At 73.8% G+C, this 114,785-nt stretch carries 92 protein-coding genes, 1 tRNA gene, 1 other RNA gene and 1 pseudogene (2 of these 95 only partly in view); 44 read left to right on the top strand and 51 right to left on the bottom strand.

Features of this window, described 5'->3' with window-relative positions:
- The 6 genes in view from FGW31_RS24625 to FGW31_RS24600 are tightly spaced (at most 57 nt apart) and all read right to left on the bottom strand, a layout consistent with a single transcriptional unit that may run on beyond the window.
- On the bottom strand, positions 1–2,916 hold the 5' portion of the coding sequence (locus tag FGW31_RS24625) for an amino acid adenylation domain-containing protein (protein WP_233452571.1). Its footprint begins 3 nt before the window's first position; only the first 2,916 of its 2,919 coding nucleotides appear in the window; its start codon is at positions 2,914–2,916; the stop codon falls past the left edge of the window.
- A 42-nt stretch (positions 2,917–2,958) separates the two neighbouring features.
- Positions 2,959–3,783 carry a mycofactocin-coupled SDR family oxidoreductase gene (locus FGW31_RS24620; protein ID WP_142195676.1) on the bottom strand — a complete coding sequence of 275 codons (825 nt, stop codon included), beginning with the start codon at positions 3,781–3,783 and terminating at the stop codon, positions 2,959–2,961.
- A 50-nt stretch (positions 3,784–3,833) separates the two neighbouring features.
- Positions 3,834–4,535 carry a thioesterase II family protein gene (locus tag FGW31_RS24615; RefSeq protein ID WP_142195675.1) on the bottom strand — a complete coding sequence of 234 codons (702 nt, stop codon included), beginning with the start codon at positions 4,533–4,535 and terminating at the stop codon, positions 3,834–3,836.
- Positions 4,536–4,592: 57 nt separating this feature from the next.
- Complete coding sequence (locus FGW31_RS24610; RefSeq protein ID WP_142195674.1) at positions 4,593–13,442, bottom strand: non-ribosomal peptide synthetase; 8,850 nt, start codon at positions 13,440–13,442, stop codon at positions 4,593–4,595.
- Positions 13,439–21,205, bottom strand: coding sequence for a non-ribosomal peptide synthetase (locus tag FGW31_RS24605; protein ID WP_142195673.1), 7,767 nt, complete (start codon positions 21,203–21,205; stop codon positions 13,439–13,441). Before FGW31_RS24605 ends, FGW31_RS24610 begins: the two co-directional genes overlap by 4 nt.
- Before the next feature lie 3 nt (positions 21,206–21,208).
- Positions 21,209–28,912, bottom strand: coding sequence for a non-ribosomal peptide synthetase (locus FGW31_RS24600; protein WP_142195672.1), 7,704 nt, complete (start codon positions 28,910–28,912; stop codon positions 21,209–21,211).
- Between the two features lie 276 nt (positions 28,913–29,188).
- On the opposite strand from FGW31_RS24600, the gene FGW31_RS24595 reads away from it, so the two are divergent.
- The 3 genes from FGW31_RS24595 to FGW31_RS24585 all read left to right on the top strand — a co-directional run bounded on the left by FGW31_RS24595 (position 29,189) and on the right by FGW31_RS24585 (position 31,520).
- The gene (locus FGW31_RS24595; protein ID WP_142195671.1) at positions 29,189–30,412 is read left to right on the top strand and encodes a cytochrome P450; all 1,224 of its coding nucleotides are present in this window, start codon (positions 29,189–29,191) and stop codon (positions 30,410–30,412) included.
- A gap of 5 nt (positions 30,413–30,417) precedes the next feature.
- Positions 30,418–30,615 carry a ferredoxin gene (locus FGW31_RS24590; RefSeq protein ID WP_142195670.1) on the top strand — a complete coding sequence of 66 codons (198 nt, stop codon included), beginning with the start codon at positions 30,418–30,420 and terminating at the stop codon, positions 30,613–30,615.
- A gap of 107 nt (positions 30,616–30,722) precedes the next feature.
- Complete coding sequence (locus FGW31_RS24585) at positions 30,723–31,520, top strand: hypothetical protein (RefSeq protein ID WP_142195669.1); 798 nt, start codon at positions 30,723–30,725, stop codon at positions 31,518–31,520.
- Positions 31,521–31,590: 70 nt separating this feature from the next.
- Here the strand turns inward: FGW31_RS24585 and FGW31_RS24580 are convergent, their stop codons facing one another.
- From FGW31_RS24580 to FGW31_RS35750, 5 genes are read right to left on the bottom strand one after another with little or no spacing between them, the layout of a single operon-like run.
- The gene (locus FGW31_RS24580) at positions 31,591–32,535 is read right to left on the bottom strand and encodes a hypothetical protein (RefSeq protein ID WP_142195668.1); all 945 of its coding nucleotides are present in this window, start codon (positions 32,533–32,535) and stop codon (positions 31,591–31,593) included.
- The gene (locus FGW31_RS24575; protein ID WP_142195667.1) at positions 32,532–32,954 is read right to left on the bottom strand and encodes a hypothetical protein; all 423 of its coding nucleotides are present in this window, start codon (positions 32,952–32,954) and stop codon (positions 32,532–32,534) included. The genes FGW31_RS24580 and FGW31_RS24575 overlap by 4 nt, the downstream gene beginning before the upstream one ends.
- Complete coding sequence (locus FGW31_RS24570; RefSeq protein ID WP_142195666.1) at positions 32,954–33,364, bottom strand: hypothetical protein; 411 nt, start codon at positions 33,362–33,364, stop codon at positions 32,954–32,956. Before FGW31_RS24570 ends, FGW31_RS24575 begins: the two co-directional genes overlap by 1 nt.
- The gene (locus FGW31_RS24565) at positions 33,364–33,735 is read right to left on the bottom strand and encodes a DsrE family protein (protein WP_142195665.1); all 372 of its coding nucleotides are present in this window, start codon (positions 33,733–33,735) and stop codon (positions 33,364–33,366) included. Before FGW31_RS24565 ends, FGW31_RS24570 begins: the two co-directional genes overlap by 1 nt.
- A complete protein-coding gene (locus tag FGW31_RS35750; RefSeq protein WP_233288695.1) occupies positions 33,735–33,986 on the bottom strand; it encodes an acyl carrier protein in 252 nt (83 codons plus the stop codon). Before FGW31_RS35750 ends, FGW31_RS24565 begins: the two co-directional genes overlap by 1 nt.
- A gap of 216 nt (positions 33,987–34,202) precedes the next feature.
- Here FGW31_RS35750 and FGW31_RS24555 point away from each other — a divergent pair, with 216 nt between their 5' ends.
- From FGW31_RS24555 to FGW31_RS24545, 3 genes are all read left to right on the top strand, one after another.
- Entirely contained in the window at positions 34,203–35,444 is a 1,242-nt protein-coding gene (locus FGW31_RS24555) for a beta-ketoacyl synthase N-terminal-like domain-containing protein (RefSeq protein ID WP_142233117.1), read from the top strand.
- Positions 35,441–36,445 carry a beta-ketoacyl synthase N-terminal-like domain-containing protein gene (locus FGW31_RS24550; protein WP_142195662.1) on the top strand — a complete coding sequence of 335 codons (1,005 nt, stop codon included), beginning with the start codon at positions 35,441–35,443 and terminating at the stop codon, positions 36,443–36,445. Before FGW31_RS24555 ends, FGW31_RS24550 begins: the two co-directional genes overlap by 4 nt.
- Before the next feature lie 210 nt (positions 36,446–36,655).
- Positions 36,656–37,474, top strand: a complete 819-nt coding sequence (locus FGW31_RS24545; RefSeq protein ID WP_220450321.1) for a hypothetical protein — start codon at positions 36,656–36,658, stop codon at positions 37,472–37,474.
- Between the two features lie 96 nt (positions 37,475–37,570).
- Here the strand turns inward: FGW31_RS24545 and FGW31_RS24540 are convergent, their stop codons facing one another.
- The 9 genes from FGW31_RS24540 to FGW31_RS24495 all read right to left on the bottom strand — a co-directional run bounded on the left by FGW31_RS24540 (position 37,571) and on the right by FGW31_RS24495 (position 45,216).
- Positions 37,571–38,356, bottom strand: a complete 786-nt coding sequence (locus tag FGW31_RS24540) for a thioesterase II family protein (RefSeq protein WP_142195660.1) — start codon at positions 38,354–38,356, stop codon at positions 37,571–37,573.
- A gap of 7 nt (positions 38,357–38,363) precedes the next feature.
- Positions 38,364–38,582, bottom strand: coding sequence for an MbtH family protein (locus FGW31_RS24535; protein WP_142195659.1), 219 nt, complete (start codon positions 38,580–38,582; stop codon positions 38,364–38,366).
- Positions 38,583–38,629: 47 nt separating this feature from the next.
- A complete protein-coding gene (locus FGW31_RS24530; RefSeq protein WP_142195658.1) occupies positions 38,630–38,920 on the bottom strand; it encodes a helix-turn-helix domain-containing protein in 291 nt (96 codons plus the stop codon).
- A gap of 384 nt (positions 38,921–39,304) precedes the next feature.
- A complete protein-coding gene (locus tag FGW31_RS24520) occupies positions 39,305–39,940 on the bottom strand; it encodes a response regulator (RefSeq protein ID WP_142195744.1) in 636 nt (211 codons plus the stop codon).
- Positions 39,940–41,013 carry a sensor histidine kinase gene (locus FGW31_RS24515; RefSeq protein ID WP_373303333.1) on the bottom strand — a complete coding sequence of 358 codons (1,074 nt, stop codon included), beginning with the start codon at positions 41,011–41,013 and terminating at the stop codon, positions 39,940–39,942. The genes FGW31_RS24520 and FGW31_RS24515 overlap by 1 nt, the downstream gene beginning before the upstream one ends.
- A gap of 242 nt (positions 41,014–41,255) precedes the next feature.
- A complete protein-coding gene (locus FGW31_RS24510) occupies positions 41,256–41,918 on the bottom strand; it encodes a DedA family protein (protein WP_142195657.1) in 663 nt (220 codons plus the stop codon).
- 190 nt (positions 41,919–42,108) lie between these two features.
- Positions 42,109–42,477 (bottom strand): antibiotic biosynthesis monooxygenase family protein, encoded by a 369-nt coding sequence (locus FGW31_RS24505; RefSeq protein ID WP_142195656.1) that lies wholly within the window; start codon positions 42,475–42,477, stop codon positions 42,109–42,111.
- Positions 42,478–42,898: 421 nt separating this feature from the next.
- The gene (locus FGW31_RS24500; RefSeq protein WP_142195655.1) at positions 42,899–43,630 is read right to left on the bottom strand and encodes a DUF7873 family protein; all 732 of its coding nucleotides are present in this window, start codon (positions 43,628–43,630) and stop codon (positions 42,899–42,901) included.
- Between the two features lie 62 nt (positions 43,631–43,692).
- Entirely contained in the window at positions 43,693–45,216 is a 1,524-nt protein-coding gene (locus FGW31_RS24495; RefSeq protein WP_142195654.1) for a hypothetical protein, read from the bottom strand.
- Positions 45,217–45,552: 336 nt separating this feature from the next.
- On the opposite strand from FGW31_RS24495, the gene FGW31_RS24490 reads away from it, so the two are divergent.
- Positions 45,553–46,776 carry a cytochrome P450 gene (locus FGW31_RS24490; RefSeq protein WP_142195653.1) on the top strand — a complete coding sequence of 408 codons (1,224 nt, stop codon included), beginning with the start codon at positions 45,553–45,555 and terminating at the stop codon, positions 46,774–46,776.
- A gap of 345 nt (positions 46,777–47,121) precedes the next feature.
- On the opposite strand, the gene FGW31_RS24485 is transcribed toward FGW31_RS24490, so the two are convergent.
- The 8 genes and pseudogenes from FGW31_RS24485 to FGW31_RS24450 form a co-directional block, all read right to left on the bottom strand.
- On the bottom strand, positions 47,122–48,384 hold the full coding sequence (locus FGW31_RS24485) for a cytochrome P450 (RefSeq protein ID WP_142195652.1): 1,263 nt from the start codon (positions 48,382–48,384) through the stop codon (positions 47,122–47,124).
- Positions 48,381–48,998, bottom strand: coding sequence for a GTP-binding protein (locus FGW31_RS24480; protein WP_142195651.1), 618 nt, complete (start codon positions 48,996–48,998; stop codon positions 48,381–48,383). The genes FGW31_RS24485 and FGW31_RS24480 overlap by 4 nt, the downstream gene beginning before the upstream one ends.
- Positions 48,979–49,335: a DUF742 domain-containing protein gene (locus FGW31_RS24475; protein WP_142195650.1), complete on the bottom strand. Its 357-nt coding sequence runs from the start codon at positions 49,333–49,335 to the stop codon at positions 48,979–48,981. The genes FGW31_RS24480 and FGW31_RS24475 overlap by 20 nt, the downstream gene beginning before the upstream one ends.
- Complete coding sequence (locus FGW31_RS24470) at positions 49,332–49,751, bottom strand: roadblock/LC7 domain-containing protein (RefSeq protein ID WP_182674585.1); 420 nt, start codon at positions 49,749–49,751, stop codon at positions 49,332–49,334. The genes FGW31_RS24475 and FGW31_RS24470 overlap by 4 nt, the downstream gene beginning before the upstream one ends.
- Positions 49,752–49,868: 117 nt before the next feature.
- Positions 49,869–51,710, bottom strand: a complete 1,842-nt coding sequence (locus FGW31_RS24465; RefSeq protein WP_142195648.1) for a sensor histidine kinase — start codon at positions 51,708–51,710, stop codon at positions 49,869–49,871.
- Positions 51,711–52,412: 702 nt separating this feature from the next.
- An RNA gene (gene rnpB / locus FGW31_RS24460) (RNase P RNA component class A) lies at positions 52,413–52,817 on the bottom strand.
- A gap of 115 nt (positions 52,818–52,932) precedes the next feature.
- Positions 52,933–53,649 (bottom strand): annotated as a pseudogene (locus tag FGW31_RS36245) (DMT family transporter); the annotation flags it as partial.
- A gap of 82 nt (positions 53,650–53,731) precedes the next feature.
- Positions 53,732–54,562: an AraC family transcriptional regulator gene (locus FGW31_RS24450; RefSeq protein WP_142195647.1), complete on the bottom strand. Its 831-nt coding sequence runs from the start codon at positions 54,560–54,562 to the stop codon at positions 53,732–53,734.
- A 64-nt stretch (positions 54,563–54,626) separates the two neighbouring features.
- On the opposite strand from FGW31_RS24450, the gene FGW31_RS24445 reads away from it, so the two are divergent.
- From FGW31_RS24445 to eda, 5 genes are all read left to right on the top strand, one after another.
- Positions 54,627–55,382, top strand: a complete 756-nt coding sequence (locus tag FGW31_RS24445; protein ID WP_142195646.1) for a MerR family transcriptional regulator — start codon at positions 54,627–54,629, stop codon at positions 55,380–55,382.
- A complete protein-coding gene (locus FGW31_RS24440; protein WP_411757117.1) occupies positions 55,379–56,086 on the top strand; it encodes a hypothetical protein in 708 nt (235 codons plus the stop codon). The genes FGW31_RS24445 and FGW31_RS24440 overlap by 4 nt, the downstream gene beginning before the upstream one ends.
- Before the next feature lie 203 nt (positions 56,087–56,289).
- Positions 56,290–56,967 carry a TetR/AcrR family transcriptional regulator gene (locus FGW31_RS24435; protein WP_142195645.1) on the top strand — a complete coding sequence of 226 codons (678 nt, stop codon included), beginning with the start codon at positions 56,290–56,292 and terminating at the stop codon, positions 56,965–56,967.
- Between the two features lie 26 nt (positions 56,968–56,993).
- Positions 56,994–57,776 carry a peroxide stress protein YaaA gene (gene yaaA, locus FGW31_RS24430; protein WP_142195644.1) on the top strand — a complete coding sequence of 261 codons (783 nt, stop codon included), beginning with the start codon at positions 56,994–56,996 and terminating at the stop codon, positions 57,774–57,776.
- A 75-nt stretch (positions 57,777–57,851) separates the two neighbouring features.
- On the top strand, positions 57,852–58,499 hold the full coding sequence (gene eda, locus FGW31_RS24425; RefSeq protein ID WP_142195643.1) for a bifunctional 4-hydroxy-2-oxoglutarate aldolase/2-dehydro-3-deoxy-phosphogluconate aldolase: 648 nt from the start codon (positions 57,852–57,854) through the stop codon (positions 58,497–58,499).
- Here the strand turns inward: eda and FGW31_RS24420 are convergent.
- From FGW31_RS24420 to FGW31_RS24410, 3 genes are read right to left on the bottom strand one after another with little or no spacing between them, the layout of a single operon-like run.
- Positions 58,474–59,808 carry a bifunctional RNase H/acid phosphatase gene (locus FGW31_RS24420; RefSeq protein ID WP_142195642.1) on the bottom strand — a complete coding sequence of 445 codons (1,335 nt, stop codon included), beginning with the start codon at positions 59,806–59,808 and terminating at the stop codon, positions 58,474–58,476. The genes eda and FGW31_RS24420 overlap by 26 nt on opposite strands.
- A gap of 12 nt (positions 59,809–59,820) precedes the next feature.
- Positions 59,821–60,564, bottom strand: a complete 744-nt coding sequence (locus FGW31_RS24415; protein WP_142195743.1) for a zinc ribbon domain-containing protein — start codon at positions 60,562–60,564, stop codon at positions 59,821–59,823.
- Positions 60,561–61,451: a Nif3-like dinuclear metal center hexameric protein gene (locus FGW31_RS24410; RefSeq protein WP_142195641.1), complete on the bottom strand. Its 891-nt coding sequence runs from the start codon at positions 61,449–61,451 to the stop codon at positions 60,561–60,563. The genes FGW31_RS24415 and FGW31_RS24410 overlap by 4 nt, the downstream gene beginning before the upstream one ends.
- 174 nt (positions 61,452–61,625) lie before the next feature.
- Between FGW31_RS24410 and FGW31_RS24405 the strand changes: the two genes are divergently transcribed.
- A complete protein-coding gene (locus FGW31_RS24405) occupies positions 61,626–62,861 on the top strand; it encodes a hypothetical protein (RefSeq protein WP_142195640.1) in 1,236 nt (411 codons plus the stop codon).
- A 354-nt stretch (positions 62,862–63,215) separates the two neighbouring features.
- On the opposite strand, the gene FGW31_RS24400 is transcribed toward FGW31_RS24405, so the two are convergent.
- Both FGW31_RS24400 and FGW31_RS24395 read right to left on the bottom strand, forming a co-directional pair.
- Positions 63,216–64,073, bottom strand: coding sequence for a MaoC/PaaZ C-terminal domain-containing protein (locus tag FGW31_RS24400; protein WP_142195639.1), 858 nt, complete (start codon positions 64,071–64,073; stop codon positions 63,216–63,218).
- A 132-nt stretch (positions 64,074–64,205) separates the two neighbouring features.
- Positions 64,206–65,642, bottom strand: a complete 1,437-nt coding sequence (locus FGW31_RS24395; protein ID WP_142195638.1) for an MFS transporter — start codon at positions 65,640–65,642, stop codon at positions 64,206–64,208.
- 204 nt (positions 65,643–65,846) lie between these two features.
- Here FGW31_RS24395 and FGW31_RS24390 point away from each other — a divergent pair, with 204 nt between their 5' ends.
- The 6 genes from FGW31_RS24390 to FGW31_RS24365 all read left to right on the top strand — a co-directional run bounded on the left by FGW31_RS24390 (position 65,847) and on the right by FGW31_RS24365 (position 71,262).
- Entirely contained in the window at positions 65,847–66,095 is a 249-nt protein-coding gene (locus tag FGW31_RS24390; protein ID WP_142195637.1) for a WGxxGxxG family protein, read from the top strand.
- A 288-nt stretch (positions 66,096–66,383) separates the two neighbouring features.
- A complete protein-coding gene (locus FGW31_RS24385) occupies positions 66,384–68,123 on the top strand; it encodes an MFS transporter (RefSeq protein ID WP_142195636.1) in 1,740 nt (579 codons plus the stop codon).
- Between the two features lie 103 nt (positions 68,124–68,226).
- A complete protein-coding gene (locus tag FGW31_RS24380; RefSeq protein WP_370009263.1) occupies positions 68,227–68,871 on the top strand; it encodes a class I SAM-dependent methyltransferase in 645 nt (214 codons plus the stop codon).
- Positions 68,872–68,892: 21 nt separating this feature from the next.
- Positions 68,893–69,870, top strand: a complete 978-nt coding sequence (locus tag FGW31_RS24375) for an N-acetylmuramoyl-L-alanine amidase (protein WP_142195635.1) — start codon at positions 68,893–68,895, stop codon at positions 69,868–69,870.
- A 157-nt stretch (positions 69,871–70,027) separates the two neighbouring features.
- A complete protein-coding gene (locus FGW31_RS24370; RefSeq protein WP_142195634.1) occupies positions 70,028–70,855 on the top strand; it encodes a DUF5336 domain-containing protein in 828 nt (275 codons plus the stop codon).
- Positions 70,856–70,968: 113 nt separating this feature from the next.
- Positions 70,969–71,262, top strand: coding sequence for a hypothetical protein (locus FGW31_RS24365; protein ID WP_142195633.1), 294 nt, complete (start codon positions 70,969–70,971; stop codon positions 71,260–71,262).
- 70 nt (positions 71,263–71,332) lie between these two features.
- On the opposite strand, the gene FGW31_RS24360 is transcribed toward FGW31_RS24365, so the two are convergent.
- The 3 genes from FGW31_RS24360 to FGW31_RS24350 are packed head-to-tail and all read right to left on the bottom strand — an operon-like array spanning position 71,333 to position 74,630.
- On the bottom strand, positions 71,333–72,418 hold the full coding sequence (locus FGW31_RS24360) for a prenyltransferase/squalene oxidase repeat-containing protein (RefSeq protein WP_142195632.1): 1,086 nt from the start codon (positions 72,416–72,418) through the stop codon (positions 71,333–71,335).
- Positions 72,415–73,161, bottom strand: coding sequence for a class I SAM-dependent methyltransferase (locus tag FGW31_RS24355; protein WP_142195631.1), 747 nt, complete (start codon positions 73,159–73,161; stop codon positions 72,415–72,417). The genes FGW31_RS24360 and FGW31_RS24355 overlap by 4 nt, the downstream gene beginning before the upstream one ends.
- Positions 73,155–74,630 (bottom strand): glycosyltransferase family 4 protein, encoded by a 1,476-nt coding sequence (locus FGW31_RS24350; RefSeq protein ID WP_142195630.1) that lies wholly within the window; start codon positions 74,628–74,630, stop codon positions 73,155–73,157. Before FGW31_RS24350 ends, FGW31_RS24355 begins: the two co-directional genes overlap by 7 nt.
- Before the next feature lie 205 nt (positions 74,631–74,835).
- Here FGW31_RS24350 and FGW31_RS24345 point away from each other — a divergent pair, with 205 nt between their 5' ends.
- The 8 genes from FGW31_RS24345 (at position 74,836) to FGW31_RS24310 (ending at position 83,750) form a co-directional block, all read left to right on the top strand.
- A complete protein-coding gene (locus tag FGW31_RS24345; RefSeq protein ID WP_142195629.1) occupies positions 74,836–75,561 on the top strand; it encodes a TetR family transcriptional regulator in 726 nt (241 codons plus the stop codon).
- A gap of 204 nt (positions 75,562–75,765) precedes the next feature.
- Positions 75,766–77,151 carry an endo-1,4-beta-xylanase gene (locus tag FGW31_RS24340; protein WP_142195628.1) on the top strand — a complete coding sequence of 462 codons (1,386 nt, stop codon included), beginning with the start codon at positions 75,766–75,768 and terminating at the stop codon, positions 77,149–77,151.
- A 339-nt stretch (positions 77,152–77,490) separates the two neighbouring features.
- Entirely contained in the window at positions 77,491–78,717 is a 1,227-nt protein-coding gene (locus tag FGW31_RS24335) for a prenyltransferase/squalene oxidase repeat-containing protein (protein ID WP_142195741.1), read from the top strand.
- The gene (locus FGW31_RS24330; RefSeq protein WP_142195627.1) at positions 78,714–79,361 is read left to right on the top strand and encodes an SCO2322 family protein; all 648 of its coding nucleotides are present in this window, start codon (positions 78,714–78,716) and stop codon (positions 79,359–79,361) included. Before FGW31_RS24335 ends, FGW31_RS24330 begins: the two co-directional genes overlap by 4 nt.
- A gap of 28 nt (positions 79,362–79,389) precedes the next feature.
- Positions 79,390–80,520 carry an energy-coupling factor transporter transmembrane component T gene (locus tag FGW31_RS24325; RefSeq protein ID WP_142195740.1) on the top strand — a complete coding sequence of 377 codons (1,131 nt, stop codon included), beginning with the start codon at positions 79,390–79,392 and terminating at the stop codon, positions 80,518–80,520.
- Positions 80,517–82,178: an ABC transporter ATP-binding protein gene (locus tag FGW31_RS24320; RefSeq protein ID WP_142195626.1), complete on the top strand. Its 1,662-nt coding sequence runs from the start codon at positions 80,517–80,519 to the stop codon at positions 82,176–82,178. Before FGW31_RS24325 ends, FGW31_RS24320 begins: the two co-directional genes overlap by 4 nt.
- The gene (locus FGW31_RS24315) at positions 82,175–83,014 is read left to right on the top strand and encodes an ECF transporter S component (protein ID WP_142195625.1); all 840 of its coding nucleotides are present in this window, start codon (positions 82,175–82,177) and stop codon (positions 83,012–83,014) included. The genes FGW31_RS24320 and FGW31_RS24315 overlap by 4 nt, the downstream gene beginning before the upstream one ends.
- Before the next feature lie 319 nt (positions 83,015–83,333).
- Positions 83,334–83,750 (top strand): lytic transglycosylase domain-containing protein, encoded by a 417-nt coding sequence (locus FGW31_RS24310; protein WP_161175300.1) that lies wholly within the window; start codon positions 83,334–83,336, stop codon positions 83,748–83,750.
- A 125-nt stretch (positions 83,751–83,875) separates the two neighbouring features.
- Here the strand turns inward: FGW31_RS24310 and FGW31_RS24305 are convergent, their stop codons facing one another.
- The 3 genes from FGW31_RS24305 to FGW31_RS24295 are packed head-to-tail and all read right to left on the bottom strand — an operon-like array spanning position 83,876 to position 85,543.
- Complete coding sequence (locus FGW31_RS24305) at positions 83,876–84,529, bottom strand: maleylpyruvate isomerase N-terminal domain-containing protein (RefSeq protein WP_142195623.1); 654 nt, start codon at positions 84,527–84,529, stop codon at positions 83,876–83,878.
- Positions 84,526–84,735, bottom strand: coding sequence for a DUF397 domain-containing protein (locus FGW31_RS24300; protein WP_142195622.1), 210 nt, complete (start codon positions 84,733–84,735; stop codon positions 84,526–84,528). The genes FGW31_RS24305 and FGW31_RS24300 overlap by 4 nt, the downstream gene beginning before the upstream one ends.
- Positions 84,695–85,543, bottom strand: a complete 849-nt coding sequence (locus FGW31_RS24295; RefSeq protein ID WP_142195621.1) for a helix-turn-helix domain-containing protein — start codon at positions 85,541–85,543, stop codon at positions 84,695–84,697. Before FGW31_RS24295 ends, FGW31_RS24300 begins: the two co-directional genes overlap by 41 nt.
- Positions 85,544–85,634: 91 nt before the next feature.
- Between FGW31_RS24295 and FGW31_RS24290 the strand changes: the two genes are divergently transcribed.
- On the top strand, positions 85,635–86,060 hold the full coding sequence (locus FGW31_RS24290; RefSeq protein ID WP_233288688.1) for an ATP-binding protein: 426 nt from the start codon (positions 85,635–85,637) through the stop codon (positions 86,058–86,060).
- Between the two features lie 38 nt (positions 86,061–86,098).
- On the opposite strand, the gene FGW31_RS24285 is transcribed toward FGW31_RS24290, so the two are convergent.
- Positions 86,099–88,150, bottom strand: coding sequence for a bifunctional glycosyltransferase 87/phosphatase PAP2 family protein (locus tag FGW31_RS24285; protein WP_142195620.1), 2,052 nt, complete (start codon positions 88,148–88,150; stop codon positions 86,099–86,101).
- 392 nt (positions 88,151–88,542) lie between these two features.
- Here FGW31_RS24285 and proP point away from each other — a divergent pair, with 392 nt between their 5' ends.
- Positions 88,543–89,958 (top strand): glycine betaine/L-proline transporter ProP, encoded by a 1,416-nt coding sequence (gene proP, locus FGW31_RS24280; RefSeq protein WP_142195619.1) that lies wholly within the window; start codon positions 88,543–88,545, stop codon positions 89,956–89,958.
- Between the two features lie 78 nt (positions 89,959–90,036).
- Positions 90,037–90,717 (top strand): O-methyltransferase, encoded by a 681-nt coding sequence (locus FGW31_RS24275; RefSeq protein WP_142195618.1) that lies wholly within the window; start codon positions 90,037–90,039, stop codon positions 90,715–90,717.
- A gap of 16 nt (positions 90,718–90,733) precedes the next feature.
- On the opposite strand, the gene FGW31_RS24270 is transcribed toward FGW31_RS24275, so the two are convergent.
- Positions 90,734–91,126: an FHA domain-containing protein gene (locus FGW31_RS24270; protein WP_142195617.1), complete on the bottom strand. Its 393-nt coding sequence runs from the start codon at positions 91,124–91,126 to the stop codon at positions 90,734–90,736.
- A 124-nt stretch (positions 91,127–91,250) separates the two neighbouring features.
- Here FGW31_RS24270 and FGW31_RS24265 point away from each other — a divergent pair, with 124 nt between their 5' ends.
- Positions 91,251–91,673: a DnaJ family domain-containing protein gene (locus tag FGW31_RS24265; RefSeq protein WP_142195616.1), complete on the top strand. Its 423-nt coding sequence runs from the start codon at positions 91,251–91,253 to the stop codon at positions 91,671–91,673.
- Here the strand turns inward: FGW31_RS24265 and FGW31_RS24260 are convergent.
- Both FGW31_RS24260 and FGW31_RS24255 read right to left on the bottom strand, forming a co-directional pair.
- Positions 91,662–92,276, bottom strand: a complete 615-nt coding sequence (locus FGW31_RS24260; protein ID WP_142195615.1) for a hypothetical protein — start codon at positions 92,274–92,276, stop codon at positions 91,662–91,664. The genes FGW31_RS24265 and FGW31_RS24260 overlap by 12 nt on opposite strands.
- Before the next feature lie 5 nt (positions 92,277–92,281).
- Positions 92,282–92,950 (bottom strand): hypothetical protein, encoded by a 669-nt coding sequence (locus FGW31_RS24255; protein WP_142195614.1) that lies wholly within the window; start codon positions 92,948–92,950, stop codon positions 92,282–92,284.
- Positions 92,951–93,109: 159 nt separating this feature from the next.
- On the opposite strand from FGW31_RS24255, the gene FGW31_RS24250 reads away from it, so the two are divergent.
- Positions 93,110–93,601, top strand: a complete 492-nt coding sequence (locus tag FGW31_RS24250; RefSeq protein ID WP_142195613.1) for a GNAT family N-acetyltransferase — start codon at positions 93,110–93,112, stop codon at positions 93,599–93,601.
- Between the two features lie 45 nt (positions 93,602–93,646).
- On the opposite strand, the gene FGW31_RS24245 is transcribed toward FGW31_RS24250, so the two are convergent.
- Positions 93,647–95,737, bottom strand: coding sequence for an MDR family MFS transporter (locus FGW31_RS24245; RefSeq protein ID WP_142195738.1), 2,091 nt, complete (start codon positions 95,735–95,737; stop codon positions 93,647–93,649).
- Positions 95,738–95,899: 162 nt separating this feature from the next.
- On the opposite strand from FGW31_RS24245, the gene FGW31_RS24240 reads away from it, so the two are divergent.
- Positions 95,900–97,165, top strand: coding sequence for a peptidoglycan-binding domain-containing protein (locus tag FGW31_RS24240; protein WP_233452570.1), 1,266 nt, complete (start codon positions 95,900–95,902; stop codon positions 97,163–97,165).
- A gap of 262 nt (positions 97,166–97,427) precedes the next feature.
- Here FGW31_RS24240 and FGW31_RS24235 read toward each other — a convergent pair whose 3' ends face one another.
- Positions 97,428–98,090 carry an HAD family hydrolase gene (locus FGW31_RS24235; RefSeq protein WP_142195611.1) on the bottom strand — a complete coding sequence of 221 codons (663 nt, stop codon included), beginning with the start codon at positions 98,088–98,090 and terminating at the stop codon, positions 97,428–97,430.
- A gap of 197 nt (positions 98,091–98,287) precedes the next feature.
- Entirely contained in the window at positions 98,288–98,869 is a 582-nt protein-coding gene (locus FGW31_RS24230) for a TMEM165/GDT1 family protein (RefSeq protein WP_142195610.1), read from the bottom strand.
- Positions 98,870–99,273: 404 nt separating this feature from the next.
- On the opposite strand from FGW31_RS24230, the gene FGW31_RS24225 reads away from it, so the two are divergent.
- From FGW31_RS24225 to FGW31_RS24210, 4 genes are all read left to right on the top strand, one after another.
- Positions 99,274–99,918 carry an HNH endonuclease family protein gene (locus FGW31_RS24225; protein WP_142195609.1) on the top strand — a complete coding sequence of 215 codons (645 nt, stop codon included), beginning with the start codon at positions 99,274–99,276 and terminating at the stop codon, positions 99,916–99,918.
- Positions 99,919–99,998: 80 nt separating this feature from the next.
- Positions 99,999–101,645, top strand: coding sequence for an alkaline phosphatase D family protein (locus FGW31_RS24220; RefSeq protein WP_142195608.1), 1,647 nt, complete (start codon positions 99,999–100,001; stop codon positions 101,643–101,645).
- Positions 101,646–101,895: 250 nt separating this feature from the next.
- Complete coding sequence (locus FGW31_RS24215; RefSeq protein ID WP_142195607.1) at positions 101,896–102,348, top strand: DoxX family protein; 453 nt, start codon at positions 101,896–101,898, stop codon at positions 102,346–102,348.
- A 339-nt stretch (positions 102,349–102,687) separates the two neighbouring features.
- A complete protein-coding gene (locus FGW31_RS24210) occupies positions 102,688–103,308 on the top strand; it encodes a DedA family protein (protein WP_142195606.1) in 621 nt (206 codons plus the stop codon).
- A gap of 175 nt (positions 103,309–103,483) precedes the next feature.
- On the opposite strand, the gene FGW31_RS24200 is transcribed toward FGW31_RS24210, so the two are convergent.
- Positions 103,484–103,717 (bottom strand): DUF2277 domain-containing protein, encoded by a 234-nt coding sequence (locus tag FGW31_RS24200; RefSeq protein WP_142195604.1) that lies wholly within the window; start codon positions 103,715–103,717, stop codon positions 103,484–103,486.
- Between the two features lie 107 nt (positions 103,718–103,824).
- Here FGW31_RS24200 and FGW31_RS24195 point away from each other — a divergent pair, with 107 nt between their 5' ends.
- Both FGW31_RS24195 and FGW31_RS24190 read left to right on the top strand, forming a co-directional pair.
- Positions 103,825–104,775 (top strand): ketopantoate reductase family protein, encoded by a 951-nt coding sequence (locus FGW31_RS24195; RefSeq protein WP_142195603.1) that lies wholly within the window; start codon positions 103,825–103,827, stop codon positions 104,773–104,775.
- 37 nt (positions 104,776–104,812) lie between these two features.
- A complete protein-coding gene (locus tag FGW31_RS24190; protein WP_142195602.1) occupies positions 104,813–105,166 on the top strand; it encodes a hypothetical protein in 354 nt (117 codons plus the stop codon).
- Positions 105,167–105,282: 116 nt separating this feature from the next.
- Here the strand turns inward: FGW31_RS24190 and FGW31_RS24185 are convergent.
- Positions 105,283–105,357 (bottom strand) — tRNA-Val (locus FGW31_RS24185).
- A gap of 196 nt (positions 105,358–105,553) precedes the next feature.
- Between FGW31_RS24185 and FGW31_RS24180 the strand changes: the two genes are divergently transcribed.
- The 4 genes from FGW31_RS24180 (at position 105,554) to FGW31_RS24165 (ending at position 108,980) form a co-directional block, all read left to right on the top strand.
- A complete protein-coding gene (locus FGW31_RS24180) occupies positions 105,554–106,360 on the top strand; it encodes a DUF4097 family beta strand repeat-containing protein (RefSeq protein ID WP_142195601.1) in 807 nt (268 codons plus the stop codon).
- A gap of 74 nt (positions 106,361–106,434) precedes the next feature.
- The gene (locus FGW31_RS24175; protein ID WP_182674581.1) at positions 106,435–107,865 is read left to right on the top strand and encodes a hypothetical protein; all 1,431 of its coding nucleotides are present in this window, start codon (positions 106,435–106,437) and stop codon (positions 107,863–107,865) included.
- 32 nt (positions 107,866–107,897) lie between these two features.
- Positions 107,898–108,119: an FmdB family zinc ribbon protein gene (locus FGW31_RS24170; protein ID WP_142195600.1), complete on the top strand. Its 222-nt coding sequence runs from the start codon at positions 107,898–107,900 to the stop codon at positions 108,117–108,119.
- 90 nt (positions 108,120–108,209) lie between these two features.
- Complete coding sequence (locus FGW31_RS24165; RefSeq protein ID WP_233452569.1) at positions 108,210–108,980, top strand: DedA family protein; 771 nt, start codon at positions 108,210–108,212, stop codon at positions 108,978–108,980.
- Between the two features lie 362 nt (positions 108,981–109,342).
- On the opposite strand, the gene FGW31_RS24160 is transcribed toward FGW31_RS24165, so the two are convergent.
- From FGW31_RS24160 to FGW31_RS24150, 3 genes are all read right to left on the bottom strand, one after another.
- Entirely contained in the window at positions 109,343–110,155 is an 813-nt protein-coding gene (locus FGW31_RS24160; RefSeq protein ID WP_142195599.1) for an HAD family hydrolase, read from the bottom strand.
- The gene (locus FGW31_RS24155) at positions 110,155–112,713 is read right to left on the bottom strand and encodes a phosphoribosyltransferase (RefSeq protein ID WP_233452575.1); all 2,559 of its coding nucleotides are present in this window, start codon (positions 112,711–112,713) and stop codon (positions 110,155–110,157) included. Before FGW31_RS24155 ends, FGW31_RS24160 begins: the two co-directional genes overlap by 1 nt.
- Positions 112,714–112,802: 89 nt before the next feature.
- On the bottom strand, positions 112,803–113,969 hold the full coding sequence (locus tag FGW31_RS24150; protein WP_142195597.1) for an HpcH/HpaI aldolase/citrate lyase family protein: 1,167 nt from the start codon (positions 113,967–113,969) through the stop codon (positions 112,803–112,805).
- 171 nt (positions 113,970–114,140) lie between these two features.
- Between FGW31_RS24150 and FGW31_RS24145 the strand changes: the two genes are divergently transcribed.
- Positions 114,141–114,785, top strand: partial view of a TerD family protein gene (locus FGW31_RS24145; protein ID WP_142195596.1) — the 5' portion only. 297 nt of this gene lie beyond the right edge of the window; only the first 645 of its 942 coding nucleotides appear in the window; its start codon is at positions 114,141–114,143; its stop codon lies off the right edge, out of view.

Below are 114,785 nucleotides of genomic sequence, written 5' to 3'. Positions count from 1 at the left end.
TCCGGCGCGGTCCGCGGCGAGCTGCCGGATCGTCGGACGCAGGTACAGGTCGCGCATGGCCACCGTGTGCCCGCCGCGTCGGCGCAGCGCGGCGCCCACCCGCATGGCGAGCAGTGAGTTGCCGCCCAGGTCGAAGAAGTTGTCGTCCGGGCCGACCGGCACGCCGAGCACCTCCCGCCAGACCTCCAGCAGCACCTGCTCGAACGTGTCGGCCTGCGCCGCGGCGGACTCGGCCTGCGCGGCGGCGGGCGTGGCGGCGGGTGCGGCAGGCGCGGCGGGCGCGGGGGCCGCGGCGGGCCGGGGCAGCCGGCGGGTGTCCAGCTTGCCGTTGGTGGTCAGCGGCATCCGCTCCAGTGCGGTGACCGTCGACGGGACCATGTACTCGGGCAGGAAGCGGGTGGCGCGCTGCCGCACGGAGGCGGTGTCGTCGCCGTCCATCACCACGTACGCGTCGAGCTGTGCGGTCGCCGCGTCGTCCGGGTCGGTCCGGTTGAGGACCACGGCCGCCGCCGTGACCTGCGGGTCGTCCAGCAGCACCGAGCGGATCTCGTCGAGTTCGATGCGGAAGCCGCGCAGCTTGACCTGGCTGTCCAGCCGGCCCAGGTGCTCCAGCCGTCCGTCGGGCAGCAGCCGGCCCTTGTCGCCGCTGCGGTACAGCCGCTCGCCGGTGCGCACGTCGGTGAGGAAGCGCTGCTCGGTGAGTTCGGGCTTGTTCAGGTAGTGGGCGGCGACGCCGGCGCCGCCGACGTAGATCTCACCGGCGACACCGGCGGGCAGCGGCCGGCCGTCCGGGTCGGCGACCCGCACCCACCAGCCGGGCAGCGCGTGCCCGACCGACTTGGAGGCGGTGAGCGCCTCGGCGCGGGTGACGGTCTGCGCGGTCACGTGCACCGTGGTCTCGGTGATGCCGTACATGTTGACCACCCGGCACGCGGTCTCCGGGTGGCGGTCGAACCAGGGCAGCAGCATCCGCGGGTCGAGTCCCTCGCCGCCGAAGACGACCAGCCGGACCGGCGCGGGGTCGGCGCCGTCCCGCTCCACCTCCACCAGGTGGGCGAAGGCCGACGGGGTCTGGCTGAGCACCGTCACCCGCTCCTCGCGCAGCAGCCGGTGGAAGTCCTCCGGCGAGCGCGACACCCAGTAGGGGACGACCACGAGCCGGCCGCCGGTGAGCAGGCAGCCCCAGATCTCCCACACCGAGAAGTCGAACGCGCTGGAGTGGAAGAGCGTCCAGGTGTCGTCCGCGCCGAGCCCGAAGTCGCCGGTGGTGGCGGCCATCAGGCTGAGGACGTTGACGTGCGGGACGACGCAGCCCTTGGGGCGGCCGGTGGAGCCGGAGGTGTAGATGACGTACGCCGGGTCGTCGGCGCCGGCCGCCGACGGCGGCGGCCCGTCGCACCGTTCGGGTGCCAGGTCCTCGAGTGCGGCCGGGGTCAGGACCCGGGTGTCGGTGCCGCCGGGGAAGTCGGCGCGGTCGGTGAGGACCGTGGTGAGTCCGGCGTCGGAGGTCGTGTAGGCGAGCCGGTCCTCCGGGTAGGCGGGGTCCATCGGTACGTAGGTGGCGCCCGCCTTGAGGACCGCGAGCAGCACGACGATCATCTCGGCCGAGCGTTCCAGGCACACGCCGACCCGGTCGCGGTCCCCGACGCCCAGCGCGCGCAGCGCGTGCGCCAGCCGGTCGGCGCGGCGGTCGAGTTCGCCGTACGTCAGCCGGGTGTCCTCGCAGCGGACGGCGACGGCGTCCGGCCGGGCGGCGGCGATCTCGGCGACCGCGGTGTCGATGCGCCGCGGCGTGAACGGCGGCAGCGGCGCGGACCGGCGGTGCGCGGCCAGGCGTGCGGCCTCCTCCTCGTCCCACGGGCGGGCGTCGGCGACGAGGGTGTCCGGGGCCTCGGCGAGCGTGCGGTGCACCTGGCTCACGTGCCGCAGCAACTGGTCGGCGACGGCGTCGGACAGGGTGCGCGCGGAGTGGTCGCAGCGCAGGGCCCGTCCGCCGGTCGCGTCCCGGGTCACGGTGACGGTCACCGGGAACGGCGGCTGCTGGAACGGCCGGTACTCGGCGTGGTCCGCGCCGGGCAGGCCGGCGGATAGGTCGCGGTCGGCGAGGACCAGGCCCACCGCGGCCGTCGTGGCGGTCCCGTCCGGGCCGGCGGCCAGGGCGGCGCGCAGCTCCTTGTCGACGGTGCCGAGGGTGCTCCCGCCGTCCGCCGCGACCGGTGCCGGGACGACCGGGCGGCCCGGGGCGCCGGTGCCGGGGGCGAGCAGCGCGAGTGCGGGCCGGGTGACGCCCTCGTAGCGGGCGAGGACGACACCGAGGGCGGTGGCCCAGCTCTCGGCGTCCGTCTCGGGGTGCCCGGCGGGCAGCGGCAGCACACGGGTCACCGGGGTGTCCGGGCCGTGCGGCCGGCCGAGCCCCCAGTCGGGCTGCTCCACGGGGCCGCCCGGGCCGGGCTCGGCGGGCGGCGACGTGGCGGCGGTGCGGGCCGTGAGGGCGGTGTCCTGCTCGGCGCCGAGCAGGCGGGCGGTGAACGCGTGCAGGGCCGTCGTGTCCAGGGCGGCGCGGTCGGCGACCACGACCAGGTCGGTGGCGCCGTCGGCGTACTGCAGCAGCACCGCCCGGACCGGGGCGTCCCGGTGGACGGGCAGCGGGCGGCCGAGTTCGCGGTCCCGCCACCGCCGGGCGGCGGGCGCGTCGGCGCCGCACGGCACCCGCTCGGTCCACAGCCGCGCGGGGAAGCCCGCCGACGGGCCGGTGCCGGCGGTCAGGGCGGTGAGCCGGGCGGCGACCGCGTCCGGTCCGTCCGCCGCGGCGCCGGCGGTGAGGCGTACGCGCAGTGCGTGGCAGGCCGCGCCGGCCGGGGCGGCGGCCCGCTCGGGCGTGCGCGCGGCGGCGGCGTCCTGGTGAGTGATCGACACGACTGGTCCCCTAGACATGGTTGTGATGGCTCAACAGGTGGCTCAGCGGATGGTGAAGCCGCCGTCGACGGTCAGCACGGAGCCCGTCACCTGCCGGGACTCGTCGGAGGCCAGCCAGAGCGCGGCACCCGCCACGTCCTCCGGTTCGATCAGCGCGTTCATCGGCTGCGACTGGACGAAGGTCTGCTCGTGCTCGCCGACCGGCAGCTCCAGCGACCTGGCGATCTCGGTGAGCATCCGGCCCTCGACCGCGCTGTCGTCCCGGATGGAGCCCGGGCACAGGGCGTTGACGCGGACCTTGAGCGGGGCGTAGTCCAGGGCCGTCGCCCGGGTCAGTCCGATCAGGCCGTGCTTGGAGGCGGTGTAGCCGGCGAAGTGCCGGTAGCCCACCAGTCCGGCGGTGGAGGCGACGTTGACGATGCTGCCGGAGCGGCGGGCCACCATGTGCGGGCCGACCAGCGAGATCATGCGCCAGGCGCCGGACAGGTTGATGTCGAGCATCACCTGCCACTCGTCCTCGGTGATCTCGTGCGTGGTCCGGCCCGACGGCGCCACGATGCCCGCGTTGTTGACGAGGACGTCGACGGCGCCGAACCGGTCGAGCGTGGCGTCGACCGCCGCGCGCAGGGCGGCGCCGTCGCGGACGTCGGCGGTGGCCGTGAGCACGGCGGCGCCCTGCTCACGGCAGAGCCGCGCGGTGTGGTCCAGCTGGCTGACGGTACCGAGCGGGTAGGGCACGCCGTCCACGTCACCGCACACGTCGAGCAGGGCGAGATCGGCTCCCTCCCGGCTGAACGCCAGCGCGCAGGCACGGCCGACCCCGCGCGCGGCTCCCGTCACGACGACGGTCTTTCCTTGCAGGCGCACCAAGACTCCTTAAACGTTGGTGGAGGTTCCGCCGGGCCCGTCGCGCCGGCTCAGGCCGGGCGGACGTCCGCGAGCACGTCGATCAGGCCCTCGGGGTTGTCGACCAGGTACATGTGGCCGCCCTCGACCTCGACGAACCGGAAGTCCCTGCTGGTGGCCTTGGACCACTCCATGGCCTGCTCGGTGGTCACCAGGGTGTCGGTGGTGCCGCGCACGGAGACGATCGGCGCGGGCAGCGGCTGGTCGGAGGACGGGACGTAGCTCTCGTGCATCTCCACGTCGGCGCGGAGCGTGGGCAGCAGCAGCTCCCGCATCTCCGGGTCCTCCAGGGCGTCGTGGCGGTAGCCGGCGAACTCCTTGACGCGCTCCAGGAACTGGTCGTCGTCGAGTCCGCTGGCGCCGTTCTCGCGGCGGGTCCACGGCCCGGGCGAGCCGCTGACCACCAGGGCGGCCAGCTCGACGCCGTCGGTCGCGGCCAGCCGGTGGGCGATCTCGTACGACAGGACCGCGCCGAGGCTGTGGCCGAACAGGACGACCGGGCCGGCGCCCTTGACCCGCTCCAGCACCTCGGGCAGCAGCCCGTCGGCGGCGGCGACCGCGTCCTGGTAGGGCTCCTCCGCGAAGCGCTGCTCACGGCCGGGCAGCTGGACGGCGGCGAGGTCGAACCGGTCCTGGGCGAGCGGCACCCAGGGGCGGAAGACCGAGGCGCCGGCCCCGGCGAACGGCACGCAGAGCACGACCGTCTTTGCCATGGTGATTCCCTTTTCTGTGCTGTGTGGTGCGCGGTGTGTGGCTGTGTCGGCCGGCGGTCAGGCGCCGGAGGTGCGGGCCAGCTTCTTCGCCAGCACCGCCCCGATCTCGGCGAGCGGTTCCGGCCGCATCAGGTCGTTGTGGCCGACGGCGACGGTGTGGATCTCCAGGCCGCCGTCGACGTGGCCGTGCCAGTGGTCGGGGTCGCCGGCCGGGTCGACGGTCGCGGCGAACATCACCGCGCCCGCCCGGCAGCGGCCGGTGCGCGCGGCTCCGTCGAGACGGAAGCTGTTCGCCATGACCCGCTGGAGGCGGCGCAGTTGGTCGGCGGTGAGGCCGGCCAGGTCGTCGCCGGTGGAGCGCACCGCCGCCATGACCGTGTCGATGTCGACGGGGCCGTCCAGCGCGGACGCGTCGAGTCCGGCGGCGGAGAGGATGCCGTCGAGGAACTCGCGTTCGGAGAAACGCGCGTCGGTGTCGACGGTGGTGCTCGGGTAGGCGTCCAGCAGGGCGAGCAGCTCGACCTCCTGGCCCGCGGCCTCCAGCCGTTCGGCCATGGCGTGCGCGATCCGGCCGCCGAGCGACCAGCCGAGCAGCCGGTAGGGGCCTTCCGGCTGGACCGAGCGGACCCGGGCCACGTAGTCGTCCGCCATCTCCTGAAGCGTCTCCGGCAGCGGCTCGTCGCCGTCGAGTCCGACGGCCTGCAGGCCGTGCAGGCCGACCTCCGTCGGCAGGTGCTCGGCGAGAGAGGCGTACGGCCAGCTGAGGCCGCCGAGCGGGTGGACGCAGAACAGCGGGGTGTCCGTGCCGCCGGGACGCAGGGTCAGCAGCGGGCTCGTCGGTCCGGTCGTGGCGTCCCGGCCGAGGCGGCCGGCGAGTGTCGCCACCGTCGGCGCCTCGAAGATCGACACCACGGACAGCTCGGCCCCGAGCCGGTCGCGGACGCGGCTGATGAGCTTGGTGGCGAGCAGCGAGTGGCCGCCGAGTTCGAAGAAGTTGTCGTCGATGTGCACGGTGTCGTGGCCGAGCAGTTCGGCGAAGATCTCGCACAGCGCCGTCTCGTTCTCGTCGCGCGGGGCGCGGCCCGGGCGGCGGTCGAGCAGGCGGGGCGCGGGGAGCGCCTTCTTGTCGACCTTGCCGTTCGGGGTGACCGGTACGGCGTCGATGACCGCGTAGTGCACGGGCACCATGTGGTCGGGCAGCAGCGCGGCGAGGAGGTCGCGCAGCTCCTCCGGCTCCACGGGGGCGGCCGGGTCGGTGACGGTGACGTACGCGGCGAGGCGGGTGTCGCCCGACTCGTCCCGGTGCGCGGTGACGACGGCGCTGCCGACGCGCGGGTGCCGGGTGAGCGCGTGCTCGATCTCGCCCAGCTCGATGCGCTGTCCGCGGATCTTCACCTGGTCGTCGGTGCGGCCGAGGAACTCGATCACTCCGTCGCGGGTGACGCGGGCCAGGTCGCCGGTGCGGTAGAGCCGGGAGCCGGGCGGGCCGTACGGGTCGGCCACGAAGCGTTCCGCCGTCAGGTCCGGGCGGTTCAGGTAGCCGTGCGCCAACTGCACGCCGCCCAGGTACAGTTCGCCGCTGCTGCCGGTCGGGGCCGGGTTGAGGGCGGCGTCCAGTACGTGGGTCCTGGTGTTCCAGACGGGCCGGCCGATCGGCACGGACGCGGTGTCCGCGGCGGTGGCGCAGTCCCAGGCGGTGACGTCGACGGACGCCTCGGTCGGGCCGTACAGGTTGTGCAGTTCCACGCCGCCGAGCGCGGCCCGGAACCGGTCGCGCAGTCCGGCGGGCAGGGCCTCGCCGCTGCACAGCACGCGGCGCAGCCCGGTGCAGCGGGCGGCCTCCGGCTCGGCGAGGAACACCTCCAGCATGGACGGCACGAAGTGGACGGTGGTGATGCCCGACTCCTGGACGAGCCGGGCCAGGTAGGCGGGGTCGCGGTGGCCGCCGGGCCGGGCGGCGACCTGCGTGGAGCCGGCCACCAGCGGCCAGAAGAACTCCCAGACGGAGACGTCGAATCCGGACGGTGTCTTCTGCAGCACCCGGTCGTCGGCGCCGATGCGGTAGGTGTCCTGCATCCACAGCAGCCGGTTCACGATGCCGCGGTGGGGCACGACGACGCCCTTGGGACGGCCGGTGGAACCGGAGGTGTAGATGACGTACGCGGGTGACTGAGGCAGCGGGCCGGGCAGGGCCCGGATCTCCTCGGCGGCCACGGCGGCCAGCTCCCAGTCGGTGCCGAGGTCGTCCAGCACGACGAGGGAGCGGACGGTGCCCTTGATCTCCTCGGGCAGGGCGGCGAGCGCCTGCGAGGTGGTGACCAGGACGGCCGGGCGGGCGTCGCCGAGGACGTAGGCGATGCGCTCGGCCGGGTAGTCGGTCTCCACCGGCAGGTAGGCGGCGCCCGCCTTGAGCGCGGCGAGCAGGGCCACGGTCAGGGCGGCCGAGCGGGGCACGGCCACCGCGACCACGTCGCCGCGGCGCACGCCCCGGGCGGCGAGCAGCGCGGCCAGCCGGGAGGAACGGTCGTCGAGTTCGGCGTAGCCGAGTTCGGCGTCCTCGCCGATGACCGCCGGCCGGTCCGGGGTGCTCGCCGCGCGGGCGGCGAACAGTCCGGCGATGGTCTCCGGCGCGAAGCCGGACTCCGTCACGGGCGGCAGTTCCAGGGTGCGGGCGGTGTCGTTGAAGCCGGTGACCAGCCGGTCGTGCTCGTCGGGGGCGAGGATGTCGATGCGGGTGAGCGGGGTCGCCGGCTCGGCGACGCCGGTGGTGAGCAGCCGGGCGAGCCGTTCGCCGATGAGCCGCACGGTGTCTGCGTCGAACAGGTCGGCGCTGTACTCGATGGAGACGTCGATGCCGGCGGGTGCGCCGTCGAGGTCGGTGCGTTCGACGAAGTTGAAGCCGAGGTCGAACTTGGCCGCGGCGGTGTCCCCGTCGATCGGGCGGGCGGTCAGGCCGGGCAGGTCCAGCGAGGGGACCGCGTTGTTCTGCAGGACGATCATCACCTGGAACAGCGGGTGCCGGGCCAGCGAACGGGCCGGCTGCACTGCGTGCACCAACTGCTCGAACGGCAGGTCCTGGTGGGCGAAGGCGGCCAGGTCCGTCACGCGGACCCGCTCCACGAGTTCCTTGAGCCCGGGGTCGCCGGAGACGTCGGTGCGCAGCACCAGCGTGTTCACGAAGAACCCGACCAGGTCGTCGAGCGCCGCGTCCGTGCGGCCCGCGCCCGCCGTGCCCAGCGGCACGTCCGTTCCCGCGCCCAGCCGGGACAGCAGACCGGCCACACCGGCCTGCAACACCATGAACAGCGACGACCGCGTGGTGCGTGCCAGGTCGGTGAGGTCGCGGTGCAGCCCGGCGCCGAGCTCGACCGACACCACACCACCGCGGTACGACGCCACCGCCGGGCGCGCCCGGTCCACCGGAAGGCTCAACTCGTCCGGGATCCCGTCCAGCGCGTCGCGCCAGTACGCGAGCTGCGCCGCGATCGGCGAGTCGGCGTCGTCCTCGCCGCCCAGCACGTCCCGCTGCCACAGCGCGTAGTCCGCGTACTGCACCGGCAGCGGCTCCCACTCCGGCGCCGTACCCGTCAGCCGCGCCCGGTAGGCGACGGCCAGGTCCCGGCCCAGCGGCGCCTGCGACCAGCCGTCGCCGGCGATGTGGTGCATCACGACGCACAGCACGTGCTCGGTCGCGGAGACCCGGAACAGCGAGGCCCGCACCGGCAGGTCCGCCGCCAGGTCGAACCCGGCCGAGGCCACCGCCTCCACCGCCGCCGTCAGGCCCTCCTCGGTCACCTCGACGACCTCGACGGGCACGGTGGCCTCCGCGGCCGGGACGACCCGCTGCCACGGTTCGCCGTCGGTCTCGGGGAACACGGTGCGCAGCGCCTCGTGCCGGGCGACCACGTCGTTGACCGCGGCGCTCAGCGCCGCCACGTCCAGCGCGCCGGTCAGCCGCACCGCCACCGGGACGTTGTAGGTGCCGCTCGGGCCCTCCATGCGGTTGAGGAACCACAGGCGGCGCTGCGCGAACGCCAGCGGCACCCGCTCCGGGCGCTCGGCCACCGCGCGCACCGGCGGCCGTCCGCCCGTCGAGGAGCCGACGACGCGTTCGGCGAGCGCCGCCACCGTCTGCGCGTCGAAGATGTCGCGGAACGGCAGTTCGATGCCGAAGGTGGAGCGGACCCGGCTGACCAGCCGGGTGGCCAGCAGCGAATGGCCGCCCAGGTCGAAGAAGCTGTCGTCGATGGTGGTGACCGGCTTGCCGAGCAGTTCGGCGAAGAGCCCGCACAGGGTCCGCTCGATGTCGTTGCGCGGGCCGCGCGCGGTGCTCCGGTGGGGCTCGGGCAGGGCCGCGCGGTCGATCCGGCCGTCGGCGGTGCGCGGGAAGGCGTCGAGCGCCAGGAAGTGGGCGGGGACCGCGTACTCCGGGAGCGCGGCGGCGGCGTGGGCGCGCAGCGTCTCCTCGTCCGCCGGGGCCGCCGGGTCGGCGGGCACGTGGTGGGCGACCAGCACGGTCGGGCCGGCCGGGCCCGGGCGGGCGGTGACCACCGCGGCGCCGACGGCCGGGTGCGCGGTCAGGACCCGCTCGACCTCGCCGGGTTCGACGGTCCGGTCGCCGACGGTGATCCGGTCGTCGGTGCGGCCGACGAGTTCGACGGTGCCGTCGCGGGTGATGCGGGCCAGGTCGCCGGTGCGGAAGAGCCGGGAGCCGGGCGGGCCGTACGGGTCGGCCACGAAGCGCTCCGCCGTCAGGTCCGGGCGGTTCCGGTAGCCGAGCGCCAACTGGGCGCCGCCGACGTACAGTTCGCCGGTGCTGCCGGCGGGCAGCGGGGCGAGGTGGGCGTCGAGGACGTACACGCGGGTGTTGCGGACCGGCCGGCCGGCCGGCGGGTGCGCGGTGGCCGTGCCGGTGGTGCCGTCCCAGGCCAGGGCGTCGGAGCTGGTCTCCGTGGAGCCGTGCAGCACGTGCAGTTCGGTGCCGGCCGTCAGCGCCCGGAACCGGTCGGGCAGCCCGACGGGCAGCGGTTCGCCGCCGCACAGCACGCGGCGCAGGCCGGTGCAGTGGGCGGCCTCCGGCTCGGCGAGGAACACCTCCAGCATCGACGGTGCGAAGTGGACGGTGGTCACACCGGCGCGGCGGATCAGCCGGGCCAGACGGACCGGGTCGCGGTGGCTGCCGGGCCCGGCGACGACCTGCGCGGAGCCGGCGGCCAGCGGCGCGAACTGCTCCCAGACGGAGACGTCGAGGTCCTCGGGCGCCTTGTGCAGCACCCGGTCGTCGGCGTCGAGGCCGTAGGTGTCGCGCATCCACAGCAGCCGGTTCACGATGCCGCGGTGCGGCAGCAGGACGTCCGTCCCGCCGGGGGTGCGGATCAGGTAGGCGGGCGCGTCGGGCAGCGGGCCGGGCAGGTGCGGGGCCGCGTCCACGGTCATGGCCGCGGGTTCGTCGATGAGCACCGGCTCCGTCACGGAGGCGGGCAGGCGGGACAGGGTGTCCCGGGTGGTGAGGACGGCGGCGGGCGCGGTCTCGTCGAGGATGCGGGCGATCCGCCCGGCCGGGTCGTCCGGCCGGAGCGGCAGGCAGACGGCGCCGGCCCGCAGCACCGCCAGGTGCGCGACGGTCAGGGCCGCCGAGCGCGGCACGGCGACGGCGACGACCTCGCCGCGGCGCACGCCGCGTGCGGCGAGGAGCGCGGCCAGGCGGCCGGAGCACTCGTCGAGTTCGGCGTAGCTGAGTTCGGCGTCCTCGCCGATCACCGCCGGCCGGTCCGGGGTGCTCGCCGCGCGGGCGGCGAACAGTCCGGGGACGGTGTCGGCGCTGTCGGGTCCGTCGGCCTGCTCGATGCCGGGTCGGCCGGTGAGCAGCTGCTGCCACTCGCGGGATTCGAGCAGGTCGAGCCCGCTCAACGGCATGGCGGGGTCGGCGACGGCGAGCGTGAGCAGGCGCACCAGGCGCCTGCCCAGCACGGCGACCGTGTCGGCGTCGAACAGGTCGGCGCTGTACTCGACCGTCACCTCGACACCGGCGGGCGCGCCCAGGTCGTCCTTGCGTTCGACGAAGTTGAAGCCGAGGTCGAACTTGGCGGCGCCGATGTCCCCGTCGATCGGGCGGGCGGTCAGGCCGGGCAGGTCCAGCGAGGCGACCGCGTTGTTCTGCAGGACGATCATCACCTGGAACAGCGGGTGCCGGGCCAGCGAACGGGCCGGCTGCACCGCGTGCACCAACTGCTCGAACGGCAGGTCCTGATGGGCGTACGCGGCCAGGTCGGCGACGCGGACCCGCTCCACCAGCTCACGGAATCCCGGGTCGCCGGAGACGTCGGTGCGCAGCACCAGCGTGTTCACGAAGAACCCGACCAGGTCGTCGAGGGCGGCGTCGGTACGGCCCGCGATCGCCGTGCCCAGCGGCCCGTCCGTTCCCGCGCCCAGCCGGGACAGCAGACCGGCCACCCCGGCCTGCAACCCCATGAACAGCGACGACCGGGTGGAGCGGGCGAGGCCCACCAGGTCCCGGTGCAGCCGGGCCCCCAGCTCGACCGACACCACCCCGCCGCGGTACGACGCCCCCGCGGGCCGCGCCCGGGCCACCGGAAGACTCAGCTCGTCCGGGATCCCGTCCAGCGCGTCGCGCCAGTCCGCGAGCTGCGCGGCGATCGGCGAGTCGGCGTCGTCCTCGCCGCCCAGCCCGTCCCGCTGCCACAGCGCGTAGTCCGCGTACTGTACCGGCAGCGGCTCCCACTCCGGCGCCGTACCCGTCAGCCGCGCCCGGGAGGCCAGTCCCAGATCGCGCGCCAGCGGCGCCTGCGACCAGCCGTCGCCCGCGATGTGGTGCACGACGACGCACAGCACGTGCTCGGGCGCGGAGACCCGGAACAGCGAGGCCCGCACCGGCAGGTCCGCCGCCAGGGCGAACCCGGCCGAGGCCGCCGAGGCCAGCGCGGCCTCCAGGTCCTCCTCGGTCACCTCGACGACCTCGAGCGGCAGGTCGACGTCGGCCGTGGGCACCACCTGCTGCCAGGGCTGACCGTCCGCGTCGGGGAACACCGTGCGCAGCGACTCGTGCCGGCCCACGACGTCCACCAGCGCCGACCGCAGCGCGGCCACGTCCAGCGTGCCCGACAGCCGCACGGCCAGCGGAATGTTGTAGGTGCCGCTCGGGCCTTCCATGCGGTTGAGGAACCACAGGCGGCGCTGCGCGAACGACAGCGGCACCCGCTCCGGGCGCTCCGCCGCCGCGCGCACCGGCGGCCGTCCGCCGACCGACGAGCCGACCACGCGCTCGGCGAGCGCCGCCACCGTCTGCGCGTCGAACAGGGCGCGGACGGGGAGTTCGATGTCGAAGACGCTGCGGACGCGGCTGACCAGCCGGGTGGCGAGCAGCGAATGGCCGCCCAGGTCGAAGAAGTTGTCGTCGATGGAGACCGACGGCACGCCGAGGGCCTCGGCGAACAGTCCGCAGAGCACCTCCTCGTGCGGGGTCCTCGGGGCCCGTCCCTCGCCGGAGACGACGGTCAGGTCCGACACCGAGGTGCCGCCCGTGCCGCCGCCGTCGGCCCGCGCGGCCGACGCCGGCCAGCCGCCGGGCACGGTGACCGACGCCAGCGCCTCGGTCACCGGCCGCGTGTCGTCGTCGGCGACGGCCGTCAGCAGCCGCTCCAGCTCGGTCAGCAGGGCGCCGGCCACCTCCGGCGTGAACACGCCGCCCTGGTGGCCCAGGCGCAGCTGAACGCGCTCGCCGGGCACGACGATCAGCGTCAGCGGGTAGTGGGTGGCGTCGTCGCCGGAGACACCGGTCACGGTGAGGTCGCCGATGGACGACTGGAGGGAGTCCGCGTCCACCGGGTAGCTCTCGAAGGCGACGAGGCTGTCGAAGAGCCGGCCGTGGCCCGCCGCGCGCTGCACCTCGGTCAGGCCGATGTAGTGGTGGTCCAGCAGCGCGGACTGCTCGTCCTGGACCCGCAGCAGCAGCTCGCGCAGGGACTCGCCGGGCGCGAGCCGGACCCGCACCGGCACGGTGTTGATGAAGAGGCCCACCATGGTCTCGACGCCGTCCAGCTCGGGCGGGCGTCCGGAGACCGTCGCGCCGAAGACGACGTCCTCGGTGCCGGTGAGCCGGGCCAGCAGCAGGCCCCAGGCGGCCTGCACGGCGGTGTTGACGGTGATGCCGAGGCGGCGGGCGAGCGCGGTCAGGCGGGCGCTCGGTCCGGCCGGCAGGTCGGCGACGATCCGGCCCGGCAGCGTGTCGACGGTGTCGTCGGCGTCCGGGGCGACCAGGGTGGCGCCGCGCAGGCCGTCGAGCGCGGACCGCCACGCCGTCAGGCCCTGCTCCTTGTCCTGCTTGCGCAGCCAGGCCAGGTACAGCTTGAAGGGCGCGGCGGGCGGCAGCACGGAGGCGTCGCCGCGCGCGCCGTACAGCGCGAACAGCTCGCCGAGCACGATCGGCATGGACCAGCCGTCGAGCAGGATGTGGTGGCAGGCGAACATCAGCCGCCAGCCGTTCTCCGCCAGCCGCACCACGGTGAACCGCAGCAGCGGCGGCGCGGTCAGGTCGAAGCGCACGGCCCGCTCGGCCGCCTCCAGTTCGGCGAGGCGCTCGGCCCGCTCGGGGCCGCCGAGCGCGGACAGGTCGTGCACGACGACGGGCGTGTCGAAGGCGCGCGGCACGACGCTGACCGGCCGGCTCAGGTTCTCCGAGAGGAATCCGGCCCGCAGGTTGCTGCGGCGGATCAGCAGCGCGCGCACCGCGTCGCGGAACACGTCCAGGTCGAAGGGGCCCTCGAAGTCGATGGCCAGCCGCACCGTGTAGACGTCGAGGGCGTCCTCGTCGTAGGTCGCGTGGAAGAGCATCCCCTCCTGCAGCGGTGCCAGGGGAAGGATGTCCTCGAAGAGGTCGTTGCTGGTCACTGGGTCTTCCTCCACTCTGCTTCCAGCACCCCGAGGTCGTCGAGTTCGAGGTCGATCAGTGACAGGTCCGAGGGGGTGAGGCCGGTGGGCTGTTCCTCGGCGGCGTGGTCGGCGAGCGCGGTCAGCGCGCGGAACCAGCCGTCGGCCAGCCGGCGCAGCTCGTCGGGCTCCAGCAGGCGGCGCGGCCAGGTCCAGTTGGCGACCAGGCGCGGCCCGGCCGGGCCGTCCTCGACGACGACGTTGAGGGAGACCGCGTGCGGGGCCGGCATCTGCGGGTCTCCGCCGCCCAGTTCGCGCAGCACCTCGCCGTCGGCGGACATGCTCCAGTCGTCACCCGTCCGCGCGTCGCCGGCGTCCGCGTCGGCGACGGCCGTGCGGCCCAGGTAGTTGAAGCCGAACTGGGGCTGCTCGTAGGCGGCCAGTTCGTCCCGGGTGCGCGGGTTGAGGTGGCGCAGCAGGCCGTATCCGATGCCCTCGTCGGGCATCTCGCGCAGGGTCTCCTTGACCCGGGAGAGCGCCTTGTGCAGGGCGGCGGAGCTGGTGAACACCTGGCCCCAGGAGACCGGGCCGAGGTCGAGGCGCACCGGGGCGAGGCTGGTGAACCAGCCGACGGTGCGGGAGACGTCGAGGTCGTGACCGGGCGGGATCTGCCGGCCGTGCCGTTCGACGTCGACCAGGACGGAGGTGCCGGCGCCGAGTCCGCGCCGCCTGCGCCAGTCGGCGACGGCGAGGGCGAACGCCGTCAGGAACACGTCCTCCACGCCGCAGCGCGCCGCTGCCGGTACGGCGGTCAGCAGCCGGCCGGTGACGTCCTCGGGCAGGGTGACGGCGAGCGCGCTCTGGGTGGCCATGGTGTCGACGGCCGGGTCGCGCCGCTCGGCGGTGACCAGGACGTCCTCGTCGCGCAGTTGGTCCGCCCACCAGGCGACCTGTGCGGCGCGGGCGGGCTGCGCGGCCAGTTCGCCGAGCCACTGGGCCCAGCGCCGCCACGCGGTGCCGACCGGTTCGAGCGCGGGCTCGGCGCCCGACGCGGCGGCCTGCCAGGCGGCGGCCAGGTCGGGCACCAGGATCCGCCAGGACACGCCGTCGACCACCAGGTGGTGCGCGACGAGCAGCAGCCTGCCCGGCGCGTCCGGGCCGGCGTCGAACCACACCACGCGCACCATCTCGCCGTCCGTGGGCGACAGTTGGCCGACGGCCCGCTCGGCGTGCTCGGCGATCGCGGCGCGCAGCTCCTCGGTCCCGGCGCCGGTGACGTCGACCCGGGTGACGCAGCCGTCGGCGTCCACCGCGCCGCGCGGCCTGACCTCGTACGACCACTGGCCCGCCGTGTCGGACAGGGTGAGCCGCAGCGCGTCGTGGTGGTCGAGCACGGTGCGCACGGCCGTGGTCAGCCGCTCCCGGCCGAGTCCGGCGGGCACCCGCAGCAGCACCGACTGGTGGAACCGTTCGGTGCGGCCGCCCAGTTCGCGCAGCCAGTGTGTCATCGGGGTGAGCGGGACCTCGCCGATGCCGGCGTCCGGGTCCTGCTCGGGCAGGTCGTCCGCGCTGCGGGCGACGGCCGCCAGACCGGCGACCGTCTTGTGCTCGAACACGTCCCGGGGCGTGATGACCAGGCCGCCCTTGCGGACCTCGCCGACCAGCTTGATGGAGACGATGCTGTCGCCGCCGAGTTCGAAGAAGCCGGCGTCGGCACTCACCTCGGGCAGTCCCAGCACCTCGCGGAACGCCTCGGCGACGATCTTCTCGGCGTCGGTCGTCGCCGCCCGGCCGCCGTCGTCGCCGCCGAACTCCGGTGCGGGCAGCGCCGCTTGGTCCAGCTTGCCGTTGACGGTCAGCGGCAGCGCGTCCAGGACGACGACCGCCTGCGGCACCATGTACTCCGGCAGCCGCTCGGCCGCGTGGGCGCGCACCGTCTCCGGCGCGCACTCGGCGTCGCCGTCGGGCACCACGTACGCCACCAGCTGCCGTACGCCGGGCCGGTCCTCGCGGACCACGACGGCCGCCGCGTCCACGCCGGCGCAGCCGGCCACCGCCGCCTCGATCTCGCCGAGTTCGATGCGGAAGCCGCGCAGCTTGACCTGGTTGTCGCGGCGGCCGACGAACTCCAGTGCGCCGTCGGCCCGCCACCGCACCACGTCGCCGGTGCGGTACAGCCGGGCGCCGGGCTCGCCGAACGGGTCGGCGACGAACCGCTCCGCGGTCAGACCGGGCCGGCGCAGATAGCCGCGCGCCAGTCCGGTGCCCGCCACGTACAGTTCGCCCGCGACACCGACCGGGCACAGGTTGAGCGCACCGTCCAGGACGTAGACCCGGGTGTTGGCGATGGGCCCGCCGATGGGCGGGGTGACGGAGCCGTCGACGGGTCCGGACGCGGTGGCGCAGACGGTGGTCTCGGTGGGGCCGTAGGCGTTGACGACGCGGCGGCCGGGCGCCCAGCGGGCCACCAGGTCGCGCGGGACGGCCTCGCCGGCGAGGACCAGGGTCAGGCCGTCGGGCGCGGACTGCGGGTCGGCGCCGGACAGGGCGGTCGGGGTGAGGGTGGCGTGGGTGACGGCCCGTTCGCGCAGGAAGGCGGTGAGGGCGTCGCCGAGGACCGGGCCGTCGGCGGGGGTGAGCACCAGGGTGGCGCCGTTGAGCAGCGCCATCACCGTCTCCCAGGCGGCGGCGTCGAAGCTCGGCGCGGCGAACTGCCCGATGCGGCTGTCCGCGGTCACGCCGAGGTGGCCGGCCTGCCAGGCGGCGAGGTTGCCCAGGCCGCGGTGGCCGACGACGACGCCCTTGGGGCGGCCGGTGGAGCCGGAGGTGTAGATGACGTAGGCCGGGTGGTCGGGGCTGAGCGGGGACCGGCGGTCGGCGTCGGTGAGCTCGGCGCCGGAGTGGCCGGCGAGGGCCCGGACGACGTCGGGGCTGTCCAGGAACACCGGTTCGGCGATCTGGTCGGGCAGCCGGTCCGCCAGCGCGGTGAGGGTGACCACGAGCACCGGGTCGCCGTCGGTGAGCATGTACTCGATGCGGTCGGCCGGGTGGTGCGGGTCGACGGGCACGTAGGCGGCGCCCGCCGTCATCACCGCGAGCAGCGCGGTGGTGAGGTCCGCGGAGCGCGGCAGGACCAGCGCGACCCGGTCCTCGGGTCCCGCGCCGCGTTCGATCAGCAGCCGGGCGAGCCGGTTGGCCCGGTCGGCCAGCGTGGCGTAGTCCAGCTCGCCGTCTTCGCAGACGACGGCGGGGCGGTCGGCGTGGGCGGCGGCGCGCGCGGCGAACAGCTCCGGGACGGTGCCCGCGGGTACCGGCCGGCTGGTGTCGTTCCAGCCGGTGAGCAACTGCTCGCGCTGGGCGGGCGGCAGGATCTCCAGGGTCCGCACCGGGCGGGCCGGTTCGGCGACGGCGGCCCGCAGCAGCGCCACCAGGTGGGCGGCGACGCGCTCGGCGCTGTCGCGGTCGAACAGGTCGGTGGCGTAGTTCAGCAGGCCGGAGATGCCGCCGCCGGCGGTGTCCTCGACCAGCGTGAGTTCCAGGTCGACCTTGGCGACCGGCAGCAGCATCTCGTGCGGGGTGACCTCCAGGCCGGGCAGCTCGACCGCGCGCAGGTCGTTGTTCTGGTAGGCGAGGATCACCTGGAACAGCGGGTTGTGCGACAGCGAGCGGTCGGCGCCGACCAGGTCGACCAGCCGCTCGAACGGCAGGTCCTGGTGGGCGTAGGCGCCCAGCGCCGCCGCGCGCGCCCGGCGCAGCAGTTCGGTGAAGCTCGGGTCGCCGGAGACGTCGGTGCGCAGCACCAGCGTGTTGACGAAGAAGCCGATCAGGTCGTCGGCGGCGGCGTCGGTGCGGCCGGCGACCGGGGTGCCGATCGGGATGTCGTCGCCGGCGCCGAGCCGGGACAGCAGCGCGGCCAGCGCGGCCTGGAACACCATGAACGGCGTGGTGTCGGTCTTCGCGGCCAGCTCGCGCAGCGCGCCGGTCAGTGCGGCGTCGACGTGCACCGGCACGGTGCCGCCCTCGTGTCCGGCGACGGCCGGGCGGGGCCGGTCCGTGGGCAGCTGGAGTTCCTGCGGCGCGCCGGCGAGCCGCTCCTTCCAGTACGCCAGCTGGGTGGCGGCCGTGCTGTCGTCGGCCTGTTCGTCGCCGAGCAGTTCGCGCTGCCAGAGGGCGTAGTCGGCGTACTGCACCGGCAGCGGACGCCAGTCCGGCGCGGTGCCTTCCAGGCGGGCCCGGTAGGCCGCCGACAGGTCGCGGACCAGCGGCGCCTGGGACCAGCCGTCGCCGGCGATGTGGTGCACGACCGCGCAGAGCACGTGCTCGTCGGGGGCGAGGCGGAACAGCCAGGCGCGCACCGGCAGGTCGACGGCGAGGTCGAAGCCTGCCGTGCCGGCCGCGTGCAGGGCGGCGGGCAGTCCGGCCTCGGTGACGTCGGAGACCTCGATGTCCACGACGGCGTGCCCGGCCGGCAGGATCTGCTGCCAGGGCTCTCCGTCGCTGTCCGGGAACACGGTGCGCAGCGCCTCGTGCCGGGCGACCACGTCGTTGAACGCGGCGGTCAGCGCGGCCGTGTCCAGCGCGCCGGACAGGCGTACGGCGAACGGGATGTTGTAGGTGGCGCTCGGGCCCTCCATGCGGTTGAGGAACCACAGGCGGCGCTGCGCGAAGGACAGCGGCACCCGCTCCGGCCGGTCGGCCGGTCGCAGCGCGGGCCGGGCGGCCGCCGGGGTGTCGGTGAGCCGGGCGGCGAGCGCGGCGACCGTCGGCTCCTCGAAGACGCGGCGGATGGGCAGTTCGACGCCGAGCACCGAACGGACGCGGCTGACCAGGCGGGTGGCGAGCAGCGAGTGGCCGCCCAGCTCGAAGAAGTTGTCGTGCACGGAGACCGTCTCGCGGCCGAGGACCTCGGCGAACAGTCCGCACAGCAGTTCCTCGTGCGGGGTGCGCGGGCCGCGGGTCTCCTCCTCGGTGTGCTCGGGCGCGGGCAGGGCCCGCACGTCCAGCTTGCCGTTGGTGGTCAGCGGCAGCGCGTCCAGGGCGACGAGGGGCCGGGGCACCATGTAGTCGGGCAGCCGCTCGGCGGCCCAGGTGCGCAGCTCCTCGGTGTCCAGGGTCGCGCCGGCGGCCGGGACGGCGTAGCCGACGAGGTGGCGCACGCCGGGCCGGTCCTCGCGGACGACGACGGCGATCTGGCCGACGGCGTCGTGTCCGGCCAGTACGGCCTCGATCTCGCCGAGTTCGATGCGGAAGCCGCGCAGCTTCACCTGGTTGTCGGTGCGGCCGACGAACTCCAGCAGGCCGTCCTCGCGCCAGCGCACCACGTCGCCGGTGCGGTACAGGCGGGCGCCGGGCTCGCCGTAGGGGTCGGCGACGAACCGTTCGGCGGTCAGGTCGGGCCGGCCGACGTAGCCGCGGGCCAGTCCCACACCGGCGACGTACAGTTCGCCGGCGACGCCGGGCGGGCACAGCCTGAGGCCGCTGTCGAGGACCAGGACGCGCTTGCCGTCGAGGGGACGGCCGATGGGCACCGGCTCCGGTACGGGCTCGCCGGCCGGCAGCCGGTGCGCGGCGGCCATGACGGTGACCTCGGTGGGCCCGTAGGCGTTGACGACCGTCAGGTCGGGGCAGGCCTCCAGGGCCTGGCGGACCGCGGCGGCGGGCAGGGCCTCGCCGCCGGTCCACACCTCGCGCAGCGACCGGAACGTCTCCGGGGCCTCGGCAGCGATCAGCCGGAACAGGCCGGTGGTGAACAGCGTGGCGGTGACGCGGCCCTCGACGAGGGTGCGGCCGATGGTGGCGATGTCCAGGTCACCGGGCGGTCCGACGACGAGGGTGCCGCCGTTCAGCAGCGGGATCCACATCTGGTAGGTGGAGGCGTCGAAGGCGTGCGCCGACTGGAGCAGCACGCGCTCCTGCGCGCCGCCCGCGAACAGGCCGTCGGCGGCGAGGTCGGCGATGCCGCGGTGGGTGACGGCGACGCCCTTGGGGCGGCCGGTCGAGCCGGAGGTGTACATGATGTACGCGATCCGGTCGGGTCCGGGCGGCATCGGGACGCCGCCCTCGGGCAGCGGGTGGTCCTCGGGCAGGTCGCCCTGTTCGAGGATCAGCCGGATGCCGCTGTCGCCGAGGACGTGCTCGCGCCGGGCCGCCGGCCAGCGGTGGTCGACCGGTACGTACACGGCGCCGGCGCGGATCACGCCGAGCACGGCGAGGACGTACTCGGCGGAGCGGTCCATGGCGATGCCGACGGGCTCCTCGTCGCGCACGCCGCGCTCGCGCAGCCAGGCCGCGATCCGCTCGACCCGGTCGGTGAGTTCGGCGTAGGTCAGCGAGAGGCCGCCGCAGACCAGGGCCTCCCGGTCGGGTGTCTCGGCGGTGCGCAGGGCGAGCAGTTCGGGCAGGGTGTGCGCGGCGGCGGGTGCGGGCTGCGGGCTCCACTCCTCCAGCAGCCGGGACCGTACGGCGGTGTCCAGGACGTCGACGGTGCCCGCCGGGACGGACGGGTCGGCGACGAAGGCCTCCAGTACGGCGGTCAGCGCGCGGCTGTAGCTCTCGATGCGGGCCTCGTCGAAGGCGTCGGCGCGGTAGGTGAAGCGCAGTTCGAGCGAGTCGCCGGGGATGACCATGAGGGCGAGCGGGTAGTGCGCGCCGTCGGTGGAGAAGACCCCGGCGACCGACAGTCCGCCGGGCAGGTCGAGGGCGGCCGGGTCGACGGGGAAGTTCTCCGTCACGGTGAGGGTGTCGAACAGGTCGCCGTGCCCGGCGGTGCGCTGGATCTCCGCGAGGCCGAGGAACTGGTGGGCCATCAGGGCACGTTGCTCGTCCTGGAGCCGCCGGCACAGCGCGAGGAGCGTCTCGTCGCGCTCCAGGCGCACCCGGACCGGCACGGTGTTGAGGAACAGGCCGACCATGGTGTGCACGCCGGGGATCTCCGGCGGCCGGCCGGCGAGGGTCATGCCGAAGGTGACGTCGGTGCGGTCGGTCAGCCGGCCCAGCAGCAGGCCCCAGGCGGCGTGCACGACGGTGTTCAGGGTGAGGCCGAGTTCGCGCACGCGCCGGTTGAGCCGCTCGGTGGTCTCCGGCGACAGCGTCGCGGCGACCTTGCTGGGCAGCACGGAGGCGGAGCGGTCGTCGGGCAGGGCGGCCAGCAGGGTCGGCCCGTCGAGCCCGGCGAGCGCGTCCCGCCAGGCCCGGCCGGCGGCGTCGCGGTCCTGCTTGGCGAGCCAGCCCAGGTGGTAGCGGAACGGTGTCACCGGGGGCAGGGCCGCGGCGTCACCGCCGGCCGCGTACAGCTCGAACAGTTCGCGCACCAGGACCGGCGCCGACCAGCCGTCGAGCAGGATGTGGTGGTTGGTGACCAGCAGCCGGTGCCGCAGCGGCGCGGTGCGCACCACGGTGAACCGCAGCAGCGGCGGGTGGTGCAGGTCGAAGCGGGCGGCCCGGTCGCGCTCGGTGACCTCGCGCAGCGCCGCCTCCCGCTCCTCCTCGGGCAGTTCGCTCAGGTCGACGTCCCGCCAGGGCAGGTCGACCTGCTTCGGGACGAACTGCAGGGGCCGCGCGCCGCCGTCGCGGAAGCCCGCGCGCAGGTTGCCGTGCCGCTGGAGCAGGACGCGGGCGGCGGAGCGCAGGGCGGGGACGTCGAGCGGTCCGTCGATGTCCATGCCGAGCTGCATGACGTAGACGTCCGGGCCGTCCTGCTCGTCGTACTGCGCGTGGAAGAGCAGGCCCTCCTGCAGCGGGGTGAGCGGCAGGACGGCTTCCAGCGACGAGGGCTCGGTGCTCATTGACTAAACGCTCCAATTCGATGCGAACTCGTCCAGCTCGTCCTGGGAGACCAGGGGGATGTCCCACTCGCTGCCGGCCGCCTGGTCGGTCGTGCCGGTGTCGTCGGGTGCGGGCGTGGCCGCCGCGGCGATGGCCCGTACGGTGCGGTGGGCGAAGACGTCCTGCGCGGTCAGGGTCAGTCCGGCCGCCCGGGCCTTGCTGACCAGCTGGATGGAGACGATGCTGTCGCCGCCCTGGCGGAAGAAGTCGTCGTCGGCGCCGACCCGGGCGAGCCCGAGCACCTCCGCGAAGATCCGGGCGATGGTCTCCTCCTCCGGTGTGGCGGGTGCCAGGTGCGAGGCGGAGGCGGCGGCGTCCGGGGCGGGCAGCGCCTTCTGGTCGAGCTTGCCGTTCGGGGTGACGGGCAGCGCGTCGAGGACGACCAGCGCGGCGGGCACCATGTAGTCGGGCAGGCGGGCGGCGAGCGCGTCGTGCAGCTCGGCGACCAGGGCGCCGTCCTTGCGGCCGGCGAGCGGGTCGTTGGCGTACCGCTCGGGGGCCGGGCCCGGCAGGTACAGGTCCCGGTAGGCGGGCTCGGGTTCCTCGCCGGCGCCGGCCGGGACGAACACGGCGTCCAGCCGGCCGTCGGCGGCCGCGGCGGTCCAGGTGACCAGGGTGCGGTAGCCGGCGCGGGAGCCGATGTCGGTGAGCGCGCCCACGGCGATGCCGTCGGGTGCCGGTACGCCGTCGATCTCGGCGACGGCCACCAGGTCCGCGGCGAGGCGCCCGTTGGGGATGCCGGTGACGCGCAGCGGGCCGGCGGCGCTCTCGCGCAGCCTGGTCGCGAGCCCGGTGAGGCCGCCGGCGTCGTCCCAGGCCAGGACGGGCACCGAGGCGAGGGAGACGGCTTCCGCCGGGCGCTTGTGCAGCACCACGTCGTAGCGGTAGCGGCTCAGCTCGTTGTCGTAGGCGCCCTGCTTGATGCGGATGTCGACGCCGCCGAAGCCGTCCAGGGTGCCGGCGAGGGTGTCGAACAGGCCCGGGTCGACGAGCAGTTCGGTCTCCCGCTCGACGGCCCGGTCGACGGCGGCGCGCGCGGCGGCGGGGCTGTCGCCGGGGTGCGCCACGCGGTGGACGCCCGCCCGCATGCAGCGCAGCAGCCGCAGGTCGCGCAGGTCGCCGAGGAAGACCGCGCCGGTGTCGCCGAGCAGCGCGAACGCCTTGGCGATGACCTCGGTCAGGTAGTCGACGCTCGGGAAGTACTGCGCCACGGAGTTGATGACGACGGTGTCGAAGGTGCCCTCCGGCACGCCGTCCAGGCTGTGCGCCGGGGCGGCGGTGAACCGGGTGCGGTCGGCCAGCACCGGGTCGGCGGCGGTCTGCCGGCGCAGGGTCTCGATGACCGTGCCGGACAGGTCGGCGCCCCAGTACAGCTCCACGTGCGGGGCGACCGGCGCCATGATCAGGCCGGCGCCGACGCCGATCTCCAGCACCCGCTTCGGCCGCAGGTCCAGGATCCGCTCGACGGTGGCCGCGCGCCAGGCGCGCATCTCCTCCTCGGGCAGCACCGAGCCGTCGTAACTGCTGTGCCAGCCGGCGAAGTTCTCGCCGAGCGGCGGGCCGTCCGCCTCGTCGGCGGCGCCGTACACCTCGTCGTTGATGACCTGCCACTTGTCGACCTGGTCGGTCTCCAGTCCGGTGTCGCGTCCCTCGGTGGCCTGCCGGGCGGGCACGACGTAGCCGACGAGCCTGCGCTCACCGGGCCGGTCCTCGCGGATGACGACGGCCGCCGACGCGACCTGCGGCTGGTCGGTGAGGACACCGGCGATCTCGTCGGGTTCGACGCGGAAGCCGCGCAGCTTGACCTGGTCGTCGGCGCGGCCGACGAACTCCAGTTGCCCGTCGGCGCGGCGGCGCACCACGTCACCGGTGCGGTACATCCGCTCGCCCGGCTCGCCGAACGGCGCGGCGACGAACCGCTCGGCGGTCAGTCCGGGCCGGCCCAGGTAGCCGCGGGCCAGGCCGACACCGGCGACGTACAGTTCGCCGTCGACACCGGGCGGGACCGGGCTGAGCCGGGAGTCGAGCACGTACACCCGCATGTTGGTGATCGGGGTGCCGATGGGCGGGACGGCCGCTTCGGTGAGCGGCTCGCTCATGGTGGCGCAGACGGTGGTCTCGGTGGGGCCGTAGGCGTTGATCATGCGGCGGCCGTGGGACCAGATGCCGGCCAGTTCCGCCGGGCAGGCCTCGCCGGCGACGGTGAGCACCAGGTCCGCGGGCACGGCCGCCGGGTCCAGGCCGGTCAGCGCGACCGGCGGGATGGTGGCGTGGGTGACGCGGTACTCGGTGAGGAACCGGGCGAGGGCGTCGCCGAGCAGCAGCCCGGTGTCGACGGGCAGGACCAGCGCGGCGCCGCGGAGCAGGGCGATGCAGGTCTCGGACACGGCCGCGTCGAAGCTCGGCGTGGCGTACTGCACGACCCGGCTGTCGCGCCGGATCGCGAACCGCTCGATCTGCGCGGCGGCCAGGTTGCCGATGCCGCGGTGGGTGACGACGACGCCCTTGGGCCGGCCGGTCGAGCCGGAGGTGTAGATGACGTAGGCGGCGTGGTCGACCGAGGCGGGACGGACCCGTTCGGCGTCGGTGAGCCGGGTGTCGGGCCGGGCGGCGATCTCGGCGGCGGTGGCCGGGTCGTCGACCACCAGCGTCGGCGTGTCCGGGACGACCTCGGCGGCCGTCTCCGCGACGTCCGTGCGGGTCAGCATCAGCGCGGGCGCGCAGTCCTGCGCCATGAACGCCACACGGTCGCGCGGGTAGGCCGGGTCGACCGGCACGAACGCGGCGCCCGCGGTGACCACGGCGAGCTGCGCCACCACCAGGTCGACGGACTTCGGCATGACCAGCAGGACGCGGTCCTCCGCGCCGATCCCCCGCGCGACGAGCTGCCGGGCGAGCCGGTTGACCCGCACCTCCAGCTCGGCGTACGACAGCTCCTCGGCGCCGGCGACCAGCGCGAGCGCCTCGGGCGTACGGGCCACCTGGGCGGCGAACAGGGCGGGCAGGGTGTCGAAGTCGACGGCGCGCGCGGTGTCGTTCCACTCGACGAGGACGCGCCGGCGCTCGTCGTCGCGGAGCACGTCCAGCTCGCTCAGCCGGGCGGCCGGCCGGGCCGTCGCCGCGTCCAGCAGCCGCACCAGCCGCTCGACGAGCAGTTCCACGGTGGAGCGGTCGTACAGGTCGGTCGCGTACTCGACGGCGCAGACCATGTGGTCGGGGCCGTCGCCCTCGCCCTGCACCTCGCGGAAGTCGAAGAGCAGGTCCAGCTTGGCGGTGCGGGTGACGGCCGGCTCGATCCACGCGTCGAGGCCGGGCAGGTCGAGGGTCGGCGTGGCGTTGTTCTGGAAGCCGAGGCCGATCTGGATGAGCGGGTGGCGGCCGGCGGACCGCTCCGGGTTGACGGCCTCGACCAGCCGCTCGAACGGCAGGTCCTGGTTGGCGAAGGCGGCCAGGCCGTCCACCCGGGCCTTGCCGAGCAGGTCGTCGAAGCGGGGGTCGCCGCTGAGGTCGGTGCGCATCACGAGGGTGTTGACGAGGAAGCCGACCAGGTCGTCCAGCGCCTCGTCGGTGCGGCCCGCGATGGAGATGCCGAGGGGGATGTCGTCGCCGGCGCCGAGCTTGCTCAGCAGCGCCGCCAGCACGGTCTGCACCACCATGAACGGGCTGACGTCGAACTCGCGGGAGCAGCGCATCAGCTGCTGGTACTGCTCGGGGGTGAGCGCGAAGCGCAGGGTCTCGCCGCGGTAGGAGGCGACGGCCGGCCGGGGCCGGTCGGTGGGGAGGGTGACCTCCTCGGGCAGCCCGGCCAGGTACTGCTTCCAGTGCGCGAGCTGGGCGCGGATGGCGGAGTTCGGGTCGTCCTCGTCGCCGAGGATCTCGCGCTGCCACAGCGTGTAGTCCGCGTACTGCACCGGCAGCGGCTTCCAGTCGGGGACCCGGCCCTGGCTGCGGGCGGTGTAGGCGGTCTCCAGGTCGCGGGTGAGCGGCACCAGGGACCAGCCGTCGCCGGCGATGTGGTGCACCGGCATGAGCAGCGCGTGGTCGTCCTCGGCGACGCGGAAGAGGTGGGCGCGCACCGGGGCCTCGGTGGCCAGGTCGAAGCCGATGGCGGCCATGTCGGCCATGGCGTCGGCCAGTTCGTCCGCGGCGATCTCGGTCACGCCCATGACGGGGGTGGCCTCGGCGGCGGACAGGATGTGCTGGCGCGGGGTGCCGTCCCGGTCGGGGAAGACGGTGCGCAGGCTCTCGTGCCGGGCGATCACGTCGCCGATCGCGGCCTGCAGCGCCTCCTCGTCGAGCGCGCCGAGCAGCCGCACCACGAGCGGGATGTTGTACGTGCCGGCCCCGCCGTCGATCTTGTCGACGAACCACAGCCGCAGCTGCGCGAAGGACAGCGGGATCTCCTCCGGCTTGTCCATCACGGTGAGCGGGCGCCGCGCCTCGGGCAGGTTGCCGGTGCCGGCCAGCCAGCCGATCAGCGCGGCCGGGGTGGGCTGCTCGAAGACGGTGCGGATGGCCAGTTCCACGCCGAACGCGGCGCGGATGCGGCTGACCAGCCGGGTGGCGAGCAGCGAGTGGCCGCCCAGGTCGAAGAAGTTGTCGTCCAGGGAGACCGACGGCAGGCCCAGGATCTCCGCGAACAAGCCGCAGAAGATCTCCTCTTCGGGGGTGCGCGGGGCGCGGCCGGAGACGCCGGCGCCGAAGTCGGGCGCGGGCAGGGCCCGGGTGTCGAGCTTGCCGTTGGTGGTCAGCGGCAGCGCGTCCAACTGCACGAACCAGGACGGCACCATGTGGTCGGGCAGTTCGGCGGCGGCGTGCTTGCGCAGGGCCGCCGGTTCCAGCGCGGCGGCCTCGCCGCCCTGCCCGCCGACGACGTACGCCACCAGGCGCTTGTCGCCGGGGGTGTCCTCGCGCACGACGACGGCGGCCTGGCGCACGTCGGGGTGGCGCAGGACGGCGGACTCGATCTCACCGGGTTCGATGCGGAAGCCGCGGATCTTGACCTGGTGGTCGGAGCGGCCCAGGTACTCGAGGTTGGCGCTGCCGTCCTCGGCCCAGCGCACCACGTCACCGGAGCGGTACATGCGCTGCCCGGCGGGGCCGAAGGGGTCGGCGACGAAGCGGGTGGAGGTCAGGTCGGGCCGGCCCAGGTAGCCGTCGGCGACGCCGGGGCCGCTGACGTACAGCTCGCCGGGGACGCCGGGCGGGGCCGGGCGCAGCGCGCCGTCGAGGACGTACAGGCGCAGGTCGCCGATGCCGAGGCCGATCATGCTGCCGGTGCCGGCGGTGGCGTCGGCGGCGTTCAGCATCAGCTCGGTGGTGTGCACCGTGGTCTCGGTGATGCCGTACATGTTCACCAGCCGCGGCGCGTCCTCGGCGTGCCGCTCGTACCACTGGGCGAGGCGGCCGAACTCCAGGGCCTCGCCGCCGAAGATCACGAAGCGCAGGGCGAGTTCGGCGCCGGTGTCCGGTTCGTCGGCGTCGGCCTGGATCAGCTGGTAGAAGGCGGACGGCGTCTGGTTGAGCACGGTGACCCGTTCGCGGGCCAGCATGCGCAGGAACTCGTGCGGGGAGCGGGTCACGTGGTGCGGCGGGACCAGGAGTCCGGCGCCGTGCAGCAGGGCGCCCCAGATCTCCCACACGGAGAAGTCGAAGGCGTAGGAGTGGAACAGCGCCCACACGTCGTCCGGGCCGAAGCCGCTCCAGTGGCGGGTCCGGTCGAGCAGCCGGATCACGTTCTGGTGGGCGACGACGACGCCCTTGGGGCGGCCGGTGGAGCCGGACGTGTAGATGACGTAGGCGGCCTGGTGCGGCAGGAGCGGGCCGCCCCGGTCGCCGTCCTCGACGGGCGCGTCGGACAGCGCGGCCAGGGCGATGCGGATGAACGGGTCGTCCAGCACGATCGTGGGGACGTCGCCGTCGGGGCGGGCCGCCAGGGTGTCCTGGTGGGCGGTGACCATGGCGGTCGGGCGGGCGTCGCCGAGGATGTAGGCGGCCCGGTCGGCCGGGGAGTCGGGGTCGATCGGCAGGTAGGCCGCGCCGGCCTTGACCGTGGCGAGCAGCGCCACGGGCAGGTCCGCCGAGCGGGGCATGGCCAGCGCGACGAGGTCGCCGCGCCGCACACCGCGCGAGATCAGCAGGCGGGCCAGGCGGTTGGAGCGCTCGTCGAGTTCCCGGTAGGTCAGGGTGCGGCGGTCGTCGCCGTCGAAGGCGACGACGGCCGTGTGGTCGGGGTGGGCGGCGGCCGCCTCGGCGAAACGTTCGGTCAGGGTCGACAGCACCTGCTCCGGGGCGGCGGCCGTGGCGTTCACGCCGCCCCAGTCGTTCACGAGCCGGGTCCGCAGCTCGTCGTCCACCGTGTCGAACGCGCCGACCGGGCGGTGCGGGCGGGCGGCGAGTTCGCCGAGCAGCCGCATGACGAGGCGGTGGTGGCGCTCGGCGGCGCCGGAGCGGTAGACGTCCGGGTTGGCCGTCATGTCGAAGCGGAAGCCGCCGTCCGGCTCGGCCATCACGATCAGGGAGAAGTCGTCGTCCTGGCCGGCGGTGAGCGGGTGCAGGGTGGCGGGGACGCCGGCGAACTCCACGGCGGCGGAGGCCACGTGCAGGTTGAGGCGCGGGCCGAGCAGCCGGCCGTCGGAGCCGAGGAGCTTCAGGTCGCGGCGCAGGTCCTCGTAGCGGTAGCGCTTGTGCCGGGACGCCTCGCGCATCCTCAGGTGGGCGTGCCGGATGAGTTCGGCGGCCGTCATCTCCGGCCGCACGTCCAGGCGGACGCCGATGACGTTGGAGACCATGCCGGGCACGGCGCGGCCGGCGGCGGTGGTGCGGGCGGCCACGGACAGCGCGACCACCACGTCCGAACTGCCGGTGATGCGGCTGGTGTAGGCGGCCAGCGCGGCCAGTACGGCGGCCGGCCAGCCGACGCCGACGGTGCGGGCCGCGTCGCGGACCTCGGCGGCGACGGCGGCCGGGACGCGGGCGCCGCCGCGCAGCTGGTGGTGGGGCATCGCGGTGGGCCGGTCGCCGAGGCTCGGGACGGCCGGGGTGTCGGCGAACCGCGCGGTCCAGTACTCCCGGTCGGCCTCGAAGGCGGCGGACCGCCGGTAGGCGGCCTCGTCCTCGATCAGCTCGCGCAGCGGCGGGAACGCTCCGTCGGCGGTGTCCTCACCGGCGACGAGCCGGGTGTAGACGTCGGCGACGCGGGCGGCGACCAGGCTCGCGCCGGCGGCGTCCATCACCACGTGGTGGTAGCGGTAGTAGAACAGCGACCGGTCGTCGGCGACCTTCAGCAGGGCGAACCGGTACAGCGGCTCGCCGCTCATGTCGAGCGGGGTGCCGGCGTCGGCCCACATCCACGCCTCGGCGTCCTGCCACGGCGTTTCGGCCGCGGTGAAGTCCACGACCTGCACGGGCTGCTCGGCCCAGTCGCCGACGGGCTCGAGGACCTGCACCGGGCCGGTGCCGTCGTCGGTGATCCGGGCCCGCAGGGCCTCGGCCTCGGTGACGACCTGGCGCATCGCGGCGACGAACAGCCGCTCGTCCACCGCTCCTTCGATGTCCAGGTAGAGGGCCGCGTTGAAGGTGGCGTTGGGGCCGCTCAGGCTCTGTGCGTACCAGATTCCGGCCTGGCCGGCGGTCAGTGGCAGAACCGTGGCTGACGAGTCAGACATCTGTCCTCTGTTTTCTTCGGGCCGGGCCGATCCGGTGTTCGGCGGTCAAGGGGCGTGAAAGGCCGGGTAGTCGGACGTACTGAGTCAACGGATACACGACGCGGATATCGCTGTCGCGGGCCGGTGCATTTTCCGGAAACGACCATGGGCCAAGCGAAATCAGTTTCTGCTGACCGACCCTTCTGCAGCTAGCGGCAAACCGCTCCGGGAAGCCTGGGCCGCTCCTTAGGATCGGCCCGCAAGAAATGACCTCAGCTCAGATATAGGGGTAACGTCATGACCGACGCCGAGACGAAGATGGCGAAGTGCCCTGTCGCCCCGCACGGCTGGCCCAACCCGCTGCTGCCGGAGTACGACCAACTGCCGGAAGGCCGGCCGCTGACGCAGGTCACCATGCCGTCGGGCAGCAAGGCGTGGCTGGTCGCGCAGCACGACCACATCCAGCGCCTGCTGGCCGACAACCGCTTCAGCGTCGAGCCGCACCCCACCTTCCCGATCCGGTTCCCCGCGCCGCAGGAACTGCTCGACATGATCGCCCGCGACGCGAAGAACCTGCTGGTGACGATGGACCCGCCGCGCCACACCCGGGTCCGTCAGATGGCGCTGCCCGACTTCACCATCAAGGCCGCGGAGAAGCTCCGGCCGCGGATGCAGGACCTGATCGACTACTACCTGGACAAGATGGAGGCCGAGGGCGCCCCGGCCGACCTGGTCCAGGCGCTGGCCCTGCCCTTCCCCGCGCAGGTGATCTGCGAGCTGGCCGGCATCCCCGAGAACGACCGGGAGATCTTCACCCGGAACGCCGCGATCATGGTGGGCACGCGCCACTCGTACACCATGGAGCAGAAGCTCGCGGCCAACGAGGAGCTGATGAAGTACTTCGCGGCCCTCGTCACCGAGAAGCAGAGCAACCCGACCGACGACATGCTCGGCAACTTCATCGCCCGGGCCGGCAAGACCGACGAGTTCGACCACCACGGTCTGACCCTGATGACCAAGATGCTGCTGCTCGCGGGCTACGAGTTCATCGTGAACCGCATCGCGCTCGGCATCCAGGCCCTGGTCGAGAACCCCGAGCAGCTCGCCGCGCTCCGTGCCGACCTGCCGGGCCTGATGCCCAAGACCGTGGACGAGGTGCTGCGTTACTACAGCCTGGTCGACGAGATCATCGCCCGGGTCGCGCTGGAGGACGTCGAGATCGACGGCGTCACCATCAAGGCGGGCGAGGGCATCCTGGTCCTCAAGGGCCTGGGCGACCGCGACCCGTCCAAGTACCCGAACCCGGACGTCTTCGACATCCACCGCGACTCCCGCGACCACCTGGCGTTCGGCTACGGCGTCCACCAGTGCCTGGGCCAGCACGTCGCGCGCCTCATGCTGGAGATGTGCCTCACCAGCCTGGTCGAGCGCTTCCCGGGCCTGCACCTGGTGGAGGGCGACGAGCCGATCGAGCTGATCGACGGGCTGCCGCCGGTCCACAAGCTGACGATCGGCTGGTAGGCGCCATGAAGGTTCACGCCGAACGCGACCGCTGCATCGGTGCCGGGCTGTGCACGCTGCACGCCCCGTCGGTCTTCGACCAGGAGGACGACGGGATGGTGGTCGTCCTCAACGACTCGCCCACCGGCGCCGACGCCGACGACGCCCGCAAGGTCGCGGAGCACCTCTGCCCGGGCAAGGCCGTCCTGATCACCGGCGGCTGACCTCTTCCCCGTCCCCCGGGCCGCGGGTCCGGCTCCCCGTCCACAGCGACGAGGGAGCCGGACCCGCGGCCGTTTTCCCGCCTTCCCGTACTGGAGTGGACAGACCCATGACTCAGCTCAGCGGATGGAAAGTGCTCGGCCCCGGCCGGGCCGGCGGCGAGCTGGTGCTCGCCGTCGACTTCGCCACCACCGGCCGGTCCGACTCGGCCTTCACCGACCTCGCACCGCGCCTCGACCCGGAGCTCGCCGTGTGGGAGACCCGCCAGCCGGCCGGCGACGGCCTGCCGGCCGAGGACTACCTCGCGCTGTGGGACGGCGAGGCGGCGGCCGACGGCCGCAGGGTGCGGGCCGTGCTCGGCTACTGCGCCGGCAGCGTGTTCGCCGGTGAGCTGGCCGCGCGGGTCGCGGCCCGGCAGGACGAGGCCCCGCACCTGGTGCTGTTCGAGCCGGAGGTGCCCGAACCGGCGGGCCTGTACCGGGACTTCGCCGCGATGATGAACCAGTTCGCCTCGGTGCTGACCGCCGAGGAGGTGAGCGCCGCGCAGCAGGAGGCGGACGCCGCCCGCACCGGTGACGTGGACTTCGGCGCGTACGGCGACGTCCTGGTGCGGATCTTCATGGAGCGGGCCGGTGCGGCGTTCGCCCGGGAGGAGCTGGACACCGAGCTGCTGGACGAGTTCGTCGCGGTGTTCCGGTCGTACGTCTCCTACCTGGACGCCGCCCGCCGCATCGACCCGGCCGCCGCGTGGCGCACCGCGACCGCGGTCGGCTCCCGCACGCCGTCGCAGGGCGCGGCGCTGGCCGGCCGGAACGTCGGCATCGACGTCGACCACTGCGACATGCTGCGCGACAAGCGGGTGGCGGAGGCCGTCAACCGGATCCTCGGCTCCCGCGTGGCGTCCTGACGCACGGCGAACGGCCCCCGCGCCGAAGGAGCGGGGGCCGGTGGCCGGTGCGGTGGCCGGGAGGCGGCGGTCAGGAGGCGGTGGTCAGCGCGCGGTCGACGCGTTCGCGGGGCCGGCTGGAGCCGACCAGGGTGCCGACCGTCATCACGCACCGGTCGCCGTCCCAGGTCTGCCCGGAGACGAACACGTTGTTCGCCATCAGCCGGTCGATCCGCGACACGTGCCGCAGTACGGCGCCGGGCCGCACCTCGCCGAAGAAGCGGCAGTCGCGGAAGGCGGCGGCCACGGGCACACCCTCGGCGGTGCCGGTGGCCAGCCACAGCAGCACCGAGGCCTGCCCGAACGACTCCAGCATCAGGGACCGCGGGTACATGTACCGCGACAGGGGCAGTCCGTCGGCCAGGTCCTGGTAGCAGGGCTCGGATCCGGAGACCGCCTTGGCGACGGTGATCTGCCGTCCCGGGTCGAGGGATTCGACCCGGTCCACCATCAGCATCGGGTGCCGTACCGGCAGCAGGCCGAGGATGCCGGTGTAGTCGGGTCCGGGCGGGCCGTCGGCCGGGGCGGGCGGCGGGTCCTCGGGGGGCCGCGCGGCGAGGACGGCCGCGCGGTCGCCGAGCGTCGCCTTCACCGCCGCGACGGGCGTGCCGTCCTGCCGTACGCCGTCGGCGGTCACCGTCAGGCGTCCGGGCCCGTCGGGCGTCACCGTGACGTCCAGGCGGATCTCGTCACCGCCCTGCATCGGCGCCAGCCAGCGCCCCGACCTCACCTCCAGCAGGTTCAGCGGCTCGTCCGCGCCGGTCAGGTCGGTCACCGCCTGGCGCAGCGCCTCCAGGACGAACACGGCCGGCAGCAGCGTCAGCCCCGGGAAGTGACCGGCCATGTAGGGGTCTTCGGGGTCGACGGTCTTGTACAGCACGAGCCGCGTCACGGGCCCGTCGGAGACGGTCTCCGTCCGGTCCACCGCGCGCAGCGGTGCCGCGTAGGCGCGGGGCACGGCGGCGGGCCCGGTCATACGAACCACACCTGGTCGTACTCGGGCCAGCGCAGCGCGAGTTCGGCCGGGTCGAGCAGGACGGTCCCGGCGACGAGCCGCTGCGGGTCGAAGCCCAGCGCCGTCACGGCGTCCCGGTCCACGAAGACGGTGAAGTCCTCGGCGACCAGGTCGCGCACGGAGCCGCGGTAGTCGGGCAGGGTGTCCAGGGTCATCGTGCCGAGCCGGACCGAGGGCCGGTAGACGTCCTCCTCGACGGCGAGGGTCACCGCGGCGCCGCGCAGCGCCACGTCCACCCGCTGGAACTGGCCGTGCAGGTCGAGCAGTCCGTACAGGGCGTGGAAGAACTGCGCCTCGACCGCGCCCCGGTAGGCGCGGTCCAGGACGCACAGCACGGGCGGTCCGGAGCCTCGGCCGGCGGCGGTGGTGGTGCTGCTCATCAGGCCCCTCCGAGGTAGAGCGTCTGCCGGGCACCGGCGATGGTCGTCGCCAGCCGCAGCGGGGAGCGGTGCCGTACCTGCGGCACGTGGTGCACGGCGCCGCGCTCCTCGGAGCAGGCGGTGCACGCGATCCACCCGAAGCGGCCGTCGCCGTCGGCGATCATCCGCTGCACGACGGCCGACGGGGACGGGTAGTGGCCCTCGGGGTCACGGGTGTTGGGCAGCTTGGTGTCGCCGAAGGTGTCCTGGGTCATCATGTTGGCGTAGCCGCACGCCCAGACCCGTACCGAGCCGCCCCGGTCGAGCACCGCCTGGGACAGGCGCAGCGCCGAGGTCACCACGTCCCCGGAGTGCGGGGCCGCGGTGAGGATCAGCAGCAGGTCCCACACGCGGCGTTCCATGCGGGCCATCAGTGCCACACTCCCCGGCAGCCGTCCTCGGTGAGCGCGGCGGCGGCGAGGTCCATGCCGGCGATCCTGACGTGCGGCGACAGGGTGGTGGCGGACAGCGCGCGCTGCGCCGCCGAGAAGTCGTCCACGAGGATCTCGGCGCCGGCCTCGGCCAGCCGCCGGATCTCGGGGACGTCGGTGCCGACGGCGCTCAGTACGCCGTCCTCGACGAGGAACACCCGTACCCGGTGGCCGGCCTCGGCGAGCGCCGCGGCGTCCGCGAGGAACGCGGCCGCGTTGGGGCCCGCCCAGTTGCCCTTGCTCTCGACCAGGAAGTACGACGCGGCGCCGGCACCGGCGGTGGTGCCGGTGGCCGCCGTCTGCGCCTCCATCAGCCGCCCAGCTTCCCGTTCAGCAGGACGTGGATGTCGGGGAACGTGCGGACCGTGCCGAGTTCCTCCTCGGGGATCCTGATCCCGTAGCGCTGTTCGAGCGTGACCATGAGTTCCAGGGCCACGACGGAGTCGACGCCCAGTTCCTCGATGAGGAGCACGTCGTCGGTCAGCGCCGACAGTTCGACATCCAGGGTGTCCGCCACCAGCTCGCGAAGTTCCGACACGTCCAGCGTGGTTTCGGCACTCACCGGAATTCCCTTCCTCGGGCCATTCGCATTTTTTTGACGAAATTGCGTTTCGCGGAGGGATGCTAGGTCAGCGCGATGGAGGGTGACGAGGCGCGCCGCTGATCGCTGCAGGTACTTGCAAGCACCGCGGGAGGCGATTGCCGGGAATGCATCCTGAATGGTGTCGGCCATTGTGCCGCGCCTTCGGGAAAGAGACAACGGCAAGGCAGGTGCACGGTGACGGTGGTGGTCACGGGACTCGGTGCGGTGAGCTGCTTCGGCAGCGGCACCGGCGCCCTGTGGGAGGGGCTGCTCGGCGCGAGCCGGCGGCCGGACCCCGCACCGGACGTCTGCGGCCTGCCGGCCCGCCCGCACCTGTACGCGGTGCCGGACGGCGACGCCCCGGCGCGGGGCACCGGGCGGACCGGCGCGCTGCTGGCGACCGCCGTCGCCGAGGCCGTCGCGGAGGCCGGGCTGAGTGCCGGTGACCTGCTGGACGCGGGACTGACCGTGGGGACGTCGCTGGGCGACATCGACCTGTCGGAACCGGGCGTGGGCGCGGGCGCGGCTGCCGGGGCCGGTGCGGACGCGCGTCCGGGCGCCGGAGCGGCTGCCGGGACCGGTCCGGGCACGGGCCCGGGGCCGTTCGGGGACGCCGTCGGCGTTCCGCCCGCCACGCACCGGGTGGCGGCCTCGCTCGCGACCCGGTTCGGCATCGGCGGACCCGGCCAGACCCTCTCCACCGCCTGCTCGGCGGGCGCCTACGCGGTGGGCTGGGGCGCGGAGCTGATCGAGACGGGACAGGCGGACGTCGTCGTGGCGTGCGGCGGGGACGCCTTCTCCCGCGTCGCCGTCGGCACGCTCCAGCGGTTCGGACTGCTGGACGGCGAGTGCTGCCGGCCCTTCGACACCGGCCGGGCGGGCATGGTCACCGGTGAGGGCGCCGCCGCCCTGGTGCTGGAGTCCGCCGAGTCCGCCCGCCGGCGCGGCCGGCCCGTGCACGCGGTGCTGGCCGGACACGGCTGGAGCTGCGACGCCCACCATCCGATGGCGCCGGAGCCGTCCGGCGAACAGTTGCGCCGCTCGGCCGCCCGGGCCCTCGCCGGGATCGACGGCACGCCGGGCGCGGCCGTGCTGCACCGCGCCGGAGTGGCGGTCAACGACACCGTGGAGGCCGCCGCGATCAGCGCGGCCGTCGAGGCCGCCGGCGGGTCCGGCGGCGACGTGCTCGGCTACGCGCCCAAGGCGGTGATGGGCCACACGGCCGGCGCGGCCGGCGTGTTCGGCTGCGTGATCGCGGCCCTCGTCCTGCGCCACGGCCTGGTCCCGCCCAACGCGCACGTCACCGACCTCGACCCGGACTGCCCGCTGACGGTCCCCCTGGACCGGCCGGCCCCGCTCGCCCGGCCCTCGGTCCTGGTGAGCGGCACCGGCTTCGGCGGCAACAACGCCGTACTGACCTGGCGGGCCGCCGCATGACCGCCGTACTGATCACCGGCGTCGGCGCCGTCGCCGAGGAGCCGCGTACGGACGGGGACCCGGGCCCGTGGTTCGACCCGGCCGCCCATCTCGGCCGGCGCGGCTGGAAGTACTTCACCCCGGCCACCCGTTACCTGCTGGCGGCCGCGAACGAGGCGCTCGGCCGGCGCCACGACGACCCGCCGCCGGCCGGCGTCGCCGCCGAGCGGTTCGGTGTGGTGACCGGCACCCAGTACGCGATCGCCCGGGTGCACCGCCGGATGGACACCGTCCTGACCGGCGAGGGCGTGCACGGCATCAGCCCCGCCGAGGTGCCGGGCTTCTCCATGAACACGCCCGGCAGCCAGCTGGCCATCAGCACCGGCGCCCGCGCCTTCTCGGTCACGCTCACCAATCCGGTGACCGCGGGCCTGGAGGCCGTGCAGTTCGCGGTGACCGCGCTGCGCACCGGGCGGGCCGACGTGGTGGTGGCGGCCGCGGCCGACCAGGCACCCGAGGACCACGGCGCCCGCGGCGAGTACGACGCCGCCGCGGCCGTCGTCCTGTCGGCGGGGGGACGCGCTTCCGGCACGGCAGGCGCCACCCGTCCCCTCGCCACGGTCACCGGCGGGATCTCCCGGTTCCTCCCTCCGGGCCCCGCCGGTGACCTGGCCCCCGCGGCGCTCGACCGGAGCGCCGCGCGCGTGGCCGCGCTGGCCCCGTCGCCCGGCGGAACGGATGCCGTGCGCCTGCTGGTCGGCGCGCCGCCGGCCGCCGCCCCGCACGCGGCGGCGGTCCGCGACGCCGTGGCCGAGGCCCTCGCCGACCGCGGTGTCCCGGTGCGGGACGCGGACGCCGGCGGGACGCGGCCGGCCCGGCACTGCGCGGTGTCGGGGCTGCTGGACCTGATCGGGCCGGCCCGGGCGGGCGAGACCGCCCTGGTGCTGTCCATTTCCGAACTCGGGCATCTCACCGCAATAGGAATCCACCGCGCCGATCCCGTTGGTCCAGAATTCATCTGAGTGGCGGATATCCGCAGATGCGCCGGGCCGGCTTTGACCCGTCCACCGACCCCCGGATAGCGTGCCGATATGACAGTAAGGGCAGAACAGCCGACCGACCGATTGACCAGGTTTCGCCGAGTCGGCGGCCTCGGAGCAGCCATAGCGGTGACACCGTATCTGCTCATCAAAATCGTCTGGACTTTCGGTTTTTTCATTCCGACCGAGGAAATGGGCGGCGCCGACTGGCGGGCGATCAACGCGGCGACCGCGTTCCTCGCCGCCGTCGGCATCGTGCTGGCGATGGCGTTCTCCCGGCCCTGGGGCGAGCGCCTGCCCGCCTGGCTGGTGGCGCTGCCCGTGTGGGTGGGCACCGGTCTGCTCGTGCCCATGCTGCTGCTGGCGCCGGTGCTCGGCCCGGCCGCCATGAACCGCGACCAGGACGCCGGTTCACCGGACTTCTGGATCTACGAACAGATCCTCGTGATGATCTCGCTGGTCGGCGTCGGCGTCGGCCTGCCCCTCGCCCTCGCCGGCTACGCCAAGGCCCGCTGGCCGGAGGCCCTGGGCGGTCCGCTGGCGTTCGACGAACCGGTGGGCGGCACCCGGCAGTTGCAGGTGACGCTGGCCCGGCTGGTCGCGGCCGGCTGCGTCCTGCTCGCCTGCGTGAAGGTGTTCTGGGCGGCGGGCGGCACCCTCGGCCTGGACGCCGACCAGTTGGACCGGCGTGACCTGTGGTGGCACATGCTGTCGCTGAGCACGGCCGTCTGGGCGCTCGCCGGGGCCTGGGGCATCCTCGTGCTGACCGCCCGCCGCGGCACCAACCGGTTCCTCCCGCCGATGATCGCCGCCTGGGTGTCGTCGGGCATGCTGTTCTCGTACAGCGTCTACAACCTGCTCACCCTCACCGACATGCAGCAGCCCTCCCCCGAACTCCCGCTTGCGGGAGCCCTGGCGAGGGATGTCAGCGCGGTGCTCGGCGTGATGATGGGGATGACCCTGCTGCTGGTCCTGCACGACCGCCGGCGCGCCCTGCGGCCCGGCGACTGACGAACACCGCCGTACGGACACGGCCGTACGAACATGACACCGCCGCGCGGTCGACCGCGCGGCGGTGTCGTGTGTCGTTTTCGTACGGCGGGCCGGTCAGCGGGCGGCGGCGCCGGGCACGGGCAGGGTGCACCACTCGGGCAGCCTGGACCACACCTCCGGTGTGTAGAAGTGCCCGCCGGGCAGTTCCACGGCCTGGAAGGCGCCGTCGGTCAGCGGACGCCAGTGCCGTTCGACGTCGGCGAACGGCGCCACGTCCTCGGTCCCGTACAGCACCCGCAGCGGCACCGAGACCCGTGAGCCCGGCACGAAGCGGTAGGACTCCGAGACCGCGAGGTCCGCGCGGAGCAGGTCCACCGCGATCTTGACCAGTTCCGGTTCGGCGGCGATCGCCGGCGAGACCTGTCCGAGGTCCCGCATCCACCGCACCAGCGCCTCCGCGGAGTCGTCGGAGCGCGGTACGGCCTCGGCGGGCACCTCCCGGCGCCGGTGCGGGGCCACACCGCCGGACACCACGAGCGCCTCGGGCGGCGCGACGCCCAGCCGTTCGAGTTCCGCCACGGTCTCGAACGCCACCCAGGAGCCCATGCTGTGCCCGAACAGGATGTAGGGGCGCCCGGTGAGGCCGCGCACGGCCCGCACCACGTCGTCCCGCAGATCCGTCCAGACCCGCGCGAACGGCGTGCCGAACCGGGCCTCGCGTCCCGGGTAGCAGATCAGCGCCAGTTCGACATCGTCCGGCAGCACGTTGGCCCACTGCCGGAACGGCGCGGTGCCGCCGCCGCAGTAGCTGAGGCACACCAGCACCCGTTCGGCGTGCGGCCGCGGCCGGGGCCGGTGCACGGCGGCACCGCCGCTCGTCTGTACGATCGTCGCCCTCATCACGGGACTACTTGGCGCCTTCCATCTGGCGCACCAGGCTGAGCGGACGCATGTCGGTCCAGTTCTCGTTGACGTAGTCGAGGCAGGCCTGGCGGCTGTCCTCGGGGTGCGCCACCGTCCAGCCCGCCGGGACCTCGGCGAACGCCGGCCACAGCGAGTGCTGCCCCTCGTCGTTGACCAGCACGCGGTACTGGGCGTCGTTGTCCTCGAAAGGATTGGTGCTCATCGTCCACTCTCCAAGCAAGGTCGCTATTGGTTCCCTGAACGGCGATGTCAGGCGCTGCACTCCAGGTCCCGGTCCTCACCGGCTCCCGAACCGTGCGCGTCCCGCATGCTGTCGATCAGCAGAAGCACCGCACGCACGGACGGCAGGATCATCCGCCCGTTCCCCGTCAGCCGGGCACCGCTGGGATGCCGGGTGAAGAGTTTGAAGCCGAGAGACTGCTCAAGTCGCTGAACCTGATAGGTGATCGCCGGCTGGGAATAACCCAGTTTCCGCGCCGCGACATCCATGCGCCCGGTTTCCGCGATCAGCACAAAGGCCCGGAACTCGCGCTCATGCATCCTGCCCCCATCTGTGGCCATACCGACGGCAGAAACCGACCACAAACCCGCCGCGCCTTCACGCTACCGACAGCCGTCGCACCCGCCTCGGGCCCTTTCAACAACCTGCACGAGCCACCGACAGCCGCCCGGCGGGGCCGCAGCACCGGCTGACGGCCGGCCGCCGCCCCGGACCCCGGGCGGTCCGAACGGCCGACCCTAGGGTCTGTCGTTTGGATCAGGTCGGCTGGGAGACGCAGCGCTTCTCAGCCCACCCGAGCGGGGCGTGGTGCGTGCAGCTGCAAGGCGGAGGAGGGCGGCGACGCGGAGCGTCGACAACCGACGACAACGCAGCAGATGTGCGTGCCACGCCCCGCGAAACCGACATGATCCAAACGACAGGCCCTAGGACTCCAGGTAGCGCAGGACGGCCAGGATGCGCCGGTTGGAGCCGGTGGTGCGGGCGAGTTCGAGCTTGTCGAAGATCGTGTTGAGGTTCTTCTCCACCGTGCTCATGGAGATGTGCAGCTTCTCCGCGATGGCCGCGTTGGTGTGCCCTTCGGCCAGCGCCTCCAGGACGCTGCGCTCGCGCGGCGTCAGCCGGGCCAGCGGGTCGCTGTGCGTGGTGCGGACCACCAACTGCCGTACGACTTCGGGGTCGATGGCGGCGCCACCGGCCCGGATGCGTTCCAGGGCGTCGAGGAACTCCTCCACCTGGGCGACCCGGTCCTTGAGCAGATAGCCGACGCGCTCCGCGTTCGAGGTGAGCAGTTGCGCCGCGTAGGCGCGTTCCAGGTGCTGCGACAGCACCAGGACCCCGATCTCGGGCCACCGTTCGCGGATCTCCAGCGCGGCCCGCAGTCCCTCGTCGGTGTGGGTGGGAGGCATCCGGATGTCGACGACGACCAGGTCCGGCGGCCGCGCCTCCACCTCCCGCAGCAGGGCGACGGCGTCACCGACCGCGGCGAGGACCTCGTGGCCCTCCTCGGCGAGCAGTCGGACCAGCCCTTCCCGCAGCAGGGTCGAGTCCTCGGCCAGCATTACGCGCACGGCAGCTCCGCGGTGATCGTGGTGGGTCCCCCCGGGGGGCTGTGGACGTGCAGTCGGCCGTCCAGCGCGCCGACCCGGCTGCGCAGCCCGGTCAGTCCGCCGCCGTCCGGCCTGGCGCCGCCGACGCCGTTGTCCTCGACCCGGACGACGAGGACGGGCCCGTGGCTGCGCAGGCTCACCCGGATCTCCGTGGCGGCGGAGTGCTTGGCGGCGTTGGTCACCGACTCCGACACGACGAAGTACGCGGCGGTCTCCACGGGCGCCGGCAGCGGCTCGGTGAGCGCGAACTCCGTCCGTACGGGAATGCTGCACCGCTCGGACACGCCGGCCAGCGCCTCCTGGAGTCCCAGGGTGTCCAGTGCCGTCGGATAGACCCGCCAGGCCACTTCCCGTAGTTCGGCCAGGACGTCCCGCGACTCCTGGTGGGCCTGGTCCAGCAGGGCGCGCGCCTGCTCGGGCGTGCGGCCGCCGCGCCGGGCCCGGCCGAGGAGCATGGCGAGCGCCACCAGGCGCTGCTGCACCCCGTCGTGCAGGTCCCGCTCGATGCGCCGGCGTTCGGTGTCGACCGCCCGGAGCACCGCCGCCCGGCTGGTGGCCAGTTCGTCGATGCGCTGCTGCATCAGCTCCCGCTCCGACGGCCCGAAGCACTCGCGGGCCAGCCGCGCGTCGAGCGCCACCAGCGAGAACAGCCCCTGCACGTTCAGGAAGAGCAGCACCCCGCCGAGCAGCACCTGGCTGACCAGTTCGCTCCAGTCGAGCGTGCCCCGCGCCAGGCCGACGACGAGCAGGCCGGCGAGGACGGCGCCGAAGCCGAGCAGGCCGACCACGACGCCGGTGAGCAGACCGGAGTACGTGCGGGCGGCGAGGTGGCGCAGGATGCGCCGGTCGGGCACGGGCCGGTCGGGGAAGCGGTCCCCGAAGAAGAACGAGCGGCGGCGGCGTTCGAGCGCCGTCAGCCGCCGGGCCCCGGCGGTCAGGACGACGAGGGCGCGCCGCCGGGTGCGCGGCCACAGCAGCGGCGCACCGAGGAGGGCGCCGCCGACGGCGAAGTACAGCAGCCCCAACAGGGCGGTGAGACAGCCGAGGAGAACTCCGGCGGCCCGCCTCGGGAGCGGCGTCGGCGTCGGCGTCGGCGTCGGCGTCGGCGTCGGCGTCGGCGGAGGATCACCTCCCGGTGCCGCCGTTCCGGGCGCCGTCGGGAGGGGCCGGATGGTCGTGTCCGCCGGATCCCCCTGCACGTTCGCCGAGACTAGTCGGGCGGCGCACCCGGGACAAGATCGTCCGGCCTGGTCGGGGACGGGGGCGGTCACGACGTGCGGCGGTGCCGGGCGGCGCCGCGGGAGCGCAGCCGGACCACGACGTAGAGGGCCAGCGCGGCGACGACGAGGACCAGGACGGCCTTGCTGACCACGCCGACGTACTCCCCGACCGTGTCCCACTGCTCGCCCAGCCAGTATCCGGAGAGGACCAGTACGGCGTTCCACGCCAGGCTGCCCACCGCGGTGAGCGTCAGGAAGGTCGGCAGCGGCATGCGTTCCAGACCGGCCGGCACGGAGATGAGGCTGCGGAAGATCGGCACCATGCGGCCGAGGAGGACGGCCTTGGTGCCGTGCCGGGCGAACCACTCCTCCGTCCGCTCCAGGTCGGAGGTCTTGACGAGCGGCAGCCTGGCCCAGATCGCATGCATGCGCTCGCGGCCGAACAGCGCGCCGACCCCGTACAGGACGGCGGCGCCCACCACGGATCCGAGGGTGGTCCAGAACAGGGCCGAGAAGAGACTGATGACGCCCTGTCCGGCGGCGAATCCGGTCAGCGGCAGGATGATCTCGCTGGGCAGCGGCGGGAAGAGGTTCTCCAGGGCGACGGCGAGGCCCGCACCGGGTGCTCCCATGGCGTCCACCAGATCGGCCGCCCATCCCGCGACACCGTCCGCGGGCTCCTCGGGCAGCGCCAGGGTGATGTGGTCCATGTCGAACTCTCCGGGGTGCGAGGCGGTCGCCGCGGCCGGTGCCGCGATCCACCGAACACGCTAGGAACCGCAGCTCGGCGCCGGTATGCGGAGAGCCGTCACACCCGTACGCCTTCCCCCACCCCGGACCCCGCGGTTTTCCGCAGGGTCCGGGCCGCCCTGCTACCCGGACCGGTTCGGCCCGACGGGATCAGGACTGCGCGGGTCCCGCGGGTCCCGCCTGCTGGACCACCTCGAAGGACCACAGCGTCGCCCCGGAGGCGGCGGGCCGGGGCCGCTCCCCCTCGGCTCCGTCCGTGGAGCCGCCCTCGGCTCCGCTCCCGGAGCCGCCCGCGTGCGCGGCCCGGCCGCGTCCGGACATCCAGTTCTGGAAGTCCTCCTCGCTGCGCCAGCGCGTGTAGACGAGGTAGGTGTCGGTGCCCTCCAGCGGGCGCAGCAGCTCGAACCACTCGAAGCCGTCGGAGCTCTCCACGGTCCCGGCCCGGGCGGCGAACCGCTTCTCCAGCACCTCGCGCTGCTCGTCGGGAACGGTGAGTACGTTGATCTTGACGATGCTCATGGGTCCATTGTCGGCGCGTCCGCGGACGTGGCGGAGCCCGGGAGTCGTATCCAGCTCCCGGGCCCCTGGGGATGCCACCCAATGGCGCACACCGGCGGCGTTTGAAGAGGACGGATCAGTCGTCAAGCCGTCGTGTTCTTCCTTTGAACTACCGCACCGTGCAAGAGGTGCAGACGAGATTCGAACTCGTATCCGACAGCGAAGGTCCGTCCCCGGTCGCACCGGCGATCGGCGGCGATGCTGAGACTGGAGCGAGAGTCTGAGATTGACCGCGGCCGGGTGTGCACCCAGCCGCTCTTCAGGCTGAACTTCAGTGTCAGCTTGCGCTCCGTACGCGAACCGGTCCTCATCCGGCCCACGCCTGGTCGCGCACCCCCGCGCTCGCACGCGGGGGCGATCGTGGTGGCCACCCGTCCCGGCGTCAGCCGAACAGGTAGCCGAACACCGCGTCCCCGACCCGCTGGTCGGTGACCTCGGTGCCGTTGGCCTCCTCACGGGCGAACTTGACCGCCTGCTGGAGCTTCTCGACGCGCTCCACCAGCTCGTTCCCCCGCCGCGCCGGAAGGGCGCCGGAGAACTTCACCGTGGTCCAGTAACCGATCGGCACGTCCTCGTAGTACACCTCGACCTGCGCCGGGTGCTTGTCCGTGGCCTCCGCCTTGACGTGGTTGCGCGGGACCTTCTTCGTACGGATCGTGCGGACCGGGTCCGTCTTCCACCAGTCCGTGGACGCGTCGTGGGTCCAGGACTCGGCGGCGTCGAGGGTGGGGAGCTTCTTGACGAAGGTGTGGAGCTCGGCGAGCTGCTTCTCCAGGAAGAGCAGGTAGGCGACCGGCACGTCCGCGACGACCGTCCGCCCGTCGACGGTGACGTCCGCACGGGCCGTGCAGTTCGCCCAGTCCTTCGTGGCGGTCACGTCGAACAGCCGGGTCAGCGACGCCGACATCTCCCGCAGCACGTCCTCCGCCTGCACCTGCACGCGCGTCGACTCGGGCGGCAGCTGCTCGCCCTCCTCGTCCTTCGGCTGGTACGTGCGCGAGATGCCCGACAGCAGCGCGGGCTTCTGCACCTTGGCGTGCGCGGCGTTGACGTCCTGGAGCGACTTGCTCTTGACGCCCTTCTCGACAGCAATGATCTGATTCAGCTTCGCCATGTCGGCGTCCCCCTTCGAACAGGCAGGAACATATCCCACCTGCTCGAACGCACGCACGCGCTTTAGTGGCGGCCGGTCGCGCAGGACACCTTCCCGGACGCGGCCGGGCGCAGCCACACCTGGTTCGCCGGCAGTTTGACGGGTTCCCGGGTCGCCGGGTCCCACAGGACCGCCGTCTCCCCCGAGACGCCGAAGGAGAGGTAGGGGGCGGCCGGTCGGAGGCGCGGGCCCTCGCCCGGCAGGTCGTCGGCCGGGACGACGGGGCGTACGCAGGTCCACTCCGGTGCGACGCCGAAGTACGCCGGTGGCTCGTCCCCTCGCGCGGCTGCCGCGACCGTCCGGTCCACGGCGGTCTCCGCGGACCCCATGGCCTGGATGCCCGCCCCGGCGAGCATCGCCAGGAAGAGGCAGACGTTCAGGACGACGTTCGTGCCGTCCCCCGGAGTGGCGTACCAGTGGTGCCGGTGCTTGGCGAACCCCCACCAGGCCGGGACGATCATGACGAGGCTCAGCATCACCAGCAGTTTCACCGCGGCCAGGGCCTGCCAGACCGGAGGCACGTCGAGGTCGTCCGGGGCGAGGGAGAGGCCTTCGGCGTACAGGGCGTGCAGGACGGAACCCGCGGCGACGAACGCGGAGACCGCCAGGGTCACCAGCACCGGGACGGCCCAGGCGACCCACTCGCCCCAGGTCCACTGCCGGACGAGGAGCCACAGTCCGGCGATCACCGCGACCACCACGGCGGTCATGAGGGTCCGGCGCGGGGTCCACGCCGTGCCGTCCCGGTCGAGGAGTCCCGTACCGAAGGCGACGAAGATCAGCACACACAGCAGGGCGAGGACCACACCCTCGGCTCTCCTGCGCTCCCCGCTCAGTTCGAGTCCCGTGCGCACCGCCCCGACCGCGCCGAGGAGCGCCACCGGTGTCCAGAACCACCAGGTGACGGCCGGCGCGGCGGTGGCCAGGGTGACGGCGCCGGCGGAGAGCAGTGCCCACAGGACCAACCGGAGCACCCGTCGCTGCAGTTGGTCCTCCCGTTTGTAGGGCGCCGGTTCGCGCCAGCGCCCGTCCAGGGGGCGGACGGCCAGACCGGAGGCGGCGGCGTCCGGGGAGGATGCCGCACGCGCGATCCTCAGGGCCTGACGCGGCCCGCCGGAGACGAAGCCCCCGACGTCGTGCCGGCCCAGCCGCACGGCAATGCGGGTGAGTCGTCCGCGCCGGCCCGGCTGCCTGCGGGTCGCACCGACGATCCGCCAGTGCGGGAACAACTCGCGGTCCCGGTCCAGCAGTTCGGCGCGGCGGACGTAGCCCTCCAGGCGGGCGCCGCGCAGCATCTTGCGCACCCGGTCGGCCGCACCGCGGTCGCTTCCCTTCGCAGTGCCGAAGAGGCGGACCTCGATCTCGTACACGCGGCTGTCGGGGTCGCGTTCCAGTGCCGCGCCCAACGGGCCCTCGCCCGCCGGGTAGGCGTCACGCACGGGCCAGCCGTGCCGGTCGAAGCGCGCCTCGGCCTCCTGCCAGTCGTGGACGCCACCGCGGACCTCGACGAAGACCCGGACCCGTTGGTCGTACCGCGTCTGCGCCATGCCGTGTGCTTCCTCCTGGATCGCGCTCCTCGGCCGAACCGGTACACCGGCGGCGGTGGGTACGGTACCTACGCGCGGCAGCGGCCGCTGCGTCTCCTCGCCCGGTCAGGACCCCGCCGCCGTCTTCATGGCCGGTCGCGCCAGAGGCAGCCCTTGTCGTGCCCGACCAGGCGCACGGAAACGGTAATTGCCGTTCTGTACCGTTCTCCGCGCCTGCCTGGGGGCGATTTTCGGCCGACGTCGCTCCGGAGCGGACCGGTGACCGACAGCCCTGTCGCATCTGATGGTTGATCAATAACCTGTATCGGTCAGCCATATCACGATCCAGGGAGACCCATGTCCACCGCGCAGCAGGTGCCCGACATCCTCTCGCCCGAGTTCGCAGCGGACCCCTACCCCGCCTACCGCGTGATGCGGGACACCGCGCCTCTCATCTGGCACGAGGCGACGCGGAGTTACATCGTTTCGCGCTACGAGGACGTCGAGCGCGTTTTCAAGGACAAGGCCGGCGAGTTCACCACCGACAACTACACCTGGCAGATCGAACCCGTACACGGTAAAACGATCCTCCAGCTCAGTGGCCGCGAGCACGCCGTGCGCCGGGCCCTCGTCGCACCCGCCTTCCGCGGCAGCGACCTGCAGGAGAAGTTCCTGCCCGTCATCGAGCGCAACTCGCGCGAACTGATCGACGCGTTCCGGCACACCGGCTCCGCCGACCTGGTCACCGACTACGCCACCCGCTTCCCGGTCAACGTCATAGCCGACATGCTGGGCCTGGACAAGGCCGACCACGCGCGCTTCCACCGCTGGTACACGGCCGTCATCGCGTTCCTCGGGAACCTGTCGGGCGACCCGGAGGTGACGGCGGCGGGCGAGCGGACCCGCGTGGAGTTCGCCGAGTACATGCTGCCGATCATCCGTGAGCGCCGCGAGAAGCTGGGCGACGACCTGCTGTCGACGCTGTGCGCCGCCGAGGTCGACGGCGTCCGGATGAGCGACGAGGACGTCAAGGCGTTCTGCAGTCTGCTGCTCGCCGCCGGCGGCGAGACCACCGACAAGGCCATCGCCGGTATCTTCGCCAACCTGCTGCTCCACCCCGACCAGCTGGCCGCCGTCCGCGCCGACCACTCGCTGATCCCGCGCGCCTTCGCCGAGACGCTGCGGTTCACCCCGCCCGTTCACATGATCATGCGGCAGTCGGCGACGGAGGTGGAGCTCAGCGGCGGCACGATACCCGCGGGCGCCACCGTCACGTGTCTGATCGGCGCCGCCAACCGCGACGAGAACCGCTACCGCGACCCCGACCGCTTCGACATCTTCCGCGACGACCTGACCACCACGACCGCGTTCTCCGCCGCCGCCGACCATCTCGCCTTCGCGCTCGGCCGGCACTTCTGCGTCGGCGCGCTGCTCGCCAAGGCGGAGGTGGAGATCGGCGTCGCGCAACTCCTGGACGCCATGCCGGACCTGCGTCTCGCCGACGGCTTCGAACCGGCCGAGGAGGGCGTGTTCACCCGCGGCCCGCAGCGCCTCCCGGTGCGGTTCACCCCCGTGGGCTGACCCGCGGCCACCGGCACCCGCACACCGGTCGGCGCCGCGATCCGGGCCCCTGCCACGGGGCCCGGCACGCCACACGCTCCCGCACCCCGGCGAGGGAGCGACAGGCGGACCGTCTCCACCGCACCACCGCCGTGAAGCAACCCGGACCCGCTCAACGGCAGCACCGGAACGCCGAGGGAACCGTCACCACCGCACCACCGCCGTGAAGCCGGACCCGCTCAACGGCCCCGGAACGGTCGGCGAACCGTCACCACTGCACCACCGCCGTGAAGCAACCCGGACCCGCTCAACGGCACCGGAACGGCCGGCGAACCGTCGCTACTGCACCTACTGCGCCTACTGCACCTACTGCACCACCGGCGTGAAGCTCACCGGCAGCGCCGACAGCCCGCGCATCCAGATCGACGGACGCCAGGTCAGCTCCTCCGGCTCGGCGCCCAGCACCAGGTCGGGCAGCCGCTCCAGCAGCGTCTCGACCGCCGTACGGGCCATCACGTCCGCCAGCAGGGGCGCCGGGTACGGGCAGCGGTGCTCGCCGTTGCTGAACGACAGGTGTGCGGCGTTCTCCGCGCCGACGTGCGCCTCCGGCCAGATCTGCGGGTCGGTGTTGGCGGCGGCCAGCCCCAGCACCAGGCAGTCGCCGGCCCGTATCTGCCGGCCGCCCAGCTGGACGTCCCGCACGGCCCACCGCCCGATGAAGTTCTGCGTCGGCGTGTCCAGCCACAGCACCTCGTTGAGCGCCTCGCCCACGCTGAGCCGGCCGCCCGACACGTTCACGGCGAACCGTTCGTCCGTCAGCAGCAGCCGCAGCGTGTTGCAGATCCAGTTCGCCGTCGGCTGCTGCGCCGCGGCGATCACGGAGATCAGGTCCTGGACGATCTCCTCGTCGGTCAGCCCCGCCGGGTGGGTCAGCATGCGCGAGGTGACGTCGGGGCCCGGCGCGGCCCGCTTGTCCTTCACCAGCTGCCGCAGCCGCTCGCCGACGCGCCCGTACGCGGCCACCGGGTCGTCGCCCTCGCCCGCGTCCAGCGAGATCCGCAGGTCGTCGACGAGCCGGCGGGTGTCGTCGCCCGAGGTCGGCATGCCGCACATCTGCACCACGGCCCGCATCGGCAGGGCGTGCGCGTAGTCGGCCATCAGTTCCGCCTGGCCGCTGCCGGCGAACCGGGCGATGAGGTCGTCGGCGATCGTCCGGCAGTCGTAGGCGAGTTCGAACTGGTCGACGCCCTCCAGCGCCTCCGTGATCACCCCGGCCCGCCTGCGGTGCTCCTCGCCCTCGGTGAACAGCACCGACGGCTGGTATCCGACGAAGGGCAGCAGCGGCCAGTCCGGCGGGATGTTCTCCCACTGGTTCCAGCGCCGCGAGTCACGCGCGAACAGCTCGTCGTGACTGGTCACATAGGTGACCTCGGAGTAGCCGAGGACCAGCCAGGCCGGGATGTCCCCGTCCAGCAGCACCGGCGCGACCGGGCCGTGCTCCCGGCGCATCGCGCGGTAGAGCTGCGACGGCGTCTGCTGGTACTCGAGCCCTCCCAGGCGTACCGCGTCGGTGTGGGCGGGGCAGCCCGGGGGTGCCGGGTGCGCGGAGGGGAAGCCGGAGTCGGTCACAGTGTCGCCTCCTCGGCGATGGCCATCTCGTGGAGGTGGTTGACGAGGGTGATCAGTACGTCCTTGCCGGACTGCCGGACCCGTGCGTCGCAGTCGACCATCGGCACGTGGCCGGGCAGGGCGAGCGCCTGACGGATCTCGTCCAGGGAGTACCGGGAGGTGTCGTCGTCGAACCGGTTCACGGCCACCACGAAGGGCGTGCGGTGGTGCTCCAGCCGGTCGATCGCGTACCAGGAGTCGTCCATCCGGCGCGTGTCCACGAGGACCACGGCACCCAGCGTGCCCGAGAACAGCCTGTCCCACAGGAACCAGAAGCGTTCCTGGCCGGGCGCGCCGAACAAGTACAGCACCATGCGCTCGTTGAGGCTGATGCGCCCGAAGTCGAAGGCGACCGTCGTGGTGGTCTTCCCCGCCACCGCGCTCGTCTCGTCGACGCCCACGCCCGCCTGGGTCATCACTTCCTCGGTGTTGAGCGGGCGTATCTCGCTCACCGAGCGGACCAGGGTCGTCTTGCCGACGCCGAATCCGCCCACGACCACGATCTTGAGACCGGTCTCCGCGGCGTCGTTCAGCGGTGTGCGGTGGGAGGGCAGCTCAGAGGTTGCGGAGCCCATGGAGCACCTCCTGGAGTAGGGCGGAATCGGGCAGGGAGGCGACGGACCGCGCCGCGCGCGGATGACGGGCGGTGATGCGGCCGGTGTCCAGGAGGTCGCCGAGCAGGATCCGCACCACCGTGATCGGCAGGCCGATTTCCGCGGCGATCTCGACGACGGCGGTGGGGTGCCGGCACAGCTCCAGGATCCGGGCGTGCTCCGACTGCATGCCCGGCACCGGCCCGCTCTCGCTGACGATGAGGGTGACCAGGTCGAAGGACTCGTCGGCGCGGCTGCGTCCGCCGGTGACGGTGTAGAGCCGGTCGGGGTCACCCGTGTCGACGGGTTTGCGCATCATGACGCGCCGCTCCCCCGGGCATGGCCCCGCGGTTCGGCCCGCAGGTGTTCGCCGATCTGCTCGACCAGCTCCGACATCTGGTGGCCCACCACGCCGGGGTCGGCGTCCTCCCCGGCGACGACGGCGAGGTGCGCTCCCTCGCCGGCCTCGACGATGAAGAGCAGGCCGCCGTGGAACTCGGTCATCGACTGCCGGACGCCGCCGCTGCCGTCGCCGAACTCCACGGAGGCGCCCTGGGCCAGGGCCTGGATGCCGGAGCAGATCGCCGCGAGCTGGTCGGCCCGGTCGAGCGTCAGGTGCTCGCTCCAGCAGAGCTTCAGGCCGTCCCGGGACAGGACCAGCGCGTGCCGCGTGCCGGGGGTCTGTTCCAGGAGGCCGTGGAGGAGCCAGCTGAGGCTGTTGTCGGTGGTCTGCATGATGGGTGATGGGACGGTGGTGCCCGGCTGACCGGTCACCGGCCCGTTCCTCCTATCTCACGAACTCGAGCGGGAAGGGGCGCCGTCGCCCCGGGCGCCGTACGGGAAGGGCTGGGACTACGGAGCCGTCGGCGGCTCGGACTCGGGCGGCCGGGTGCCCGGTGCGGCGGGGCCGTTTCCGGTCTGCCGTGCGCGGGCGAAGGCGCCGAACCGCGAGCCCGCGTCGCGCGGCGGGCGCGGCGTGGCCGGCGTGTCACCGGTCCGTCCGGTCTCCGACAGGCGCTGCTCGCGTTCGCGCTCCGCCTCGGCCATGGTGCGGCCGGGGGCACGGACGGGCAGTCCGTTGGGCGTGGTGCCGTCGGGCCGCCGGTGCCGTCCCGGTTCGGGAAGCTCGGGCCGTGCGGCGGGCCGCTCGGTTGCGGCGGGCCGCTCCGCGGGGGCCGGCCGCTCCGGGACCGCGGGCCGCTCCACGGGGGCGGATCGCTCCGGAACCGCGGGGCGCTCCGGGTGCGCGGGCAGGGCGGTGGCGTCCGGCAGCGGGTCCACGGCCGCCGCGGGCGCGGGTACGGCCGCGGCGGCGGGCCGGGGCGCCGTCTCCTGCGGGGCCAGGTCGCGCTGCTGGGCGAGCAGGTTCAGGGGCAGCAGGACGACCACGCCGGTGCCGCCGCGGGAGGAGGGGCGGTAGTTGACGCTGATGCCGTACTTCACCGCGAGCCGTCCCACCACGGCCAGGCCGAGCCGGGTGCCCTGCAGCGAGGCGAGGTCGGTGACGCGTCCGGCCACGGCCTCCTCGGCGCGGCGCATCGCCGCGTCGGCCATCTTCAGGCCGCTGTCCTCGATGGTGACGACGATGCCGGCGCTGCGGTCCTCGACGTAGACGTGCACCTCGTCGATGGGCGGCGAGAAGTTCGCGGCGTTGTCCATCAGCTCGGCGAGCAGGTGCATCACGCCTTCGGCGGCGAAGCCGGAGACGGCGGCGCGGGTGGAGCAGTGCAGGCGCACCCGCTGGTAGGCGGCGATGCGGCCGACGGCACCGCGCAGGATGCTCTCCATCACGATCGGCTTGTTCCAGGCGCGGCTGGACCGGCCGCCCATGAGCAGCGCCAGCCGGTCGGTCATCAGGCCGAGCTGGGAGGTGCTGTGGTCCAGCTTCAGCAGGTCCCCGAAGACCTCCTCGCCGTGCCGCTCCTGCATCTCCCGCAGGTCGGCGAGCATGCGCACGGCCTTGGCCTGGACGCGGCTGAGCGCCTTGGCGGAGGCGGCCTGAGCGGCGGCGGCGCGCCGCTCGCTGTGGGCGAGCTCGCGGACGAACGACTCGGCCGGGGTGCGCACCGCGGGCAGCCGGGGCAGGTCGACCTCGGCGAGCACGGTGTCGGCGGACCGGCCCTCGCGCAGCCGGGCGACGGCGGTGGGCAGCGTCTTCTGGCCGAGCAGTTCCAACTCGGCGACCACCTGGTCGAGTTCCTGCCGGGCCTTGCGGTACTCGCCGTCCAGGGCGGCCGCCCGCCGCACGTCCTCCTCGACGGCGGTGGCGAAGGCGTGCGAGATCCGCTGGAGCTGCGGGTCCGACGGCGGCGGCACACTGCCCAGCACCTCGGCCGCGCCCGCGCCCTCCCGCAGCCGGCCGGCCACGGCGGGCAGGGTCACACCGGCCAGGTGCGAGATCTCGGCCGCCTTCCGGGCGGCCTCGGCCTTGAGCCGGCCGTTCTCCGCCTCCTGTTCGGCGGCCGCCGTGCGGGCCCGGTGGACGAGCCGGTGGCCGGCGAGGACGGCGACGGCCACGCACACCCAGGCGGTCGCCACCACGGCCAGGGCCCACCGGAAGGCGCCGGACGGTGCGAGGGCGACCGCCGCGCCGCCGCCGGCGGCACTCGCCACCAGCACGGCCAGCGACGGGACGGGCGAGGTACGCGGCGCCCTCGCCGACGGATGCCGGCGGGGCGGAGCAGGCACTGACATGGTGCGGTCCCTCGGTCTGTGAGAGCAGCGGGGTGGTGGCGACCGGATCAGGGCGGCCGCGGGCCGGGAAGGTGGTCAGCCAACAAGAGGAGGGCGATCTTCCGACCGGGTACGGCCCATGCTAGCCATCCTGCTGGGTGAGGACGCACCACGGACGGCATACTCGGTCGGCAATCCGAGTTCGTCGTGTTTCCATCGCCCGTTCGGGGCACCGTGGTATCGGAGTTGACGCCGAACGAGCCCGCCGCCCACAAGGTCGAGAACAGGGCACTTACCCACTCGAACGCGCCTGCCGTCCCGTCACACTCCGCGCCCTGCAAGCGATTTCCGAGCCGTCCTCGCCCCACCGGCTGCCCAATTCCGGCCAACCACACGCCCGAAGACGCCCCGTCCACGCTCCCGTTCGCCCGAGGTGGAGCACCCTTTGAGATGCTGACGCCACCGATCGCGAGGGGGGCGGCGGGTGCAGGAAGGGGCAGAGCAGTCGGGCCGTACGCCGGGGTGAGCGGCGGCAGCGCTGTCACGTGGGCGGACCACCCGGTCGCTGAGCATTTCGGGGTTCCGGCCACCGCCGCGCCGACCGGCCGGACCGGGTAGCCCGAAGGCAGACGCACCCCGGCGCGCGTACACGTCGCCCGGACCAGAAGCATCACCTCTGGCCTGCGGAAACCATCACCTCTGGCCTGCGGAAACAAGGAGCGGCAGACGAGTCGGGCTGTACGCCGGGTTCTGTTCCCCGGGGTCCTCGCGGACGCCGGGGCGACGGCCATCCATCTAGGACCGGTGTTGCCACCGGCCTCGTGCGGTCTACCCGCGGACTCGGGCGGGCAGCCCTCGAACGTCCGCGCAGAGCGCTTTTCACGGCGCTCCTCTTGACCTTGCTCCGGGTGGGGTTTACCTAGCTGCCCAGGTCACCCTAGGCACTGGTGGTCTCTTACACCGCCGTTTCACCCTTACCGAGGACCGAGGTCCCCGGCGGTCTGCTTTCTGTGGCACTGTCCCGCGGGTCACCCCGGGTGGCCGTTAGCCACCACCCTGCCCTGTGGAGCCCGGACGTTCCTCGGGAAGCCCCCTAGGGGGACTCCACGCGGCCGTCCGCCCGGCTCGTCTGCCGTGCCGACCATGGTACCGGGCGTGGGCGGGGTCCCGGCGCGGTGGCCGTCGCCAGGACCGAGCCGGTGAGGATCAGGCCGAAGGCGGCCAGCACGGCCGGCGTCAGGGCCTCGTCGAGGAACAGCGCCCCGGCCGCGACCGCGACCGCCGGATTGACGTACGTGATGACGGTGGCCCGGGTCGGTCCGGCCTCCTTGATCAGTTCCAGGAAGGCGACGAAGGCGACGGCGGTGCAGATGACGCCCAGGCCGGCCAGCGCGGTCAGGGTCTCGGCGGCGGGCATCCGGGTGGGTCGGGTCAGCGCGGCCGCCGGGGCGTACACCAGGGCCGCGAAGGTGAGGCAGACGGTGGTGAGCTGGAGGGACGGGACCTGTTGGAGGTGGCGGGCGGCGATCAGCGGGGCGACGGCGTAGCCCAGCACGGTCAGCAGCACCTCGGCCAGCGAGCGGGCGTCGCCGCCGGTGAGGTGCGGCAGGGTGAGCACCGTGACGCCGGCCAGGCCGAGGCCGAGGCCGGTGAGGCGGCGGGTGCCGAGGCGTTCGGTGTCGCCGAAGAACCGGGCGAGCGCCACGCCGACGATGGGGACGCCCGCGATCAGCAGGCCGGCGGTGGAGCTGGACAGGTGCCGTTCGGCGTCGGTGAGGGTGTACCAGGGGACGACGATCTCGATGCAGGCGAACGCCAGCAGGGGCCGCCAGTGTGTGCGGACGGTGGTGGTCAGGCCGCCCCGGCGCAGGGCGAACGGCAGCAGGAGCAGCGCGCCGAGGGCGCAGCGGGTGAACACCACCGTGGACGGGGACACCTCGTCCACCGCCACTTTGATCATCAGGTAGGGGATGCCCCAGACCACTCCCATCAGGGAGAACAGGAGCCAGCCGCGTGCAGTCATGCGGCGAGTGTCGGCCGGGTCAGGGCGCGGTGTCTTGAACGCTGTTGCGGTACGCCGCCGGGGTCACCCCGAGCACTCGCCGGAACCAGCGGGTCAGGTGCGCCTGGTCGGCGAAGCCGACGAGGGCCGCCGCCTCGGCGGGGCGCAGCCCGGCGTCGAGGAGCGCGCGGGCCCGGGTCACCCGGTACTGGGCGAGCCACGCGTACGGCGGCACGCCCGTCGTCGTACGGAACGCGCGGAGCAGTTGGTAGCGGGACAGGCCGAGGTCGGCGGCGAGCGTGGCGAGGGAGGGCGGGGCGAGGAGTTCGTCGGCGAGGCGGTCGCGGACGGTGCGGGCGATGCGGCCGGCGCCGGGGAGGGTGTCGTCGCTCGCGCGGGCCGTGGAGTGGCGGCGGGTGAGCGCGGTGAGCAGCCAGGGCAGGCGGGACTCGGCCTCGAGCGGGTCGGGGTGGGCGCTGAGGTCGCTGTGGGCGCGGCGCAGTGCGGTGGCGAGTTCGGGGTCCTGCAGGACGGGTTCGCGGAAGTGCGGCAGGGAACGGCCGTGGGTTCCGTCGGTGAGGAGGTCGGGGCCGGCGTAGAGGGCCTGGTAGGCGTAGCCCTCGGGGGCGGCGGGGCCGCCGGTGTGCATCTCGCCGGGTTCGAGGACGACGATCGAGCCGGGGCCGGAGACGATGCGCCCGCCGCGGTAGGCGATGACCTCCAGTCCGCCGACGGTGACGCCGACCGTGAACTCCTGGTGGGCGTGCGGGGCGTACTCGTGGCGGTCGAAGCGGGCGGTGAGCAGGTCGACGGGCGGACCGCACCGTCCGAGCCGCGCCCTGGCCCACCGCGCCTGTTCCCGCCCGCCCATGCCTCCCACCCCCGGCCACAGCGTGGCTTGACCCTGCCGCAACGTCAACGTTTCTACTGGTCCTATGCGGATCGGAGAACTCGCCGCCGTCGTCGGCGTCACCACGCGGACCGTGCGCCACTACCACCAGCTCGGGCTGTTGCCGGAGCCGGAACGGCTGGGCAACGGGTACCGGGACTACACCCTGCGGCACGCCGTCGTCCTCGCGCGGGTCAGGCGGCTGACCGAGCTGGGGCTGGGGCTCGCCGAGGTGCGGGACGTGCTCGCGGACGACGCCGGCAAGGACCTCGTCGAGGTGCTGACGGAGCTGGACGAGGACCTGGCGCGGCAGGAGGCCGCGATCCGGGACCGGCGGGCACGGCTGCGGACGCTGCTGGAGTCGGACGGCGCGCCGCCCGCCGAGGGGCCGGTGTCGGCCGAACTGGCCGCCGTGTTCCGGCAGATGGGGAACGTCACCGACTCCCCGATGGCCGCGAAGGACCGCGAGCTGCTGGCGCTCATCGAGACCGCCGCGCCTCCGGAGGAACGGGAGCGGCTGACGGCGCTGCTCAGCGGCGCGCTGGGCGCGCCGGGCGGGGCGGAGCGGGCGTTGGCGCTCTACCGGCTGCTGGACTCGCTCGCCGAGGTCGGGCCGGACGACCCGCGGGTCGAGGAGGCCGCCCGGGCGCTCGCCGCGTGCGTGCCGGCCGACCTGGTTCCGGAGGGCTCGGACGTGACGGCGGACGACGCCTTCGTGCGCGCCTTCTACGCCGATTTCGCCCCGGCCCAGGCGGAGGCGATCCGCCGGGCGCTGCGGATCGTCGCGGAGGAACGGTCATGACCGGGCTGCGGGTGGCCAGGGCCCTGGTGCGGCACGAGCTGCGGCTGATGGCGAGCTTGTGGCTGTGGCTGGCGCGGCGCACCCACGGCACCGGCGGCGGGCGGGCGTTCGGGTACGCGGGCGGGCAGGGGGCCGTGATGTTCGGGTTCGCGTTCGTGTGCGCGGTCGAGACGGTGGCGATGTCGGTGCTGCTGGCGGACTGGCCGGTGGTGCACGCGGTGGTGCTCGTCCTGGACGTGTACACGGTGGTGTTCGTCGTCGGGCTGCACGCGGCGTCCGTGGTGCGTCCGCACGTGCTGGGCGGCGGTGTGCTGCGGGTGCGCCGGGCCGTCCACGTGGACCTGCGGATTCCGCTGGAGCGGATCGCCTCGGTGCGGCGGGAGCTGCGGACGACGCACGAGGGGGCCGAGGGTGAGCTGGACGTGGCCGTGGGCTCGCAGACGACCGTCACGGTGGAGCTCACCGAGCCGGTCACCCACGTCACGTTCCTGGGCCGCCACCGTGCGGTGCGGGTGGTCCGCTTCCACGCGGACGACTCCGACGGGCTGGTCCGCGCGCTCGCCGCGGAGCGGACGGCGCGGGGAGCGCGGGCGGAGGGAACCGAGGGGACCGAGGGAACGGAGAGGGCTGAGCGGGCGGAAGGGACGGAGAGGGCCGAGCGGGCGGAAGGGACGGAGAGGGCCGAGCGGGCGGGTCGGGCATGAGGCTCGTCGGGCCCTGTTCCTACGGCCTCGTTGCCCCTCTTCCCTCCGGCCCCACGGCACCCCTCCCCTCCGACCCCGCTGCACCCTTCCCTTCCGACCTCGCTGCACCCTTCCCCTCCGACCCCGCTGCACCCTTTCCCACCGGTGATAACTTCTCACCGGACCGTCCGGACGGCCGGACGGCGGCGGAAGGGGCACGACAGGTGGCGGACAAGGACGGGCGCACGCCCCGCGAGCGGTACCGGAACCAGGTGCGCGCGGAGATCAAGGAGCGCGCCTGGGAGCAGATCGCCACGTCGGGGGCGCCCGGGCTGTCGCTGAACGCCATCGCCAAGCAGATGGGCCTGAGCGGTCCGGCGCTCTACCGCTACTTCGCCGGCCGGGACGACCTGATCACCGAGCTGATCCGGGACGCCTACCGCGGCCTCGCCGACGCCGTGCGCGCCGCCGCGGCCGGCGGCGCGGACCTGGCCGGGCTGGGGGCCGCGCTGCGCGCCTGGGCGCTCGCCGACCCGCAGCGGTACTTCCTCGTCTACGGCACGCCCGTCCCCGGCTACCACGCTCCCGACGACGTCACCGGGATCGCGCGGGAGATCATGGCGACCCTCCTCGACGCCGCCCGGCTCACCGACGACGACGCGGACGGCACCGGCGGCACCGACGGTGCAGGCGGTGCGCTGGAGGCGCACCTCGCGGCGCACCGCGCGTGGGCGGGCGATCATCCCGCCGGCCCGGCCGCACTCGGCCGTGCGCTGTCCTTCTGGACCCGCCTGCACGGCGTGCTGTCCCTGGAGCTGGCGGGCCACTTCACGGGCATGGGCTTCGACCCGGCCGTGCTCTACGGCGCCGAACTGGACCGGCTGACCCACGCCGTACCCTGACTCGGAGCTCTACCGAAGGAGTACGTGTGCTTGTCCTGCTGCCGCCGTCCGAAGGCAAGGCCGCTTCCGGCCGCGGTGCCCCGCTGAAGCCCGAGTCGCTGTCGCTGCCGGGGCTGGCGGCGGCGCGGGAGGCCGTCCTCGCGGAGCTGGTGGACCTGTGCGCCGGCGACGAGGAGAAGGCGCGCGAGGTGCTCGGGCTCAGCGAGGGACTGCGCGGCGAGGTCGCGAAGAACGCCGGGCTGCGGACGGCCGGCGCGCGGCCCGCCGGTGAGATCTACACCGGGGTGCTGTACGACGCCCTGGACCTGGCCTCGCTCGACGCGGCGGCCAAGCGGCGGGCCGCCAGGTCCCTGCTGGTCTTCTCCGGGTTGTGGGGCGCCGTCCGCGTCACCGACCGGATCCCCTCCTACCGCTGCTCGATGGGCGTGAAGCTGCCCGGGCTGGGCGCGCTGAGCGGGCACTGGCGCGCGCCGATGGCGGAGGTACTGCCGGAGGCGGCGGGGCAGGGGCTGGTCCTGGACCTGCGGTCGGCGGCGTACGCGGCGGCCTGGAGGCCGAAGGGCGAGGTGGCCGGCCGGACCGCGACGGTGCGCGTGCTGCACGCGCCGACCCGGAAGGTGGTCAGCCACTTCAACAAGGCGACCAAGGGGCGGATCGTACGGAGTCTGCTGACGGCCCGGGCCGCGCCGAAGGACCCGGCGGAGCTGGTGGTGGCGCTGCGGGACCTCGGATACGAGGTGGAGGCGGCGGCACCGGCCCGGGCGGGTACGGCGTGGGCGCTGGACGTGCTGGTGACCGAGGTCCACTGACGCACACTGTCCGTCGTATTGCAGCGTGCGCAACGGGCTTTGCGCAGGGTGCACGACTGCGGGCAGGATGACGCCATGAGCTCTCCCCTGCCCTCCTCGGTCCTCGATCTCGCTCCCGTCGTGCCCGTCGTCGTCGTCGAGGACGCCGCCGACGCCGTACCGCTGGCGCGTGCGCTGGTGGCCGGGGGCCTGCCCGCGATCGAGGTGACCCTGCGCACCCCGGCCGCCCCGGACGCGATCCGCGCGATCGCCGGTGAGGTGCCCGGGGCCGTGGTCGGCGCCGGCACGGTGATCACGCCCGGCCAGGTGGCCGAGGCGGTGGACGCCGGAGCGCGGTTCCTGGTCAGCCCGGGGTGGACGGACACGCTGCTGGAGGCGATGCGGGCGTCCGGGCTGCCGTTCCTGCCGGGGGTGTCGACCACCTCGGAGGTGGTGGCGCTCCTTGAGCGCGGGGTGCGGGAGATGAAGTTCTTCCCGGCGCAGGCCGCGGGCGGCACCGCGTATCTGAAGTCGCTGGCCGGGCCGCTGCCGCAGGCCCGTTTCTGCCCGACCGGCGGGATCGGCCCGGACTCCGCGCCGGACTATCTGGCCCTGCCCAACGTGGGCTGTGTGGGCGGCAGTTGGATGCTCCCGGCGGACGCCGTGGCCGCGCGGGACTGGGACCGGGTCGAGCGGCTGGCGCGTGCGGCCGCCGGGCTCAGCGCAGGTGCGAGGTGTCGTTGAACAGCCGGACGCTGGCGTTGCCGTCGGCGTAGTAGGCGACCGCGGACAGGGAGGCCGCCGACAGTTCCATGCGGAACAGGGCCTCGGGCGGGGCGCCCAGGGCGAGCCGGACCAGGGTCTTGATCGGTGTCACGTGGGTGACGAGCAGTACCGTGCGGCCGGCGTACGCGGCGATCAGCTTGTCCCGGGTGGCGGCGACGCGGGTGGCGGTGGCGGCGAAGCTCTCGCCGCCGCCGGTGGGTTCGGCGTCCGGGGAGGACAGCCAGGCGCTCAGGTCGTCGGGGTGGCGTTCGCCGACCTCGCCGAAGGTCAGGCCCTCCCAGGCGCCGAAGTCGGTCTCGCGCAGCCCGTCCTCCACGCTCACGTCGAGCCCGAGGCGGGCGGCGATGATGCCGGCGGTCTCGCGGGTGCGGGCGAGCGGCGAGGTGACGATCGCCTGCACGGTGCCGCGCCGGGCGAGCACGGCGGCGGCCCGCTCGGCCTGTTCCCGGCCGACCTCGGAGAGCGAGGGGTCGCTGCCTCCGCTGCCCGAGAAGCGCTTCTGCGGGGTCAGCGGCGTCTCACCGTGCCGCAGCAGCACGAACGTGGCCGGCGGCCCCATGTCGGCGGGTCCCCAACCGGCTCGGGGCGTGGCCACGGCGCGCGCGGCCCGCGCGTCGGCATCGGCGGCCGCCGCCTCCGTGTTCGTCCCCGCCCGCGCGCCCGCGTCGGCGCCGGTGTCCCCGGACGTGGCCCCTGACGCGTCCGCCGCCGCGGACGCCAGTGCCGCGCGGACACGCGCCGCGCCCGCCGTCGCATCCCCGGGCGGACCCGAGGGCTCGGGGACGTCGGCGGCCGCGGCGGCCGGGCCGGACGGGGTGTCCAGGGCGGCCGTGGAGGCCGAGGGCGACCACTGCTCGCCCCGTTTGCCCGCGTCCATCGCCTCGTTGGCCAGCCGGTCCGCGTGCTTGTTCCGCTCGCGCGGGATCCACTCGTACGTCACCCGGCCCGGCGGGAACACCCGTGCCGCCTCCGCCGCGAGCGGCTTCATCGCCGGGTGCTTGATCTTCCAGCGGCCCGTCATCTGCTCGATGACGAGCTTGGAGTCCATCCGGACGTGGACGGCGGCCTGCGGGTCCAGTGCGTGGGCGGCGCGCAGGCCGGCCAGCAGGCCCCGGTACTCGGCGACGTTGTTGGTGGCGACGCCGATGAACTCGGCCGCCTCCGCCAGCGTCTGACCGGTGGCCGCGTCGCTCACCACGGCCCCGTAGCCCGCGGGCCCCGGGTTGCCCCGCGACCCGCCGTCCGCCTCGACGATGAACTCCCGCACCGTCCCTGACCCCTACAGCCCCGACTCGGACGTGCGCACCAGGATGCGGCGGCAGTTCTCGCAGCGCACCACCGTGTCGGGGGCGGCGGCGCGGATCTCGTTCAGCTCGGTGATGGCGAGCTCCTGACGGCAGCCCTGGCAGGTACGGGCGTACAGCTTCGCCGCGCCGATGCCGCCCTGCTGCTCGCGCAGCTTCTCGTACAGCGCCAGCAGCGGGCCGGGCACGGAGGCGGCGACGACCTCGCGCTCCTTGGTCACCGAGGCGGCCTCGCCGTCGATCTCCTCGACGGCGGCGTCCCGGCGGGCGGTCGCGTCGTCGATCCGGCCCTGCACCGAGCCGACCCGCTCGGTCAGTTCGGCGACCCGCTCCTGCGCGGACTCACGGCGCTCCATGACCTCCAGGACGACGTCCTCGAGGTCGCCCTGCCGCTTGGCGAGCGAGGTGATCTCGCGCTGGAGGTTCTCCAGGTCCTTGGGCGAGGAGACGGCGCCGGAGTCGAGGCGCTTCTGGTCGCGGGCGGCGCGCTGGCGCACCTGGTCGACGTCCTGCTCGGCCTTGGTCTGCTCGCGGGCGCAGTCGCTCTCCTCGGTCTGCGCGGCGACGAGCAGGTCGCGCAGCTGGGTCAGGTCCCGGCTCAGCGACTCGATCTCGGCGTGCTCGGGCAGCGACCTCCGCTTGTGCGCGAGCTGCTGGAGGCGGACGTCGAGGTCCTGGACGTCGAGGAGTCTGATCTGGTCGGCGGGCGCGGCGTTCAGTTGGGGGCTCCAGAGGTGTCGGAGGGGTCGGGGACGCGCGACGCGCTCCCCGGGCGGGTGGTGACGGACGCCGCGTGGGCGGTCCAGGGGTCGGTGACCGTCTTCGAGACGTGGACCCGAAGGCCCCATCCGTGACGGTCGGAGACCTCGTCGAGCTGGGCTGCGGCCAGCTCGCACCAGGGCCACTCGGTGGCCCAGTGCGCCGCGTCGAGCAGCGCGAGGGGACTGTGGGCGCGGGCCTCCGACACGGGGTGGTGGCGCAGGTCCGCGGTGAGGAAGGCGTCCACCCCGGCGGCCCGGACGTGGTCGAAGAGGCTGTCGCCGGAGCCGCCGCTGACGGCGACCGTGCGCACCGGCGCGTCGGGGTCGCCGGCGACGCGGACGCCCTGCGCGGTGGCGGGCAGGCGTGCGGCGGCGCGCTCGGCGAGTTCGCGGACGGTCAGCGGGTGGTCGAGCTCGCACACGCGGCCGAGGCCGCGGCGGCCCTCGGGGTCGGTGGGGTCCGGGACCAGGGGCCGTACGACCCTGAGGTCCAGGGCGCCGGCGAGGGCGTCGGAGACTCCCGGGTCGGCGGTGTCGGCGTTGGTGTGGGCGACGTGCAGCGCGATGTCGTTCTTGATGAGCGTGTGCACGACCCGGCCCTTGAAGGTGGAGGCCGCGACCGTGGTGGTCCCGCGCAGGTAGAGCGGGTGGTGGGTGACGAGCAGGTCGGCGTCCAGTTCCACCGCCTCGTCGACGATCTCCTGGACCGGGTCGACGGCGAACAGGACGCGCGTGACCTCCTGGTCGGGATCGCCCACGACGGTACCGACCGCGTCCCAGGACTCGGCCCGCTCGGCGGGCCACAGTTCGTCCAGGGCGGCGATGACTTCAGACAGACGGGGCACGTCTGCAAGGCTACCTGTCCGTCCCGCGCGGACGTACCGGCTCCCTGGAGCACACCGTCGGGCCGCACCTCAGGCGAATCGTTCCTGGAGCACCCTTACGTGTGAAGTGGAGGCCCGCCGGTCCGCCGCCCGTGCACACGAAAACTACCGTTCGTCACCGGAGGTGACCGAACGATGACGGTCTGTGCCATCGAACCTGCGGCCGGCCACGAGGACGGAGCCGGACGGGCGGGCTGCACCATCACCGCGGACGGCTGCTACGCCGCCCGCCTCGCCCTGTCCGGCGACTCCTTCTTCCCCGAGCGCTGGACCCTGGACGGCCCCGAGCCGTACGCGGTGCCGCTGCCCGGCAACCAGCCCGAGGAGCCCGGCACCGAGGTGCAGCCCCTGAGCGACGGGCGGGTGCTCATCCACCGGCGGGTGGGCGGGCGGCACGCCTTCTCCCTGCTGTACCCGACCGGCCCCGGCACCGGTGAACTGCCGCTGGGCACGGTCGTGCGCCCGGGCCCGGACGCCCGGGTGCGGCTGCTGCCGCCGGCCCCGGACGGGGAGCGGGCGTACGTGCTGGCCGTGGGCGCCCGGTCGTCGACGGTGTGGCGGGTGGCGGGCGGCGCTTTCGGGCCGGAGTCGGTCGCCGAGGTGCCCGGCCGCTGCTCGGGCGGGGTGTGGCTGGACCGCGGCGGGCGGATGCTGGCCCTGGACCGGGAGACCGGCGGGCGCACCAAGACGGTCGTGGTGGACCTGGAGTGCGGCGGGGAGATGTCGCCGCTGCTGCAGATCGCCGCCGACAGCGACGACCGGCTGCTGCTCGCCGACCCGGACAGCGGGCTGCTGCTGATCCGCTCGGACGCGCCCTCGCCGGGCCGGGAGCGGCTGGGCTGGGGGGTGCTGGGCAGCACGCTGCCGGTGCGTTTCCCGGACAGTCTGCGGCCGGCGGACTGCACGGTCACGCCGTTCGCGATCCAGCCGGGGCAGATGCTGACGCCGGAGGGCTGCGCGGTGGCGCTGCGCATCGACGGGGCGCTGGGCAGCTGGGTCGGGGTGTGGCGGCCGGCGCAGCGGAAGGTCCACCACTTCCCGGCGCCGGAGGGGTGGTTGACGGGGTGCGGGGTGTGGACGGCGGACGGTGTGCTGAGGCTGCCGTACGCCACCCGGGCGGTGCCGTGCGGTGTGGCCACGCTGCGGGCGCCGGGGCAGGAGCGCCGGCCGGAAGGGCTGGACGTCCATGTGCCGGTGGACCTTCCGGAGGCGCCGGACGCCGCCGAACTGCCGCATCCGGCTGGTGCGGTGACCCCCGACGGACCGCCGCCGCCGGCCGGCCCGGAGGCCTCGGACGCCTCCGGATCCCCGTCCGCCGCCCGTCCTGTGCCCTTGCAGCAGGCGCCTTTGGGACGGCTTGTAACGAACTAGTGGCGGTTGGCGTGGCCGTCTGGATTCGGCCCGTGGTGTGCCGGTTAGACTCGCCCGGCTGTAGGAAAGATCATGTTTACGGGGTGAATTCCTTCCGATGAACGACGTCAGCACGAACGAGCCGCAGTCCGCTCAGGACGGGCAGGTCGCTGCCGGACACGGCAGGCATCGCGGTCCGGTCTCCACGCAGGGCGCCGAAACGTCCCCGCGTGGCCGCCACCGCCGGCCGGCCCAGGACAACGAACACGCGGAGTCGGCCGCCTGACGCACCGTCAGGCACCGCTCGGCATCCGGCCCCGCCCGTCGCACGACGGGCGGGGCCTTCGTCGTCCACGGCTCCGGTGCGCCTGCCGGTCAGACGTGCCGGACGGTGGTGCCGGCGAGCACGGTGGTGTCCTGGCGGTCCACGGCGCTCACCACCGCCCGCACCTCGCCGTCCCCGCGCCACATCCGGATCCGCAGCGTCTCGCCCGGGTACACGACTGACACGAACCGGGTGCCGTAGGAGCGGACGCGGGTGACGTCGCCGTCGAGCAGGGTGTCGACGACCGCCTTGAGCGTCATGCCGTAGGTGCACAGCCCGTGCAGGACGGGCCGTTCGAAACCGGCGCGCGCGGCGAAGCCGGGGTCGGCGTGCAGCGGGTTCAGGTCGCCGGTGAGGCGGTAGAGCAGCGCCTGGTCCTCCCGTACGGCCCGCTCCACGGTCCGGTCCGGCTCCCCGGCGGGCGCCTCGCGCCGCGCGGACGGGCCGCGCTCGCCTCCCCAGCCGCCCTCGCCGCGGACGTGGACGCGGGCCTCGCCGGTCCACAGCGGCCCGTCGGCGTCTGCGGCCTCGGTGCGCATGACCAGGACGGCCGCGTCGCCCCTGTCGTACACGGCGGTGATGCGGCCGGTGGTGGTGGCGGTGCCTTCGGCGGGCAGCGGGCGGTGCACGGTGAGCGACTGTCCGCCGTGCAGGACGCGGGCCAGGTCCACGTCGACGCCCGGCACGGACAGCGCGTCGGTCACGCCGGGCGGTCCGCCGCCGGCGACGGTGGCGAAGCTCGGCAGGACGTGCAGCCGGGACTCCAGCGTGTAGCGCAGTTCGGCCGGGTCGGTGGCGGGCCGGCCCGCGCCGATGCCGAGGTGGTAGAGCAGGACGTCCCCGGCGGTCCAGGAGATCTCGCCGGTCCTGGGGGCCGCGGCGAGCGCCTCGGCCGGGTCGATGGGCATGTGACTCCTGATCGCCGGGAGGGCCGCGGGAAGGTGCGGCACGTCCGGTATAGCCCGCCCGCCCGGCGGATGTCAGCCGGGGCGGCTCAGTGCGCGGTCGCCGCCCGCCCGGCGGATGTCAGCCGGGGCGGCTCAGTGCGCGGTCGCCGACCGCCGCGGCAGCCACACCCACATCAGCACCGCCCCGGCGGCCAGCACCGCCGCACCGGTGCCGAACGCCACCGCGTAGCCCTCCGTCAGCGTCTGCGGGGTGCGGGCGGCGCCCGCCGTGTGGGCGGCCGCGATGGTCGACATGACGGCGAGGCCGAGGGAACCGCCCATCGTGCGGGAGGTGTTGACCAGGCCGGAGACCAGGCCGGCCTCCTCCGGTGCCGTGCCGGAGGTGGCCAGTGCGGCGAGCGGGGTGCCGGCCAGGCCCGCGCCCAGCATCATCAGGACGCCGGGGATCATGATCGCGGTCAGGTACGCGCCGTCCACGGTCATCGTCGACTGCCAGGCGAAGCCGGCCGTGGCGACCAGGGTGCCGGCCACGGCCACGGCGCGCGGGCCGGCCGTGCGCATCAGCCGGGGCGCGAGCTTGGAGCCGAGGATCACGGCGAGCGAGCTCGGCACCAGCGCCAGGCCCGCCTCCAGCGGGGTGTAGCCGAGCACGTTCTGCGCGTACAGGGTCATGAAGAACCACATGCAGAACATCGCGGACCCGCTGAGGAACATGGCCACGTTCGCCGACGCCACGGAGCGCAGCCGCAGCAGTGCGAGCGGCATCAGCGGGGCCTTGGCCCGCGCCTCGGCGAGGAGGAACAGGGCGATGAGGGCGAGCCCGGCGCACAGCGGCACCAGGGTGGCCGTCGCCGCCCAGCCCTCGGCCTCGGTCTGCGAGATGCCGTAGGCGAGGGTGGCGAGTCCGGCGGTCACCAGCACCGCGCCCGGCAGGTCCAGCCGCCGCCCGTCCCCGGCGCGGCTCTCCGCCAGCCACCGGGCGGCGCCGGCCAGGACGATCGCGCCGACCGGCACGTTGATCAGCAGCACCCACCGCCACGACAGCAGGTCCACCAGCACCCCGCCGACGAACCCGCCGGCCGCGCCGCCGCCCGCGCCGACGGCCGTCCAGGTCGCGATGGCCCGGGTGCGGGCCGCGCCCTCCGGCACCGCGGAGGTGACGATGGTGAGCGTGGAGGGCGCCAGCACGGCCGCGCCGAGTCCCTGCACCGCCCGTGCCAGCAGCAGCTGCCAGCTCTCCTGGGCGAGCCCGCCGGCCAGCGAGGCCAGCGTGAACAGGCCGAGTCCGACGAGGAACATGCGCTTGCGCCCGAAGAGGTCACCGGCCCGCCCGCCGAGCAGCATGAATCCGGCGAAGGCGATGGAGTACGCGTTCACCACCCACTGCAGCCCCTGCTCGCCGAGCCCGAGGCCGGTGCGCACGGACGGCAGCGCGACGTTCACCACCGAGACGTCGAGGACGACGAGGAACTGCCCGGCGCAGGCGAGCGCCACCACCACCCACGGGGCGGGCTCGGTGGTACGGCCGGACATGCGTGGGGTGTCGGTGGCTTCGAGCATGCCCGTCATGGTCTCAGCCGCCCCGCTTTCCGCGCACCGTCATTTCGCGCCCGGCGCCGCTCCGGCCGACGGTGAGGCGACCGTTTCCGCCACCCTCACCGTTGCAGAATCAACCAAAAAATCTCTACTTTCCGCACATTCGTGCCTGCTATTGGAGGAACGGGGCACTACGGACGGTACGAAAGCGACTGCTGAGACCACAGGGAGACAGCAATGCGCAAGTTCATAGGCACCGTCGCCATCGGTATCGTCCTGGCCGTCGCTCCGGCCGGCGCGGCCTTCGCACAGCAGGCCGAGCAGCCGGCCCAGCAGACCACCGCCACGGTCGTCCAGGCGCAGGACGATGACGACGACGGCGGCAACGCCGGGCTGTGGGGCCTGCTGGGCCTGCTGGGCCTGGCCGGACTGATCCCCCGCAGGAACAAGCAGCACCGCGACCAGAGCGGCAGCACGCGCGTGTGACCCGCCGCACCGCCCGGACCCGCCCGCCCCCGCCGAAGGGGAGCGGGCGGGTCCGGTCACGCCGGGACGCATGACACCGCGACGCCTGCCACGCCCTGCCGCGTGCCGCCCGCCCGCCGCGACGCCTGCCGCCTGCCGCCCGCCGCCCGCCGCCGCTCAACGGTGAGGACCAAGGAACGGTCAAAAATTCGTTAGTGTGCCGAAGCATCGGAATAGTTGCCTCGGTGTACGGGGTTCGGTCTCCACGTATCCCTTCGCCACACCGGCCGGCCCCTGGAGGCACCCTTCATGACGCAGACGACGACCGACCGTCCCTCCGGCAGAGCGAGCGGGGCCGTGGTCCCGGTGCTCGCCTTCGCGGGCATCGTTGTCGCGGTGATGCAGACCCTGCTCGTCCCGGTCATCAAGGACCTGCCGCAACTGCTCGACACGGCCCCCGCCGACGCCACCTGGGTCCTGACCTCCACGCTGCTGTCCGGCGCCGTGGCCACCCCGATCATGGGCCGCCTCGGCGACCTGTACGGCAAGCGGCGCATGCTGGTCACCAGCCTCGCGGTGATGGTGGTCGGCGCGCTGGTCAGCGCGTTCACCAGCGACCTGCTGCTGATGATCGCCGGCCGGACGCTCCAGGGCTTCGCGATGGGCGCCATCCCGCTCGGCATCGGCCTGATGCGCGACATGCTGCCGCCCGAGCGGCTGGGTTCCGCGATGGCGCTGATGAGCTCCTCCATAGGCGTCGGCGGCGGTCTCGCGCTGCCCGCCGCCGCGCTGGTCGCCCAGCACTCCGACTGGCACGCCCTCTACTTCGGCGCCGCCGCGCTCGGTGTCCTCGCCATCGCGCTCACCCTGCTCGTCGTCCCGGAGTCCCCGGCCCGCGCCGGCGGCGGCTTCGACCTGCCGGGCGCGCTCGGCCTCTCCGCCGGCCTGGTGCTGTTCCTGCTCCCCGTCTCCAAGGGCAGCGACTGGGGCTGGACCTCCGGCACCACACTGGCCCTGTTCGGCGCCGCGGCCGTGGTCCTGCTGCTGTGGGGCCTGATGGAGCTGCGCGTGTCCGCGCCCCTGGTCGACCTGCGCACCACCGCCCGCCGCGAGGTGCTGCTCACCAACCTCGCGTCGATCATGGTCGGTGTCTCCTTCTTCGTCGTCTCCCTGGTCCTGCCGCAGCTGCTCCAGCTGCCCGCCTCCACCGGCTACGGGCTCGGCCAGTCGATGGTCGTCGCCGGCCTGTGCGTGGCCCCGCTGGGCCTGACCATGATGTTCACCGCCCCGGTGTACGCGCGGCTGTCCGCCCGGTACGGCCCGAAGAGCACCCTCATCCTCGGCCTGCTGGTCATCGCGGCCGGCTACGGCGGCGGACTCGGCCTGATGGACGCCGCCTGGCAGACCGTCGTCACCTCGGTGGTCCTCGGCGCGGGCATCGGCCTCGCCTACTCCTCCCTGCCCGCGCTGATCATCGGCGCGGTCCCGGCGTCCGAGACGGGCGCGGCGAACGGCCTGAACACGCTGATGCGCTCCATCGGCACCTCCGTGTCGAGCGCGGTCATCGGCATGGTGCTGGCGAACACGGCGGACACCGTCGGCGGCGTCGCGGTGCCGACCCTGCACGGCTTCCGGCTCTCCTTCCTGATCGCGACGGCGGCGGTGGCCGTGGGTCTGGCGCTGGCCCTGTTCCTGCCCGGCGGCCGCCCGTCGGCCCGTCCGCAGCTGCGGGCGAGCAGCGAGGAGGACGCGAACCTGGAGCGCGCCGGGGCCGTTCTGCGCGGCTTCCGCGGCCGGGTCCTCGACGCGGCCGGAGTCCCCGTCCCCCGCGCCAAGGTCACCCTGATCGACCGGCACGGCCGCCGGGCGGGCGCCGCCGTCTCCGCCGAGGACGGCAGCTACGCCGTCGCGGTGCCCGCGCGGGGCCCGTACGTCCTGGCCGCCCGCGCCGCCGGTCACGCCCCGCTCGCCGCCCCGGCGACCCACACCGGCGACGAGCGCCCCGTCGACCTGGACCTCTCCCTGCCGGGCGAGACGGTCTCCGCCTGACCTTGTTACCCGGCGGTACCCCCGGTCGGCGGCCGGACCGGGGGTACGGCAGCATGGGGCCGTGCACACACCGACGCCCCCACCAGAGGCCCGCCCCCTGCCGATGACGCCCGAGCCCGCGGTCCTGGCCGCGTTCGAGGCGGCGAAGGGCTTCATGCCGGCCGACGAGGGCCTGGCCCTGTACGCGGCGGCCGCCGAGGCGGCCCGGCTGGGCCTGCCGCTGCTGGAGGTCGGCACCTACTGCGGGCGTTCCACGATCCTGCTGGCCGGCGCGGCCCGCGCGGCCGGCGTCACCGCGCTCACCGTGGACCACCACCGCGGCAGCGAGGAGCAGCAGCCCGGCTGGGAGTACCACGACCCGGAGACGGTCGATGCCGAGCTGGGCGTGATGGACACCCTGCCCACCTTCCGCCGCACCCTGCACCGGGCCGGCCTGGAGGACCACGTGGTGGCCCTGGTCGGCCGCTCCCCGCAGGTCGCCGCCGTGTGGAACACGCCGCTGGCGCTGGTCTTCGTCGACGGCGGCCACACCGACGAGCACGCGAGCGCCGACTACGAGGGCTGGGCCCCGCACGTCGCCGACGGCGGCCTCCTCGTCATCCACGACGTCTTCCCCGACCCGGCCGACGAGTTCACCGGCCAGGCCCCGTACCGGGTGTACCTGCGGGCCCTGGCCTCCGGCGCGTTCACGGAGGTCTCGGCCACCGGCTCCCTGCGCGTCCTGCGCAGGACGGGCGCGGGCGTCTGAGCCACCGTTAGGGTGACTGACGTGTCGTACACAGGTCCCGACTTCGATCCGCCCCAGCCCCGACGGTCCCGGCGCGGGCCCCTGACCGTGGCGCTGGCGGCGCTGGTGCCGGGGGCGCTGCTCGGGTGGGCGGTGTACGCGGCGGTGGGCGGGCCGGCGGACGACGGGGGTTCCGCGCACGCCACCGCGACCGGCTCCCCGTCCGCGCGCACCCCGTCCCCCGGCGGCGCGTCACCGACCGGCACGCCCGACGACGACCGCGGCCCCTCCGCCTCCCCCACCGCGACGGCCCCCTCCCCGTCCGCCTCCGCGCCCGCCGGGTCGGGGCCGCTCAAGGGCAAGGTCGTCGTCATCGACCCGGGACACAACCCGGGCAACGCCCGGCACACCGGCGAGATCAACCGGCAGGTGGACATCGGGACCCACCGCAAGGAGTGCGACACCACCGGCACCGCCACCAACGACGGTTACGCCGAGGCCGAGTTCACCCTGGACGTCGCCCACCGGATGCGCGCGATCCTGCGGGAGCAGGGCGCCACGGTGAAGCTGACCCAGGACGCCGACCGGCCGTTCGGGCCGTGCGTGGACGAGCGGGCCCGGATCGGCAACGAGGCGAACGCCGACGCGGTGGTGTCGATCCACGCGGACGGCTCGGGCGCCGGGAACCGCGGTTTCCACGTGATCCTCCCGGGCTCGGTCCGGGCCGGCGCCGCCGACACCCGGGCCATCGTCGGCCCCTCGCGTGAGCTGGGCGAGCGCATCGCGGGCAACTTCGTGCGCGTCACCGGCAGTGCGCCGTCCAATTACGTCGGCGGCGGCACCGGTCTCGTCACGCGTGAGGACCTGGGCGGTCTCAATCTGTCAACGGTTCCCAAGGTGTTCATCGAATGCGGCAACATGCGCGATAGCAAGGACGCGGCGCTGCTGACCAGCGGCGCCTGGCGGCAGAAAGCGGCGCAAGGGATTTCCGAGGGAATCGTGAGTTTCCTGCGCGGGTGAGGATGCGCCCGCTGATCCCGGCGGACAGCCCGATCGTCCGGACGATAATGTCGTCCCTACGATGAGGGGCCACCCCCGCGCTTCACACCAGGGCCTTCGGGCGACAGGTGACAGCGACGCCTCTTCCGACGACGAGACGACCTACGAAGGACCTGAAGTGAATATCCGCTCCCTCACTCGAGGCGACGGCGTGGTGATCGGAGCAGCGGTGTTGCTGTTCATCGCGTCGTTCCTCGACCTCTACTCCGTCGACGGCGCTCCCGACAGCTACGACCTGCCCAGCCTGTGGGGCAGCGGTCCGGTCGTGCTCGGAGTCGTGCTGGCGGGCATCATCGGTGCCGCGCTCGTCGTCGTGGCCCGCGGTCTGCCGCAGGCGCCGAAGGTCGCGGGGCTCGACCTCGGCCAGTTCGGTGCCGCGTTCACGGTGTTCGCCGCCTGGAGCGCGCTCGGCAACATCTTCGACGTGGCCGGCGGCGCCGACAACATCGGCGGCGGTTCCTCCGACGGCCCGGACCCGGGCATCGGCATGATCCTGGCCCTCGTCGCCACGCTCGTCATGGCCGCCGCGGCCGTCGCCACCCCGCTCGTGCCCGCCCTCAAGGGCGCGCTCGTCCCGGCCGCGCGTCCCGCCGCCCCGCAGCCCTACGGTGCGCAGCCGCCCGGCGGTTACGGCTACCCGGGCGCGCAGCAGGCGTCGTTCCAGCCGCAGCCGGGCCAGCCCGGTCAGCCGGCGCAGCCCTACCCGGGCCAGCCGCAGCAGGGCCAGCCGGCGCCGGCGCCCGCCGCCGACTTCTCGCCGTTCTGGTTCGCGGTGCCGGTGCCGCGGCCGCTGTTCCCGGAGGACGGCTCGCCGACCCCGATCGCCGAACTGGCCCCCGGCACCTGGTACCTGGCGGTCGAGCAGCGCGGTCAGGCGCTCGTCGCGCAGACGCAGGACGGCCGTCGCGGTGTCCTCCAGGACACCTCGGGCATCCAGCGCGGCTGACCTCCCCGGCCCTTCCTCGTCGCGGCCCTCGCCCCTCGCGGGCGGGGGCCGTTGTCGTGCGCCCGGGGGTCGGCTCCGGGTTTCAAGCGGGATTTCGGGGCCAGTCGGACAGCATGTCCCCTCGATATCGCAGTGGTTCCAGTTCCGCGGGGACGGTCGTCGCGGTGATCGCGGACGTCATGGCCGTCATCCTCGGACTGTGGATCGTGATGTACCTGTTGGACGCCAACCGGGGCAACGACCTGGTCCGGTTCGTCCATGACGCGGCCGACTGGCTGGCCGGCTGGTCGCGTGACCTGTTCACCTTCGACGAGGCGTGGGCCCGCGTGGTCGCCGGTTACGGACTCGCCGCCGTCGTCTACCTGTTCGTCGGCCACGCCGTCGCGGGCCGTCTGCGCCGGCACTGAACCGCGCCCCGGCGCACGACAACGGCCCCCGCCCGCAGGGAGCGGGGGCCGCGACGAGGGCAGGGGCGGCTCAGACGAGCGCGCAGCAGTCCGGGTCCAGTCCCCGCGGCAGGTGCTCGCCGCCGAAGACCGCGCAGGTGGCCTCGTGGCCGCCGAGCGCGGCGACCGCCAGCAGCAGTGAGCCGGCGGTCCAGGTGGTCAGCTCGCGGGGCCAGACGGCGTCGTCGTCGAAGACGTAGCCCGTCCAGTACAGGCCGGTCCCCGGATCGCGCAGGTGCTGGATCGACTGGAGGATCTCCAGCGCCCGGTCCGACTCGCCCATCGCCCACAGGGCGAGGGCGAGTTCGGCGGACTCGCCGCCGGTGACCCACGGGTTGGGCACCACGCAGCGCACGCCGAGTCCGGGGACGACGAAGCGGTCCCAGCCCTCCTCGATACGGGCCTTGGCCTCGGCGCCGGTCAGCGCGCCGCCGAGCACCGGGTAGTACCAGTCCATCGAGTAGCGGTCCTTGTCGAGGAACCGCTCGGGATGGTGCCGGATCGCGTGCCGCAGCGCGCCCGCGGCCAACTCCCAGTCAGGTTGGGGCTCTTCGCGCTGCTCGGCGACGGCGAGTGCGCAGCGCAGCGCGTGGTGGACGGAGGAGGAGCCGGTGAGCAGCGCGTCCGCGGTGGCCGTGCCGTCGTCGTCGCGCCGCCAGCCGATCTGCCCGCCGGGCTGCTGCAGCCGCAGCACGAACTCGACCGCCGCGTACACGCAGGGCCACATGCGGTCCAGGAAGGTGTCGTCGCCGGTGGCGAGGTAGTGGTGCCACACGCCGACCGCGACGTAGGCGACGAAGTTGGTCTCCCGGCCCCGGTCGGTGACGTCGCGCGGGTCGCCGTCGGCGTAGGCCGCGTACCAGGAGCCGTCCGCCAACTGGTGCCGGGCGAGCCAGAGGTAGGCCCGCTCGGCGGCCTCGTGCTCGCCCGCCGCGTCCAGGGCCATCGCGGCCTCGACGTGGTCCCACGGGTCGAGGTGGTGCCCGCGGAACCACGGGATCGCGCCGTCCTCCCGTTGCACGGAGAGCACACCGGCGACGGTCTCGGCGGCCTGCTCGGCGGTGAGCACCCCGGGCAGGACCAGGTGCTGTGTCCGGGGAGTCCGGGAGGCCGTCACGTGGCGTCCGCCTCCGTCGCGGCGCGCGGCAGGTGCGGCTTGGTCGCGTACGCCACGAAGCTCTTGCCGATCAGCGGGTTCAGCGCCCGCTCGGCGACCCGGGTGGCCAGCGGCTTCTTCATGATGTCCCAGACCAGCAGCTTGTGGTAGGCGCGCACCGGCAGCGCCTTGTCGTTGTCGACGCCGAACGCGCACTTCAGCCACCAGTACGGCGAGTGCAGCGCGTGCGCGTGGTGGGTGCCGTAGGGGCGCAGGCCCGCCTCGCGGATCTTCGCCAGCAGCTCGTCCGCCCGGTAGATGCGGATGTGCCCGCCCTCGACCTCGTGGTAGGCGTCGGAGAGGGTCCAGCAGACCTTCTCCGGGCCGTAGCGCGGCACGGTGATCGCGATCCGGCCGCCGGGCCTGAGCACGCGCACCATCTCGGCGAGGACGCCCTTGTCGTCCGGGATGTGCTCCATCACCTCGGAGATGATCACGACGTCGAAGGACTCGTCGGGGAAGGGCAGGGCGAGCGCGTCGCCCTCCATGGCGGTGGCGGTGGCTCCCGCGGGCGCTTCCCCGGCCTCCTTCATCGCGGCGAACCACTGGGCGACCTCGCGGATCTCCTCGCCGTTCCGGTCGAGCGCCACGACCTGCGCGCCGCGCCGGTAGCACTCGAAGGCGTGCCGGCCGGCCCCGCAGCCGAGGTCCAGGACGCGGTCGCCCGGGGCGAGCGGGAACCGGGAGAAGTCGACGGTCAGCACGTGGCCCTGCTTTCGCGGTCGGAGGTGTCGGCGGCGGACGCGGACACGGCGGGCGTGTCCGCGGGGGTCTTCCCGAGGGTCCTGTCGGGGGCCTTCTCGGGGGTCGTGTCGGGGGTGGCGGCGCGGTGCGGGGCCGCGGCGGCCGGGCGGGCGGGAGTGCCGGGGCGGGCGGCGCGGGCGATCGCCTCGCGGTAGCGGGCGACGGTGCCCTCCGCCGCGCGCGCCCAGGTGAAGTGCCGCAGGACGCGCTCGCGTCCGGCCGCCGAGAGCCGTGCGCGCAGGTCCGGGTCGGCCAGCAGCCGGTTGAGTGCGGCGGCCAGCGCTCCGGCGTCGCCGGGCGGTACGGCGAGGCAGGTCTCCCCGTCGCGGCCGGCGACCTCGGGGATGGCGCCGCCGGTGGTGGCGACCAGCGGGGTGCCGGTGGCCATGGCTTCGGCGGCCGGGAGGGAGAAGCCCTCGTAGAGCGACGGCACGCAGGCGACCTGCGCCGAGCGCACCAGGTCGACGAGTTCGGCGTCCGAGATGCCCTTGACGAACTCGACGGCGTCCGCGAGGCCGTAGCGCTCGACGGCCTGGGCGACGGGCCCGTCCGTGGGCCGCTTGCCGACGACGACGAGGTGCGCGCCGGGATGCTCGGCGCGGACCTTCGCCAGTGCCTCGACGAGGAAGACCAGACCCTTGAGCGGCACGTCCGCGCTGGAGGTGGTGACGATCCGGCCCGGCACCACGGGCACCGACGGGTCGGGGCGGAACAGGTCGGTGTCGGCGCCGATGTGGACGACGTGGATCCGGTCCTGTCGTACGCCGAGGTCGTCGACGATCTCCTGACGGGAGCTGCCGGAGACGGTGAGCACGGACGGCAGGCGGCGCGCGACGCGCTTCTGCATCCGGGTGAAGGCGTACCAGCGGCGCACCGAGTACCGCCGCTGCCAGGTCTCGGCGGCGTCCAGCTCCAGGCGCCGGTCGACGGTGATGGGGTGGTGGATGGTGGTGACCAGGGGGGCGCCGAGGTCGCCGAGGAGGCCGTAGCCGAGGGTCTGGTTGTCGTGGACGACGTCGAAGTCGCCGCGCCGGGCGCGCAGATGGCGGCGGGCGCGCAGGGAGAACGTCAGCGGCTCGGGGAAGCCGCCGGTCCACATGGTGCCGACCTCCAGTGCGTCGATCCAGTCGCGGTACTCGTCGCGCCCGGGGGTGCGGAAGGGGTCCGGCTGGCGGTAGAGGTCGAGGCTGGGCAGTTCGGTCAGGCTCAGCCCGTCGTGGCCCTCGTCGAGCACGGGGTAGGGCTGGGCGCCGATGACCTCGACGCGGTGGCCGAGGCGGGCCAGTTCGCGGGAGAGGTGGCGTACGTAGACGCCCTGTCCGCCGCAGAACGGGTTTCCCTTATAGGTGAGGAGTGCGATCCGGAGCGGTCGCAAGCCGTCGGATGCGGGCCCCTTCGGGGGCCCGGCCTGACTGGCCTCAGCGGTCACTCTGGGCCCCTCTCTGCCTGCACTGTCCCGCGAGATTACGCCGGGACGCTAATCTAGAACAAGTTTCAGAGTTGATCGTTCGGAGGTTTCGAATCTACCGGCAGGTAGCTGCAGTGTGAGCAGTGGATCAGGTGATTCACGCCACGACGACGGCATGCCATGCTGTCTGATCATCCACCCTCACCGACTGTCACGGACGGGACCCATGCCCGCGGAAGCCAACAGAGACAGGGCGACCAAGGCGGCCTCGGCAGCCGGCACGGCCGGCGCGCCGGCGGCGGCCGCCAAGGCGCACCGGGCGGCGAGGACGGACACCGGCACCGCACGGACCTCTCCGGCCTCGCCGCTCACCGAGCGGCAGGAGGCGCGCCGGCGCCGCATCCTGCAGGCCTGCTGCCGGCTGGCCTGCCGGGGCGGCTTCGACGCGGTGCAGATGCGTGAGGTCGCGGAGTCCTCGCAGGTGGCGCTGGGCACGCTGTACCGCTACTTCCCGTCGAAGATCCATCTGCTGGTCGCCACGATGCAGGACCAGTTGGAGCACATGCACGCCACCCTGCGGAAGAAGCCGCCGGCCGGTGAGACCGCGGCCGAACGGGTCGCGGAGACCCTGATGCGGGCGTTCCGCGGGCTTCAGCGCGAGCCGCAGCTGGCCGACGCGATGGTGCGGGCGCTGACCTTCGCGGACCGCAGCGTGAGCCCGGAGGTCGACCAGGTCTCCCGCCGGACCACGATGATCATCCTGGACGCCATGGGGCTCACCGATCCCACGCCGGAGCAGTTGTCGGCGGTCCGCGTCATCGAGCACACCTGGCACGCGGCCCTGATCACCTGGCTCTCGGGCCGGGCCTCCATCGCCCAGGTGAGGGCCGACATCGAGACGGCGTGCCGCCTCATAGACCTGACGTCCCCGCAGGCACCCGCCTCCTCCTGACGAAACTTTCGCCGCCTTCCCGGCCACTTCCCGGACCGGTCCGATCACCACCTCCCCCTGCGCAAACGGTTGACCGCCCCTCCCCTGGCTCATATCGTCACCGCAGCAATTCGGAGCCGAGTCCGAAACTTTCGATCCACCGCTCAGCAAGCAGTCCCGCCGATCCGCACCACGGATCCCCACCGGAAAAGGGATGACATGCGCATGATCAGCACGGGAGCGAGAGCCGCGAGCGGCAGTTGCCGCCCGCACGGCCGGCTGCGCGCCGCCGCGAGCGCCGCCACCACCGCCCTGCTCGCCCTCACCGCCCTCGCCGCGCTCCCCCAGGGCACCGCGCACGCCGCCGACACCCTGGGCGCGGCGGCGGCCGAGAAGGGCCGCTACTTCGGCGCCGCCGTCGCCGCGAACCACCTGGGCGAGGCGCCGTACGTGTCCACGCTGAACACCGAGTTCTCCTCGGTGACGCCGGAGAACGAGATGAAGTGGGACGCGGTCGAGCCGAGCCGCGGCTCCTTCAGCTTCAGCCGCGCCGACCAGATCGTGAACCACGCACAGAGCCGCGGCATGGACGTCCGCGGGCACACCCTGGTCTGGCACTCCCAACTGCCGAGCTGGGTCTCCGGGCTCGGCGCCACCGACCTGCGGTCGGCGATGAACAACCACATCACCCAGGTCATGACGCACTACAAGGGTGAGATCCACTCCTGGGACGTGGTCAACGAGGCGTTCCAGGACGGCAGCAGCGGCGCCCGGCGCAGCTCGCCCTTCCAGGACAGGCTCGGCGACGGCTTCATCGAGGAGGCCTTCCGCACCGCCCGCGCGGCCGACCCGAACGCCAAGCTCTGCTACAACGACTACAACACCGACGGCGTCAACGCGAAGAGCAATGCCGTCTACGCCATGGTCAAGGACTTCAAGTCCCGTGGCGTGCCGATCGACTGCGTCGGCTTCCAGTCGCACTTCAACAGCAACTCGCCCGTGCCGTCCGACTACCGGGCGAACCTCCAGCGCTTCGCCGACCTCGGCGTCGACGTGCAGATCACCGAGCTGGACATCGAGGGTTCGGGCACGGCCCAGGCCACCGACTACGGCAACGTCGTACGGGCCTGCCTGGCGGTGAGCCGCTGCACCGGCATCACGGTGTGGGGCATCCCGGACAAGTACTCGTGGCGGGCGAGCGGCACGCCCCTGCTGTTCGACGACAACTACAACAAGAAGCCCGCCTACCACGCCGTGCTGAGCGCCCTGGGCGGCAGCACCGAGCCGGGCGGTCCGGGCACTCCCGGCGCGGGCTGCACCGCCACCTACACCACGGCGGAGCAGTGGAGCGGCGGCTACAACGGCAAGGTGACGATCACGGCGGGCAATTCACCGATCAGCAGCTGGAGCGTGAACGTCACGCTCACCGCCCCGCAGAAGGTCGTCTCCGTCTGGAACGGCTCGCCCACCTGGGACAGCAGCGGCAACGTCATGACGGTGAAGTCCGGTTGGAACGGCACGCTGGCGGCCGGGGCCTCGACGAGCTTCGGCTTCACCGTGAACGGCGGCACGGCACCACCGCCGCAGGTCGGCGCCTGCACGGCCGCCTGACCCGCCACCGTACGCGGCCCGGCCGGCCCGTGTCCCTCCGAAGGGGCGCGGGCCGGTCGCGTCGTGCCGCAGGAGGAAGGCCCTCCTGACCCCTTCCCTACGGGCGGGTAGAGTGTCGAGGTCGTCATCACACCCGTACGGGGGGAAGCCGGTGCAATTCCGGCGCTGACCCGCAACCGTGAGCCGCCTCGTGCGGTGAGCCGGACTGCCCCGCACGGTCCGTGACCGGCTCACGTGCCCGGCGCTCCGCCGGGCACGGCACCGTCGAGGCATACGGAGCCGAGCCGCCGGGGTGTCCCGCGCTGCCCGGCCCTCCTGCAGGGAAGGCACCCGCCGATGATGAACGTCCGCCGCAGCGCCGCGGTCCTCGCCGCCGTCGCCGTGATCGGCGCCGCCGCACCGGCCGCCGCCGACTCGTCCCCGTCGCCGTCGCCGTCCCGGGCGCTGCCGTCCGCCCTGTACGGGGACGGCGATCCGCAGTACGACGGCGTCTGGCGCCAGTCGCTGGCCCTGCTCGCCCTGCACACGGTGGACGTCGCGCCGCCGCAGGCGGCCGTGGACTGGCTGACCGGCCAGCAGTGCGCGGACGGTTCCTTCGCCCCGTACCGCGCGGACACGTCGAAGGCGTGCGACGCGAAGACGGCGGTGGACACCAACCAGACCGCGGCAGCCGTCCAGGCCCTCGCCGCGCTCGGCGGCCACGACGCGGTGACGGACAAGGCCGTCGGCTGGCTGAAGTCCGTACAGAACACGGACGGCGGCTGGGGCTACACCGCGGGCGGCGCCAGCGACACGAACTCCACGTCCGTCGTCGTCGGCGCGCTCGCCGCGGCCGGCGAGAAGCCGGCCGAGGTGCGCAAGGACGGCAGGTCGCCCTACGACGCCCTGCTCAAGCTGGCGCTTCCGTGCGGCGGCGACGGCCGGGGCGCCTTCGCCTTCCAGCCGGGCGAGAAGGGCGAGTCGGCCGCCAACGCGGACGCGACGGCGGCGGGTGTGCTCGGCGCGCTGGGTGCGGGTCTGGTCGTCGAACCCGGCCGGAGCAGGACCGGGGACGCCGCGTGCGCGAAGGCCGACGATCCCGCGCAGGCCGCCGCCAACGGTGCCGCCTACCTCGCGGACATCCTCGCCGAGGACGGCCACCTCACCTCCGCCCTGGCCGGTGCCGAGGACCAGCCGGACTACGGCAACACCGCCGACGCGGTCGTCGCGCTCGCCGCGCGGGGCGCCACCGGGCCGGCGCGGAAGTCCGTGGCCTGGCTGGAGGAGAACGCCGCCGACTGGGCGGCGCAGAGCGGCCCCGCCGCCTACGCCCAGCTGATCTTCGCCGCCCACGCGGCCGGCGCCGACCCGCGTGACTTCGGCGGCACGGACCTGGTGCGGCAGCTCACGGCGACGGGCCCGTCCGCCGCCCAGCGGACCGCCACGGCCGAGACGGCCGAGACGGCGGAGAAGAAGGACGAGTCGGACTCCGGTTTCGGCGTCTGGTGGTTCGTCGGTGTGTGCCTGGTCGCCGGGATCGGCATCGGCTTCCTGATCAGCGGCCGCACGAAGGGACGGCAGCCGTGATCCGCCGGGCCGCCGCGCTGTTCCTGGCCGCGCTCCTGCCCCTGCTCGCGGCCACCGGCCAGGCCCGGGCCGCCGGGTACCGCTACTGGTCGTTCTGGGAGCAGGACGGCACGACGTGGACGTACGCCACGCAGGGCCCGTCCCTGCTGCGTCCGGCCGACGGCGCCGTGCAGGGCTTCCGCTTCTCCGTCAGCGAGGACTCCGCGGACGCGGCGGAGCCGCGCGGCACCGCCGACTTCGCCACGATCTGCGCCGGCACCCCGGCGCGGGACGGCGCGAAGCGCGTGGCGCTGGTCATCGACTTCGGCACCCGCGCCGACGCACCGTCCGGCGAGACCCCGCCGGCCGCCCGCACTGCCTGCGCGCGGGTCGCACCGGACGCGACCACGTCCGAGGCGCTGGCCTCGGTCGCCGAGCCCCTCCGCTACGACACCAACGCCCTGCTGTGCGCCATCGACGGCTATCCGCGGAAGGGCTGCGGCGAGCAGATAGCGGCGGACGAACAGGAGCAGAAGCAGAAGCAGAAGCAGGAGCAGCGGAGCGAACCCGCCGACGGCGGCCCCTCGGTGGGCCTCGTGGCCGGTGTCGCCGTGGTCGCCGTCCTGGCGGCGGCGGCCCTCTGGCAGGTCCGCCGTCGTGCCTAGCCGGTGCGACGCGGCCGGGCGCGACGGCATCCGGCGCACGCCGCCGGCCGGGCCCGCCGCCCGGCCGGCGCGCCACCGCACGTCCCTGCATCCCGGCGCCTGGTGGCTCTGGGCCCTGGCCCTCGGCACCGCCGCCACCCGCACCACCAACCCGCTCCTCCTCGCGCTCCTCATCACCGTCTCCGCGTACGTGGTGGCGACCCGCCGCCCCCACGCCCCGTGGGCCCGCTCCTACGGCGCGTTCCTCAAGCTCGCGCTGGTCGTCCTCCTCGTCCGGCTCGCCTTCGCGGTGGTCCTCGGTTCGCCCGTTCCCGGCACGCACGTCCTCCTCGCCCTGCCCGAAGTGCCCCTGCCGTCCTGGGCGCAGGGCATCCGCCTGGGCGGCGAGGTCACCGCCGAGGCCCTGACGTTCGCCTTCTACGACGCCCTGCGCCTGGCCGCGCTCCTCGTCTGCGTCGGCGCCGCGAACGCCCTCGCCAACCCGTCCCGCCTGCTCAAGTCCCTCCCGGGCGCCCTGTACGAACTCGGTGTGGCGGTCGTCGTGGCGCTGACCTTCGCCCCGCATCTGATCGCCGACGTGCGGCGGCTGCGGGCCGCCCGCCGGCTGCGCGGCCGCCCCGACCGCGGCGTCCGCGGTCTGCTCCAGGTCGGACTCCCGGTGCTGGAGGGCGCGTTGGAGCGTTCGGTGGCGCTCGCCGCGGCGATGGACGCGCGTGGATACGGCCGTACGGCCGAGGTGCCGCCCGCTGTGCGCCGTACCACCGCCGCGCTCACCCTCGGTGGTCTGCTCGGTGTCTGCGCCGGCACGTACGGGCTGCTCACCGCGGAGGGCGGCGCGTACGGGCTGCCCGTCCTCCTCGCCGGTCTGGCCGCCGCCCTCGCGGGCCTGTGGCTGGGCGGCCGGCGCACCCTGCGCACCCGTTACCGTCCCGACCGCTGGGACGCCCGCGCCTGGCTGGTGTCCGCTTCCGGGGCCGCCGTCGCCGCACTGCTGGCGCTCGCCGCGAGCCGTGACCCGGCGGCCCTGCATCCCGGCGTGGTCCCGCTGGTCGCCCCCGAGCTGCCCCTGTGGCCGGCGGCGGCCGTCCTGATCGGCCTCCTCCCCGCCTTCGTCACCCCCGCCCCCGTGGCACCGCATCCCCGCAAGGAGCCGACGTGATCCGGTTCGAGAACGTGTCGGTGACGTACGACGGGTCGGCGGAACCCGCCGTCCGCGGCGTCGACTTCGAGGTGCCCGAGGGTGAGCTGGTGTTGCTCGTCGGGCCGTCCGGTGTCGGCAAGTCGACGGTGCTGGGCGCGGTGAGCGGTCTGGTGCCGCACTTCACGGGCGGCACCCTGCACGGCAGGGTCACGGTCGCCGGCCGCGACACCCGCACCCACAAGCCGCGTGAACTCGCCGATGTCGTGGGGACGGTGGGCCAGGATCCGCTGTCGCACTTCGTGACGGACACGGTGGAGGACGAACTCGCCTACGGCATGGAGTCGTTGGGCCTGTCCCCGGCGGTGATGCGCCGCCGGGTCGAGGAGACGCTGGACCTCCTCGGACTGGCCGGCCTGCGCGACCGTGCCCTCTCCACTCTCTCCGGCGGCCAGCAGCAGCGGGTGGCCATCGGCTCGGTGCTGACCCCGCATCCGCGGGTGCTGGTGCTGGACGAGCCGACGTCCGCTCTCGACCCCGCCGCCGCCGAGGAGGTCCTCGCGGTCCTCCAGCGTCTGGTGCACGACCTGGGCACCACCGTCCTCATGGCCGAGCACCGCCTGGAGCGGGTCGTCCAGTACGCGGACCGGGTGGTGCTGCTGCCGGGTCCCGGGGAGCGGCCGCTGCTCGGGACGCCGGCGGAGGTGATGGCGCTCTCCCCCGTCTTCCCGCCGGTGGTGGACCTGGGCCGGCTGGCCGGCTGGTCGCCGCTGCCGCTGACGGTCCGTGACGCCCGCCGCAGGTCGGCGCCGTTGCGCGACCGTCTCACCGACAGGCAACCGCCCGCGCCGCAGCCCGCTCCTCCCGCGCCGTCCCCGACGACCCGGCGCCTGTTCCCGCGCGGGAAGTCCGCCACCGCATCGTGCGTCCACGTGGCGGAGGTCCGCTCCCTGGCCGTGCGCCGCGACCGTGTGCAGGCGCTGCGCCACGTGGACCTGACGGTCACGCCGGGTGAGACGATCGCGCTGATGGGCCGCAACGGCGCCGGGAAGTCGACCCTGCTCGGTGCGCTGGTCGGTCTGGTGGAGCCGTCCTCCGGCACGGTCCGCACCGGCGACGCGGTCCCGCACCGCACCCGCCCCCGTGACCTGGTCCGCCGTGTCGGCCTGGTCCCGCAGGAGCCGCGCGACCTGCTGTGCGCCGACACGGTCGCGGCGGAGTGCGCGGCCGCCGACCGGGACGCGGGCGCCGCGCCGGGCACGTGCCGTGCCCTGCTGTCGGAGCTGCTGCCGTCGGTGTCCGACGGCACCCATCCGCGGGACCTGTCCGAGGGGCAGCGCCTCACGCTGGCGCTGGCGGTCGTCCTCACCGCCCGCCCTCCGCTGCTGCTCCTCGACGAGCCGACCCGCGGCCTGGACTACGCGGCGAAGGCCCGCCTGGTGACAATCCTGCGCGCGCTGGCCGCCGAGGGCCACGCCATCGTCATGGCCACGCACGACGTGGAACTGGCGGCGGAACTCGCCCACCGGGTGGTGTTGATCGCCGAGGGCGAGGTCATCGCGGACGGTCCGGCGGCGGAGGTGGTCGTGGCGTCGCCGTCGTTCGCGCCGCAGGTGGCGAAGATCCTGGCCCCGCAGCGGTGGCTCACGGTCCCCCAGGTCCGCGAGGCCCTGCGATGACGGCCGCCTCCACACCCCCGGAACGCCGTACCCGGGCCATCCGCCTCGGCCCTCGCTCCTGGCTGGCCCTGGTCCTGGTGAGCGCGGTCGGCGTGGCCGGTTTCGGCTGGCCGTTCCTCGCCCCGCCCGAGTCGGCCCTGAACGCGCACGCCCAGGACGCGCCGTGGCTCTTCGCGGGCCTGCTGGTCCTGCTGGTCGCGGTCGTGGCGGCGACGATCTCGGAGTCGGGCCTGGGTCCGAAGGCGGTGGCGATGCTCGGCGTCCTCGCCGCGACGGGCGCGGCGCTGCGTCCTCTCGGCGCGGGCACGGCGGGTCTGGAACCCATGTTCTTCCTGATGGTGCTCAGCGGCCGGGTCCTCGGCCCCGGCTTCGGCTTCACGCTCGGCTCGGTGACGATGTTCGCGTCCGCGCTGCTGACGGGCGGTGTCGGGCCGTGGCTGCCGTTCCAGATGCTGGCGATGGGCTGGTTCACGATGGGCGCGGGACTGCTGCCGGGCCCCGACCGTCTCCGCGGCCGTGCGGAGGTCGTCCTGCTGGCGGTGTACGGATTCCTGGCGGCGTTCGCCTACGGCACGGTGATGAACATGGCGGGCTGGCCTTTCATGTCCGCCCTCGCCTCGAACATCGCCTTCTCGCCCGACGCGTCCCTGGCCACCAACCTGGCCCGCTTCCTGGCGTACTGCCTGGCCACGTCCCTCGGCTGGGACCTGGGCCGGGCGGCGGTCACGGTCGTCCTGACCCTCACCCTCGGCACCCCGGTCCTCAAGGCCCTCCGCCGGGCCACGCGCAGGGCCGCTTTCGAGGCGCCGGTCACGTTCGGCGACGCCCCTCGGTGAGGCCCCGCACGCGCCGGGTGACCGAGAGGGTGAAGCACCCCACATGACCGGCGTCACATACGAAGGACGGCCGTAGCCCCCCACCCGTACCGGACGCACCCCGCGCCCCGCCCACCCCGCTCCCTGCACGTGCACGGCCCGACGCCTGCGACCGGCCTTAGTAAATCGGACCTTTGCGGGCAATCCCGAGATTTGTTTCGGTGGAGCGGTCGCCAGGCGCCGACGTGCCCGCCCCGGGCCGCGGCGCCGCCGCATGTCCCCGCCGCACACCGCGGCACGCATACCGGCGACCCTCCTGCTTCCGACCGAAAGGCCGCCTGTGTCCGCCGCTTCCGTCCTCCGCACCGTCGCCGCCCCGAAGAAGGCCCTCGCCGGCGCCGCTCTGGCCGCCGCCACCTGCGGCACGCTGATCGCCGCCGCGCCCGCGCACGCCGCGACCACGAGCGCCACCTCGGCGCAGGCGACCGCGAAGAAGATGATCGGCAACTCGGCCGAGTACCAGTGCTTCTCGAAGATCGTCCAGCACGAGAGCAACTGGAACCCCACCGCGACGAACTCCTCCAGCGGCGCCTACGGCCTGGTCCAGGCCTTGCCCGCCTCCAAGATGGCCTCGGCCGGCTCCGACTGGAAGACCAACCCCGCCACGCAGATCGAGTGGGGCCTGGACTACATGAAGGACCGCTACGGCAGCGCCTGCGACGCCTGGAGCTTCTGGCAGTCCAACGGCTGGTACTGACAGCCCGCACATACCGAAGGCGGTGGCCCTCCGATCCCCCGGGGCCGCCGCCTTCGCCTGCCTCCGGCCGCCTGGAGCGGGCCGGCTGGAGTGAGGCCAGGAGTGGGGCCTGCCTGGAGTGCCGGTCAGCCGAGGACGAACGGCATCCTCGCGGCGAGCCCGCCCAGCACGGCCCGTTCCCCGGCGGTCGGCGCACGACGCCCCGTGCCGACCAGCAGGGCGTCCGCGTCGGAGAGTTCGGCGGGGAACGGCGCTCCGGCGATCCTCTCCAGCGCCGCGCGGGCCGCCGCGAGGGTGTCGGCGGGCGGCCCGGCCGCGGAGGGCAGGTGGGCGATCAGGTCGAGGTGGTGCAGGGTCCATTCGAGGACGTACGCGGACAGGTAGTCCGCCACGGTCAGGACCTTGCCCTGCGTACTGACCCGGGCGGCGGGGTCGGCGAGTTCCGCGGCTCGGCCGGCGGCGGAACCGACGTCGTCCAGGTGGAACTTGAGCAGGCCCGGATCGCCGTACGCCGCCGCCAGTCGCGGAATCAGCGCGTCCAGCGGGTCGTCACCGGTCGGTGGTTCCACCAGGTTCCAGTAGGTGACGGCGTCCGCCGTCGGCTCCGTGTCGGCGGGCGTGACCAGCGTGATCAGGACGTCCTGCGCGTCGATGACCAGGTGGCACACCAGGTCCCGCACGAGCCAGCCCGTGCAGCCGGACGGCCGGGCGAAGTCGTCGTCCGGGACGTCGGCGACGGCGGCGAGCAGTGCGGTCCAGGAGCGCGAGAAGTGAGTCATCGTGGCAGTGGGGTGGCGGCGGCCCAGTCGAGGAAGTGGGTGAAGGCGGCGGGGCCGGCCGTGATGATCGACTCGGCCGGGGTCTTGGAATCGCGAACAGCTATACAGAGGGCGGTCATTGCCACCTCTACGCAGTCGCCGCCCTGGTCACCGCTGTAGCTCGACTTACGCCACAGGATCCCCGCCGGAATCAGGTTGCTGTCCATAGCGCTCCTCCATCACCCGTCGGATCAGTCCGGCCGACTCCCTGAGGGAGAGCGCGGCGGCCTGGAGGTGATCGTAACGGAGCGAACAGTCCTTGACCGTGTCCGGGTTGGCGGTCGGATGCCCGCTGCCGTACCCCTCCGTGTAGACGATGGACGGGTCCCGGTCGAAGCGGTAGAGGTTGAATGAGCCTTGCAGGCCCGCGTGCACTCCGACCGAGAACGGCAGCACCTGAACGTTGATCCAGCGATTGCCCTCGAAGGACAACAGCCGTACCAGTTGCTCCCGCATGGTCTCGGCGCCGCCGACCTCCTGACGCAGCGCGGCCTCACTGACGACCATCCACAGGACCGGTGGCTGTCCCTTGTCGAAGATCCGCTGTCGAGCCAGTCGGACGGCGGTCCTGTCGTCGAGGTCGGTGTCGTCCAGGGCACCGAGCACCGCACGCGCGTAGGCCTGGGTCTGGAGGAGACCGTGGACCATGTGCGTCTGGAAGGTGCAGATCTCGATCGCCCGTGACTCCAGCTCGGCCACCTGCTGGAACCAGGCCGGAAGTTGACTGCGCATCACCAGGCCCACGAGGCGGGACAGCAGTCCGCCGGTTCCCAGCGCCGCGTCCACCCGCTCGCTGAACTCCTGCGTCGGCAGTTTCCGGGCCGTCTCGATCTGACCGACCAGTGAGCCCGTGTAGTTGACGATGTCCCCGAGCTGCCGCTGGGTCAGGCCGGCGGCCTCGCGGTGGCGGCGCAGTTCGAAGCCGTAGTAGTCCAGCGGAGACGCGCCCGGGTCGAGGACGTTGATGTGGGTCACGCGGAGCCCCTTTCGCGCAACTCGGTCCACAGCGGAACCGGTTGTATTCGTGCTGTAGCCGAGCGTAGTGAGGGCAGGTCAGCCTTGTGGCGTGAACGAACACATTCCTCCGGTCCTCCTCGCCGCGCGCGGCGCCCAGTACACGATGCGTCTGACCGTCGGTGAGCACGCGGCACGGCACGTCCGGCGCATCGTGCGGTCGTTCCTGCGCGAGTGGGAGATGGCCGGGCTGTCCGACGCTGCGGAACTGGGCGTGACCGAGCTGCTCGCCAACGTCGTACGACACGTCCCGGACCGGCGCTGCACGCTGCTGTTGCTGCGGCTGCCCGGTGGCGTCCGGGTCGAGGTGACCGACGGTTTCGACGCACTGCCGTCCGTGCCGGTCGGGTTGGCGCCCGATGCCGAGAACGGGCGAGGACTCGCGCTCCTCGCTGCGGTGACCGACGCCTGGGGTGTCGATCCCGAGCCGCGTGGCGGGAAGACCGTGTGGTTCGAGTGCTGCAGTGAACGCGTGTGAGGGATGTGGCCGTCGGGCCGCTCGCTCACCGACGTGCGTCAGCTGAGCGAGCGGTCCTTCTCCCGCACGGCCGGCTCCCTGGTGAACTCCGTGGCAGCCACGGCCGTACGGGCGCGCGGCCCCTGCAGCAGGTACGTCAGGCCGAAGCCGGCGCCGACGACCACCGCGCCGCCGGCCGCGTCCAGCACCCAGTGGTTGCCGGTGGCCACGATCGCGGAGGCGGTGAACAGGGGATGGAGAAGGCCCAGGGCCTTCATCCACGCCTTCGGCGCGATGATCGCGATGACCAGGCCGCACCACAGGGACCAGCCGAAGTGCAGCGACGGCATCGCCGCGTACTGGTTGGTGAGCGCGGTCAGCGTGCCGTAGTCCGGCTTGGAGAAGTCCTGCACTCCGTGCACCGTGTCGATGATGCCCAGGTCCGGCATCAGGCGCGGCGGGGCGAGCGGGTAGAGCCAGAAGCCGATCAGGGCGAGAAGGGTGGCGAAGCCGAGGCTGGAGCGCGCCCAGCGGTAGTCGACGGGCCGCCGCCAGTACAGCAGGCCGAGGACGGTCAGCGGGACGATGAAGTGGAACGACGTGTAGTAGAAGTCGAAGAAGTGCCGCAGCCAGTCGATCTTCACCACGGCGTGGTTGACGGCGTGCTCGATGTCCAGGTGGAGCACGCGTTCGAAGTCGAGGATCTGCTGGCCGTGCTCCTCGGCGCGGGCGCGGCCCGCCGCGGCGTTGTCGCCGGTCGCGGCGAGGCGGACCTTGGCGTAGGCGGCGTAGGTGACGCGGATCAGCAGCAGTTCGAGCAGCAGGTTCGGCCGGGTGAGCACGCGGCGCAGGAACGGCAGCAGCGGGACGAACGCGAAACGGCCGGGGACCGGCGGGGCGTACCGGGTCGGGATCGGCGCGTCGAAGTACGGCGAGGTGCGGGACAGGAACGGGACCGCGACGGCGGCGGCGAGAGCGGCGAGGAGGACGACGTTGTCACGCAGCGGGTGCAGGGCCGCCATGTTCGGCAGCATCATCTTCGCGGGCAGCGTGATCACCAGGACGACGGCGACCGGCCACACCAGCCGGTCCGAGGCGCGGTTGCCGACCCGGCCCACGGCGGCGAGCAGCACCCACAGCAGCTGGTGCTGCCAGGCGGTCGGGGCGACGACGACGGCGGTGCAGCCGGTGACCGCGACCGCGAGCAGCAGCTGACCGTCACGGGCGTAGTGGACGGCGCGTCTGAGACCCAGGACGGCGACCGCGGTCCCGAGCAGGAGGAAGAGGCCGATCTCCAGCGGGCCTTCGAGGCCGAGGCGGAGCAGCGCGCCGTGCAGGGACTGGTTGGCGAGGTCGTCGGCGGGGCCGCCGAGGCCGACGCCCGCCATGTGGTGCACCCAGTAGGTGTGCGAGTCCTGCGGCATCGCCGCCCAGGCGAGGACGGTCGCCGCGGCGAACGTGACGCCGGTGGCGGCGGCCGGCCGGCGGCGGCCCGTGAGCCACAGCAGCGGAGCGAAGAGCAGCAGCGTCGGCTGGAGCGCGGCCGCGACACCGATCAGGACGCCGCTGACCCGGCGGCCGCGGACCACGAAGCAGCCCAGCAGGACCAGCAGGACCGGGACGATGCTGGTCTGGCCGAGCCAGAGGGTGTTGCGCACCGGCAGCGACAGCATGAGCAGGCTGATGGCGACCGGGGCCGCGAGCAGCGCGGTGCGCCGGCCGACCGGCTGCGGCAGCGCACGCGCGGCGACCACACCGAGCGCGGCGACCAGCAGCAGGGTGCCGAAGGTCCAGCCCCAGCCGAGGGCCTGTTCGGCCGCGCGGGTGAGAGGTTTGAGGACGAGGCCGCCGAAAGGAGTGCCGGTGAAGCGGGTGGAGTCGTAGAGGGAGCCGCTGACGTGCAGCACACCCTCCGGACCGACCCAGGTCTCCAGGTCGGTGAGCCGCTCACCGCGCGGAGTGGTGAGGACCACGGCGATCTGCCGTACGGCGAGGACCGCGGCGAGCAGCCACAGTCCGAGGCGCGCCAGGCGCAGCCGTGCCCGGGTGCCGCCGACGGCCGTCGCCCCGAATGCCTCCGCCGGTCGCCCACTGTGCTCCGCGTTCGCCACGCCCCGTCGGCCTCCCGCCCCGTTGTGTCCCGCGTGTCCCGTGCGCGGGATCTCACTCCGCGAACCCTATGAGGCTCGCGTCGCCCCTGACAGGGACGCAGGCAACCCCGGCTTCACCTGACGGCCCTCTCACTTTTGTCCGGATGACGATAGTCCGACGGGGCCGGGGTTGCCCGCGAGGGACGCGAGAAGGATCACAGTGGACGGCGGGAGGGACGGCGTCGGGGCGGGGCTGCGGCCCTGCGCACAGCGCATTTATGTGCAGTATGCAGCGAAACGCATACCGCCCGTAGAGGGGCCAAGTCCGCCTATCGTCGCTCTTTCGGCCCGCCGACAGCGCCGCCGCGCGGTCCCGTGTCCCTGTCCCCGTCGAAAGGTAGGCGAGCGAAGTCTTGTCGACTGCCCCGGTCGTCCCGGCCCACGTCGCCCCTCACCCGGCCGCCCCGTCCCGGCGGCACGGCTCCGCGCAGGCGCCCGCCCCCACCGTCACCGATCCCGCGCTGGTCCGGCGTGCCGTGAAGGCGGCCGCGCTGGGCAACGCGATGGAGTGGTTCGACTTCGGTGTCTACAGCTACATCGCGGTCACGCTCGGCAAGGTGTTCTTCCCGTCGGGGAACGCCACCGCCCAGTTGCTGTCCACGTTCGGCGCGTTCGCCGCGGCCTTCCTGGTCCGTCCGCTCGGCGGCATGGTCTTCGGGCCGCTCGGCGACCGGGTGGGCCGGCAGAAGGTCCTCGCCCTCACGATGATCATGATGGCGGCGGGCACCTTCGCCATCGGCCTGATCCCCTCCTACGCCACGATCGGCGTCGGCGCCCCGATCCTGCTGCTGGCGGCCCGCCTGGTGCAGGGCTTCTCCACCGGCGGCGAGTACGCCGGAGCGTCCACCTTCATCGCCGAGTACGCACCCGACCGGCGGCGCGGCTTCCTCGGCAGCTGGCTGGAGTTCGGCACGCTCGCCGGGTACATCGGCGGTGCGGGCCTGGTCACCCTGATGACGGCGCTGCTCTCCTCGGACGACCTGCTCTCCTGGGGCTGGCGCATCCCGTTCCTGATCGCCGGCCCGATGGGCATCATCGGCCTCTACCTGCGGATGCGTCTGGAGGAGACGCCGGCGTTCGCCGCCGAGGTCGAGAAGGCGGAGAGCGAGCGCCCGAAGGTGCCGCTGCGCGAGATGGTCACCGGCCAGTGGCGGGCGCTGCTGCTGTGCGTGGCGCTGGTCCTGGTCTTCAACGTCACCGACTACATGCTGCTGTCGTACATGCCGAGCTACCTCACCAGCGAGCTGGGCTACGACGCCACGCACGGCCTGGTCGTCGTGCTCGGCGTGATGGTGCTGATGATGATCGTCCAGCCGTTCGCCGGAGCGCTGACCGACCGGGTCGGCCGCCGTCCGGTCATCGCGGCCGGCTGCGCCGGGTTCCTGCTGCTGTCCGTGCCGGCGCTGCTGCTGATCCGCGACGGCGGTCTGCTCGCGGTCGCCACCGGCATGGGCGCGCTCGGGCTGCTGCTGGTGTGCTTCACCGCCGCCATGCCGTCGGCGCTCCCGGCGCTGTTCCCGACCCGGGTGCGCTACGGCTCGCTGTCGATCGGCTTCAACGTCTCGGTGTCCCTGTTCGGCGGCACGACCCCGCTCGTCGTCACGGCCCTGATCGGCGCGACCGGCGACATGATGATGCCCGCCTACTACATGATGGCGGCCGCCGTGATCGGCGGGTTCGCGGTGTGGCGCATGGCCGAGTCGGCGGGACGGCCGCTGCCCGGTTCGGCGCCGTCGCTGGAGCCCGGGACACACCCGGCAAACGTCTGACGCGGCGCGGAGCACGGCGTATCTTCGTCCACGGCAGTAGTTAGACAGACTAACCAGCCGTACGGAAGGTACAGGTGCATGAGCGAGCCGCAGCTCTGGCACGAGGTGGACGACTACTTCACCGCCCGCCTCATGCCGGACGCCCCCGACGACGACGCCCTGGCGGCCGCCCTGCGCGACAGCGACGCGGCCGGCCTGCCGGCGATCGCCGTCTCACCCCTGCAGGGCAAGCTGCTCCAGCTGCTCGCGCAGGTGCAGGGCGCCCGGCACATCCTGGAGATCGGCACCCTCGGCGGCTACAGCACCATCTGGCTGGGCCGTGCCCTGCCGGCCGACGGACGGCTGATCTCCCTGGAGTACAAGCCCGAGCACGCCGAGGTCGCCGTCCGCAACATCGCCCGGGCGGGACTGGACAAGCAGGTCGAGGTGCGGGTGGGCGCGGCGCTGGACTCGCTGCCCCGGCTGGCCGACGAGAACCCGCCGCCGTTCGACCTGGTCTTCATCGACGCCGACAAGGTGAACAACCCGCACTACATGGAGTGGGCGCTCCGGCTGACCAGCACGGGCAGCCTGATCGTCCTCGACAACGTGGTCCGGGGCGGCCGGGTGGCCGACCCGGACAACACCGACCCGGACGTGGTGGGCACCCGCGCCGCCCTCGACATGATCGGCCGCCATCCGCGGCTGAGCGGTACGGCCGTGCAGACCGTCGGCGCCAAGAACTACGACGGTTTCGCGCTGGCCCGCGTGGTGGCGTGAACGGACCCGGGACGCCTCACACCTCGTGGTAGAAGCCCACGTTGACGCTGCGCGGGGCGGTGCGGTCGTGGATGACGACCTCGCCGCTGCCGCCCCGGGGCAGCGGCACGGTGCCGCCGTAGGCGACCGGGTGGGCGTGCTCGCCGACCGTCAGCCGGACCTCGGAGGACGGCTCGGGCAGGGAGCCGCGCAGCCAGGTCAGCTGCCACGTCCCGTCCGCCGCGCACTGGAACTCCAGGTGGACGCGCGAGACGAACAGCCAGTCGTCGGGCGTGGACAGGCGGCACACCGCCTTGTCCCGGCCCACCCGCAGCACGGTGCCCGGCTCGCTCGGCGCGTCGGCCATGAGCATGCCGGCCGTGGCGCCCGCTTCCTCCGCGGACACCGCGGCCATGGTGAGTTCGAGCACGTGCGCTCCTTCTGGGACTGAGACGTCTGACGGGCCGAGGTGGGCCCGAGACCCGCGGCCGGATCGGCTCGCTGCCGCCGCATGATAAAACGCCCGGCTCGACGGCGTCCGGCACAATGGCCTCATGACCGAGCGAAAGCCCCCGGGCGTCGACTTCGAGAGCTGGGTCGACAAGCAGATCCGCGACGCCGACGCGCGCGGCGAGTTCGAACGGCTGCCAGGAGCGGGCAAACCGCTGCCGCGCGAGGTGGAGACCACCTACGACGAACTGTGGTGGGTCAAGCGGAAGATGGCCCGCGAGGGCTTCTCGGTGCTGCCGCCGACGCTGGCCCTGCGCAAGGAGGCGGAGGACGCCCTGGAGGCGGCCCACGCGGCTCCCTCGGAGCGCGTGGTGCGGAGGATCCTCACGGAGATCAACGCGAAGATCCGCGACATGATGTTCAAGCCGCCGCCCGGCCCGCCGCTGGGCATGAAGCCGTACGACGTCGAGGACGTGGTACGGCAGTGGCGGGAGCGCCGGGCGACGGCGGACGGGTCAGACGCGTAGCAGGCGTTCCGCCAGCTCGCGGTAGTCGCGCAGGGCGAGGCGCAGTTGCTCGGTGTCGGCCGCCGTGACGTGCGGGCCCGCCGCCTGCCTGCCGTCCTCGGCGTCTGCGGTCCGCCAGGAGCGGCGCAGGGTGCGGCGCCGCTCGGTCACCGCGTCCGTGAAGCGCTCGGTGAGCTCCCTCAGCACGTCGTCGGCCTCCTGCACGGCGTCCCGCGGCGCGTCGACGAAACCGGCCACGGCGTGCCGCAGCCGCTCGGCGAGCTTGTCGGCGATCTCGTGCGGCAGGAGCCGGGCACCGGCGTGGTGAGGGTCCGGGGTGCCGTGCGCGGGGCCCGGCGTGCCGTGCGCGGCGTCCGGGGTGCCGTGCGCCGGGTCCGGGGTGCGGCCGGGTGACCAGTCGGGGCCGGTGGCCGTGGCGTCGCCGGGCGCCGGGGGCGCGGCGGGCGGTGGCGGCGCGGCGGGCGGCGAGTCGGCGGGTGCGGTGCGGCCCGCGGGTGCGGTGCGGCCGGGTTCCTTGCCGGAAGCGGGGCCGTGGATGCCGGCGGTCCGGGTGGTGGGGTCGGGGGGTGGGATGTCGTCGGGGCGGCGGGTCGCGTCGGACATGGCGCTCAGCTCTCCTTCGCCTGGTGACGGTGCAGCAACGACGGGACGTGGTGGCCGCGGCGGGCCGCCGGGGCCGTACGGTCGGCGTCGGCGCGGTGGCGTCCGCCGTCGTGGCGGGACGGGCGGAGCAGTTCCGCGAACAGGGCGCGGGCCTCGACCATCGCCTCGCGCATCTCCTCGGTGCCCGCGACGCCGTCGTGCGCGCCGTCGGCACGCGACCGCGCCGCCCGGTGCACACGCCGGTAGCCCTCGACGTGGTGGGCGTGGTGCACGGACAGCGCGGCGAGCTGGTCCTCGTAGTGCCCGCCGGCGGGGAAACCGCGCGCGGCGGCGAGTTCGGCGATCAGCCGGTCCGCCTCGGCGACCGCCTCCCGCGGGGCGTCGACGAACCGCTCCTGGGCGGCCGTCCAGCGCGCCTCGTACCGCTCCCGCTCGGCGGGCTCCAACGGCCGCTCGCGCAGGGCGCCGTGGCGCTCCACGCGCTCGGCCAGCTCCCGCTCGGCGGCCCTGGTGTCCCCGTCGTGCCGGGCGACGGCGCGGTCGTACTCGGGCCCGAAGCGCCGCTTCAGGCCCCTGCCGTGCCGCGGGCCGCGGGCGCGCAGGGCGATGACGGCCGCGACGGCGACGACAAGCGCAACAATCACGATCAACGCAATGATCAGGCCAGTGGACATGGATGCCTTCCCGGTTCTCGGCCCAACCGGCACTCCTCGCGAGCCGGTTCGCCTTCCGGGTTGCCCGAAGGTTCCCGCACAAACAGTTGCGGACCGTCACCGTCCGGACAGGGCATATTCGTTTGCGCACCCGCCGCAAGGACCGTCGAGAATGCGGACATGACCTGGACCGTCGCCCCGGAGCCGTACGACTCGGCCGTCGCCGCCGCGCTCTGGCGGGCGTACTACACGGAAGTCAGCGACCGCTGGTACCTGCTGCACGAGGGGCGGCGGACCGATCCGGCGGAGCTGGAGCGCGAGATCGCCGCCGTGTCGGGCGCGGACCTCGCGCCGCCGCGCGGGCTGCTGCTGGTCGCGCGGTACGCGGATGAGCCCGCCGGCAGTGCGGGCGTCCGGCTGCGGGACGACGGGACCGCCGAACTGACCCGGGTCTTCCTGTACGAGGGCGTGCGGGGGCGGGGCGGTGCGGGGCTGCTGGTGCGGGCCGCCGAGGACGCGGCCCGTGCCTCGGGCGCCCGGCGGATGATCCTGGACACGCGCGGCGACCTCGTCGAGGCCCGCGCCCTGTACGCGCGGCTCGGCTACGCGGAGACCGAGCCGCACAACGCCGACCCGTACGCCGAGCACTGGTTCGCGAAGGACCTGGACTGAGGCCGGGACGGGACGCGCCGCTCGTCCGGCGTGCCCGCCGTCCCGTCACCGGGCCCCCGTCACCGGCCGTGCGTCGTGCGGGCGTTCGCCCAGGGAACCGCACAGCTCGTCGTTCAGCTCGTGCACCAGCTGCACCAGGTCGGTCGGGCGGTCCGGCCCCCACCAGTCGCCGAGCAGCTCGGCCAGCGACTCCTCCCGGGCCCGCGCCAGCCGCTCCGACACCTGCCGTCCCTCCTCGGTCAGCACCATGTCGAGCCCCTCGCGCACGGCCAGGTGCCGCACCTCGACCTGGCGGGCGGCCTCCAGGACGACGTCCAGCGGAACGGGCGTGCGCTCGGGCAGCCGGGCCGGTTCCACCGAGCCGTACCGCCTGATCCGCAGCAGCAGCCAGCTCGCCGCGGGCAGCAGGTCGTAGCCCGCGCGTTCGGTGACCCTACGGTAGATCTCGCGGCGGCCCTCACGGGTGCCGAGCACCGACAGGGCGCGGCACACCTCGTCGTGCGAGGACCGTTCCACCGGGTTGCTGGCCAGTGTCTCGGTCACGTCGGGCGCGGTGACCGAGGCGCGCAGCCGGTCCTCCTTGAGGAACCAGGCCAGGGCGAAACCGACGAGGGCGACCGGTACGGCGTACAGGAAGACGTCGGTGATGGCGGTGGCGTACGCGTCGATCGCGGACGCGCGCAGGGCGGGCGGCAGGGCGGCGATGCCGCGCGGGTCGGCCCCCAGCGAGTCGGCGGAGATCCCGGGCGGCAGGGCGGCGCCACCGAGGGCGGCGGTGAGTTTGTCGCCGAGCCGGCCGGCGAAGATCGTGCCGAAGACGGCGACGCCGAAGGACGCGCCGATCGAGCGGAAGAAGGTCGCGCCGGACGTGGCGACGCCTAGGTCCTCGTAGGAGACGGCGTTCTGCACGATCAGCACCAGGACCTGCATCACCAGGCCCAGGCCGAGGCCGAAGACGAAGAAGTAGGCGCTCATCGCGGCGGTGGAGCTGTCCGGGGCGAGCTGGTGGAGCAGCAGCAGTCCCAGGGAGGTGACGGCGGTGCCCGCGATCGGGAACACCTTCCAGCGGCCGGTACGGCTGACGATCTGCCCGGACCCGGTGGACGACAGCAGCATGCCGGCCACCATCGGCAGCATGTGCACACCGGACATGGTCGGGGTGACGCCCTGCACCACCTGGAGGAACGTCGGCAGATAGGTCATGGCGCCGAACATGGCGAAGCCGATGATGAAGCTGATCACGGCGGAGAGCGTGAACGTGCGCACCCGGAACAGCTTCAGCGGCAGCACCGGCTCCGCGGCCCGGCGCTCCACGGCCACGAACGCGACGATCAGCACGGCGCCCAGCAGCGCCAGCCCGATGGTCCGTGCCGAGCCCCACGCCCAGGTGGTGCCGCCGAGGGAGGCGACCAGCACCAGGCAGGTGGCGACGGAGGCGATGAGGAACGTGCCGAGGTAGTCGATGACGTGCTTCGTCCGCCGGCGCGGGATGTGCAGCACCGCCGCGATCACGGCGAGCGCCACGACCCCGACGGGCAGGTTGACGTAGAACACCCAGCGCCAGCTCAGATGCTCGGTGAACAGTCCGCCCAGCAGTGGCCCGAGCACACTCGTCGCGCCGAACACCGCCCCGAACAGGCCCTGGTAGCGGCCGCGTTCACGGGGCGGGACGAGGTCGCCGACGATCGCCATGGACAGCACGATCAGCCCGCCGCCGCCCAGTCCCTGCAGCGCGCGGAACGCGATCAGCTGGGCCATGTCCTGCGCCGCGCCGCACAGCGCCGACCCCACCAGGAAGATCACGACGGCGGTCTGGAACAGCCTCTTGCGCCCGTACTGGTCGCCGAGCTTGCCCCACAGCGGGGTCGCGGCGGTCGAGGCCAGCAGGTACGCGGTGACCACCCAGGACAGGTGCTCCAGGCCGCCCAGCTCGCTGACGATGGTGGGCAGCGCGGTGGCGACGATGGTCTGGTCGAGGGCGGCGAGCAGCAGACCGAGCAGCAGGGCGCCGATGGAGACCATCACGTTGCCGGAAACCTGCTCCCGGCCGCCGGTGTCGCCGGGCGGCGGTCCGGCGCGGGGTGCGGGCCGGGCGTCGCTCGACCTCGGCGCCGTACCGTGCGCGTCGCCGGCCATGCAGACCTCCACAGGTTCTCGTTCCACCACCCTCCATCGTGATCGGTGTGACCCGTTATGGCCTGTCGAGTCCGGTTGGAAGTCCACATTCCGGGGGGATACGGGCGTGGCTGTGAAGGAGATCTGCATAATCTCTGGAGTTCGCGAGGGGAGGGACGTCACGTGGAACAGCCGAACGGAAATCCGTGCCCGGAGTGCGGTGCGCCCAGGAACGGCGACAACACGCCCTCCTGCGGCTGCACCCGGCGCGCCGCCGACGCCCTGCGCGACACACGGACGGCGGAGGCGGCCGCGGCGGAGGACTTCGATCCCCTGCGCATACGGCCGTACGTCGACCTGAACGGCGCGAGCACGCGGGACGCGCGGGACACACCGGATGGCCGGGACTCCCGTGACGGGCAGGACTCGCGGGGCGCGGGGGACGCGCCGCCGGGAGGCGCCGGTGCGCCGGAGGACGGGGGCGCCTCGGAGGACGGGGGTGCGCCTGAGGGTGGTGCCGGTGCGCCGAGGGCTGCGGGTGCGCCCGTGGACGCCTCCGGGCCCGTGGACGCCTCCGGGCCCGTGGACGCCTCCGGGCCCGTGGACGCCTCCGGGGCCGGGGAAGGCGCCGGGGCCGGGGAAGCCACTGGGTCCGGGGAAGGCGCCGGGTCCGGGGAAGCCGCCGGGTCCGGCGGGCCGGGATCCGTCCTGCCCGCGCCGCTCGCGCCCGCGACGACCCCGCCCGACGCCACCGACCTGCACCTGTTCGACACCGCCCCGCCGGACGGCGGCGCCGGGGCCGGGCCCGCATCGGACCGCGCCGGCCAGGAGCCGCCGCGCCGGCGCCGGCCGGGGATGCTGCTCGCGGTCGCCGGGACGGTCGTCGCGGTGGTGGGGGCGGCGGGGTGGGCGAGCGGGCTGTTCTCCTACGAGACGCCGTCCCGGGACGGCGCGGCGCCACGGGACATCAGAGCGGGCGTCCCGGACCCGTCGTCCGCCGGGCCCTCCGCCACGCCGGCGGCCCCGGCGTCCGCCACCACGCCCGCGTCCGGCGCGTCCGCGTCGGCCTCGCCGTCCGCGAGCGCGAGCCCTTCCGCCTCGCCGTCGCCGTCGGCGTCCGGTGCCTCACCGAGCCCGTCACGGGCGGACGAGCCGTCCGCCTCCCCGACGGCCACCGCGCCCGAGGCGTCGGCGGAGGACACCGGCGAGGACGGCCACGACGGCACCGAGCCGGTCCTGCGCCGCGGCGACCGCGGCCCGGAGGTCACCGAACTCCAGCTGCGGCTGCGCGAGGTGTACCTGTACAACGACGCCGTCAACGGCGAGTTCGACCACCGCGTGGAGGAGGCCCTGCGCAACTACCAGTGGTCCCGCGGAGTGCAGGAGGAGCTGGGCGTGTACGGCCCGAAGACCCGCGCCCGCCTGGAGTCGGAGACCCGGGAGCCGTGAGGGCCGCGGCCGGCCCGTCGCATCCGACGTGACCCGTACGGCATGACACGCACGGCGAGACCCGTACGACACGCGACCCGTACGGCATGACACGCACGGCGAGACCCGTACGACACGCGACCCGTACGGCATGACACGCACGGCGAGACCCGTACGACACGCGACCCGTACGGCGTAACGCCCGGACGGGTTCCCGCACGGTCGGCGGCCGGTCCGCACGCGCCGTCCGGCCCGGCGGGGTGCCCGAAGCGCGGCTCCGGGCCTACTGCGTGATGTGCAGCCGGATCGTCCCGTCCCCGGCGCGCTCCACCCGCACCTGGGTCAGGTCCCGTACGAGCACGTCCGGCCGGTGGAAGCCGGCCCGGGGGCCGATGCCGACGACCCGCATCCCGGCGGCGCGCCCCGCGGCGATGCCCGCGCCGGAGTCCTCGAAGACCACGCAGTCGGCCGGGTCGACGCCCAGTTCCGCCGCGCCCTTCAGGAAGCCCTCGGGGTCCGGCTTGCTCGCGCCGACGCTCTCCGCGGTGACCCGCACCTCGGGCTGCTCCAGTCCGGCGGCGGCCATCCGCGCCGTGGACAGGGCGACGTCGGCGGAGGTGACGAGCGCGTGCGGCAGCCCCTTGAGGGAGGCGAGGAAGTCGCGGGCGCCGGGGATCTCGACGACGCCCTCGGTGTCGGCGGTCTCCTCGGCGAGCATGCGGGCGTTGTCGGCGTGGTTCTGGTCCATCGGGCGGCCGGGCAGCAGCAGCGCCATCGACGCGTAGCCCTGGCGCCCGTGCACGACCTTCATGACCTCGTCGCCGTCGAGCCCGTTCCGCACGGCCCAGCGGCGCCACACGCGTTCGACGGAGGCGTCGGAGTTGACGAGGGTGCCGTCCATGTCCAGCAGGAGGGCGCGGGCGGTGAGCACGGCGGTGGCCGTCATCGGCAGCTCCAAGGCGCGGAGGTGGGGGCCTGCGGTGACGGCCCCGGGGGAACAAGGCGGCCCCGCCCGCCGGTCAGGGAAAACGGGCGGGAGCCACTTTGTTCATCCACGGTACAAAACAACCGCGGTATTCCGCCACCGCCTCCGCCGACCGTTCACGCACACTTCGGCCCGCCGCCACCCGGCGCGGCGCGGCGTCAGCCGGCGATCGCCTCCCACAGGCTCCACACGCCGAGGCCCAGCATCAGCAGCGCCGCGATCTGCGTGATCAGCCGCAGCGGAACCCTCTTCATCAGCGCCTTTCCGCCGACGATGCCGAGCGCGGCCACCGACCACAGCGCGAGCACCGCGCCCAGGCCGACGGAGAGCGGGTCGTCGTAGCGGGCGGCGAGGTTGGCCGTCATGATCTGCGTCAGATCGCCGAACTCGGCGACGAGGATGAGCATGAATCCGGCCCCGGAGACCTTCCAGAAGGACTGGTTCTCCGGCTTGCGGACCTCCGCCTCGTCCTCGTCCTTCTTCAGCAGCAGCATCGCCGCGCCACCGAGGAAGAGCACGCCGGTGAGCGCGTGCACGAGCTGCTGCGGCAGCAGCGTGAGGACGCTTCCGGCGGCCACCGCGAGCGCGACGTGCAGCGCGAAGGCGGCGGCGACACCGGCGAAGACGTAGGAGGCGCGGTAGCGGGTGCCGAGGACGAGGCCGGCCAGGGCGGTCTTGTCCGGGAGTTCGGCGAGGAAGACGACGCCGAAGACGACGGCCGTCACGGTCAGGCTGATCAACGGTTCCTCAATCGGTCGGGGCCGCCCCACCGAGAGTGCTGTGCGTTTCCGCGGGACACCTCGGCACGGCAGCACACACGGCACCCGTGCCGTACGGCACGGGCGTGCACTGCTTGCCGAAGGTCTCGCTGGCCGACCCCGTCGCGCGAGGTCCGCCTCCGGGCGCCGGCTCAGGCGTGCTGAGCAGTGTGTCGACGGTCCGGCGAAGAGCTACTCCCCTTCTGCGCCGTCCATGGTACGCGAGGCGCGCGCCGACCCGTGTCCGCGGAAGTTTCACACCGGAACCATGGACGTGACATGGACGCGTCACTAACTTCTTACCGGACACACCCCTCCCCGCAACCCGGAGTGGTGAGCATTCCCCTGCCCACGCTCCAACACGCCCACCCCACAAGGGAGTTCGCATGCCGAAGTTCTACGCGCGTCGACGCATCAGCATAGTCGCGGCGCTCACCGGACTCGTCGCCTCCGTCGGCCTGTTCAACGGCCCGACCGCGTCCGCCGCCCTCCCGACCCCGGTCAGCGCCGACACCGCCCGCGGCTACCTCGCCACGCTGCCCGTGCGCACCGAGGACCGCACCGGCTACAGCCGCGACCTGTTCCCGCACTGGATCACCATCAGCGGCGCCTGCAACACCCGCGAGACCGTCCTCAAGCGCGACGGATCCAACGTGCGGACGGACTCCTCCTGCGCCGCCACCAGCGGCAGCTGGTACTCCCCGTACGACGGCGCGACCTGGTCGGCCGCCTCCGACGTCGACATCGACCACCTGGTGCCGCTCGCCGAGGCCTGGGACTCCGGCGCCGACGCCTGGACCACCTCGCGCCGCCAGTCCTTCGCCAACGACCTGACCCGCCCGCAGCTGCTGGCCGTCACGGACAACGTCAACCAGGCCAAGGGCGACCAGGACCCGGCCACCTGGATGCCGTCGCGCACGTCGTACCACTGCGTCTACGTCCGCGCCTGGGTCCAGGTGAAGTACTACTACGGCCTGTCGGTCGACTCGGCCGAGAAGTCGGCGCTCCAGGGCTACCTCGCCGGCTGCTGAGCCGCTTGCGCCGCGCCGGGATCTCCCCGGTGTCCTCCGTCGTTCCGTACGGTACGGGGCGACGGAGGAAGGGGGTCACCATGGCCGGACTGCGGCTCGGACCGCTGCTGAGGTACATCGACGACTCGTCCGCCACGCTCTGGGTCGAGACCAGCCGGCCGGGCACGGTCGAGGTGCGCTGCGCCGACGGGACCGCCGGGCGGGCCGGCACGTTCCAGATCGCCGGCCACCACTACGCGCTCGTCCCGGTCACCGGCCTGACCCCGGGCACCTCCACGCCCTACGAGGTGTTCGTGGACCGCACCCGGGTGTGGCCGGTGGCCGAGGAACCGTTCGCCTCGCTGCCGCCGTCCGTCATCGCCACCCCGGGCCCCGACGACCGCCTGCGCGTCGCCTTCGGCTCCTGCCGCTGGGCCGCCCCGCCCACCGGGGAGACCGACCCCGTCGGGCCGGACGCCCTGGACGCCCTGGCCCGGCGCATCGCCGCCTCCCCGGCGGGCGAACGGCCCGACGTGCTGCTGCTCCTGGGCGACCAGGTGTACGCCGACGAGACGTCCGACGCCACCCGCGCCTGGCTCGCCGCCCGCCGCGATCTGAACGACCCGCCGGGCAGCCAGGTGGCGGACTACGAGGAGTACACCCACCTCTACGACGAGTCCTGGCTCGACCCGCAGGTGCGCTGGCTGATGTCCACGGTGCCGACGTGCATGGTCTTCGACGACCACGACGTGGCCGACGACTGGAACACCTCCGCCTCCTGGGTCGCCGACATGCGCGCCCTGCCGTGGTGGCGGGAGCGCATCCTCAGCGGCCTGATGTCGTACTGGGTGTACCAGCACCTGGGCAACCTCTCCCCCGCCGAGGTGGCCGCCGACCCGCTGTACGCGGCCGTCCGGGAAACCCCCGACGGCACCGACGCGCTGCGCGCCTTCGCCGCCGCGGCCGACGCGGACCCGACGTCCGCGCGCTGGAGCTACCGGCGCGACTTCGGCCGGGTCCGGCTGGTGATGGTGGACAGCCGCGCCGCCCGGGTCCTTCAGGAGGGCCGGCGCTCCATGCTCGACCCGGGCGAGGCGAGCTGGCTGCGCGAACAGGTCCTCGACGGGCACGGCTCGTACGACCACCTGCTCATCGGTACGTCCCTGCCCTGGCTGCTGCCCCATCTGGTGCACGACGTCGAGGCGTGGAGCTCCGTGGTGTGCCGGGGCGACAAGGGGGACCGCTGGGCGCGGTTCGGGGAACGGCTGCGGCGCGCGGCGGACCTGGAGCACTGGCCGGCCTTCCCGGAGTCGTTCGACGAGCTGGCGGAGCTGATCGCCGAGACCGGTACGGGGCCCGGGGCACCCGCGACGGTGTGCGTGCTCTCCGGGGACGTCCACCACGCCTACGTCGCCGAGCCGAGCTGGCCCGGCCGCGCCGGTCCGGACGCCCGCGTCGTCCAGCTGACCTGCTCCCCCGTCCACAATTCCATTCCCCTGTCGCTGCGGCTCGGCTTCCGCTTCGGCTGGAGCGCCGGCGCCCGGGCGTTCGGCCGCGTGTTCGCGCGGCACGGAGGTCTGGGGCGGCCGGCCGTCCACTGGCGGCGCACGGGCGGGCCCTGGTTCGGCAACCAGCTCATGACGCTGACGACGCAGGGACGTTCGGCGGTGCTGCGACTGGAGTGCGCACACCCCGGGGCGGCCGGGGCGCGGCTGAGGACGGTGTCGGAGACGCGGCTGAGTCAGTGAGGCTGCAGGAACCTGTCAGTTCGCTGTGGATCGTGGTGCGGATTCGGTCACGCCGTTGAGCATGAGGGCCGGGTGAGGGCCGTATTGACATGCGACAGCGGGTTCCGGAGCGGTCGAAGCACCGTTAACCCGTGGCCAAATGTTGAACTTGCAAGTAAGTGTGGGCCGCTCCTAGCGTGGGTCTTCGACTCGGTTCCGTCCCCGGACCGGCCCCACCCGGGGGCCGGCCTGACCGAAGGAGACCCCCCACATGACCGGACGCCTCAACAGCGCCCAGCCATACGTTCTGGGCCTGTTCCGCATAGTCGTCGGCCTGCTCTTCGCCTGCCACGGCGCCGTTGCCCTGTTCGGCGTGCTCGGCGGCGTGGACGGCAACGGCGGCACCGCCGAGACCGGCGCCTGGCCCAACTGGTACGCGGCGGTGATCGAGCTCGTCGGCGGCGGCCTGGTCCTGCTCGGACTCGGCACCCGCGGCGCCGCGTTCATCTCGTCCGGCGCCATGGCCTACGCGTACTTCAAGGTCCACCAGCCCGAGGCGCTGTGGCCGATCCAGAACAACGGCGAGGGCGCGGCCATGTACTGCTGGGCCATGTTCCTGCTGGTCTTCACCGGCTCCGGAGCATTCGGCCTGGACCGCCTGTTCAGCAAGGGCTCGTCGGCGGACAGGGCGCGCACGGCGGACACGACACCCGTGGCCGCCTGACCGGCCACCGGCCGACCGGCCCACGGCCCTCACCGGGCCGCCGGCCCGCCGGTGGCCGGTGAGGGCACCGGCCCGCCGGCTGCGGAGGGTGTCCTTCCCGTTCGGGGAGGGCACCCTTCCGCCGTTCACGGGGCCGGCGTCCGCGGGCCGTTGACGCAGCCGGCGTCCGTTGGCCGTTAAGGCACGTGGGCGAACGTACGACGGCGAACACACGAACCCCTCGTGACCCTTCCGTCACACATCCCGCGTACGCTGTGTGGCTGTCAACGGCCACTCCTGCCGCTCCCCCCGCGACATCGCGGCACGGTCTGGCCCACGGGGGAGCTACGGGGAGTTCGGGTGGAGAGTGTCGGGTCGCTGGTCGGCAGCCCATGGATCTATGCGGTGGTGGCCCTCTCGGTCCTGCTCGACGTGTTCCTGCCGGTCCTGCCCAGCGGAGTCCTGGTGATCACGGCGGCCACGGCCGCGGCCGCGGGTACGGCGGCCGACGTGCCCGACATCCTGGTGCTCACGCTGTGTGCCGCCACCGCCTCCGTCCTCGGCGACCTGGTGGCCTACCGCCTCGCCTGGCGCGGCGGCGCCCGCCTGGACCGCGCCCTCGCCCGTTCCCGGCGGCTGCGGGCCGCGCAGGAACGACTCGGCTCGGCCCTGGCGCGGGGCGGCGGCGCGCTGGTCGTCCTCGCCCGTTTCGCGCCGGCCGGCCGCTCGGTGGTCTCCCTCGGCGCCGGCGCCGCGCACCACCGCGCCCGCGACTTCCTCCCCTGGTCCGCCCTGGCGGGCCTGTCCTGGGCCGCGTACAGCGTGGCCCTCGGCTACTTCGGCGCCCACTGGCTGGGCGCGACCTGGCTGGCGACGGCGGTGTCGGTGGGCGCGCTGTTCGCGGCGGGGGCGGGCGCGGCCTACCTGATGCGGCGCAGCCCGCGAGCACCACGGGTCGCCCCGGTCTCACGGACCTCCTGAGACCGGCTTCCGGTTCCACGGGCGCACCGCTCCCGGCTCACCCCTGACTCGATGCCCGGCGCGGGAACACCAAGGCCCGGCTCCCGGCTCCCGGCTCCCGGCTCCCGGCTCCCGGCTCCCGGCTCCCGGCTCCCGGCCGGGCAACGCCCGGGCGCGGGCCCGGCAACGGTGAGGTCTACCCCGCGGCCCGGTGGGGTGCGGCACCCCGGATCTCCAGGCCGTCCAGGAGGTCGGCGGTGGCCTCGGCGATCGCGTCCACGGCCCGGTCGAAGACCTCGCGGTTGTGGGCGGCGGGCGCGCGGAAGCCGGACACCTTCCTCACGTACTGAAGGGCGGCGGCCCGGATCTCCTCTTCCGTGGCCTCCTCGGGCAGCACGGGCGGACGCAGCGTCTTGATACTCCGGCACATGCCCCCAGTCTGCCGCGCAGGGCCCGTCCCGACCACGGAATGGGCACCTGCGATGATCCCGGCAGGCGGCCACCGTCCAGGGGCCGACCGACGAGAGGAGTTCCTCGATGGCGAACGATCTCACCGTGGCGGTCCTCGGCCCCGGCGGCGTGGGCGGACTGCTCGCCGCGCTGCTGTCCCGCGCCGGGCACCGGGTGATCTGCCTGGCCGGCGACGAGACGGCACGGGCGCTGCGCGACAACGGGATCCGGGTCCGCAGCGGACGGTTCGGTGACTTCACAGCCCCCGTCGAGACCGACACCGTCCTGCGGGAGCCGGTCGACGCCTGCCTGGTCACCGTGAAGCACACCGCGCTCGACACCTCCTTGGACCGCCTCCCGGCGCAGGTGCTCGGCGACGGCCTCGTCGTCCCCTTCCTCAACGGCGTCGAACACCCGGCCGCACTGCGGGCCCGTCACCGGCCCGACCGGGTCGCCCCGGCCGTGATCCGCGTCGAGTCGACCCGCGTGGCCCCGGGGGTCGTCGAGCACGACAGTCCGTTCGCGGAGATCGACCTCACCGGTGACGCCGTGCCGCGCGAGCGCCTGGACGTCCTGGCCGCCGCCCTCGGCGCGGCCGGCCCGACGGTCGCGGTCCTCGACGACGAGACGGCGGTGCTGTGGGCCAAAATGTCGTTCCTGGCCCCGTTGGCGCTGCTGACCACGCGGTACGGCGTCCCGCTGGGGGACGTGCGCACCCACCGCCGCGAGGAGCTGACGGCCCTGGTGACGGAGACGGCCGCGATCAGCCGCGCCTGCGGAGGCCCGGGCGACCCCGACCGGGCGCTCGCCCGCTACGACGCGTTCCCGGCCGGGATGAAGTCCTCGATGCAGCGCGACGCCGAAGCCGGCCGCCCGCTGGAACTCGACGCCATCGGCGGCGCGTTGTTGCGTGCGGCAGAGCGTCACGGCGTGGCGGCTCCCGTGACCGCGCGGGTGGTGCGGGAGTTGACCGACCTGACCGGACACCGGGCCGCGCCCGCTCGAACGGGTGAACCCGGCGGTAGGACCCCGGAGTGACTCGCCACCCAAAATCGAACAGGCGTATCATTGGGTCGTGGCTGCGACCTATGACTTTCCGAGTGACCTCCTCGCCGGTCAGGAGGAACTGCATCAGGTCCGGGCCGAGCTGTCGGCCCTGCTGAGGCGTCTCCCCTGGTCGGTCGAACCCCTCGACGGCTTCAGCGACGACAACGGCTGGCGCAAGGTGGAACGTCCCGCCTCGCCCGGCTGGACCGCCGACGAACAGGCCGAGGTCGAGAAACTCAGGCGACGGGAGCACGAACTGGCGGTGTTCGTGAGCACCCACCGCTACTGGGCCGAACTCACCGGCGCCGACCGCATACACGCCCGCTCCCAGCTCAAGCACGTCCACGAGAACACCCCCGAGAACGAACAACAGCCCTCGTAGGGCAGCGGCAAACCGTCCGGACGGGGCGGCGAGCGCCCTCCCGGAGTGCCGGGAGACGCGGGGAGCGTCGGGGCAGCGAAAAGGGCCTCCGGAGAGTCTCCGGAGGCCCTGGTTCGTGGTGGGCGCGGACGGTTTCGAACCGCCGACATCCTGCTTGTAAGGCAGGCGCTCTACCCCTGAGCTACGCACCCGCGGCCCGGGCGTGCGCCCAGGTCGAGTCGACAGCCTACATGGCCCGGGCCGCGGTCCGGCAAACCCGACCGGGGGTTATCCCCACCCCGTATCCGCCAGCCGCCCGGATCCCCCGCCGAGTCCCCCGTCCGTACGGTCGGAGAGCGCTCGGACACCGCCGCGGAGCGCCACCGTCCGTTCCTGGGGGAGACCGTCATGACCCGCACGACCCGTACCGACCGCATCATCGGCGCCCCACGTCCGCTGCGGGCGCACGCCCTCGTCCTCACCGCGGCCTCCGTCGTGCTCGTCGCGGGCCTGAGCGCCTGCGGGGCGTCGGCCTCCGACGACGACGAACCCGACCACCGCACCTTCGACCTGCCCGGCCGCACCCTCACCGTCGACTCCGACGACACCGCCCTGGAGATCGTCGCCGCGGACGGCAACCCCGAGGGCAGGATCGAGGTCACCCGGTGGTTCCAGGGCACGGTCGCCCTCGGCAAGGACCCCGAGGTCACCTGGTCCATGGACGGCGACCGGCTGGTGCTGCGGGAGAAGTGCTCCGGCGTCGTCGCCGACTGCGCCGGCAAGCACCGCATCCAGGTGCCCCGCGGGGTCACCGTCGAGGTCGAGGGGAAGGACGGCAGCGTACGGGCGCGGGGCTTCCGCGACGCGCTGGACATCCGCACGACGGACGGCTCCGTCCACGTCACGGACACCTCCGGCCCCCTGGAGCTGCGCACCGGCGACGGCTCCGTGCGCGCCGAGGTGTCCTCCCGCACGGTGCGCACCCACAGCGGCGACGGCACCGTCCGCCTGGAACTGAGCGCCGTGCCCGACCTGGTGGAGTCCCGCAGCGGCGACGGTTCCGTGACCGTCGACCTGCCCCGCGCCTCCTACCGCGTGCACACCGAGACCGGTGACGGCGCCGAGGACGTGTCCGTGCCCCGCGACGACTCCAGCCCCCACGTGGTGAGCGTCCGCACCGGCGACGGCAAACTCACCGTGCGCACGGCGAACTGACCGACCCGTGTCTTCGTCCTTCACCGGTGGGAGAATGGCACCGGGCCGGGCGAACGACAGTACGGGAGAGGGATGTGACGGCGACACCAGCGCAGCCGTACTCGCCGTCGGAGCCGCGCGTGCCGCGCACGCGCCGTGCCCCCGCTCCCGTCCCGCCGGGGCGCCGCCCACGCCGGGCCCCGGGCCCACTGCGTGACCTGCTCGTTCTGGCGGGGCTGCCGCTGGCCGCGGCACTGGTGCTGCCCGCCGCGTTCGCCGGCGGCGGCACCCGGCGCTGGTTCGGCGGACGGGCCGAGAACCAGCGGGCCGAGGCCCAGGCCGCCAAGGACGCCGCGGCCGCCGCGTTCTACGAACTCGACACCGCCCAGCGCGACCTGCGGATCTCCATCGAGACGATCAGCGCCGTCGACGACTCCCCCGCCGCCCGCCGCGCCGTCGCCGACTTCGAGGCGCTCGGCCGGCGCATCGACGAGGCCAGCCACCGATACATCGGCGCCGTCGACGCCCACGACCTCGACCGCGACGACCTGGAAGCCTCCACCGCCTCCCGCGCCCGCGCCGAACTGACCGCCGCCCAGGACGAACTCGGCCGGGTCAAGCAGGAACTGGACCGTTTCGCCGACGGGCTCGGCCCCCTCCTCGACAAGGCCGAGACCCGGCTCGCCCGGCTCGCGCCCGCCGTCGAACGCGCCCGGCAGACGCTCCTCGCCGCCTCGAACGCCCTCGACACCGCACGCGGATCGGGACTGCGGGCCGACGACCTCGCCGCCCGGCTCGCCGCGCTCTCCCCGGAACTCACCAAGCTGAACCAGGGCGCGGGGCAGCACGGCGTGCCCCAGACCCTGGAGCGGGCCGAACGCGTCACCCGCGAGGCCGAGGCCGTACGGGTCGAAGCCGAACGCCTGCCGGAACGCGCCGCCGAGATCGACCGCCGCCTGGTCTCCCTGCGCACCCGCGCCCAGGCCCTCACCACTCGCTCCGAACAGGTCGAACCCGTACTGAGCGAACTGCGCCGCCGCTTCACCGCCGCCTGCTGGCAGGACCTGCAACGCGTCCCCGCCGTCGCCTCCGAGAACGTGACCCGGGCGGAAGCCAGGCTCGCCGAGGCCCGCGCCGCACGCGACGAGCAGCGCTGGGCCGACGCGACCGCCCTGCTGTCCACCGCGCGCGCCCTGCTGAACACGACCGACGAGGCCGTCTCCGCCGCCGGTGACCGGCTGCACAGGCTGAACGCCGTGCAGAAGGACCCCGAGCAGGAGATCGAACGCACCCGCTTCGCCATCCGCGACGCCCAGCGCCTCGCCATGGCCGGCCGCAACACCCCCGACCCGCGCCACGCCCGCCCCCTGGACGACGCCGTGGCCCGTCTGGAGCGGGCCGTCACCGGCCTGGAGGGCCGCCACCCCGACTACTGGCACTTCCTCACGGAGACCGAGGAGGTACGGGCCGCGGTGGGCCGCGTGGTGGCTCGGATCCGTGAGGAACGTGGCTCGGGAGCCCACTGACCCGCGCCCGCCCCGCCGGTTACCCTGTGCCCATGCCTCGCTACGAGTACCGCTGCCGTACCTGCGGCGACACCTTCGAACTCAGCCGCCCGATGGCGGAGTCCTCCGCTCCCGCCGCCTGCCCGGCGGGCCACGACGACACGGTGAAGCTCCTGTCCACGGTCGCGGTGGCCGGCACCGGCTCCGCACCGGCCCCGGCACCCCGCGCGGGCGGCGGTGGCGGCGGCTGCTGCGGCGGGGGCTGCTGCGGCTGACCGGCCCCTCGCCCGGTCCCGGCCGGACCGGGCGTGGCCGCTCGGATTTCCTCAGGGTTTCTTCAGGTCCGGTTCTCTAGCGTGACCGGCATGACAGCCATCGCAGCGCAGACGATCACGGCGGCCGCGGACGGGAGCGCCGGACCGCAGTGGGTCCACGACCTCATGGACGCCATGGGTGCTCCCGGGGCGGGCCTTGCCATCGCGCTGGAGAACCTGTTCCCGCCGCTGCCCAGCGAGGTGATCCTGCCGATGGCGGGGTTCGCCGCGAGCAGCGGACGGATGGGTCTGCTCGCCGTGCTGCTGTGGACCACGGCGGGCTCGGTGGTCGGCGCGCTCGCGCTGTACGGGGTGGGCGCGCTGCTCGGCCGGGACCGGACGGTGGCGATCGCGGGACGGCTGCCGCTGGTGAAGGTCGCGGACATCGAGAAGACGGAGGCCTGGTTCCTGCGGCACGGGCCGAAGGCCGTGTTCTTCGGCCGGATGATCCCTATCTTCCGCAGTCTCATCTCGGTGCCCGCCGGAGTGGAACGGATACGGCTGCCGCTGTTCCTCGGGCTGACGACGCTGGGCAGCGCGATCTGGAACACCGCGTTCGTGCTCGCGGGCTATGCGCTGGGGGACAACTGGGAGCAGGTGACGGGCATCGTCTCGGCCTACTCCAAGGTGGTCCTCGGTCTGGCCGCGCTGGCCGTGCTGGCGTTCGTGGTCCTGCGGCTGTTGCGGTCCGGCGGCGGCCGCCGCCGTCGCACGGGGGCAACGGCCGCGGACCGGACGCCCGGGCCGCCCACCGGCACCGTGGACGACACGGTCGCCCTGCGCCGCGCGCACCGCCGGCCCGCCGACTCCCCCGACCGGTAGCAGCCCGCCGACTCCCCGACCGGTAGCAGCCCGCCGGCCCGCACGCCCCGGCCACCCGGCGACGGCACCACCGCTGATCTCCCACACCGGCCACGGAACCCCGGTGGAGCACCAGCCCCCGGGACGGCACCACAGCCGGGCAGCCAGGCACCCGTCCAGGTGCGTACGACGGTCGAGCGCCGGCCCCCGGGACGGCACCACCACCAAGCACCGGCCCCGATCCGGTACGCCGGTCAAACACCAGCCCGGACACGGCACCACCACCAAGCACCGGCCCGGACACGCACCGCGGCCCGGCGCACCCGCCCGAACCGCCTGAACCGCCCGGAGGCCGGTCGGGGCGGGCGGGTGCCCGGTGTGTCTCACCCGGCCGAGCGCACCGTCCGCAGGAACTCGCGCAGGATCCGCTCGCCGGCCAGGACGCCGCGTTCGGGCAGTGCCCTGATCGCGGGCCCCGTCCAGTCGGCGTCGGCCAGTTCGCCGTGGCCGGGCCGCCAGCCCTGGTCCGCGGCGAGGAGCAGGTCGGCGTCGAGGAGGGAGTCGCCGGCGGCGAGGGTGAGGTCGGCGCCGGTGCGGCGGGCCACCTCGTGCATGGCCGCGCTCTTGGTGAGCGGCTTGGGCACGGCGTAGATCTTGCGGCCCTGGAGGGACACCGTCCAGCCGCGGTTCTCCGCCCAGACGGCGAGTTCCTTCACCCACTCCTCGCTGAGCAGTTCCCGCTCGACGACGAGGTACGCGAACAGGTCCTCGGCGACGCGGTGCTTGCGCACCCACACCGGGTCGGCGGTGCGCAGCAGGTGCTCCTGCACCTCGGCCAGCGGGGCGCACTCGTCGGCCAGCCGGGCGAGGACCCGCGCGTGCCAGTCCGGGTCGGACACGCCGTCGACGAGGAGGTGGCCGCCGTTGGCGCAGATCGCGTAGGTGGGCGGCGGGCCGGGGAGGTTGATGCGCTGGTACTGCTTGCGCGTGCGGGTCGTCGTCGGTACGAACAGCGCGGCGTCGCCGAGGTCGGTGAGGAGCTGCGCCGCCGTCTCCGTCATGTAGGACAGGGGCCTGCTCTCGTGGACCTCCACGCACAGCAGCCGGGGCGCGCGGGCGTCCGGCATGGTCAGCGCGAGGGCCGCGGCGGAGTAGATGAGCGTGCGGTCGAGGTCGCTGGCGACGATGACGGGCATCAGCGGGTCACCGCCTTGCCGTCGGCGCCGGTCGCGCCCCGCGTGTAGCGGGGGTGGATCAGTCCGACGCAGGTGTAGGGGAGGTCGGCGACCTCCTCGACGGGGACGCCCCGCTGCTCGGCGAGCAGGCGTACGTGGTCGAGGTCGCGGCCGGCTCCGGCGCGGGCGAGCACCTTCCAGGGGACGCGGCGCAGCAGCACCCGGGTGGTCTCGCCGACGCCGGGCTTGACGAGGTTCACGTCGTGGATGCCGTACTCCTCGCTGATGCGCTCGACCGCGGCCCAGCCCTCCCAGGTGGGGGTCCGGTCGGTGGCGAGGAGTTCCTTGGCCTGGGCGCAGGCCGCGTCCGTGACCTCGGGGAAGCGGGCGGAGACGGCGTCGAGGAAGGCCACCGACAGGTCCGCGCCCGCGAGTTCGCGGTAGAACTTCGCGCCGTGGAAGTCGTGCGGGCCGACCAGGTCGGCGCGGAGCACGGTGCGTGAGATCAGGCCGGAGACGGTGGAGTTGAGGCAGGCGGACGGGATCAGGTAGTCCTCGCGGGTGCCGTAGGTGCGGACGCAGGAGCCGGGGTCGGCCAGGACGGCGATCTCCGGGTCGAAACCGGTGACCCCTTCGGTCTTCTCGAACTCCTCCACGGCCTGGGCGAGTTCGCGGGTGATGGCGCCCTTGCCGGTCCAGCCGTCGACGAACACGACGTCCCGCGGGTCGTGGTGGGCGGCCAGCCAGCGCAGCGCGTTGGCGTCGATGCCGCGGCCGCGGACGATGGAGACGGCGTAGTGCGGGAGGTCGAGGTGGTGGCGGTGCTGGGCCCAGCGGCGCATCAGGATGCCGACGGGGGTGCCGGCGCGGGCGAGGGAGACCAGCACCGGGCGCGGTGACCGTTCGGCGAGGACGGTCTCGGTGACCACGCCGACCGCGTGGGCGAGGCGGGCCGCGGACTCGTCCAGGGCCGTGTGGAACAGCTGCTGGTACTGCTCGCTCGGCTGGTACTCGACGGGCAGCGACTCCGCGTAGTGGGCGCCGCCGCTCTGGATGGCCTCCTCGCGTTCCTCGGTCGGCGCCTCCAGCGTCACGTCCGAGAGGTCCTGGAGCAGCCAGCCGACCTCCTCGGGCGCGTACGAGGAGAAGGCGGGGCCTCTGAGGGGCTCGGGCAGCATGGTGGCGGGCCTTTCGGGGGCGTCCGGTCGGGCGTCCCGGGGTGTGTCCCGGGCGGCGGGCACGTACGTCGGTACGACCGCGAGGAGGACCTGCGGGGTGTGCTCGGCGAGCCGGGCGAGCAGGCCGTCGGGGGCGTGCAGTGCGGGGGTGTCGGCGGCCGAGTCGACGACGGCGACGACGGCGTCGAAGCCGTTGCCTGCGACGTTGTAGGCGTAGCGCTCGCCGGGGCCGTCGGCGGGGTCGTCGTGGGCGGGGAAGACCAGGCGGGTGCGTATCGCGTAGCCGGGGTCGTCGACGGCGAGGACGGGCGAGCGGGTGGTGGTGGAGAAACGCACCTCGGCGCCGTCCCCCGCGGACAGGCGCTGCTCCAGCGCGCAGGCGAGGCGCAGCGGCGCGTACATCAGTTCCTCGAAGCCGAGGACGAGGACGCGGCGGGCGCCTTCGGGCAGCGCGTCGGCGATCCGGCCGGCCATGGCGGGCAGGGCGCGTTCCAGGCGGGCGCGGTGGGCCGGGGTGAACCCGTGTCGGCCGCCGTCGGGGAGGCCGGAGGGCCAGCCCAGGTCGACGCGGCGGACGCGGTGGGCGGGCGGGTCGTGCGGGTGGGGGCCGTCCTGGGCCGGGCCCGGGGCGGCGGCGGACGGTCCGCTGCCCGTCGCGGCACCCTCGGACTCGTACCGGGCCACCAGCTCCTGGCCCTTCTCCAGGACGCCGTCCGGCAGCCGCACGGTGCCCGAGGCGGCGGTCACCAGGTCGACCCGGGCGCCGATCTCGCGGGCGAAGGCGTCCAGGCGGCCGGCGTCGGCGGGTGAGCGCATGTCGACCAGGGCGACGACGACGTAGCGGCGGCGCGGATAGCGGCCGTGCAGGGCGCGGACGGTGTTCAGCACCGTGTTGCCGGTGGAGAACTCGTCGTCGACCAGGACCAACGGCCCGGCGCCGGCCAGCAGCCGCGGGTCCTCCGGGAGCAGCAGGTGGGAGGTGGCATGGGAGTGGGACTCCTCGAAGCCGCCGGCCGTGGCGGTCCCGGCGACCGGTCGGCGGGTGGAGTGCAGGTAGGGGGCGGTGGCCAGGCCGTCGGCGACGGAGTGGCCGAGGCCGGTCGCGGTCTCCGCGTAGCCGAGGACGACCGCGTCGTGCGCCTCGTCGCCGAGCAGCTCGCGCACCCGGCGGCCGAGCGCGACACCGTGGCCGTGGACGACGGACGGCGCCTGCGGCACGTGCTTGCCGAGGACGTTGGACACCAGCAGGTGGGCCCGCTTGGGGTTGCGGCGCAGCGCCAGCCCCAGCAGCCCCGGCAGCCGGTCGTCCCCGGCCAGCTCGACCCCGAGCCGTTCGGTGACCCAGCTGCCGGACCAGACGTCCGCGCCGGTTCCCGTCGCGTGACGCACCGTGCGGTGCATCCCCTCGTTCACAGCCTTCTCCATGGATTCCCAGCGGTCGGTTCGGTCGGTTCCGTCAGGTGCGCCGGTGCGGTTCACTCGGGCGCGGTTCACTCCGCCAGGCCGGCCGCGAGCAGTTCCACGAAGCCGATGTCCTCGTTGGCCACGCCGAACGCCTCGGCGCGCAGCATGGTCCGCTCGGCCCAGGCGCGGTGGGGTTTCACCTCGTTCATCTTGTTCGTGTAGGCCGACCTCAGTACACCCCCGCCGCCGCGTTCCGGCCGGAGGATGTCCTGGGCGTCGCTGAACTCCTCGTGGCTGACGACGGACAGGGCGTGCACCGGCAGCACGTGGGAGGGGTGGATGCAGGTCTTGCCCTGCAGGCCGTTGGCCCGGTCGAGGGAGATCTCGCGCAGCAGGCCGTCCATGGCGTGTTCGATCAGCGTCTCGCGCAGCGCCACGGCCTGCACCTCCAGGAAAGGGCTCTGCCGCAGCATCGGCTTGAACATGCGCTCCTGGACCCGGAAGTACTCCCAGACCGGCCCGGTCACGGTGAAGCCGGTGCCGTCGGCGCGGCCCAGCATGTTCACCACGTCGGCGATCACGGAGGCGACGATCTGGATGTCGTACGCCGTCATGTCGGGGCCCCGGCGCAGCCCGTAGGAGGAGCAGAAGTCGGTGACGCCGAGGCGCAGCGCGAGGACGCGGTCGCGGTACTTGTCGATGACGCGGAAGATGCCCTCCAGGGTCTCCACGCGCGTCTCGCGGTAGAGCAGCTCGGGCGACTCCAGTACGGGCATGGCGAACAGCCGGCGGCCGCTGTCGGCCTCGGCGCCGGCGAGCGCCTCCAGGAACGGCAGACCGCGTTCCGCGGTGAACTTCGGCAGTACGAATCCGGCCAGCAGCCGGACGGCGGGGCCGAGGCGCCGCACGAGGTCCGGGATCTGCTCGGGGGTGCGGACGCGGATGAACAGCAGCGGCAGATCCACCCCGGGCCGCCCGGCCAGGTCCGCGAACTGGCGTACGAGGTTCTCCTCGCCCGCGGTCACGTCGGCGTCGCCGATGGAGTCCTCCAGGCACAGCACCATGGACACCACACCGCGCCCGCCCTGCTTGACGACGTCGTCGGCGAGCCGGGGCCGGGTCGCGGGGCTGTACAGGGTGGCGCCCAGGGCCGCGGAGAGCAGCCGGGCCGGTGAGTCGGCCGTGAACTCGCTCGGCTCCCGATAGAAGAGACGTTTCCGCACCGCAGGGCCGATGTGCCCGAAATGACGCATTGAACTCCCCCGTGGCCTCTGGGTGATCCGTGTTGGGAAAAGGTGGCCGGTAATAGTACGTAGAGATCCATGTCGGAGGTTCCCTCCGGCCATGAACTTCCGGTAACCCCACTGTGTCGGCTCCACACCCCCACGTTGTCGTGACCAGGACGGAGAAGGCAGGATGACCGCATGACGCACGCGATGCTGAAGGGGTCGAACGTCCCACTCGAGGCCACCACGGTACGTGCCGTGCTGCGCTGGTCGCCCGGGCAGGGGGTGCCGGACGTCGACGCCTCCGCGCTGCTCCTCGGCCCCGACGATCGTGTGCGCTCCGACGAGGACTTCGTCTTCTACAACCAGCCCCGGCACCCTTCCGGGAAGGTGTGGCGGCTCGGCAAGAAACGCGTCGCCGAGGGCCTGACGGACACGATCCAGACAGATCTGGCCGGTGTCGAGTCCGGCGTCGGCCGGATTCTGATCGTCGCGTCGGCGGACGGCGTCACGTTCGACAGCGTACGGTCGCTGCGCATCCTGCTGTACGACGCCCAGGCCGCCGACGGGGACGCGCTGGCGTACTTCGACGTCAAGCCGGAGACGGGCCAGGAGACCGCGCTGATCTGCGGCGAGCTGTACCGGCGCGGGGAGGGCTGGAAGTTCCGCGCGCTCGGTGAGGGCTACTCGAACGGGCTGAAGGGCCTGGCGACCGACTTCGGCATCTCGGTGGACGAGTCGGAGGCCGCGCAGGACTCCGGCGACACCACCACCCAGCAGCCGCCCGCCACCACGCAGACCCGGGCCCCCGAGCCGTCCTCCTCCGAGGCCCTGACCCAGGCG

It is taken from the genome of Streptomyces calvus (assembly GCF_006782915.1).
Taxonomy (GTDB): domain Bacteria; phylum Actinomycetota; class Actinomycetes; order Streptomycetales; family Streptomycetaceae; genus Streptomyces; species Streptomyces calvus.
This window is presented reverse-complemented; position numbering and strand designations above follow the sequence as displayed.

Bases quoted from the DNA above. Each gene is read 5' to 3' on its own strand.
- FGW31_RS24565 (WP_142195665.1), bottom strand. From the start codon at position 33,735: ATGGAGGCGCAGACGGCGGCCACCGGCACCACCGCCGGTGCCGGCGCC.
- FGW31_RS24575 (WP_142195667.1), bottom strand. From the start codon at position 32,954: ATGAGCAGCACCACCACCGCCGCCGGCCGAGGCTCCGGACCGCCCGTG.
- FGW31_RS24155 (WP_233452575.1), bottom strand. From the start codon at position 112,713: ATGCACCGCACGGTGCGTCACGCGACGGGAACCGGCGCGGACGTCTGG.
- FGW31_RS24615 (WP_142195675.1), bottom strand. From the start codon at position 4,535: ATGGCAAAGACGGTCGTGCTCTGCGTGCCGTTCGCCGGGGCCGGCGCC.
- FGW31_RS24570 (WP_142195666.1), bottom strand. From the start codon at position 33,364: ATGGCCCGCATGGAACGCCGCGTGTGGGACCTGCTGCTGATCCTCACC.
- FGW31_RS24510 (WP_142195657.1), bottom strand. From the start codon at position 41,918: ATGGACCACATCACCCTGGCGCTGCCCGAGGAGCCCGCGGACGGTGTC.
- FGW31_RS24390 (WP_142195637.1), top strand. From the start codon at position 65,847: ATGCGCAAGTTCATAGGCACCGTCGCCATCGGTATCGTCCTGGCCGTC.
- FGW31_RS24600 (WP_142195672.1), bottom strand. From the start codon at position 28,912: ATGTCTGACTCGTCAGCCACGGTTCTGCCACTGACCGCCGGCCAGGCC.
- FGW31_RS24475 (WP_142195650.1), bottom strand. From the start codon at position 49,335: ATGATGCGCAAACCCGTCGACACGGGTGACCCCGACCGGCTCTACACC.
- FGW31_RS24220 (WP_142195608.1), top strand. From the start codon at position 99,999: ATGGCCGGACTGCGGCTCGGACCGCTGCTGAGGTACATCGACGACTCG.
- FGW31_RS24590 (WP_142195670.1), top strand. From the start codon at position 30,418: ATGAAGGTTCACGCCGAACGCGACCGCTGCATCGGTGCCGGGCTGTGC.
- FGW31_RS24595 (WP_142195671.1), top strand. From the start codon at position 29,189: ATGACCGACGCCGAGACGAAGATGGCGAAGTGCCCTGTCGCCCCGCAC.
- FGW31_RS24385 (WP_142195636.1), top strand. From the start codon at position 66,384: ATGACGCAGACGACGACCGACCGTCCCTCCGGCAGAGCGAGCGGGGCC.
- FGW31_RS24260 (WP_142195615.1), bottom strand. From the start codon at position 92,276: ATGTCCGACGCGACCCGCCGCCCCGACGACATCCCACCCCCCGACCCC.
- FGW31_RS24340 (WP_142195628.1), top strand. From the start codon at position 75,766: ATGATCAGCACGGGAGCGAGAGCCGCGAGCGGCAGTTGCCGCCCGCAC.
- FGW31_RS24480 (WP_142195651.1), bottom strand. From the start codon at position 48,998: ATGGGCTCCGCAACCTCTGAGCTGCCCTCCCACCGCACACCGCTGAAC.
- FGW31_RS24300 (WP_142195622.1), bottom strand. From the start codon at position 84,735: ATGGACAGCAACCTGATTCCGGCGGGGATCCTGTGGCGTAAGTCGAGC.
- FGW31_RS24505 (WP_142195656.1), bottom strand. From the start codon at position 42,477: ATGAGCATCGTCAAGATCAACGTACTCACCGTTCCCGACGAGCAGCGC.
- FGW31_RS24380 (WP_370009263.1), top strand. From the start codon at position 68,227: ATGACGCCCGAGCCCGCGGTCCTGGCCGCGTTCGAGGCGGCGAAGGGC.
- FGW31_RS24535 (WP_142195659.1), bottom strand. From the start codon at position 38,582: ATGAGCACCAATCCTTTCGAGGACAACGACGCCCAGTACCGCGTGCTG.
- FGW31_RS24315 (WP_142195625.1), top strand. From the start codon at position 82,175: ATGACGGCCGCCTCCACACCCCCGGAACGCCGTACCCGGGCCATCCGC.
- FGW31_RS24405 (WP_142195640.1), top strand. From the start codon at position 61,626: ATGACGGTCTGTGCCATCGAACCTGCGGCCGGCCACGAGGACGGAGCC.
- FGW31_RS24530 (WP_142195658.1), bottom strand. From the start codon at position 38,920: ATGCATGAGCGCGAGTTCCGGGCCTTTGTGCTGATCGCGGAAACCGGG.
- FGW31_RS24180 (WP_142195601.1), top strand. From the start codon at position 105,554: ATGACCCGCACGACCCGTACCGACCGCATCATCGGCGCCCCACGTCCG.
- FGW31_RS24195 (WP_142195603.1), top strand. From the start codon at position 103,825: ATGGCGAACGATCTCACCGTGGCGGTCCTCGGCCCCGGCGGCGTGGGC.
- FGW31_RS24150 (WP_142195597.1), bottom strand. From the start codon at position 113,969: ATGCGTCATTTCGGGCACATCGGCCCTGCGGTGCGGAAACGTCTCTTC.
- FGW31_RS24605 (WP_142195673.1), bottom strand. From the start codon at position 21,205: ATGAGCACCGAGCCCTCGTCGCTGGAAGCCGTCCTGCCGCTCACCCCG.
- FGW31_RS24160 (WP_142195599.1), bottom strand. From the start codon at position 110,155: ATGCCCGTCATCGTCGCCAGCGACCTCGACCGCACGCTCATCTACTCC.
- FGW31_RS24450 (WP_142195647.1), bottom strand. From the start codon at position 54,562: ATGGGCGGGCGGGAACAGGCGCGGTGGGCCAGGGCGCGGCTCGGACGG.
- FGW31_RS24445 (WP_142195646.1), top strand. From the start codon at position 54,627: ATGCGGATCGGAGAACTCGCCGCCGTCGTCGGCGTCACCACGCGGACC.
- FGW31_RS24305 (WP_142195623.1), bottom strand. From the start codon at position 84,529: ATGACTCACTTCTCGCGCTCCTGGACCGCACTGCTCGCCGCCGTCGCC.
- FGW31_RS24250 (WP_142195613.1), top strand. From the start codon at position 93,110: ATGACCTGGACCGTCGCCCCGGAGCCGTACGACTCGGCCGTCGCCGCC.
- FGW31_RS24550 (WP_142195662.1), top strand. From the start codon at position 35,441: ATGACCGCCGTACTGATCACCGGCGTCGGCGCCGTCGCCGAGGAGCCG.
- FGW31_RS24200 (WP_142195604.1), bottom strand. From the start codon at position 103,717: ATGTGCCGGAGTATCAAGACGCTGCGTCCGCCCGTGCTGCCCGAGGAG.
- eda (WP_142195643.1), top strand. From the start codon at position 57,852: ATGAGCTCTCCCCTGCCCTCCTCGGTCCTCGATCTCGCTCCCGTCGTG.
- FGW31_RS24335 (WP_142195741.1), top strand. From the start codon at position 77,491: ATGAACGTCCGCCGCAGCGCCGCGGTCCTCGCCGCCGTCGCCGTGATC.
- FGW31_RS24470 (WP_182674585.1), bottom strand. From the start codon at position 49,751: ATGCAGACCACCGACAACAGCCTCAGCTGGCTCCTCCACGGCCTCCTG.
- FGW31_RS24275 (WP_142195618.1), top strand. From the start codon at position 90,037: ATGAGCGAGCCGCAGCTCTGGCACGAGGTGGACGACTACTTCACCGCC.
- FGW31_RS24490 (WP_142195653.1), top strand. From the start codon at position 45,553: ATGTCCACCGCGCAGCAGGTGCCCGACATCCTCTCGCCCGAGTTCGCA.
- FGW31_RS24225 (WP_142195609.1), top strand. From the start codon at position 99,274: ATGCCGAAGTTCTACGCGCGTCGACGCATCAGCATAGTCGCGGCGCTC.
- FGW31_RS24345 (WP_142195629.1), top strand. From the start codon at position 74,836: ATGCCCGCGGAAGCCAACAGAGACAGGGCGACCAAGGCGGCCTCGGCA.
- FGW31_RS24440 (WP_411757117.1), top strand. From the start codon at position 55,379: ATGACCGGGCTGCGGGTGGCCAGGGCCCTGGTGCGGCACGAGCTGCGG.
- FGW31_RS24215 (WP_142195607.1), top strand. From the start codon at position 101,896: ATGACCGGACGCCTCAACAGCGCCCAGCCATACGTTCTGGGCCTGTTC.
- FGW31_RS24520 (WP_142195744.1), bottom strand. From the start codon at position 39,940: ATGCTGGCCGAGGACTCGACCCTGCTGCGGGAAGGGCTGGTCCGACTG.
- FGW31_RS24580 (WP_142195668.1), bottom strand. From the start codon at position 32,535: ATGACCGGGCCCGCCGCCGTGCCCCGCGCCTACGCGGCACCGCTGCGC.
- FGW31_RS24400 (WP_142195639.1), bottom strand. From the start codon at position 64,073: ATGCCCATCGACCCGGCCGAGGCGCTCGCCGCGGCCCCCAGGACCGGC.
- FGW31_RS24585 (WP_142195669.1), top strand. From the start codon at position 30,723: ATGACTCAGCTCAGCGGATGGAAAGTGCTCGGCCCCGGCCGGGCCGGC.
- FGW31_RS24245 (WP_142195738.1), bottom strand. From the start codon at position 95,737: ATGGCCGGCGACGCGCACGGTACGGCGCCGAGGTCGAGCGACGCCCGG.
- FGW31_RS24540 (WP_142195660.1), bottom strand. From the start codon at position 38,356: ATGAGGGCGACGATCGTACAGACGAGCGGCGGTGCCGCCGTGCACCGG.
- FGW31_RS24465 (WP_142195648.1), bottom strand. From the start codon at position 51,710: ATGTCAGTGCCTGCTCCGCCCCGCCGGCATCCGTCGGCGAGGGCGCCG.
- FGW31_RS24395 (WP_142195638.1), bottom strand. From the start codon at position 65,642: ATGACGGGCATGCTCGAAGCCACCGACACCCCACGCATGTCCGGCCGT.
- FGW31_RS24265 (WP_142195616.1), top strand. From the start codon at position 91,251: ATGACCGAGCGAAAGCCCCCGGGCGTCGACTTCGAGAGCTGGGTCGAC.
- FGW31_RS24545 (WP_220450321.1), top strand. From the start codon at position 36,656: ATGGGCGGCGCCGACTGGCGGGCGATCAACGCGGCGACCGCGTTCCTC.
- FGW31_RS24170 (WP_142195600.1), top strand. From the start codon at position 107,898: ATGCCTCGCTACGAGTACCGCTGCCGTACCTGCGGCGACACCTTCGAA.
- FGW31_RS24495 (WP_142195654.1), bottom strand. From the start codon at position 45,216: ATGGCGCAGACGCGGTACGACCAACGGGTCCGGGTCTTCGTCGAGGTC.
- FGW31_RS24365 (WP_142195633.1), top strand. From the start codon at position 70,969: ATGTCCCCTCGATATCGCAGTGGTTCCAGTTCCGCGGGGACGGTCGTC.
- FGW31_RS24165 (WP_233452569.1), top strand. From the start codon at position 108,210: ATGACAGCCATCGCAGCGCAGACGATCACGGCGGCCGCGGACGGGAGC.
- FGW31_RS24500 (WP_142195655.1), bottom strand. From the start codon at position 43,630: ATGGCGAAGCTGAATCAGATCATTGCTGTCGAGAAGGGCGTCAAGAGC.
- FGW31_RS24235 (WP_142195611.1), bottom strand. From the start codon at position 98,090: ATGACGGCCACCGCCGTGCTCACCGCCCGCGCCCTCCTGCTGGACATG.
- FGW31_RS24255 (WP_142195614.1), bottom strand. From the start codon at position 92,950: ATGTCCACTGGCCTGATCATTGCGTTGATCGTGATTGTTGCGCTTGTC.